This is a genomic window from Noviherbaspirillum soli (genome assembly GCF_015352955.1).
In the GTDB taxonomy this organism is placed as follows: domain Bacteria; phylum Pseudomonadota; class Gammaproteobacteria; order Burkholderiales; family Burkholderiaceae_D; genus Noviherbaspirillum_A; species Noviherbaspirillum_A soli.
On sequence record NZ_JACYOX010000024.1, the window covers coordinates 1 to 91,741 of the forward strand.

The 91,741-nt window shown below is 62.7% G+C and carries 90 protein-coding genes and 5 tRNA genes; 73 read left to right on the forward strand and 22 right to left on the reverse strand.

The annotated features are described in order from the left end of the window. The first annotated feature begins 111 nt into the window (after positions 1–111). The 20 genes from IGW04_RS16335 (at position 112) to IGW04_RS16430 (ending at position 18,590) form a co-directional block, all read left to right on the forward strand. Positions 112–1,326 carry a hypothetical protein gene (locus tag IGW04_RS16335; RefSeq protein ID WP_194714157.1) on the forward strand — a complete coding sequence of 405 codons (1,215 nt, stop codon included), beginning with the start codon at positions 112–114 and terminating at the stop codon, positions 1,324–1,326. 101 nt (positions 1,327–1,427) lie between these two features. Beyond that, entirely contained in the window at positions 1,428–2,180 is a 753-nt protein-coding gene (tpiA, locus tag IGW04_RS16340; RefSeq protein ID WP_194714158.1) for a triose-phosphate isomerase, read from the forward strand. Positions 2,181–2,210: 30 nt separating this feature from the next. Continuing rightward, positions 2,211–2,591 (forward strand): preprotein translocase subunit SecG, encoded by a 381-nt coding sequence (gene secG / locus IGW04_RS16345; RefSeq protein WP_194714159.1) that lies wholly within the window; start codon positions 2,211–2,213, stop codon positions 2,589–2,591. A gap of 74 nt (positions 2,592–2,665) precedes the next feature. Continuing rightward, positions 2,666–2,750, forward strand: a tRNA-Leu gene (locus IGW04_RS16350). 123 nt (positions 2,751–2,873) lie between these two features. Next, positions 2,874–3,233: an NADH-quinone oxidoreductase subunit A gene (locus tag IGW04_RS16355; RefSeq protein WP_194714160.1), complete on the forward strand. Its 360-nt coding sequence runs from the start codon at positions 2,874–2,876 to the stop codon at positions 3,231–3,233. A 3-nt stretch (positions 3,234–3,236) separates the two neighbouring features. Further along, positions 3,237–3,713: a NuoB/complex I 20 kDa subunit family protein gene (locus IGW04_RS16360; RefSeq protein WP_194714161.1), complete on the forward strand. Its 477-nt coding sequence runs from the start codon at positions 3,237–3,239 to the stop codon at positions 3,711–3,713. An 18-nt stretch (positions 3,714–3,731) separates the two neighbouring features. Then, positions 3,732–4,328 carry an NADH-quinone oxidoreductase subunit C gene (locus IGW04_RS16365; RefSeq protein ID WP_194714162.1) on the forward strand — a complete coding sequence of 199 codons (597 nt, stop codon included), beginning with the start codon at positions 3,732–3,734 and terminating at the stop codon, positions 4,326–4,328. 2 nt (positions 4,329–4,330) lie between these two features. Further along, positions 4,331–5,584 (forward strand): NADH-quinone oxidoreductase subunit D, encoded by a 1,254-nt coding sequence (locus IGW04_RS16370; RefSeq protein ID WP_194714163.1) that lies wholly within the window; start codon positions 4,331–4,333, stop codon positions 5,582–5,584. Positions 5,585–5,630: 46 nt separating this feature from the next. Then, positions 5,631–6,110: an NADH-quinone oxidoreductase subunit NuoE gene (gene nuoE, locus IGW04_RS16375; RefSeq protein ID WP_194714164.1), complete on the forward strand. Its 480-nt coding sequence runs from the start codon at positions 5,631–5,633 to the stop codon at positions 6,108–6,110. Continuing rightward, on the forward strand, positions 6,107–7,402 hold the full coding sequence (nuoF, locus tag IGW04_RS16380; protein ID WP_194714165.1) for an NADH-quinone oxidoreductase subunit NuoF: 1,296 nt from the start codon (positions 6,107–6,109) through the stop codon (positions 7,400–7,402). Before nuoE ends, nuoF begins: the two co-directional genes overlap by 4 nt. Positions 7,403–7,462: 60 nt before the next feature. Then, positions 7,463–9,808, forward strand: coding sequence for an NADH-quinone oxidoreductase subunit NuoG (gene nuoG / locus IGW04_RS16385; protein WP_194714166.1), 2,346 nt, complete (start codon positions 7,463–7,465; stop codon positions 9,806–9,808). After that, a complete protein-coding gene (gene nuoH / locus IGW04_RS16390; RefSeq protein ID WP_194714167.1) occupies positions 9,808–10,881 on the forward strand; it encodes an NADH-quinone oxidoreductase subunit NuoH in 1,074 nt (357 codons plus the stop codon). Before nuoG ends, nuoH begins: the two co-directional genes overlap by 1 nt. Before the next feature lie 20 nt (positions 10,882–10,901). Further along, positions 10,902–11,390: an NADH-quinone oxidoreductase subunit NuoI gene (gene nuoI, locus IGW04_RS16395; RefSeq protein ID WP_194714168.1), complete on the forward strand. Its 489-nt coding sequence runs from the start codon at positions 10,902–10,904 to the stop codon at positions 11,388–11,390. A gap of 64 nt (positions 11,391–11,454) precedes the next feature. Next, entirely contained in the window at positions 11,455–12,108 is a 654-nt protein-coding gene (locus IGW04_RS16400) for an NADH-quinone oxidoreductase subunit J (protein WP_194714169.1), read from the forward strand. Between the two features lie 7 nt (positions 12,109–12,115). Further along, the gene (gene nuoK, locus IGW04_RS16405; RefSeq protein ID WP_194714231.1) at positions 12,116–12,427 is read left to right on the forward strand and encodes an NADH-quinone oxidoreductase subunit NuoK; all 312 of its coding nucleotides are present in this window, start codon (positions 12,116–12,118) and stop codon (positions 12,425–12,427) included. Between the two features lie 25 nt (positions 12,428–12,452). Next, positions 12,453–14,546: an NADH-quinone oxidoreductase subunit L gene (gene nuoL / locus IGW04_RS16410; protein WP_194714170.1), complete on the forward strand. Its 2,094-nt coding sequence runs from the start codon at positions 12,453–12,455 to the stop codon at positions 14,544–14,546. A gap of 24 nt (positions 14,547–14,570) precedes the next feature. Continuing rightward, positions 14,571–16,061 (forward strand): NADH-quinone oxidoreductase subunit M, encoded by a 1,491-nt coding sequence (locus IGW04_RS16415; RefSeq protein ID WP_194714171.1) that lies wholly within the window; start codon positions 14,571–14,573, stop codon positions 16,059–16,061. Between the two features lie 131 nt (positions 16,062–16,192). Continuing rightward, complete coding sequence (nuoN, locus tag IGW04_RS16420) at positions 16,193–17,680, forward strand: NADH-quinone oxidoreductase subunit NuoN (RefSeq protein WP_194714172.1); 1,488 nt, start codon at positions 16,193–16,195, stop codon at positions 17,678–17,680. 20 nt (positions 17,681–17,700) lie between these two features. Beyond that, the gene (locus IGW04_RS16425; RefSeq protein WP_194714173.1) at positions 17,701–18,006 is read left to right on the forward strand and encodes a DUF2818 family protein; all 306 of its coding nucleotides are present in this window, start codon (positions 17,701–17,703) and stop codon (positions 18,004–18,006) included. 26 nt (positions 18,007–18,032) lie between these two features. Further along, the gene (locus IGW04_RS16430; protein WP_194714232.1) at positions 18,033–18,590 is read left to right on the forward strand and encodes an NUDIX domain-containing protein; all 558 of its coding nucleotides are present in this window, start codon (positions 18,033–18,035) and stop codon (positions 18,588–18,590) included. A 65-nt stretch (positions 18,591–18,655) separates the two neighbouring features. On the opposite strand, the gene IGW04_RS16435 is transcribed toward IGW04_RS16430, so the two are convergent. Next, the gene (locus IGW04_RS16435) at positions 18,656–20,332 is read right to left on the reverse strand and encodes an electron transfer flavoprotein-ubiquinone oxidoreductase (RefSeq protein ID WP_194714174.1); all 1,677 of its coding nucleotides are present in this window, start codon (positions 20,330–20,332) and stop codon (positions 18,656–18,658) included. Between the two features lie 158 nt (positions 20,333–20,490). Here IGW04_RS16435 and IGW04_RS16440 point away from each other — a divergent pair, with 158 nt between their 5' ends. After that, entirely contained in the window at positions 20,491–21,267 is a 777-nt protein-coding gene (locus tag IGW04_RS16440; RefSeq protein WP_194714175.1) for an SDR family oxidoreductase, read from the forward strand. A 2-nt stretch (positions 21,268–21,269) separates the two neighbouring features. Further along, the gene (locus tag IGW04_RS16445) at positions 21,270–21,692 is read left to right on the forward strand and encodes an acyl-CoA thioesterase (RefSeq protein WP_194714176.1); all 423 of its coding nucleotides are present in this window, start codon (positions 21,270–21,272) and stop codon (positions 21,690–21,692) included. Positions 21,693–21,707: 15 nt separating this feature from the next. Here the strand turns inward: IGW04_RS16445 and IGW04_RS16450 are convergent, their stop codons facing one another. Next, positions 21,708–22,313 (reverse strand): LuxR C-terminal-related transcriptional regulator, encoded by a 606-nt coding sequence (locus tag IGW04_RS16450; protein ID WP_194714177.1) that lies wholly within the window; start codon positions 22,311–22,313, stop codon positions 21,708–21,710. 142 nt (positions 22,314–22,455) lie between these two features. Here IGW04_RS16450 and IGW04_RS16455 point away from each other — a divergent pair, with 142 nt between their 5' ends. Both IGW04_RS16455 and IGW04_RS16460 read left to right on the forward strand, forming a co-directional pair. Continuing rightward, the gene (locus IGW04_RS16455) at positions 22,456–23,154 is read left to right on the forward strand and encodes a CoA transferase subunit A (RefSeq protein ID WP_194714178.1); all 699 of its coding nucleotides are present in this window, start codon (positions 22,456–22,458) and stop codon (positions 23,152–23,154) included. 14 nt (positions 23,155–23,168) lie between these two features. Next, positions 23,169–23,822 carry a CoA transferase subunit B gene (locus IGW04_RS16460; protein ID WP_194714179.1) on the forward strand — a complete coding sequence of 218 codons (654 nt, stop codon included), beginning with the start codon at positions 23,169–23,171 and terminating at the stop codon, positions 23,820–23,822. 69 nt (positions 23,823–23,891) lie between these two features. Here IGW04_RS16460 and IGW04_RS16465 read toward each other — a convergent pair whose 3' ends face one another. Continuing rightward, positions 23,892–24,686, reverse strand: a complete 795-nt coding sequence (locus tag IGW04_RS16465; RefSeq protein WP_194714180.1) for a 3-hydroxybutyrate dehydrogenase — start codon at positions 24,684–24,686, stop codon at positions 23,892–23,894. A gap of 110 nt (positions 24,687–24,796) precedes the next feature. Here IGW04_RS16465 and IGW04_RS16470 point away from each other — a divergent pair, with 110 nt between their 5' ends. The 4 genes from IGW04_RS16470 to IGW04_RS16485 all read left to right on the forward strand — a co-directional run bounded on the left by IGW04_RS16470 (position 24,797) and on the right by IGW04_RS16485 (position 28,482). Further along, complete coding sequence (locus IGW04_RS16470; protein WP_228527142.1) at positions 24,797–25,687, forward strand: alpha/beta fold hydrolase; 891 nt, start codon at positions 24,797–24,799, stop codon at positions 25,685–25,687. A gap of 30 nt (positions 25,688–25,717) precedes the next feature. Further along, positions 25,718–26,065 carry a RidA family protein gene (locus IGW04_RS16475; RefSeq protein ID WP_194714181.1) on the forward strand — a complete coding sequence of 116 codons (348 nt, stop codon included), beginning with the start codon at positions 25,718–25,720 and terminating at the stop codon, positions 26,063–26,065. Between the two features lie 14 nt (positions 26,066–26,079). Further along, the gene (locus tag IGW04_RS16480) at positions 26,080–28,347 is read left to right on the forward strand and encodes a RelA/SpoT family protein (protein ID WP_194714182.1); all 2,268 of its coding nucleotides are present in this window, start codon (positions 26,080–26,082) and stop codon (positions 28,345–28,347) included. Positions 28,348–28,405: 58 nt separating this feature from the next. Beyond that, a tRNA-Val gene (locus IGW04_RS16485) sits at positions 28,406–28,482 on the forward strand. 30 nt (positions 28,483–28,512) lie between these two features. Here the strand turns inward: IGW04_RS16485 and IGW04_RS16490 are convergent. After that, entirely contained in the window at positions 28,513–28,698 is a 186-nt protein-coding gene (locus IGW04_RS16490) for a hypothetical protein (RefSeq protein WP_194714183.1), read from the reverse strand. Between the two features lie 77 nt (positions 28,699–28,775). On the opposite strand from IGW04_RS16490, the gene IGW04_RS16495 reads away from it, so the two are divergent. The 9 genes from IGW04_RS16495 to IGW04_RS16535 all read left to right on the forward strand — a co-directional run bounded on the left by IGW04_RS16495 (position 28,776) and on the right by IGW04_RS16535 (position 37,826). Continuing rightward, the gene (locus tag IGW04_RS16495; protein WP_194714184.1) at positions 28,776–29,900 is read left to right on the forward strand and encodes a bactofilin family protein; all 1,125 of its coding nucleotides are present in this window, start codon (positions 28,776–28,778) and stop codon (positions 29,898–29,900) included. A gap of 247 nt (positions 29,901–30,147) precedes the next feature. Next, positions 30,148–32,055, forward strand: coding sequence for a threonine--tRNA ligase (gene thrS / locus IGW04_RS16500; RefSeq protein WP_194714185.1), 1,908 nt, complete (start codon positions 30,148–30,150; stop codon positions 32,053–32,055). 59 nt (positions 32,056–32,114) lie between these two features. Next, positions 32,115–32,636: a translation initiation factor IF-3 gene (infC, locus tag IGW04_RS16505; RefSeq protein WP_194714234.1), complete on the forward strand. Its 522-nt coding sequence runs from the start codon at positions 32,115–32,117 to the stop codon at positions 32,634–32,636. Positions 32,637–32,808: 172 nt separating this feature from the next. After that, positions 32,809–33,006 (forward strand): 50S ribosomal protein L35, encoded by a 198-nt coding sequence (rpmI, locus tag IGW04_RS16510; protein WP_194714235.1) that lies wholly within the window; start codon positions 32,809–32,811, stop codon positions 33,004–33,006. A gap of 21 nt (positions 33,007–33,027) precedes the next feature. After that, positions 33,028–33,387 (forward strand): 50S ribosomal protein L20, encoded by a 360-nt coding sequence (gene rplT / locus IGW04_RS16515; RefSeq protein ID WP_194714186.1) that lies wholly within the window; start codon positions 33,028–33,030, stop codon positions 33,385–33,387. Positions 33,388–33,528: 141 nt separating this feature from the next. Then, positions 33,529–34,545: a phenylalanine--tRNA ligase subunit alpha gene (gene pheS, locus IGW04_RS16520; RefSeq protein ID WP_194714236.1), complete on the forward strand. Its 1,017-nt coding sequence runs from the start codon at positions 33,529–33,531 to the stop codon at positions 34,543–34,545. An 11-nt stretch (positions 34,546–34,556) separates the two neighbouring features. Then, positions 34,557–36,986, forward strand: coding sequence for a phenylalanine--tRNA ligase subunit beta (gene pheT / locus IGW04_RS16525; protein WP_194714187.1), 2,430 nt, complete (start codon positions 34,557–34,559; stop codon positions 36,984–36,986). Between the two features lie 20 nt (positions 36,987–37,006). Then, positions 37,007–37,420 carry an integration host factor subunit alpha gene (locus IGW04_RS16530; protein ID WP_194714188.1) on the forward strand — a complete coding sequence of 138 codons (414 nt, stop codon included), beginning with the start codon at positions 37,007–37,009 and terminating at the stop codon, positions 37,418–37,420. A gap of 10 nt (positions 37,421–37,430) precedes the next feature. Then, complete coding sequence (locus tag IGW04_RS16535; RefSeq protein WP_194714189.1) at positions 37,431–37,826, forward strand: MerR family transcriptional regulator; 396 nt, start codon at positions 37,431–37,433, stop codon at positions 37,824–37,826. A 28-nt stretch (positions 37,827–37,854) separates the two neighbouring features. On the opposite strand, the gene IGW04_RS25825 is transcribed toward IGW04_RS16535, so the two are convergent. Together IGW04_RS25825 and IGW04_RS26140 are read right to left on the reverse strand one after the other, a co-directional pair. After that, positions 37,855–38,052: an ankyrin repeat domain-containing protein gene (locus IGW04_RS25825; protein ID WP_228527143.1), complete on the reverse strand. Its 198-nt coding sequence runs from the start codon at positions 38,050–38,052 to the stop codon at positions 37,855–37,857. Positions 38,053–38,070: 18 nt separating this feature from the next. Continuing rightward, positions 38,071–38,430, reverse strand: coding sequence for a catalase (locus IGW04_RS26140; RefSeq protein ID WP_323744868.1), 360 nt, complete (start codon positions 38,428–38,430; stop codon positions 38,071–38,073). A 712-nt stretch (positions 38,431–39,142) separates the two neighbouring features. Here IGW04_RS26140 and leuA point away from each other — a divergent pair. Then, positions 39,143–40,810, forward strand: a complete 1,668-nt coding sequence (gene leuA / locus IGW04_RS16550; RefSeq protein WP_194714190.1) for a 2-isopropylmalate synthase — start codon at positions 39,143–39,145, stop codon at positions 40,808–40,810. 11 nt (positions 40,811–40,821) lie between these two features. Here leuA and IGW04_RS16555 read toward each other — a convergent pair whose 3' ends face one another. Both IGW04_RS16555 and IGW04_RS16560 read right to left on the reverse strand, forming a co-directional pair. Continuing rightward, positions 40,822–41,148 carry a DUF3135 domain-containing protein gene (locus tag IGW04_RS16555; RefSeq protein WP_194714191.1) on the reverse strand — a complete coding sequence of 109 codons (327 nt, stop codon included), beginning with the start codon at positions 41,146–41,148 and terminating at the stop codon, positions 40,822–40,824. Between the two features lie 83 nt (positions 41,149–41,231). Further along, positions 41,232–41,405, reverse strand: a complete 174-nt coding sequence (locus tag IGW04_RS16560) for a hypothetical protein (protein WP_194714244.1) — start codon at positions 41,403–41,405, stop codon at positions 41,232–41,234. 52 nt (positions 41,406–41,457) lie between these two features. Here IGW04_RS16560 and IGW04_RS16565 point away from each other — a divergent pair, with 52 nt between their 5' ends. The 4 genes from IGW04_RS16565 to IGW04_RS16580 all read left to right on the forward strand — a co-directional run bounded on the left by IGW04_RS16565 (position 41,458) and on the right by IGW04_RS16580 (position 43,404). Continuing rightward, entirely contained in the window at positions 41,458–41,724 is a 267-nt protein-coding gene (locus IGW04_RS16565) for a hypothetical protein (RefSeq protein ID WP_228527144.1), read from the forward strand. A 231-nt stretch (positions 41,725–41,955) separates the two neighbouring features. After that, the gene (locus IGW04_RS16570; RefSeq protein WP_194714193.1) at positions 41,956–42,405 is read left to right on the forward strand and encodes a YXWGXW repeat-containing protein; all 450 of its coding nucleotides are present in this window, start codon (positions 41,956–41,958) and stop codon (positions 42,403–42,405) included. A 26-nt stretch (positions 42,406–42,431) separates the two neighbouring features. Beyond that, the gene (locus tag IGW04_RS16575; protein WP_194714194.1) at positions 42,432–42,719 is read left to right on the forward strand and encodes a hypothetical protein; all 288 of its coding nucleotides are present in this window, start codon (positions 42,432–42,434) and stop codon (positions 42,717–42,719) included. Positions 42,720–42,927: 208 nt separating this feature from the next. Further along, the gene (locus IGW04_RS16580) at positions 42,928–43,404 is read left to right on the forward strand and encodes a Spy/CpxP family protein refolding chaperone (protein ID WP_194714195.1); all 477 of its coding nucleotides are present in this window, start codon (positions 42,928–42,930) and stop codon (positions 43,402–43,404) included. A 43-nt stretch (positions 43,405–43,447) separates the two neighbouring features. Here the strand turns inward: IGW04_RS16580 and IGW04_RS16585 are convergent, their stop codons facing one another. The 3 genes from IGW04_RS16585 to IGW04_RS16595 form a co-directional block, all read right to left on the reverse strand. Next, a complete protein-coding gene (locus IGW04_RS16585) occupies positions 43,448–44,593 on the reverse strand; it encodes an SLC13 family permease (protein ID WP_194714196.1) in 1,146 nt (381 codons plus the stop codon). After that, positions 44,586–44,813, reverse strand: coding sequence for a hypothetical protein (locus IGW04_RS16590; RefSeq protein WP_194714197.1), 228 nt, complete (start codon positions 44,811–44,813; stop codon positions 44,586–44,588). The genes IGW04_RS16585 and IGW04_RS16590 overlap by 8 nt, the downstream gene beginning before the upstream one ends. A gap of 177 nt (positions 44,814–44,990) precedes the next feature. Next, positions 44,991–45,329, reverse strand: coding sequence for a hypothetical protein (locus tag IGW04_RS16595; protein ID WP_194714198.1), 339 nt, complete (start codon positions 45,327–45,329; stop codon positions 44,991–44,993). Between the two features lie 159 nt (positions 45,330–45,488). Between IGW04_RS16595 and IGW04_RS16600 the strand changes: the two genes are divergently transcribed. Both IGW04_RS16600 and IGW04_RS16605 read left to right on the forward strand, forming a co-directional pair. Further along, a complete protein-coding gene (locus tag IGW04_RS16600; RefSeq protein WP_194714199.1) occupies positions 45,489–47,453 on the forward strand; it encodes a methyl-accepting chemotaxis protein in 1,965 nt (654 codons plus the stop codon). Between the two features lie 148 nt (positions 47,454–47,601). Next, positions 47,602–49,737 (forward strand): bifunctional diguanylate cyclase/phosphodiesterase, encoded by a 2,136-nt coding sequence (locus IGW04_RS16605; RefSeq protein WP_194714200.1) that lies wholly within the window; start codon positions 47,602–47,604, stop codon positions 49,735–49,737. A 13-nt stretch (positions 49,738–49,750) separates the two neighbouring features. Here the strand turns inward: IGW04_RS16605 and IGW04_RS16610 are convergent, their stop codons facing one another. Continuing rightward, on the reverse strand, positions 49,751–50,086 hold the full coding sequence (locus IGW04_RS16610) for a c-type cytochrome (protein WP_194714237.1): 336 nt from the start codon (positions 50,084–50,086) through the stop codon (positions 49,751–49,753). 262 nt (positions 50,087–50,348) lie between these two features. On the opposite strand from IGW04_RS16610, the gene IGW04_RS16615 reads away from it, so the two are divergent. Next, positions 50,349–51,251, forward strand: a complete 903-nt coding sequence (locus IGW04_RS16615; RefSeq protein WP_194714201.1) for a ChaN family lipoprotein — start codon at positions 50,349–50,351, stop codon at positions 51,249–51,251. Positions 51,252–51,282: 31 nt separating this feature from the next. On the opposite strand, the gene IGW04_RS16620 is transcribed toward IGW04_RS16615, so the two are convergent. After that, a complete protein-coding gene (locus IGW04_RS16620; protein ID WP_228527145.1) occupies positions 51,283–51,720 on the reverse strand; it encodes a hypothetical protein in 438 nt (145 codons plus the stop codon). Positions 51,721–51,792: 72 nt separating this feature from the next. Continuing rightward, the gene (locus IGW04_RS16625) at positions 51,793–53,145 is read right to left on the reverse strand and encodes an aspartate aminotransferase family protein (protein WP_194714202.1); all 1,353 of its coding nucleotides are present in this window, start codon (positions 53,143–53,145) and stop codon (positions 51,793–51,795) included. A 261-nt stretch (positions 53,146–53,406) separates the two neighbouring features. On the opposite strand from IGW04_RS16625, the gene IGW04_RS16630 reads away from it, so the two are divergent. From IGW04_RS16630 to IGW04_RS16655, 6 genes are all read left to right on the forward strand, one after another. Then, positions 53,407–54,036 (forward strand): glycine zipper 2TM domain-containing protein, encoded by a 630-nt coding sequence (locus IGW04_RS16630; RefSeq protein WP_194714203.1) that lies wholly within the window; start codon positions 53,407–53,409, stop codon positions 54,034–54,036. A 15-nt stretch (positions 54,037–54,051) separates the two neighbouring features. Next, complete coding sequence (locus tag IGW04_RS16635) at positions 54,052–55,167, forward strand: extracellular catalytic domain type 1 short-chain-length polyhydroxyalkanoate depolymerase (protein WP_228527146.1); 1,116 nt, start codon at positions 54,052–54,054, stop codon at positions 55,165–55,167. Between the two features lie 75 nt (positions 55,168–55,242). Then, a complete protein-coding gene (locus IGW04_RS16640) occupies positions 55,243–56,631 on the forward strand; it encodes a 3'-5' exonuclease family protein (protein ID WP_194714204.1) in 1,389 nt (462 codons plus the stop codon). A 403-nt stretch (positions 56,632–57,034) separates the two neighbouring features. After that, positions 57,035–58,117 carry a GGDEF domain-containing protein gene (locus tag IGW04_RS16645; RefSeq protein WP_194714205.1) on the forward strand — a complete coding sequence of 361 codons (1,083 nt, stop codon included), beginning with the start codon at positions 57,035–57,037 and terminating at the stop codon, positions 58,115–58,117. Positions 58,118–58,210: 93 nt separating this feature from the next. Continuing rightward, positions 58,211–58,399, forward strand: a complete 189-nt coding sequence (locus IGW04_RS16650; protein WP_194714206.1) for a hypothetical protein — start codon at positions 58,211–58,213, stop codon at positions 58,397–58,399. 618 nt (positions 58,400–59,017) lie between these two features. Further along, positions 59,018–61,723, forward strand: coding sequence for a bifunctional diguanylate cyclase/phosphodiesterase (locus IGW04_RS16655; protein WP_194714207.1), 2,706 nt, complete (start codon positions 59,018–59,020; stop codon positions 61,721–61,723). A 41-nt stretch (positions 61,724–61,764) separates the two neighbouring features. Here IGW04_RS16655 and IGW04_RS16660 read toward each other — a convergent pair whose 3' ends face one another. Continuing rightward, entirely contained in the window at positions 61,765–61,956 is a 192-nt protein-coding gene (locus IGW04_RS16660; RefSeq protein WP_194714208.1) for a hypothetical protein, read from the reverse strand. Positions 61,957–62,153: 197 nt separating this feature from the next. Between IGW04_RS16660 and IGW04_RS16665 the strand changes: the two genes are divergently transcribed. Beyond that, positions 62,154–62,360 carry a hypothetical protein gene (locus IGW04_RS16665; RefSeq protein ID WP_194714209.1) on the forward strand — a complete coding sequence of 69 codons (207 nt, stop codon included), beginning with the start codon at positions 62,154–62,156 and terminating at the stop codon, positions 62,358–62,360. A 126-nt stretch (positions 62,361–62,486) separates the two neighbouring features. On the opposite strand, the gene IGW04_RS16670 is transcribed toward IGW04_RS16665, so the two are convergent. The 4 genes from IGW04_RS16670 to IGW04_RS16685 form a co-directional block, all read right to left on the reverse strand. Continuing rightward, positions 62,487–62,562, reverse strand: a tRNA-His gene (locus IGW04_RS16670). A 75-nt stretch (positions 62,563–62,637) separates the two neighbouring features. After that, a complete protein-coding gene (murI, locus tag IGW04_RS16675; protein ID WP_323744867.1) occupies positions 62,638–63,489 on the reverse strand; it encodes a glutamate racemase in 852 nt (283 codons plus the stop codon). Between the two features lie 7 nt (positions 63,490–63,496). Beyond that, positions 63,497–65,041, reverse strand: coding sequence for a fumarate hydratase (locus IGW04_RS16680; RefSeq protein WP_194714210.1), 1,545 nt, complete (start codon positions 65,039–65,041; stop codon positions 63,497–63,499). Positions 65,042–65,057: 16 nt separating this feature from the next. After that, on the reverse strand, positions 65,058–65,672 hold the full coding sequence (locus tag IGW04_RS16685; RefSeq protein ID WP_194714211.1) for a TIGR00645 family protein: 615 nt from the start codon (positions 65,670–65,672) through the stop codon (positions 65,058–65,060). Positions 65,673–65,869: 197 nt separating this feature from the next. On the opposite strand from IGW04_RS16685, the gene acs reads away from it, so the two are divergent. The 7 genes from acs to IGW04_RS16720 all read left to right on the forward strand — a co-directional run bounded on the left by acs (position 65,870) and on the right by IGW04_RS16720 (position 72,278). Beyond that, a complete protein-coding gene (gene acs, locus IGW04_RS16690; RefSeq protein WP_194714212.1) occupies positions 65,870–67,852 on the forward strand; it encodes an acetate--CoA ligase in 1,983 nt (660 codons plus the stop codon). 197 nt (positions 67,853–68,049) lie between these two features. Beyond that, positions 68,050–68,140, forward strand: a tRNA-Ser gene (locus tag IGW04_RS16695). A gap of 135 nt (positions 68,141–68,275) precedes the next feature. Beyond that, positions 68,276–68,518, forward strand: coding sequence for a hypothetical protein (locus tag IGW04_RS16700; protein WP_194714213.1), 243 nt, complete (start codon positions 68,276–68,278; stop codon positions 68,516–68,518). Positions 68,519–68,736: 218 nt separating this feature from the next. Continuing rightward, a complete protein-coding gene (locus IGW04_RS16705; RefSeq protein ID WP_194714214.1) occupies positions 68,737–68,934 on the forward strand; it encodes a hypothetical protein in 198 nt (65 codons plus the stop codon). A gap of 124 nt (positions 68,935–69,058) precedes the next feature. Further along, positions 69,059–69,553, forward strand: a complete 495-nt coding sequence (locus IGW04_RS16710; protein WP_194714215.1) for an arsinothricin resistance N-acetyltransferase ArsN1 family B — start codon at positions 69,059–69,061, stop codon at positions 69,551–69,553. A 200-nt stretch (positions 69,554–69,753) separates the two neighbouring features. Beyond that, positions 69,754–70,875: an acyltransferase family protein gene (locus IGW04_RS16715; protein WP_194714216.1), complete on the forward strand. Its 1,122-nt coding sequence runs from the start codon at positions 69,754–69,756 to the stop codon at positions 70,873–70,875. A 191-nt stretch (positions 70,876–71,066) separates the two neighbouring features. Next, positions 71,067–72,278: a rhomboid family intramembrane serine protease gene (locus IGW04_RS16720; protein WP_194714217.1), complete on the forward strand. Its 1,212-nt coding sequence runs from the start codon at positions 71,067–71,069 to the stop codon at positions 72,276–72,278. A gap of 15 nt (positions 72,279–72,293) precedes the next feature. Here IGW04_RS16720 and arsC read toward each other — a convergent pair whose 3' ends face one another. Then, entirely contained in the window at positions 72,294–72,662 is a 369-nt protein-coding gene (arsC, locus tag IGW04_RS16725) for an arsenate reductase (glutaredoxin) (protein ID WP_194714218.1), read from the reverse strand. Positions 72,663–72,754: 92 nt separating this feature from the next. Between arsC and IGW04_RS16730 the strand changes: the two genes are divergently transcribed. The 12 genes from IGW04_RS16730 (at position 72,755) to eutC (ending at position 86,506) form a co-directional block, all read left to right on the forward strand. Beyond that, positions 72,755–72,830, forward strand: a tRNA-Ala gene (locus IGW04_RS16730). Between the two features lie 273 nt (positions 72,831–73,103). Next, positions 73,104–74,561: a DUF3375 domain-containing protein gene (locus IGW04_RS16735; RefSeq protein ID WP_228527147.1), complete on the forward strand. Its 1,458-nt coding sequence runs from the start codon at positions 73,104–73,106 to the stop codon at positions 74,559–74,561. 14 nt (positions 74,562–74,575) lie between these two features. Beyond that, positions 74,576–75,226 (forward strand): DUF4194 domain-containing protein, encoded by a 651-nt coding sequence (locus tag IGW04_RS16740; protein ID WP_194714219.1) that lies wholly within the window; start codon positions 74,576–74,578, stop codon positions 75,224–75,226. Beyond that, on the forward strand, positions 75,219–78,608 hold the full coding sequence (locus IGW04_RS16745; protein WP_194714220.1) for an ATP-binding protein: 3,390 nt from the start codon (positions 75,219–75,221) through the stop codon (positions 78,606–78,608). The genes IGW04_RS16740 and IGW04_RS16745 overlap by 8 nt, the downstream gene beginning before the upstream one ends. Then, a complete protein-coding gene (locus IGW04_RS16750) occupies positions 78,605–79,816 on the forward strand; it encodes a DUF3322 domain-containing protein (RefSeq protein ID WP_194714221.1) in 1,212 nt (403 codons plus the stop codon). Before IGW04_RS16745 ends, IGW04_RS16750 begins: the two co-directional genes overlap by 4 nt. A 115-nt stretch (positions 79,817–79,931) precedes the next feature. After that, positions 79,932–80,429, forward strand: a complete 498-nt coding sequence (locus tag IGW04_RS16755) for a TspO/MBR family protein (protein WP_194714222.1) — start codon at positions 79,932–79,934, stop codon at positions 80,427–80,429. 227 nt (positions 80,430–80,656) lie between these two features. Then, the gene (locus IGW04_RS16760; protein ID WP_194714242.1) at positions 80,657–81,961 is read left to right on the forward strand and encodes a solute carrier family 23 protein; all 1,305 of its coding nucleotides are present in this window, start codon (positions 80,657–80,659) and stop codon (positions 81,959–81,961) included. 138 nt (positions 81,962–82,099) lie between these two features. Then, complete coding sequence (locus IGW04_RS16765; RefSeq protein WP_194714223.1) at positions 82,100–82,417, forward strand: hypothetical protein; 318 nt, start codon at positions 82,100–82,102, stop codon at positions 82,415–82,417. 48 nt (positions 82,418–82,465) lie between these two features. Continuing rightward, positions 82,466–82,624, forward strand: coding sequence for a hypothetical protein (locus IGW04_RS16770; protein WP_194714224.1), 159 nt, complete (start codon positions 82,466–82,468; stop codon positions 82,622–82,624). A 160-nt stretch (positions 82,625–82,784) separates the two neighbouring features. Further along, positions 82,785–84,251 (forward strand): hypothetical protein, encoded by a 1,467-nt coding sequence (locus IGW04_RS16775; RefSeq protein ID WP_194714225.1) that lies wholly within the window; start codon positions 82,785–82,787, stop codon positions 84,249–84,251. A gap of 81 nt (positions 84,252–84,332) precedes the next feature. After that, positions 84,333–85,742, forward strand: coding sequence for an ethanolamine ammonia-lyase subunit EutB (locus tag IGW04_RS16780; RefSeq protein ID WP_194714226.1), 1,410 nt, complete (start codon positions 84,333–84,335; stop codon positions 85,740–85,742). Continuing rightward, positions 85,739–86,506 carry an ethanolamine ammonia-lyase subunit EutC gene (eutC, locus tag IGW04_RS16785; protein WP_194714227.1) on the forward strand — a complete coding sequence of 256 codons (768 nt, stop codon included), beginning with the start codon at positions 85,739–85,741 and terminating at the stop codon, positions 86,504–86,506. Before IGW04_RS16780 ends, eutC begins: the two co-directional genes overlap by 4 nt. 15 nt (positions 86,507–86,521) lie before the next feature. Here eutC and IGW04_RS16790 read toward each other — a convergent pair whose 3' ends face one another. Continuing rightward, positions 86,522–87,325, reverse strand: coding sequence for an alpha/beta hydrolase family protein (locus IGW04_RS16790; RefSeq protein ID WP_194714228.1), 804 nt, complete (start codon positions 87,323–87,325; stop codon positions 86,522–86,524). Then, the gene (locus IGW04_RS16795; RefSeq protein WP_194714243.1) at positions 87,312–88,430 is read right to left on the reverse strand and encodes a DUF3182 family protein; all 1,119 of its coding nucleotides are present in this window, start codon (positions 88,428–88,430) and stop codon (positions 87,312–87,314) included. Before IGW04_RS16795 ends, IGW04_RS16790 begins: the two co-directional genes overlap by 14 nt. A 312-nt stretch (positions 88,431–88,742) precedes the next feature. Here IGW04_RS16795 and IGW04_RS16800 point away from each other — a divergent pair, with 312 nt between their 5' ends. Next, positions 88,743–89,780: an acyltransferase family protein gene (locus IGW04_RS16800; protein ID WP_194714229.1), complete on the forward strand. Its 1,038-nt coding sequence runs from the start codon at positions 88,743–88,745 to the stop codon at positions 89,778–89,780. Between the two features lie 76 nt (positions 89,781–89,856). Next, positions 89,857–91,407 carry an acetolactate synthase large subunit gene (locus tag IGW04_RS16805; protein WP_194714230.1) on the forward strand — a complete coding sequence of 517 codons (1,551 nt, stop codon included), beginning with the start codon at positions 89,857–89,859 and terminating at the stop codon, positions 91,405–91,407. Positions 91,408–91,741: the final 334 nt, after the last annotated feature.

Genomic DNA, 91,741 nt, shown 5'->3' on the forward strand with positions numbered 1-91,741 from the left:
CTCCCACTGGTCATCCCGCAATCCGTAACGTCTTGTCATCACCCCTCAGCGCTACGCGCCCCATCATTACTTTCAACGCGCTAATGACCAGGCAAATTTCCGAGAGTTCAATTGATGACACGCCCTAATGACAAAGCTGTTCACAAATTGGGAAAGAAGCTTAACGCCATCTGGAGCGATCTCTACCTTGCGGTCGAATATCTAAAAGCCGATTGCAAACGTTCCAGTGCGTTTGTTCGTCATGCCGCGGTGGAGGTTTTGGATCTTGGCGTCGAACTCGAAGATGGACGATCCTATGCAAAAGTCTGGGCCCAGAAATTTGTGTCGCGATTGGAGATTCTCTCTGCCGGTATTGCGGACGCCCACGAACTGTTGCCCCGGACTCTCACAAATGGTTACGACAGAAGTAAATCCATCAAAAATGTCCTTTCGCCTAATGTTTCCATTCTGAGGAAAAGCGAAGGAGAGAAAAGAGTCGGTATTTTCAACGAGTCAAGCGATGCAACTGCCGAATTGGCCCGCGAGATCAAAGTGATTTGTGATGCCGTGAACGAACTCGTACGCACACTGAGTGAATCGGATCAGTACAGTGCCGACATGATAGGAATGTTCAAACTCTGTGCAGCACGGTTAAAAGGCATTCTTTCATCTTCCTATTCACTGAAAAAGTGGGAGCTTGAACTGCACCGGGCTCATTACTTCTTCAGGCAGGCAGCAAGACCGTTGTCCACGATGCAAGAAATGGTCGATCAGAGCAAGGCAAGTTCTCCGGGAAATCGGCCTTACGGCAGAATGGCTGACTATATCGCCGACAGGTTTGAAGATACGATGGGCCTTGTTTTGAAAAAGGCAGACCCGGGTTATGCAAGGCATAATTTCATCAGCAGGAAACAAAGCGGGCCCATTCCCTCGGCACGCGTTTTGCGGTCACCGGTAAATACACCGGTTCTAAAAAAAGCGCTAGTCGACCACAAGGCCACTCAACCAAGTCTGACTTCTTCTCCAAAACAGCCGGATACGGAGATCAAACGCCAGACAACCGCGCCGCCGATATCGGTAGATGCTGTGACTTCACCGTTATCGATTAATGCTGGAAGTGGCGGATATGCAGGTCCAGGCGCCCGATCGAAAACCGGCAAGGATGAGCCGGCAAACAAGCAGGCTGGCATTGATGCCAAGCCCGGCGGTGTCCGGCAGAACAAAGTAACATCCAAGAATGCGCCCGCACCGCGCCAGGCGAGCGTCCGGGCTGCGACGATGTCTGTGCAATGGCAAGAGCTTCAGGCACTGTCACAGCAACAGCGATCAGACAAGAAAACTGCTTGAGCACGACGCTCACTTAGGCGCTGTGATTTTGAAGAGCCTCCTTGTTTGACCGGTGTACGCCCTCGGGCTAGAATGATGGGTTCTCAAAAATCCAAAATTCTATGCGTCGCAAACTGATTACCGGAAACTGGAAGATGAATGGCGGCCTGGCATCGAATGCCGCCTTGCTCTCCGCAGTCAAGTCCGAACTGGGGCAGCAGCCTTCATGCCAGGTCGCGGTCTGCGCGCCTGCGCCTTATCTAGCCCAGTGCCAGCAATTGCTCGCCGGCACGTCGGTCGCATGGGGAGCGCAGGACGTTTCCGCACATGATGCCGGCGCATATACGGGCGAAGTCTCGGCGGCCATGCTGAGGGATTTCGACTGTGCTTATGTCATCGTCGGCCATTCCGAGCGTCGTGCCTATCACGGCGAAAGCGATGAGATGGTCGGCCGCAAGGCGGCACGTGCGATTGCGGCTGGCTTGATTCCCATTGTGTGTGTCGGTGAAACCCTGGCCGAGCGGGAAGCCGGACAGACCGACCAGGTGGTGCAGCGCCAACTCGAGGCAGTGCTTGCGCAGCTTGCCGGTAACGATCTCGGGAAACTGGTCGTGGCTTATGAGCCGGTCTGGGCTATAGGCACCGGTAAGACCGCCACGCCACAGATGGCCCAGGATGTGCACGCATTCCTGCGCGGCCGGATCGCGGCACGCGATGCGCAGGCTGCGTCCGGCATCCAGATTCTGTACGGCGGAAGCATGAAACCCGACAATGCCGCCGAACTGCTTGCGATGGCTGATATCGACGGTGGCCTGATTGGCGGCGCCGCGTTGAAGGCTGCCGATTTTCTGGCAATCGTGCGCGCCGCAGCCTAACGCTTTACTTATCTTGTACTGGAATTTGCAATGAATACCTTATTTACCATCATCGTCGTGATCCAGGTGCTGTCGGCACTGACGATTATTGGCCTGGTTCTGCTGCAACATGGCAAGGGCGCCGACATGGGCGCCGCATTTGGCTCCGGTGCGTCGGGTAGTCTGTTCGGTGCAACCGGCTCATCGAATTTCCTGTCCAAGTCAACCGGCCTGGCCGCGGCAATTTTCTTCGGCGCAACGCTGGCGCTGGCTTTCATTGGAAACCGGCCTGCTTCGGTGACAGGCGGCGTGATGGATAATCTGCCTGCCACTACAGCGCCGGCCGCTGCTCCCGCTGCCCCCGCTGCTCCTGCGCCAGCACCGGCTGCACCTGCCCAGGGTGAAGGCCAATCCGGCCAGATTCCAAAATAGTTTTACTTTTATGCTTGTCCGATGCGCAACTGTGCATTGAATAAAGAATTCGGACAGGTTAAAATACAGGGCTTGCCGACGTGGTGAAATTGGTAGACACGCTATCTTGAGGGGGTAGTGGCGAAAGCTGTGCGAGTTCGAGTCTCGCCGTCGGCACCACAATAATAAAGCCAGCTAGGGACATCCCAAGCTGGCTTTTTCTCGAGAATGTTGTTTAGTTCGCATGCTCTACATGGCGGCTGGGGCATTCTAGGCTGGACTTTCTTCATACGGCGACCCATCGTGAACCTCGAAAACTACTTCCCCGTACTCCTGTTTATTCTCGTCGGCATCGGCGTTGGTGTCGCGCCCCAGGTGCTGGGCCGCCTGCTGGGTCCGCACCGGCCTGATGTGCAGAAGAACTCTCCTTACGAATGCGGCTTTGAGGCATTCGAAGATGCGCGCATGAAGTTCGACGTGCGCTATTACCTGGTTGCAATTTTATTCATTCTGTTTGACCTGGAAACTGCTTTCTTCTTCCCGTGGGGCGTAGCCATGCGCGACCTGGGCTGGGCTGGATTCGTCACGATGCTGGTGTTCATCGTCGAATTCGTGGTCGGCTTCTGGTACATCTGGAAGAAGGGCGCTCTGGATTGGGAATAAGCCATGTCTATTGAAGGTGTAATGAATGAAGGTTTTGTCACCACTACGGCTGACAAGCTGATCAACTGGACCCGTACCGGGTCCATGTGGCCAATGACCTTCGGTCTGGCCTGCTGCGCAGTCGAAATGATGCATGCCGGCGCGTCACGCTACGATCTCGACCGTTTCGGCGTGGTGTTTCGCCCGTCGCCGCGCCAGTCGGACGTGATGATCGTTGCCGGCACGCTTTGCAACAAGATGGCGCCGGCGCTGCGCAAGGTGTACGACCAGATGGCCGAGCCGCGCTGGGTCATCTCGATGGGCTCCTGCGCCAACGGCGGTGGCTACTATCACTATTCATATTCGGTCGTGCGCGGTTGCGACCGCATCGTGCCGGTCGATATCTATGTGCCCGGCTGCCCGCCGACAGCGGAAGCGCTGCTGTACGGCATCATGCAGCTGCAGAACAAGATCAAGCGCACCAATACCATCGCCCGCTAACGGCGCTCAGACGCTTATATGACGACCAAACTAGAAACGCTCGAAGCCGGGTTGCGCAACGCGCTCGGCGACAATCTGCATGACCTGACCGTCGCGCTTGGTGAAGTCACCATCGTAGTCAAGGCAGCCAATTACCTGTCCGTGATGCGCGTGCTGCGCGACCACTCCGAACTGCGCTTTGAAGAACTGATCGACCTGTGCGGCGTCGACTACTCGGCGTATGGCGATGGCGCCTACGACGGTCCGCGCTTTGCCGTGGTGAGCCATCTGCTGTCGCTGACGCATAACTGGCGTCTGCGCGTGCGCGTGTTTGCGCCCGACGACGACATGCCGCTGGTGGCGTCGATGGTGGACGTCTGGCCGACCGCCAACTGGTATGAGCGCGAGGCATTCGACTTCTATGGCATCCTGTTCGACGGTCACAACGACCTGCGCCGCATCCTGACCGACTATGGCTTCATCGGCCATCCGTTCCGCAAGGACTTCCCGGTGACGGGCTATGTCGAGATGCGCTATGACCCCGAGCAGAAGCGCGTGATTTATCAGCCGGTGACGATTGAGCCGCGTGAAAATGTGCCGCGCGTCATCCGCGAGGAAAATTACGGGATCAAATAATCATGGCTGAAATCAAGAACTACACCCTGAACTTCGGGCCGCAGCACCCGGCCGCGCACGGTGTGCTGCGCCTTGTGCTGGAACTGGACGGCGAAGTCATCCAGCGCGCAGACCCGCATATCGGCCTGCTGCATCGGGCCACCGAGAAACTGGCTGAGCAAAAGACCTATCTGCAGTCGGTGCCGTACATGGATCGCCTCGATTACGTGTCGATGATGTGCAACGAGCACGCCTATGTGATGGCCATCGAGAAGATGCTGGGCATCGAGGTGCCGTTGCGCGCCCAGTACATCCGCGTGATGTTCGATGAGATCACCCGCCTGCTCAACCACCTGCTGTGGCTCGGCGCGCATGCGCTCGACGTTGGCGCCATGGGCGTGTTCCTCTATGCCTTCCGCGAGCGCGAGGACCTGATGGACTGCTACGAGGCGGTGTCGGGCGCGCGCATGCATGCGGCCTACTACCGTCCGGGCGGCGTCTATCGCGACCTGCCGGAAGCCATGCCGAAGTATGCGGCATCGGTGATCCGCAATGAGAAGGCAATCCGCCAGCTCAATGAAAACCGCCAGGGTTCGCTGCTCGACTTCATCGAGGACTTCACCAACCGCTTCCCGGGTTATGTCGATGAATACGAAACCCTGCTGACCGACAACCGTATCTGGAAGCAGCGCCTGGTGGGCATCGGCGTGGTCTCGCCGGAGCGTGCCAAGGCCATGGGCTTCACCGGCCCGATGCTGCGCGGTTCGGGCATCGAGTGGGATCTGCGCCGCAAGCAGCCATACGAGGTGTACGACCTGCTGGACTTCGATATCCCCCTCGGCACCAACGGCGACTGCTACGACCGCTACCTGGTGCGCGTGGAAGAGATGCGCCAGTCCAACCGCATCATCAAGCAATGCATCGAATGGCTGCGCAATAATCCCGGTCCGGTGATGGTGGACAACCACAAGGTGGCGCCGCCGCCGCGGGTGGACATGAAGTCCAACATGGAAGAGCTGATCCACCACTTCAAGCTGTTCACCGAAGGCTTCCACGTGCCTGCCGGCGAAGCCTATGCGGCGGTCGAGCATCCGAAGGGCGAGTTCGGCATCTACATGATTTCAGACGGCGCCAACAAGCCGTATCGCCTGAAGATCCGCGCGCCAGGTTTCCCGCACCTGCAGGGCCTCAATGAAATGGCCAAGGGCCATATGATCGCGGACGCGGTCACCATCATCGGCACCCAGGACATCGTTTTCGGCGAGATTGACAGATAAGGTCGTGCGCTTCAGGTGAAGCGCATCGATATTCGAGGCAAACACAATGGTGTTATCAGAGCAAGCGTACAAAAAGATCGATCGCGAGATCGCCAAGTTCCCGGCTGACCAGAAACAGTCCGCGGTCATGGCCGCGCTGGCGATTGCGCAGGACGAGGCCGGCTGGCTGTCGCCCGAAGTCATGGAAGCCGTGGCTGCCTATCTCGACATGGCGCCGATCGCCGTGCAGGAAGTCGCCACCTTCTACATGATGTACAACCTCAACCCGGTTGGCAAAAGCAAGATCACGATCTGCACCAACCTGCCATGCGCGCTGTCCGGCGGTGAAAAGGCGGCGCACTATCTCAAGCAAAAGCTGGGCATCGACTATCGTGAAACGACCGAAGACGGCAATTTCACGCTGATGGAAGGCGAGTGCATGGGCGCCTGTGGCGACGCACCGGTCCTGCTGGTGAACAACAAGCGCATGTGCAGCCTGATGTCGGATGAAAAGATCGATGCGCTGCTGGAGGAATTGAAGAAATGACCAGCCTGCATAACCGTCATATCAAGCCGCTGATCCTGGCGGGCCTGGATGGCTCCAACTGGCACCTGAAGGATTACGTCAAGCGCGGCGGCTACGAGTCGCTGCGCCGCATTCTAAACGAGGGCATCACGCCCGAGCAGGTGATCGCCGAGCTGAAGGCTTCCTCGCTGCGTGGACGCGGCGGCGCCGGCTTTCCGACCGGGCTTAAGTGGAGCTTCATGCCGCGTCAGTTCCCGGGCCAGAAATACCTGGTCTGCAACACCGACGAAGGCGAGCCGGGCACCTTCAAGGACCGCGACATCATTCGCTACAACCCGCATGCGCTGATCGAAGGCATGGCCATCGGCGCCTATGCGATGGGCATCACCGTGGGCTACAACTATATCCACGGCGAGATCTGGGCCGACTACGAGCGCTTCGAGGAAGCGATCGAAGAAGCGCGCGCCGAAGGCTTCCTGGGCGATGGCATCATGGGCAGCCAGTTCAACTTCCAGCTGCACGCCTTCCACGGCTATGGCGCCTACATCTGCGGCGAGGAAACCGCGCTGCTGGAATCGCTCGAGGGCAAGAAAGGCCAGCCGCGCTTCAAGCCGCCGTTCCCGGCCAGCTTCGGCCTCTACGGCAAGCCGACCACCATCAACAACACCGAGACCTTTGCCGCGGTGCCGTTCGTGATGAAGATGGGCGGCGAAGCCTATGCCGCGCTGGGCAAGCCGAACAATGGCGGCACCAAGATCTTCTCGATGTCGGGCGACATCGCCCGTCCGGGCAACTATGAAGTCCCGCTGGGCACGCCATTCGCGACCCTGCTGGAACTCGCCGGCGGCATGCGCGACGGCAAGAAGATCAAGGCCGTGATCCCGGGCGGATCGTCGATGCCGGTGCTCACCGGCGACGTGATGATGGCCACCGACATGGACTACGACTCGATCGCCAAGGCCGGCTCGATGCTGGGTTCGGGCGCGGTCATCGTGATGGATGAAACCCGCTGCATGGTGCGCTCGCTGCTGCGCCTGTCCTACTTCTATTACGAGGAATCCTGCGGCCAGTGCACGCCGTGCCGCGAAGGCACCGGCTGGCTGTACCGCATGGTGCACCGGATCGAGCATGGCCAGGGTCGTCCGGAAGACATCGACATGCTCAACTCGGTGGCCGACAACATCCAGGGCCGCACCATCTGCGCGCTGGGCGATGCCGCCGCGATGCCGGTCCGGGCAATGATCAAGAATTTCCGGGAAGAGTTCGAATATCACATTGAGCACAAGCAGTGCCTGGTTCCGGCCTATCTGTAAATCAGGAACAGGCCGCAAGGCTCCGGTGCGCGAAACGCACGCTACGGGAAAAAGATAACCATGGTTGAAATCGAAATAGACGGCAAGAAAGTGGAAGTGCAGGAAGGCAGCATGGTGATGGAAGCTGCCAACAAGATCGGCACTTACATTCCGCATTTCTGCTATCACAAGAAGTTGTCCATCGCGGCAAACTGCCGCATGTGCCTGGTGGAAGTCGAGAAGGCGCCCAAGCCCTTGCCGGCCTGCGCCACGCCCGTCACCAACGGCATGATCGTGCGCTCGCACAGCGAAAAGGCAGTCAAGGCCCAGAAGGGCGTGATGGAATTCCTGCTGATCAATCACCCGCTGGATTGCCCGATCTGCGACCAGGGCGGCGAGTGTCAGTTGCAGGATCTGGCGGTCGGCTATGGCGGCTCCAATTCGCGCTATGCGGAAGAAAAGCGCGTCGTGGTGCCCAAGGATGCCGGCCCGCTGATCTCGATGCGCGAGATGGCCCGCTGCATCCACTGCACCCGCTGCGTGCGCTTCGGCCAGGAAGTGGCCGGTGTGATGGAGTTCGGCATGCTCAACCGCGGCGAGCACGCGGAGATCACGTCCTTCGTCGGCAAGACGGTGGACTCCGAACTGTCGGGCAACATGATCGACCTGTGCCCGGTCGGCGCGCTGACATCCAAACCGTTTCGCTACAGCGCCCGCACCTGGGAGCTGTCGCGCCGCAAGTCGGTCAGTCCGCATGACGGCCTGGGTTCCAACCTGATCGTTCAGGTCAAGGGCGGCGAAGTCAAGCGGGTGCTGCCGCTGGAAAACGAAGAAATCAACGAGTGCTGGCTGTCGGACCGCGACCGTTTCTCCTACGCAGGCCTGAATGTCGAGGAGCGCCTGACGCGCCCGATGATCAAGCAGGACGGCAAGTGGATGGAAACAGACTGGCAGACCGCCCTCGAATATGTCGCGCATGGCCTGCGCAACATCCGGCACGAGCATGGCGCTGACGCGATTGCCGCGCTGGCAACGCCAAATTCCACGCTGGAAGAACTGGCGCTGCTGAAGAAGCTGGTCAATGGCATCGGTTCCGACAACGTCGACTTCCGTCTGCGCCAGTCTGACTTCGCGCTCAGCGGTGAAGTCGCTCCCTGGCTGGGCATGTCGATCGCCGAATTCGCCGAACTCAAGCGTGTGTTCGTGATCGGCTCCTTCCTGCGCAAGGACCATCCGCTGCTGACGGCCCGCCTGCGCGCCGCCACCAAGAACGGCGCCAAGATCGGCATCCTGCATGGCAGCGATGACGACCTGCTGATGCCGGTTGCCGCCAAGATGATCGTTGCGCCGTCGGCCTGGCTGTCGGCGCTTTCCGAGATCATGGCAGCCGTGTCGGTGGCCAGGACGGTGGCGCTGCCGGCCGGCTTCGACAATATCGAGCCGTCCGAGAATGCGAAGCTGATCGCAGGCAGCCTGCTGTCCGGCGAGCCGCGCGGCATTTTTCTGGGCAATGCTGCTGCAAACCATCCGCAGGCATCGCAACTGCATGCGGCAGCGCAATGGCTGGCAGAGCAGACCGGCGCACACTTCGGCTACCTGACCGAGGCGGCCAACACCGTCGGCGGCCACCTGGTGCAGGCCTATCCCGCCAAGGGCGGCAATGCGCAGCAGATGCTGTCGTCGCCGCGCAAGGCCTACCTGCTGCTCAATGCGGAGCCGGAGCTCGACTGCTACGACCCGCAACTGGCCCGTCGCGCGCTGGACCAGGCCGAGATGGTGGTGTCGATGTCGGCCTATCGCCAGGGCCTGGATTATGCCGACGTGCTGCTGCCGATCTCGCCTTTCAGCGAGACTGCCGGCACCTATGTGAACTGCGAAGGCCGCGCGCAAAGCTTCAACGGCACCGTCAAGCCGCTCGGCGAAACCCGTCCTGCATGGAAGGTGCTGCGCGTGCTGGGCAACCTGCTGGACCTGGAAGGCTTCAACTACGAGACTTCGGAAGAAATCCGCAACCAGGTGCTGGGCCTGGACGCCAACGCCAAGGAAATCCAGGGCGACCTGCGTCCGCGCCTGAGCAACAAGACCGGCCTTGCGCCGCAGGCGGGCAAGGCAGTGGCGGGCGACGCACTGGAACGCCTGGCGCCCGTGCCGATCTACAGCACCGATGCCGTCGTGCGCCGTTCGCCGCCGCTGCAGCAGACCAACGATGCGAAGGCGCCTGTCGCCGCCATCTCCGTCGCGCTGGCCGAGAAGCTGGCCGTGATTGCAGGTGATCCGGTGCGGGTCAGCCAGGGCGGCGCAAGCGTCCTGCTGGATGTCGCCATCGATGCCCGCCTGCCGCAGAACGTGGTGCGTGTCGCAACAGCGCGTCCCGAGACCCGGATGCTGGGCGGCATGTTCGGTGAAATCCGTGTGGAGAAAGCGTAATGGATCAAATGCTGCTGAACCTGCAGACCACCGGACAAGGCATTTTCGGCGCTGTCTGGCCCCTGGTCTGGAACCTGGTCAAGATCGTGCTGATCGTGCTGCCCATCATGGGTTGCGTGGCCTACCTGACCCTGTGGGAAAGGAAGATGATCGGCTGGATGCACGTGCGTATCGGCCCGAACCGCGTTGGCCCCGCAGGCCTGCTGCAGCCGATCGCCGACGCGCTGAAGCTGCTGCTGAAGGAAATCATCGTGCCGGCCCGCGCCAGCAAGGCGCTGTTCGTCATCGCCCCGATCATGACCATCATGCCGGCGCTGGCTGCATGGGCGGTCGTGCCTTTCGGTCCGGAAGTGGCGCTGGCCAATGTCAATGCCGGCCTGTTGCTGGTGATGGCAATCACCTCGATGGAAGTGTATGGCGTGATCATCGCCGGCTGGGCATCCAACTCGAAGTACGCTTTCCTCGGCGCGATGCGCGCATCGGCCCAGATGGTGTCGTATGAAATCGCGATGGGCTTCGTACTGGTCATCGTGCTGATGGTGTCGGGCAGCCTGAACTTCACCGAGATCGTGATGCAGCAGACCACTGGCCGCATGGCATCGATCGGCCTGAACTTCCTGTCCTGGAACTGGCTGCCGCTGCTGCCGATGTTCGGCGTGTACATCATCTCCGGCATCGCCGAGACCAACCGCCACCCGTTCGACGTGGTCGAAGGCGAGTCCGAGATCGTCGCCGGTCACATGGTGGAATACTCGGGCATGTCGTTCGCGATGTTCTTCCTCGCGGAATACGCGAACATGATCCTGATCTCGGCCCTGGCGTCGCTGATGTTCCTCGGCGGCTGGGATGCGCCGTTCGGCGTCGCGCCGTTCACCTGGATTCCGGGCTGGATCTGGCTGGGCATCAAGACCTTCCTGGTGGTATCGATCTTCATCTGGGTACGCGCATCCTTCCCGCGCTATCGCTATGACCAGATCATGCGACTGGGCTGGAAAGTGTTCATCCCGCTGACGCTGGCTTATCTGCTGATCGTCGCGATCTGGATCCAGTCCCCCTGGAATATCTGGAAATAATGGAAAAGGCTGAATAAGACATGGAAGCCATCAAGGATTTTTTCGGCAGCCTCATGCTGCGCGAGCTGTTCAAGGGCCTGGCCCTGACCGGCCGCTATATGTTCGCACGCAAGATCACCGTGCAATTCCCGGAAGAGAAGACGCCACTGTCGCCGCGTTTCCGCGGCCTGCACGCGCTGCGCCGCTATCCCAACGGCGAAGAGCGCTGCATCGCCTGCAAGCTGTGCGAAGCGGTCTGCCCGGCAATGGCCATTTCGATCGAGTCCGACGAGCGTGAGGACGGCACCCGCCGCACCACCCGTTACGACATCGACCTGACCAAATGCATTTTCTGCGGTTTCTGCGAAGAGTCCTGCCCGGTGGACTCCATCGTCGAGACCAATATGCTGGAGTACCACGGTGAGAAACGGGGCGACCTGTACTACACCAAGGAAATGCTGCTGGCCATTGGCGACCGTTACGAGAAAGACATCGCCGCCAACCGCGCCGCCGACGCCGCTTACCGTTGATTTGATTAATTCGCTGCAGAACCGGCCTTTCCGGGGCGGTCGAGGGCGATCATTGTGGTCCATTATGGAATTTAAAACTGCGCTGTTCTACGTGTTCTCGGCCGTCCTTGTAGTGGCCGCGACCCGCGTCATCACGGATCGCAACCCGGTGCATGCTGCCCTGTACCTGGTGCTGTCCTTCTTTTCGGCCGCCGCCATCTGGATGCTGCTGAAAGCGGAATTCCTCGCCATCGTCCTGGTGCTGGTCTATGTCGGCGCGGTGATGGTGCTGTTCCTGTTCGTGGTCATGATGCTCGATATCGACATGGATAAATTGCGGCAGGGCTTCTGGAGCTACTTCCCGTTCGCGGCCACGATAGGCGTGATCATCGTGCTGGAAATGGCGGCAGTGCTGTTCCGCGGCTTCCTGACGCTCGATCCGCGGGTCCCGGAAGCTGCCGCCAACATCGGCAACACCCGCGAACTCGGCAAGCTGATCTATACCCAGTATGTGTACGGCTTCGAGATCGCCGCGGTAATCCTGCTGGTTGCCATCGTTGCCGCCGTGGCGCTGACCCTGCGCCGGCGCAAGGACAGCAAGTACTTCGATCCGGCCGACGCGGTCAAGGTCAAGAGCACCGACCGTCTGCGCATCATCAGCATGAAATCCGAAACCGAGCGCGTTGCCGCGCCTGCAGAGGCTGACGCCGCTTCCGCGTCCGCCCCGCAAAAACAATAAGGGCCGCATTGTGACTCTGACTCTTGCTCATTACCTGATCCTCGGCGCGATCCTGTTTTCGATCTCCGTCGTCGGTATTTTCCTCAACCGCAAGAACATCATCATTCTGCTGATGGCGATTGAACTGATGCTGCTTGCGGTGAACATGAATTTCATCGCGTTCTCGCATTATCTCGGCGATGCCGCCGGACAGATCTTCGTTTTCTTCATCCTCACTGTGGCCGCCGCGGAATCCGCAATCGGCCTGGCGATCCTTGTTGTGCTGTTCCGCAATCTCGACACCATCAACGTCGAAGATCTGGACACGCTCAAGGGCTAATAACAAATAAACGATAAGGTTCATCATGGCGGGGCAACTCAACCCACAACTCCTTCTGGCCGTACCTCTGGCGCCGCTCGCGGGATCGGCCATTGCCGGCCTCTTCGGCACCAAGTTCTTCGGCAACAAGATAGGGCGGGGCGCTTCCCACAGCGTCACCATCCTCGGCGTGCTGATCGCGCTGATCATCTCGGTGCAGACGCTGCTGGCGGTGCTGGATGGCGCGACCTACAACGGCACGCTGTACAACTGGATGACGGTCGGCGGCATCAAGCTGGAAATCGGCTTCATGGTCGACAGCCTGACCGCGATGATGATGTGCGTCGTGACCTTCGTCTCGCTGATGGTTCATATCTATACCATCGGCTACATGCAGGAAGATCCGGGCTATAACCGTTTCTTCTCCTACATCTCGCTGTTCACCTTCTCCATGCTGATGCTCGTGATGAGCAACAACTTCCTGCAGCTGTTCTTCGGCTGGGAAGCGGTTGGCCTGGTGTCGTATCTGCTGATCGGTTTCTGGTACACCAAGCCGACCGCGATCTACGCCAACATGAAGGCATTCCTGGTCAACCGCGTCGGCGACTTCGGCTTCATCCTCGGCATCGGCCTGCTGCTGGCGTTCGCCGGCTCGATGAACTACACCGAAGTGTTCGCCAAGCGCGAAGCGCTGGCCCAGCTGACCATGCCGGGTTCGAGCTGGATGCTGCTGACGGTTGCCTGCATTTGCCTGTTCATCGGCGCGATGGGCAAGTCGGCACAGTTCCCGCTGCATGTATGGCTGCCCGATTCGATGGAAGGCCCGACCCCGATCTCGGCGCTGATCCACGCCGCCACCATGGTCACCGCCGGCATCTTCATGGTTGCCCGCATGTCGCCGCTGTTCGAGCTTTCGGACACCGCCTTGTCCTTCGTGCTGGTGATCGGCTCCATCACGGCCCTGTTCATGGGTTTCCTCGGCATCATCCAGAACGACATCAAGCGGGTGGTTGCGTATTCCACGCTGTCGCAGCTGGGTTACATGACGGTTGCCCTGGGCGCGTCCGCCTATCAGGTCGGCGTGTTCCACCTGATGACCCACGCCTTCTTCAAGGCGCTGCTGTTCCTTGCCGCCGGCGCGGTCATCATCAGCATGCACCACGACCAGGACATCCGTAACATGGGCGGCCTGCGCAAGTACCTTCCCATCACCTGGATCACCTCGCTGCTCGGCTCGCTCGCCCTGATCGGCACGCCATTCTTCTCGGGCTTCTATTCCAAGGACAGCATCATCGAAGCGGTGGCCGCGACCCATCTTCCGGGCGCGGGCTTTGCCTACTTCTCGGTGCTGGCCGGCGTGTTCGTCACTGCCTTCTACTCCTTCCGCATGTACTTCCTGGTGTTCCACGGCGAGGAGCGTTTCGGCAAGGCCCATCATGGCCATGACGACCATCACGACCATCACGCGGCGCATCACACCTCGGACGACATCCACGGCCATGAGGTCGAGGAAGAGGCGGGCCACGAGGAGCACCATGGCCTGGCGCCGGGAGAGAAGCCGGTCGAAGCGCCGCTGGTGGTCACGCTGCCGCTGATCCTGCTGGCCATCCCGTCGGTCATCATCGGCTACCTGGCTATCGGCCCGATGCTGCACGGCGACTTCTTCAAGGGCGTGATCTTCGTCGGTGAAAACCACCATGCGATGGAAGAGCTGGGTCACGAATTCCACGGCGCAATGGCCATGGCGCTGCACGGCTTCACCAGCCTGCCATTCTGGCTGGCGCTTGCCGGCGTCGTGACCGCCTACTACTGCTACATGATCAATCCGCGCGTGCCAGCCTGGTTCTACAGCAAGTTCCACGGCATCTACACGCTGCTGGACAACAAGTACTACATGGACCGCATCAATGAAGTGGTGTTCGCCGGCGGCGCCCGCGGCCTCGGCCGCGGCCTGTGGAATGTCGGCGACCGCGCCCTGATCGACGGGCTGCTGGTCAATGGCAGTGCGCGCGTGGTGGGCTGGTTCTCGGTGATTTCCCGTGCCTTCCAGACCGGCTACATCTACCACTACGCATTCACGATGATCCTCGGCATAGCGCTGTACCTGGGCTATCTGCTGCTGGCCAACTACATGAAATAACGTCGCGCTTCCAGAAAAACAAACATGATGCAGTCAACACTACCTCTACTCAGTCTGGCGATCTGGTTGCCGATTCTTTCTGGCCTGCTGGTGCTGGCCGTTGGCAACGACAACAAACCCGGCGCGTCGCGCATGCTGGCACTGCTCGGCGCAGTCATCAGCTTCCTGCCGACGCTGGCGATCGTCGCCGGTTTCGACAATGCCGCGCATGGCATGCAGTTCGTCGAGCGCGCCGCCTGGATCAAGACCTTCAACATCTTCTATGCGCTGGGCATCGACGGCATCTCGCTGTGGTTCGTGCCGCTGACGGCCTTCATCACGATCATCGTCGTGATCGCCGGCTGGCAGGTGATCGAGAAGAAGGTGTCGCAATACATGGGCGCCTTCCTGATCCTGTCGGGCGCGATGATCGGCGTGTTCTGCGCTCTGGACGGCCTGCTGTTCTATGTGTTCTTCGAAGCCACGCTGATCCCGATGTTCATCATCATCGGCGTCTGGGGCGGCAGCAACCGGATGTACGCCGCGGTCAAGTTCTTCCTGTACACCTTCCTCGGCTCGCTGCTGATGCTGGTGGCGATCATCTACCTGTACTTCAAGGCCGGCAACAGCTTCGACATCCTGGCCTGGCATGCGCTGCCGCTGCCGCTGGCCGTGCAGATCCCGATTTTCCTCGCCTTCATGATGGCCTTCGCCGTGAAGGTGCCGATGTGGCCGGTGCATACCTGGCTGCCCGATGCCCACGTCGAGGCGCCCACCGGCGGCTCGGTGGTGCTGGCTGCCATCATGCTCAAGCTCGGCGGCTACGGTTTCCTGCGCTTCTCGCTGCCCGTGACGCCGGACGCCAGCCACTACCTGGCGCCGCTGGTGATGTCGCTGTCGCTGATCGCGGTCATCTACATTGGCCTGGTTGCAATGGTTCAGGCCGACATGAAGAAGCTGGTGGCGTATTCATCGATTGCCCACATGGGTTTCGTCACGCTGGGCTGCTTCCTTTTCAACGATATGGGCGCGCAGGGCGCAATCATGCAAATGATCTCGCATGGCTTCGTGTCGGGCGCAATGTTCCTGTGCATCGGCGTTCTGTACGACCGCATGCACACCAGGCAAATCGCCGAATACGGCGGCGTCGTCAATACCATGCCGCGCTTCGCCGCCTTCTTCGTGCTGTTCTCGCTGGCCAATGCGGGCCTGCCGGCAACCTCGGGCTTCATCGGCGAGTTCATGGTGATCCTGGCTTCGGTCCAGTTCAATTTCTGGATCGGCGTGCTGGCCGGCACCGCCCTGATCCTGGGCGCGGCCTACTCGCTGTGGCTGGTCAAGCGGGTGGTGTTCGGCAACATCGGCAACAAGCATGTGGCCGAGCTGCAGGACCTGAGCGGCCGGGAATTCATGATGCTGGGCGTGCTGGCGATCGCCGTGATCGTGATGGGCGTCTACCCGGCGCCGATCGGCGATACGCTGCAGACGTCGGTGACGGATCTGCTGAAGCATGTTGCTGTGAGCAAGGTACCCTGAAACCCGGCGCATGAGGCCAATCAGGCAACTCCATTTTTACCCTGTCGCACCGCGGCAGGGGCAAGTTATCGGTGGCATGCGGCACGCTGCATGCCACCAGCAATAAAACCGGCGCAATCAAAGCGGAAACCATGAACAACCTGAATCTCGCACCGTTGTACCCCGAAATTTTTCTGGTGGTCGCGACGTCCGTCATCCTGCTGATCGACATGTTCCTGAGCGATGCCAGGCGCAACCTTACTTACCTGCTGTCCCTCGGCGCGCTTGCGGTGTGTGCCGCGCTGACGCTGGTGGACTTCAACCACGGCGCTACCCAGTACACCTTCGGCAACATGTTCGTTTCCGACCCGATGTCCAACCTGCTGAAGCTGTTCTCCTATCTGGCGGTCGGCCTGACGCTGATCTATTCGCGCCAGTACACCACCGATCGCAACATGGTGACGGTCAATACAGGCGGCGAATTCTACGTGCTGGCCCTGTTCTCGCTGGTGGGCCAGATGGTCATGCTGTCGGCAAACAACTTCCTGATCATTTACCTCGGCCTTGAACTGATGTCGCTGTCGCTGTACGCGCTGGTTGCGTTGCGCCGCGACCATACGGCATCCACCGAAGCTGCGATGAAGTATTTCATTCTCGGCGCCTTGGCATCCGGCTTCCTGTTGTATGGCATCTCGATGCTGTATGGCGCGACCGGCTCGCTGGACCTGGCCGAGGTGGCGCGCATCACCGCGTCCGGTACCGTCAACCGCATGGTGCTGGTGTTCGGCGTGGTGTTCGTCGTGGCCGGCCTGGCATTCAAGCTGGGCGCCGCGCCGTTCCATATGTGGGTGCCGGACGTCTACCAGGGCGCGCCCACTTCGGTCACGCTGCTGCTGGGCGGCGCGCCCAAGCTGGCGGCGTTCGCCATTTGCATGCGCCTGCTGGTGGAAGGCCTGTGGACGCTGGCTGTCGACTGGCAGCAGATGCTGACGGTGATGGCGGTGGTCTCCATGGCGATCGGCAACATCACCGCGATTGCGCAAACCAATCTGAAGCGCATGCTCGCCTATTCGACGATCTCGCAGATGGGCTTCATGCTGCTGGGCCTGCTCTCGGGCGTGTATGCCGGCAGCGATGCCAATGCCGCTGCCAATGCCTACAGCTCGTCGATGTTCTATGCCATCACCTATGTGCTGACCACGCTGGGCACCTTCGGCGTGATCATGCTGCTGTCGCGCGCCGGTTTCGAAGCGGACAACCTCGACGACTTCAAGGGCCTCAATCAGCGCAGCCCGTGGTTTGCCGCGGTGATGATGGTGCTGTTGCTGTCCCTGGCGGGCGTGCCGCCGATGATGGGCTTCTATGCCAAGCTGGCGGTGCTGCAGTCGGTACTGGGTGCAGGCATGCTGTGGCTGGCCATCGTTGCCGTGCTGTTCTCGCTGGTTGGCGCGTACTACTACCTGCGCATCATCAAGCTGATGTATTTCGATGACGCGACCGACAACACTCGCATCGTTGCCAACGGCGACATGCGCATTGCGCTCAGCCTGAACGGCGTGGCGGTCGTTGTGCTGGGCCTGCTGCCCGGCCCGCTGATGGCCGCCTGCGGCGCCGCCATCCTGCGCACGCTGGCCTCCTGATGCCGGTCCTCTCCCGCTAGATGGACGTTTCCCTCTCCAGCTGGCTGGTAATCCTGTTGGCCGCCTTGGCGGCCAACCTGCCTTTTCTCAGCGAGCGCGTGTTCGGCCTGATTCCCTGGCGCGGCGCAGCCAAGCCGTTCTGGCTGCGCCTGCTGGAAATGTTCTGCCTTTATGCCGCGGTTGGTTTGCTGGCTTTCCTGCTCGAGTCGCGCATGGGCAACCGTTTTCCGCAGCGCTGGGAATTCTACGCAGTCACCGGCTGTCTCTTCATTGTGCTGGCCTATCCCGGCTTCGTGTACCGCTATCTGCGACGCCGCCAGGGCTGAGTACCGCTCATCGTGAAAGGACAATGATGGACAAGCACCTGAGAGAAACCCGTGTCGACAGCTCGACCGTATATGACGGCGACTTTTTGAAGGTTCAGAAAGACCGGGTCAAGCTGCCCAACGGCGCGCACTCCGAGCGCGAATACATACGGCATCCGGGCGCGGTAGTGATCCTTCCCGTGCTGGACGACGGCAGCATCCTGATCGAGCGCCAGTACCGTTATCCGCTGGATCAGGTCTTCTATGAATTTCCTGCGGGGAAAATCGATCCGGGCGAGGACCATCTCGACTGCGCCAAGCGTGAACTGAAGGAAGAGACCGGTTATACCGCGACCGACTGGCAGTTCGTCTGCACGATCCATAATGCCATCGCCTATTCCGACGAGCATCTCGAAATCTATCTGGCACGCGGCCTGGTGGCGGGCGAAAGCGCGCTGGATGACGGCGAGTTCCTCGAAACCATGACAGTGTCGGTCGATGAACTGCTGCAATGGGTCAGGGAAGGCAAGGTCACCGACGTGAAGACCGTGATCGGTTCCTTCTGGCTGGAGAAAATCATTTCCGGTGCATGGCCGATGAAGTAGGGTTACAGTCCGTCCTTGGGAGCAACTGGTCGTAAAAAAAGCCGCTTGTCGCGGCTTTTTTGTTGTTACATGTTCGGATAGTTCGGACCGCCGCCACCTTCCGGCGTCACCCAGACGATGTTCTGCGTCGGGTCCTTGATATCGCAGGTCTTGCAGTGCACGCAGTTCTGCGCATTGATCTGCAGCCTTTCCTTGCCTTCGTCGCTGGTCACATATTCATACACGCCCGCCGGGCAATAGCGCTGCTCGGGACCGGCATAGATATGCAGGTTGATGTCGACCGGTACGTTCGGGTCCTTCAGCGTCAGGTGCACCGGCTGGTCTTCGGCATGATTGGTGTTGGAGATGAACACCGAGGACAGCCGGTCGAAGGTCAGCTTGCCGTCCGGCTTCGGATAGACGATGGGCTTGAACTCGGCCGCCGGCCGCAGATACTCATGGTCCGCCTTCTTGTGGCGCAGCGTCCATGGCGCCTTGCCACGGAACAGCACCTGGTCGATGCCCACCATCAGCGTGCCGGTGTACAGGCCCTGTCCCATGAAAGGCTTGAAATTGCGGGCCTTGTGCAGCTCGTCGTACAGCCAGCTGCTGCGGAAAGCCTCCGGATAAGCCGTGAGTTCATCGTGCTGGCGCTCAGCGCCAAGCGCATCGAACGCGGCTTCGGCGGCCATCATGCCGGTTTTCATCGCGGCATGGCTGCCCTTGATGCGGCTGGCATTGAGGAAGCCGGCATCGCAGCCCAGCAGCACGCCACCCGGGAAGGTCAGCTTCGGCAGCGACTGCAGGCCGCCCGCGGTAATGGCGCGCGCGCCATAGGAAATGCGCTTGCCGCCTTCGAAGAACTTGCGGATTTCCGGATGCGTCTTGTAGCGCTGGAATTCCTCGTACGGCGACAGATAGGGATTGGAGTAGGACAGGCCCACCACATAGCCGACTGCGACCTGGTTGTTTTCCAGATGGTAGAGGAAGGAACCGCCATAGGTGGTTGCGTCCAGCGGCCAGCCGGCGGTGTGGATCACCAGGCCCGGCTTGTGCATCTTCGGATCGATTTCCCACAGTTCCTTGATCCCGATGCCGTAGGTCTGCGGATCGCGGCCGGCATTGAGGTCGAAGCGCTGCATCAATTGCTTGCCCAGATGGCCGCGCGAGCCCTCGGCAAACAGGGTGTATTTCGCATGCAGCTCCATGCCCAGCTGAAAGGCGTCGGTCGGCTTGCCTTCACGGTCCACGCCCATGTTGCCGGTGGCTACGCCCTTGACGGAGCCGTCGTCGTTGTACAGGATCTCCGCGGCCGGAAAGCCTGGAAAGACTTCCACGCCGAGCGCTTCGGCCTGCTGGCCCAGCCAGCGCGTCACATTGGCCAGCGATACGACGTAATTGCCATGGTTCTTGAAGCAGGACGGCAGCATCCACTCCGGCGTGGTGCGGGCCTTCTTCTCGGTCAGGAACATGAAGCGGTCTTCGCTGACCGGAGTGTTCAGGGGCGCGCCCAGTTCACGCCAGTTGGGGAACAGTTCGTTCATGGCGATCGGGTCCATCACTGCGCCCGACAGGATGTGGGCGCCGACCTCGCCGCCTTTTTCCAGCACGCAGACCGAGACGTCGCGGCCATTTTTCTCTGCCAGTTGCTTCAGGCGGATCGCGGCCGACAGGCCGCCGGGTCCGCCACCGACGATCACGACGTCATACTCCATCGCTTCGCGCGGACCGTATTGTTCAAGAATGCTCTGGTTCTCCGTCATGGTCTCGTTACCTTTACTTTATTTTCGAACGTGCGTGCTAATTGTCCGGGATTTTGCGCCAGAATACTAGACGCGCGCCTCTAAACGCCCGCCTTTCATGTAATCTTAGCGGCTCTGCCGTCACGAGCGTCAAGGTAAAACAATTCAAGGAGAAAATTGTGGGGATAGAACTCAATTTCGAAGGCAAGGTAGCAATGGTCACCGGCGCGTCGAGCGGCCTGGGTGCACGCTTTGCGAAAGTACTTGCCCAGGGAGGCGCGCAGGTGGTCCTGGCGTCACGCCGTATCGAGCGCCTGAAGGAACTGCGGGCCGAGATCGAGGCCGACGGCGGCGCCGCCCATGTGGTCAGCCTGGATGTCACCGACTATGCCAGCATCAAGGCCGCGATTGCGCATGCAGAGACCGAAGCCGGCCCGATCGATATCCTGGTCAATAACTCCGGCGTCTCCACCACGCAGCGCCTGATCGACGTCACGCCTGACGATTACGCCTATGTGATGGACACCAATCAGCGCGGCGCCTTTTTTGTTGCGCAGGAAGCGGCCAAGCGCATGATCGCGCGCGCCAAGGGCGACCCGAAGAAACAGCATCGCATCATCAACATCGCGTCCGTGGCCGGCTTGCGGGTCTTGCCGCAAATCGGCATCTACTGCGTCAGCAAGGCAGCCGTGGTTCACATGACCAAATCGATGGCGGTGGAATGGGGCCGCTACAACATCAACGTCAACGCAATCTGCCCCGGCTATATCAGCACCGAGATCAATGCCGAGCATTTCCAGTCGGAGCAGGGCAAGGCGCTGGTCAACATGCTGCCCCGGAAGCGGGTCGGCGAGCCGCAGGACCTCGACGGTCTGCTTTTGCTGCTGGCATCCGATGAAGCCCATTTCATCAACGGCGCGATCATGACCGCCGACGACGGCATGAGCGCGTCCTGAAGATGGCAGACCGTACGCTGGTGCATGTGACCCGCATGCCGATACGCTGGGGCGACATGGACATGATGGGCCACGTCAACAACGCCAAGTACTTCACCTATATCGAGACGGCCCGCATCGACTGGTTCACCAGCATCGCCTGCGCGCCCAATCCGCAAGGCGAGGGGCCGGTGCTGATCAATGCCAGCTGCACCTTCCTCAGGCAGCTCGAATACCCGGGACAGATCGAGATACGGACCTTCGTCGGCGCCTTCGGCCGCACCAGCTTCGAGACCTTCCATGAGATCCGGCGGGTCGATCAGCCGGACGTGCTGGCGGCGGAAGGTGCGGCCAAGGTGGTCTGGGTGGATTTCACGGCAGGCAAGTCGACACCGATCTCGACGGAGTTGCGGGCCATCCTGTCGCGCCCGCTGCAGGCCCAATAGCCGGCGACCAGCCGTTTACAAGACGGTTGCTTCGGCCGCGGCCGGGTTGCCCGGCGGCGCCTGGCGCGTCACGCCCAGCAATCGATTGACCAGTTCACTGGACGTGGCGGCGGCAAACTTGCGCATCAGCTTGGCGCGATGCATCTCGACAGTGCGGGGGCTCAGGCCAACCTGGCGCGCGATCAGCTTGCTGGTCTTGCCTTCCACCAGCAGCGCCGCGATCTCCCGCTCGCGCGGCGTCAGTTCAGCGGTGACCGGGCGCTTCGCGCTGAGATCGTCGAAGGTCCAGATGCCGGCCGCATGGGCGTCGTGCGGCACCAGCGCACTGCCGGACACATGGCACCAGAACAGCTCCTGGCTTGCACGCTTCATGATGCGTTCGTCGGAATAACGGCCGCAGGCATTCATGATGGGCACGATACGGGCGCCGGTGCGCTCGAATTCGTCCGGCGAAGGGTAGAGCACCGAGAAAGACTTGCCGTTCAGCTCGCCCTGGGCGTAGCCAAACATCCGGTCCAGCGCGCGGTTGCTGGCCTGGATCACGCGGTTATGGGAAACACACATGCCCACCGGGGCATGCATGAAGATAGTCTCGAAGTCGATGGCAACGCCTTGTCTCATGGGGTGATACGCTCGTTATCCGAGATGAAGTTCGTACTTCTACGGTATTGTGCTGCGGTATACAGCAATCTATTCTTGCGGTTGCATCATAAATGACCGCATTTCTTATTGGAATCCGGTCTACTTTACACAAAGGGACGCTATGAAGAAAGTTTATCCCGATGCGGCATCCGCGCTTGCCGACATCGTCAAGGACGGGCAGACCATTGCCGTGGGCGGCTTTGGCCTGTGCGGCATACCCGAGGCACTGATCGCAGCGCTGCGCGACTCGGGCGTCAAGGACCTGACCGCCATTTCCAACAATGCCGGCGTGGACAACTTCGGTCTTGGCCAACTGCTTGCGACGCGCCAGATCAGGAAGATGATCGCGTCCTATGTCGGTGAAAACAAGGAGTTCGAGCGCCAGTATCTGGCCGGCGAACTGGAACTGGAATTCACGCCCCAAGGCACCCTGGCCGAGAAGCTGCGCGCTGGCGGCTCCGGCATTCCGGCCTTCTTCACCAAAACCGGCGTCGGCACCATCGTGGCCGAAGGCAAGGATGTGCGCGAATTCGACGGCGAACAATATGTGCTGGAACGCTCGCTTGTGGCGGACGTGTCCCTGGTGAAGGCCTATATGGCCGACAAGGCCGGCAACCTGGTGTACAACAAGACTGCCCGCAACTTCAACCCCAACGTCGCGATGGCCGGCAAGATCACGGTGGTGGAAGTCGAGAAGCTGGTCGAGGTTGGCGAGATCGACCCCGACCATGTGCATACGCCCAGTATTTTCGTGCATCGCATCGTCGTCAATGCGAGCCCGGAGAAACGAATCGAGCAACGCACGGTGCGTGCTAAATAATCGGGAGACAGATCATGGCATGGACTCGTGAAGAAATGGCCGCGCGCGCGGCCCAGGAACTGCAGGACGGTTTTTACGTCAATCTCGGCATCGGCTTGCCCACCATGGTGGCCAACTATGTGCCGCAAAACATGGAAGTCTGGCTGCAGTCGGAAAACGGCCTGCTGGGCATCGGTCCTTTCCCGACTGAAGAGACGATCGACCCCGACCTGATCAATGCCGGCAAGCAAACGGTCACGGCATTGCCGGGCGCCTCGTATTTCCCTTCCGCCGACTCGTTCGCAATGATCCGCGGCGGCAAGGTCAACATCGCCATTCTCGGCGCGATGCAGGTCTCCGAGCATGGCGACCTGGCGAACTGGATGATCCCCGGCAAGATGGTCAAGGGCATGGGCGGCGCGATGGATCTGGTTGCAGGCGTCAAGCGGGTCGTGGTGCTGATGGAGCATGTGGCCAAAGCCAAGGACGGCAGCACTTCACACAAGATCCTGAAGAAGTGCGACCTGCCGCTGACCGGCGTCAACGTGGTGGACCGCATCATCACCGACCTCGGCGTGATCGACGTCACCGAGCAGGGCCTGAAGCTGGTGGAGCTGGCGCCCGGCGTGACCGTGGACGAGATCGTCGCCAAGACCGGCGCGCCTCTGGATACCTCGGCGCTTGCCTGATCGGTTGCCATCAATAAAAACGGCGCCTTTGATCAGGCGCCGTTTTTTTTATTCCAGTTTTGAAACGAGTTACTGCGCGACCCAGCCGCCATCCATATTCCAGGCCACGCCGCGCACCTGGCTAGCCGCCTCGCTGCACATGAATACGGCCAGCGCGCCAAGTTGTTCCGGGGTGACGAATTCACCCGACGGCTGCTTTTCCGCCAGCAGCATGCGCTTGGCTTCCTCGTTGGAAACCCCATTCTCGGCCGCACGGGCGTCCACCTGTTTCTGCACCAGCGGCGTCAGTACCCAGCCCGGGCAGATCGCATTGCAGGTAATGCCGGTCTGCGCGGTTTCGAGCGCAGTGACCTTGGTCAGGCCGACCAGTCCATGCTTGGCCGCGACATAGGCCGACTTCTGCGCCGATGCCACCAGGCCATGCGCCGAGGCCACGTTGATGATGCGGCCCCAGTTCTGTTCCTTCATGCGCGGCAATGCCAGGCGGGTGGTGTGGAAGGCTGAGTTGAGGTTGATTGCGATCACCGCATCCCACTTGTCCACGGGAAAATCCTCGATGTTGGCCACATGCTGAATGCCGGCGTTGTTGACAACGATATCGACGCCGCCGAATTGCTCCACGGCGCTGCGCATCATCAGTTCGATCTCGGTCGGCTGCGACATGTCCGCATTGTGATAGGAGGTCTTGATGCCGAATTCCTTGGCCACGTCCGCCTGCAGCTTGGTGATCGCCGTGGCGTCGCCAAAGCCGTTGAACATGATGTTTGCGCCTTGCGCCGCCAGCGCGCGCGCAATGCCCAGGCCGATGCCGGAAGTGGAACCGGTGACCAGGGCGGTCTTGCCTTTCAGAGTGGTGCCTTGCATGGAGTCCTCTATCGCCAAGATTGATGGAATGTAAAGAAGTTATCGGATTCTAAGCGGAACGCTTAGTAAAATACAGGTTTCGCATGCCAGTACTTCTACGGTAAATCCTCATGACAATTCCTCCCGCTCCCGGTCCAGGCTATCCCCCGATCAAACATGTGCAATGCATTTCGCCCGGCGGGCTGCACCGCATGGCGTACAAGGAATGGGGCGACCCGCGCAATCGCAATGTGCTGGTCTGCGTGCATGGCGTAACCCGCGTCTCCGACGATTTCGATGCGCTGGCGCGAGAACTGAGCGACGTCTATCGCATCGTATGCCCTGACGTGGTTGGCCGCGGCCGCTCCGGCTGGCTGCGCAATCCCGCCTATTACCTGCTGCCGCAATATGTGTCCGACATGGTGACGCTCTTGGCGCGGCTGGATGCCGATAGCGTCGACTGGGTCGGCACCTCCATGGGGGGACTGATAGGCATGGGCCTGGCGGGCCTGGAAGGCAATCCGGTACGCCGGCTGGTATTGAACGACATCGGCCCCACCTTGAACCACGCGGCGCTGGAACGCATCGGCGCCTATATCGGCGAGCAGGTGCAGTTCGACACGTTCGAGGAGGGCGAGCAATACATACGCAACATTACCGCGACCTTTGGTCCACACGCCGAGCACGAATGGAAGAAGCTGGCGGCCGATGTGCTGCGCCAGGACGCGGAAGGGAAGTGGATCAGGCACTATGATCCGCAGCTGGCGCTGCCATTCAAGAGCAGCACGGTGGAAGCCACCGCCCAGGCAGAAGCCATGCTGTGGGCGGCCTACGATGCAATACGCTGCCCGACCTTGCTGCTGCGCGGCGCCGAGTCGGATCTGCTGACCGCGGAAACAGCGCGGAACATGGCAAGCCGCGGGCCCAAGGCGCGCCTGGTCGAATTCGCCGGCGTCGGTCATGCGCCCAGCCTGATGCATGGCGACCAGATTGCGGTCGTGCAGAAATTCCTGCTCGACTGAGCTGCCGGTTGCAATATTTTGGAAAGAACGATGGATATCAAGAGAATGCATGTCGGGCCGCGCCTGTCTGAAGCGGCGATCCATAACGGGGTGGTCTATCTGGCTGGCCAGATCGCCGAGGATGCCACCCAGAATATCGAAGGACAGACACGAGAGGTGCTGGGACATGTCGATCGCCTGCTGGCCGAGGCGGGCAGCGACAAGAGCCGCATCCTGATGTGCCAGATCTATCTGGCCGACATCAAGGACATCGCGGCAATGAATGCCATCTGGGATGCATGGGCGCCGGCCGGCCATGCGCCGCCGCGCGCCACCGTGCAGGCCTTGCTGGCACGGCCCGAGTTGCTGATCGAAGTCGTGGTCACGGCGGCCGTGTAGGAGTATCCGGGTTCATGGTATCGATTTCGACTGCGAGCGACGAGGCATCGGTTCAACTGGTTGCCGGCCTCTCCGAGGCTGATGCAAAGCGCGTGCTGGATGCGCTTGAATTCGTTCGTCCGCTGTATTCCGGGAATCCGGTGGCGACCGGGCAGGACGCCTTCGTGTTTTCTGAAAGCGTCGGCGTGACGCTGGCCTCATTGAAGACCGATGCCGAGACCAGAATCGCCGGCCTGCTGTTCGAACTGCCCATCATCGATGACAAGGCAGCGGAACAGATCGAGGAACGCTTTGGCGCGGAGACTGCCGGCCTGGTCGATCACATACGGCAGCTGATGCGGCTGCATGAAATGACCTTCGGACAGCACAAGGCGGTTTTCGACCGTACCGACAAGGCCAGCAGCCAGCAGGCAACAGCCCAGGTCGAGACCTTGCGCAAGATGCTGCTGGCCATGGCCTCCGACATGCGGGTGGTGCTGGTGCGCCTGGCATCTCGCCTGACCACGCTGCGCTATTTCGCCGACAACAAGCTGCAGAATGAACGCACCTGCCAGTACGCTCGCGAGACATTCGACCTGTATGCGCCATTGGCAAACCGGCTCGGCGTGTGGCAGTTGAAATGGGAACTGGAAGACCTGTCATTCCGCTTCCTTGAGCCGCAGACCTACAAGCGCATCGCCAGCATGCTGGAAGAAAAGCGGCTGGGTCGCGAGCAGTTCGTCAATTCGGCGATCGGGCGCCTGAAGTCGGAACTGGCAGCAGCCGGCATCAAGGCCGAGGTCACGGGCCGGCCCAAGCATATCTACAGCATCTGGAACAAGATGCGCGGCAAGTCGCTCGAGTTTTCCGAGCTGTATGACGTGCGCGCATTCCGTGTGATCGTCGAAGACATCAAGACATGCTATGCGGTGCTGGGCATCGTGCATAACATCTGGGCGCCCATTCCGAAGGAATTCGACGACTATATTTCACGGCCCAAGGCCAACGGTTATCGTTCGCTGCACACCGTGGTGCTGGCCGAGGATGGCCGGCCGCTCGAAGTGCAAGTGCGCACTAGCGAGATGCATCACTTTGCCGAATACGGCGTTGCCGCGCACTGGCGCTACAAGGAAAGCCCCGGTTCGGCTGGAGAAAAATACGATGCCAGGATTGCCTGGCTGCGGCAGCTGCTTGCCTGGAAGTCGGAAGTGGTGGATGCCGTGGTCGGCCAGGAAGAAGTGCGGCGCGATTGGGTCGAGAAGCTCAAGGCAGCCGCGCTGGACGACCGCATCTATGTGCTGACGCCGCAGGCGCGCGTGATCGAGCTGCCCAGCGGCGCCACGCCGATCGACTTTGCCTATCATCTGCACAGCGATGTCGGCCATCGCTGCCGCGGCGCCAAGGTCGACGGCGCGATGGTGCCGTTGAACACCGCGCTGAAGAATGGCCAGACCGTGGAAATCATCACCGCCAAGGGAGAGGTCGCCGCGTCGGGTGCGGCTGGTCCGTCGCGGGACTGGTTGAGCGCCGATTATGCAGTGAGTTCGCGCACCCGGGCCAAGATACGGGCCTGGTTCAACGCCATCGACCAGCAGGAAACCCTGAACAGCGGCCGCTCGCAGGTGGAAAAGACCTTGCAGCGCGAGGGCAAGACATCGGTCAATCTGGAAGACCTCGCGCACAAGCTGGGCTTCGCCAAGCTCGACGATTTTTTCCTCGCCATAGGCAAGGAAACCTTCAGCCTGCGCCAGGTAGAGCAGGCATTGCATGCGGAGGATGGCAAGGCGGCCAAGCCGGTCAATCCGGATGATGCCGTCGTGCCGCGAAAGAGCAGGGCGTCCAGCGTGACGCAGGGTGCGAAGTCGGGCGTTCTCGTCGTGGGCACGGAAGGCTTGCTGACACAGCTGGCGCGCTGCTGCAAGCCGGCGCCGCCGGATGAGATCGTCGGTTTCGTCACCCGTGGCAAGGGCGTTTCCATCCACCGGGCCGCCTGCAAGAACTTTGCGGCGATGGAGGCGGCGGCGCCGGAGAGGGTGATCGCCACCGAGTGGGGGCTGCCGGCTGCCGAAACGGTCTATCCGGTTGACCTGTTCATTCTCGCCAGTGACCGTCAGGGTCTGCTGCGCGATATCTCGGAAATCCTGTTGCGCGAGAAGATCAACGTGATCGGCGTCAGCACCCAGAGCAGCAAGGGTCAGGCGCGCATGGCATTCACTGCCGAGATCACTTCCACTGCCCAGTTGCAAAGAGCCTTGCAGATCATCCGTGACGTGAATGGCGTACAGGAGGCCAGGCGGAATTGAAGAAGTTTGAAATGACCCTTGGCAAATCCGATTCGTGCCCCTATAATCCTGCTTCCTCAGGCGCGTAGCTCAGCTGGTTAGAGCACTACCTTGACATGGTAGGGGTCGTTGGTTCGAGTCCAATCGTGCCTACCAATGGATTTTGATCTTTTGATGCATCGAGGGTTAAAAATCATTGGTTTCGGAAAAAGCACCGTCGAAAGACGGTGCTTTTTTTTCGTCCCCGTTTTCCTGTGCTGCTCTTCTCCTTCCGGCTTTCAAGCTTTCATCTCCTGTCGTGACGTCGTGACGTCGTGCTGCGCAACCTTGCTGCAAATTTTGATGTGCATCATTCCGCTGCATCCCGTCCATTCAATACCATCTCTTCCATCTCTTAGGGACCGTCTCGGTGCGGCTGCTTGCCGGCAGCCAGCGCAAAGGAGGGGCAGATGGCATCGACATTGAAACAATTTGTTCTCGGCCTGATCTTTTGTATGCCGATTGCGGCAATGGCGAATGGCACCGCAGCGTCGCACTCAGGTTCGGGAAATGCTTATCTGGCTGGCAGCGAAGTCAGAATCAATCAGGCAGTCCCGGCTGATCTTTACGCAGCCGGCGGGACGCTGGTGATTGCGGAACCAGTGGCCGAGGATGCAACACTGGCTGGCGGCAGGATCGATGTGGCGGCGGCGGTGGGTCAGGATTTGCGTGTCACCGGCGGCAAGGTAAGGATCGATGCCAGGGTCGGCGGCGACCTCCTGGCAGCTGGCGGCGATATTAGCGTTTCCCCAAGCAGCCGTGTGGGAGGTGATGTGATGCTCGCGGGTGGGGAGGTCCGCTTTGCCGGTCAGGCGATGAGGGATATCAAGCTTGCTGGCGGCAAGCTCGTGCTGGCTGGCGAGGTCAGGGGCAATGCGCGTCTCTATGGCCAGGATATCCGGCTTGCGCCTGGAGCGAAAATATTGGGCGATCTGACCTATGCCAGCAGGAATCCGCTCTCCGATCAGGAATTGGCGCTGGTTGCGGGCAATGTCAGGCGAGAAGATGATGCGCCAGGCCACAGCAACAACGTCGGCAGTGGCTGGATGCATCCACTATTATTCATCAGCATGCTGGCCTGTGGATCCACTCTGTTTCTTGTCTTTCCGAATGCAGTGGAAGGTGCGGAGCAGGCCATGCGTCATACACCGCTGAAAAGTCTGGCGCTCGGCCTGGTTTTGCTGTTTGCCTTGCCGCCTATGGCCATTCTTTTCATGATTACTGTCATCGGCATCCCGATCGGTTTTGGACTGATATTCGCGTATCCGCTGCTGTTGCTGCTGGGCTATCTGTGTGCTGCATTATTTGTCAGCCATGCGGTTGCGCATGCGCTGAAGCAATCTGGCAAGACTGGGGCAGCCCGGCAGATCGTTTTCCTGGCGTTCGCGCTGCTGCTGTTCAGTCTGGCTGCCAACATCCCGATGCTTGGTGGCATGCTGGTTTTCCTGGTGGCTGTGATGGGCGCGGGCGCTCTGGTGCAATGGCTCTACCGGCGCTACCGAGGCAGGGCCGCGGGTGCGGAAGCCTCGCTTTGAGTCTGGAAATCCGGCGTTGAGTCTGGTAAGCTCGCCCCTCATTCCAAATTCTGTTTATGTAAGAGCGAGAAAGGCAATCCGGTTATGACACCGCGAACTACCCCGCAGCAAGTCCAGGAGCGACGCTAGTCGGGATCTTTTTCGTCTTACTTATTGAAAAAGCGCGGCTGGTCCGCGTTTTTTTTCGTCCCGGTTCTTTATCTTCCACATCGCAGTACACCGGCCCAGGCCGGACATGGAGAGCACAATGATTGCAGTCAGACTTCCCGACGGTTCGCAACGCCAGTTCGAATCCCCGGTTACCGTGGCGCAGGTCGCCGCCAGCATAGGCGCAGGCCTGGCCAAGGCGGCGCTGGCCGGTAAGGTGGATGGCAAGGTGGTGGATACTTCCCACCTGATCGACCATGATGCCGACCTCGCCATCATCACCGACAAGGATCCGGAGGGCATCGACGTCATCCGCCATTCCACTGCGCACTTGCTGGCCTATGCGGTCAAGGAGTTGTTCCCCGATGCGCAGGTCACCATCGGCCCGGTGATCGAGAACGGCTTTTATTATGATTTTTCCTACAAGCGTCCGTTTACCCCCGAGGATCTGCAGGCCATCGAAAAGAAGATGGCGGAACTGGCCAAGCGTGATGAGCCGGTAACCCGCTCGGTGCTGCCGCGCGACGAGGCGGTCGCTTATTTCAAGTCCATCGGCGAAGACTACAAGGCCGAGATCATTGCCTCCATTCCCGCCAACGAGGATGTCTCGCTGTATGCGGAAGGCAAGTTCACCGACCTGTGCCGCGGCCCGCACGTGCCGTCCACCGGCAAGCTCAAGGTGTTCAAGCTGATGAAGCTGGCCGGCGCCTACTGGCGCGGCGACTCCAAGAACGAAATGCTGCAGCGTATCTACGGCACTGCCTGGGGCAAGAAGGAAGACCAGGAAGCCTATCTGCACATGCTGGAAGAAGCCGAGAAGCGCGACCATCGCAAGCTGGGTCGTCAACTGGATCTGTTCCATTTCCAGGATGAGGCGCCAGGCTTGATCTTCTGGCATCCGAAAGGCTGGACCATCTGGCAGCAGGTCGAGCAGTACATGCGCACGGTCTACCAGGACAACGGCTTCCAGGAAGTGAAGGGGCCGCAGATTCTTGATCGCAGCCTGTGGGAAAAGTCGGGCCACTGGGAAAACTACAAGGAGAATATGTTCACGACCGAGTCGGAGAACCGTTCCTATGCCCTGAAACCGATGAACTGCCCGGGACATGTGCAGATATTCAAGTCCAACATGCATTCCTACCGCGAACTGCCGCTACGCTACGGCGAGTTCGGCCAGTGCCACCGCAATGAGCCATCCGGTTCCCTGCACGGCATGATGCGGGTGCGCGGATTCACGCAGGATGATGGCCATATCTTCTGCACCGAAGACCAGATCCTGGACGAGTGCGTCAATGCCACTGCCTTGTTGCAGAAGGTGTACAAGGATTTCGGCTTCAATGAAATCATCTACAAGGTGGCAACGCGCCCGGAAAAGCGGGTTGGCTCGGACGAGGCATGGGACAAGGCCGAGGCTGCGCTGATCGAATCGCTGAAGCGTTCCGGATGTGAATTTGAAATCGCTCCGGGCGAAGGCGCTTTCTATGGTCCGAAGATCGAATATACGCTGAAGGATGCGATCGGCAGGATGTGGCAATGCGGCACGATTCAGGTCGATTTCTCGATGCCGGTGCGGTTGGAAGCGGAATATGTTGCTGAAGACAATACGCGCAAGGTTCCCGTCATGCTGCACCGCGCGATTCTCGGTTCCCTGGAACGTTTCATTGGCATGCTGATCGAAAACCACGCTGGCGCATTGCCTTTATGGCTCGCGCCGGTGCAGGTCGTGGTTCTGAATATTTCCGATGCCCAGGCGGATTATGCCCGTGAGGTAACACAAGCCTTGAAAAAACAAGGGTTTAGGGTGAATTCGGATTTGCGCAACGAGAAAATAACCTATAAAATACGCGAGCATTCCGTCCAAAAATTGCCGTACATCATAGTGGTGGGCGACAAGGAACGGGATTCGAATACGGTGGCCGTGCGTGCGCGTGGCAACGTCGATCTGGGCAGCATGCCAGTCGATGCGCTGGTGGAAAGACTCTCCCGAGAACTCGAAACCAAAGCCTGAGCGGGGAACCCGCTGCGCAAAAGCACGGCTTAATCATTTGATTTTCAAAGGAAACTACAATAGCTACTGACAAGTCGCATCGCATTAATGGCGAAATCAATGCGCCCGAACTGCGCCTGAGTGGCGTGGACAACGAGCCGATCGGCATCGTTAGCCTGGCCGAAGCTTTCCGTCTTGCCGAAGAGAAGAACGTTGATCTGGTGGAGATTGCGCCCAATGCAAATCCCCCGGTCGCTCGTTTGATGGACTACGGCAAGTTCAAGTACCAGGAACAGAAGCGGGCGCATGAAGCGAAGCTGAAGCAGAAAGTCATTTCGGTCAAGGAAGTCAAATTCCGCCCGGGCACGGACGATGGCGATTACAACATCAAGGTTCGTAATCTGATCAAGTTCCTGGACGAAGGCGACAAGACCAAGATTACCCTGCGTTTCCGTGGTCGTGAAATGGCGCACCAGGAAATCGGCATGCGCATGCTGGAACGTCTGAAGTCCGATCTCGAGCCGTATGGCCAGGTCGAGCAGTGGCCCAAGATGGAAGGCCGTCAGATGATCATGGTGCTGGCGCCGAAAAAGAAGAAGTAGCTGTTGTCGTAGCCAAAAAATTCCGTGAGCCGCTTCTTGCAGGCGGTCCACGCAATAACGTCAGCCATCAGGCTGCCGTAAAACAAGTGAGAGCAGGCATCAAAGTGCAGCCACAGGTTGCCACCTGCAATCATGTTAAAAAATGGAGCTGTCCATAAGGACAGGTATTGCTATGCCAAAAATGAAAACGAAGAGCAGCGCGAAGAAGCGCTTTCGTGTACGTCCGGGTGGAACCGTCAAGCGCGGCCAGGCGTTCAAGCGCCACATCCTGACCAAGAAAACCACCAAGACCAAACGTCAACTGCGCGGTGCCGCCGATGTCCATGCAACAAACATGGTGTCAGTACGCGCAATGATGCCGTTCGCTTAACCTCACATTTAAGGAGTAACCATGCCTAGAGTAAAACGTGGGGTCACAGCACGGGCCCGTCATAAGAAAGTTCTCGATCAAGCCAAAGGCTACCGCGGCCGCCGCAGCAAGGTCTACCGCGTAGCCAAGCAGGCCGTCATGCGCGCAGGCCAGTATGCCTACCGTGACCGCCGCAACAAGAAGCGCGTGTTCCGCGCACTGTGGATCACCCGTATCAACGCCGCTTCGCGTTCGCACGGCCTGACCTACAGCGTATTCATGAATGGTCTGAAGCGCGCTGCCATCGAACTGGACCGTAAAGTCCTGGCCGACATGGCTGTGACCGACAAGCCGGCATTTGCCGCTATCGTCAATCAGGTGAAAGCCGCGATCGCTGCTTAATTGTTAGCATCCATCATTGCTTGCAGATGATGGCAGGAGCGGGGCACAGGTGTACACCTTTGCCCCGCTTTGTTTGGCGGCTACATGGTCGTTTTCAACCGGCTGTCTCTTTCGGCTTCAATCAGAAAGCGGAAATACCGCATGACTTCCTTAGAACAACTCGTAACGCAGGCGCAGGCTGATTTCGCCGCCGCGCCGGATGCCGCGGCACTGGAAAACGCCAAGGCAAAATATCTCGGAAAAACTGGCCAGATCACCGAGCAGATGAAGGGCCTGGGCAAGCTGGCGCCGGATGAGCGACGCGCCCAGGGTGCCGTGATCAACGCAGCCAAGGAACAAATCGAGTCGGCGCTGACCGCTCGTCGCGACGCATTGGCCGATGCCCAGTTGCAAGCGCGACTTAACGCGGAAGCGATCGACGTCACGTTGCCCGGCCGCGGACGAGGCAAGGGCGGCATCCATCCAGTCATGCGTAGCTGGAAGCGCGTGGAAGAAATCTTCGGTTCGATCGGCTTCGATGTTGCCGACGGCCCGGAAATCGAAACCGACTGGACCAATTTCACCGCACTGAACAGCCCGGAAAATCATCCGGCGCGTTCAATGCAGGACACATTCTATGTGGATGGCAAGGACAGCCAGGGCAAGCCGCTGCTGCTGCGCACCCACACCAGCCCGATGCAGGTACGTTACGCCCGCATGAACAAGCCCCCGATCAAGGTCATCGCGCCGGGCAGGACGTATCGCGTCGACAGCGACGCCACCCATTCGCCGATGTTCCATCAGGTCGAAGGTCTTTGGATAGACGAAAACATCAGCTTTGCCGACCTGAAGGGCGTCTATCTCAATTTTGTTCGGGCTTTCTTCGAGACTGACGATTTGCAAGTGCGTTTCCGTCCCTCCTATTTCCCGTTCACCGAACCTTCGGCTGAAATCGATATTGCTTTTGGTAGCGGGCCGCTGAAGGGGCGCTGGCTGGAAGTCTCCGGCGCAGGGCAGGTGCACCCGACCGTGGTGCGCAATATGGGCCTGGATCCGGATCGCTACATCGGTTTCGCCTTTGGCTCCGGCCTGGAGCGGCTGACCATGCTGCGCTATGGCATTAACGATCTGCGCCTGTTCTACGAAGGCGATCTGCGCTTCCTGAAACAATTTAATTAAGACGGTTTCCTATGCAATTCTCCGAAAGCTGGCTGCGCACGATGGCCGATCCGGGCATGACCTCGGATGAGCTGTCCCATCTACTGACGATGTCCGGTCTCGAAGTGGAAGAGGTGGAGCCTGTAGCACCGCCGTTTTCCAACGTGGTGGTAGGCAAGGTGCTGGAAGTGGCGCGCCACCCGAATGCGGACCGGCTCAATGTCTGCCAGGTCGATGCCGGTACCGGCACGCTGCTCAATATCGTTTGTGGCGCACCCAATGTGCGGCCTGGCATGAAAGTGCCTTGCGCAATGGCCGGCGCAGTCTTGCCGCCGGGTGAGGATGGCAAGCCGTTCGAGATCCGGGTCGGTCAGTTGCGTGGCGTGGAATCGCAGGGCATGTTGTGTTCGGCACGCGAACTGAAGCTGTCGGAAGATCATGGCGGCCTGCTGGAATTGCCGGATGACGCGCCGGTCGGACAGAATTTCCGCGATTACTACCAGTTGAATGACCTGCGTTTCACGATCAAGCTCACGCCCAACAAGGCTGATTGCCTGTCGGTGCTGGGTGTTGCACGGGAGGTTTCTGCGCTGACGGGCGTGAGCCTGCGTGAGCCGACCTTCAAGCCGGTTACCGTCACATCCGATGAAAAGCTGCCGGTGGCGATTTCAGCGCCGGATTTATGCGGTCGGTTCTCGGGAAGAATCATCCGTGGCCTGAATGCCCGGGCAGCCACGCCGGACTGGATGAAGCGCCGGCTTGAGCGCAGCGGCCAGCGTCCGATTTCCGCTCTGGTGGACATTTCCAACTATGTGATGCTGGAACTTGGCCGTCCCAGCCACGTGTTTGATCTGGACAAGATCCATGGTGGGCTGGATGTGCGCTGGGGGCGCAAGGGCGAAAGCCTGAAGCTGCTCAACGGCAATACTGTCGACGTGGATGAATGGGTGGGTGTCATCGCCGATCACAAGGAAATTGAATCACTGGCAGGCATCATGGGCGGTGATTCGACGGCTGTATCGCTGGACACCCGGAATATTTATCTGGAAGCTGCATTCTGGCATCCGCAGGCAATACAGGGTCGCGCGCGCCGCTACAATTTTTCCACTGATGCTGCTCATCGCTTCGAACGTGGCGTCGACTATGCAACCACAGTCGAACATCTGGAGCGGATTACCGCGCTGATTGTTGAAATATGCGGTCAGCCGGGAATCACCGTGGTCGGTCCTGTCGATGACCATGTCGTCAATTTGCCCAAGCGTGCGCCGGTCGCCGTGCGCACCGAGCGTGCCCGCAAGGTCATCGGTGTGCCGCTTGACGATGAGCAGATTGCCGACATCTTCAGCCGTCTGAAGCTGCCCTACAGCCAGGACGCAGGCGTATTCCACGTCAGGCCGCCGTCGTATCGCTTCGATATCGAAATCGAGGAAGACCTGATCGAGGAAATCGCCCGGGTGTACGGCTTTGAAAATATTCCCGCGCTACCGCCCGTCGCTGCGAATGAAATTCGCATCGCTCCCGAGAACACGCGTTCGCTGTTCGACATTCGGCAACAACTGGCGGACCTGGATTACCAGGAAGTCATCAACTTCAGTTTTGTCGAAGAAGCGTGGGAAAAGGACTTTGCTGACAATGCTGCGCCCATCCGTTTGCTGAATCCGATTGCCAGCCAGATGAGCGTGATGCGCTCGACGCTGATCGGTAGTTTGGTCGCGAACGTCCGCTATAACCTGAACCGTAAAATCAACCGTGTTCGCCTGTTTGAAACCGGCGCGATATTCAAGCGTGATGAACAGGTACAAGACGGCCCATTGTCTGTCGCCGGTTACTCGCAACCGAAAAAGGTAGCAGCAATCGCCTACGGCCAGACGGTGGAAGAGCAGTGGGGCCAGCTAGCGCGCAATGTCGACTATTTCGATGTCAAGGCAGACCTGGAAGCACTATTTGCGCCAAGGGCGCTGCGCTTTTCAAGGGCTTCCCATCCGGCGCTGCATCCCGGACGTTCAGCCGACATTTCGCTGGATGGCAAGGTGATCGGCATTCTCGGCGAACTGCATCCGCGCTGGCAGCAAAAATACGACTTGCCCCTGGCGCCGGTGCTGTTTGAAGTCGATGCAGCCATTCTGCAGCAGCGTCTGGTGCCGTCCTACCAGGAAATATCGAAGTTCCCGGCCGTGACCCGCGACATTGCCCTGTTGGTAAAAAGCCACGTACAGGCGCAGGACCTGCTTGACGCGTTCGACGCTGAACGCCAGGCCGGAACGGTTGGCGGGATTGTGCAAGCCATTGTTTTGTTTGATGAATATCGTGGAAAAGGACTGGAAAATGACGAAAAAAGCCTTGCTTTCCGGTTCACCTTGCAAGATACTCAAGCGACCCTGAACGACAACAATGTGGACGCGGCCATGGCTCGTTTCATCGAGGCTGCCCACCAAAAATATGGTGCCGCACTGCGCACTTGAGGCAGGTGGGAATAACTGAAATGAATGACGTGAACTCAGCCGAATTTCAATCTGTATTAGCCGCTGACCTGAACCGTGCGATGATCGAAGCTCAAGCCCGGTCCCAGCTGGAAAAAGATCTCCCTACGCTGACAAAAGCCGAGCTCGCTGAAATGCTGTTCGAACAGGTGGGTTTGAACAAGCGGGAAGCCAAGGACATGGTCGAAACCTTTTTCGACGAGATCCGCAACGCCCTCGAGCGTGGCGAATTGGTGAAGCTGTCCGGCTTCGGCAACTTCCAGCTTCGCGACAAGCCGCAGCGGCCGGGCCGCAATCCCAAGACGGGGGAAGAGATACCGATCACCGCAAGGCGCGTCGTTACCTTTCATGCAAGCCAGAAGCTCAAGAGCATGGTGGAACTCGCCAGCCGCAAGCCCATCACTCGTGCCGCCTGACTGACTGCCCATGACAGAGCGTAACAGCAAGCCAGAACTGATCGAACTGCCACCCATTCCCGCAAAACGCTATTTCACGATAGGCGAAGTCAGCGAGCTGTGTGGCGTCAAGCCGCACGTGCTGCGCTACTGGGAGCAGGAATTCACCCAGTTGAAGCCTGTAAAGCGGCGCGGCAACCGCCGTTATTACCAGCATCATGAAGTGCTGCTGATCCGGCGCATCCGCGAACTGCTTTATGAGCAGGGCTTTACCATCAGCGGCGCCCGCAACAAGCTGGGCAATCGCCTGGCCGAGCATGGCGCGATCGAGGAAGAGCCGGTTGCGCCGCCCGAGCCACAGGTCGACCTGCTTGCCATTCGCAACGAACTGGTCGATATCTTGCGGCTGTTGCGGCCAAACGCCTGACACCTGACACCTCAGGCAAAAGGCTCCTTCAAGACTGAATCACCTCCAGGGCCGCGGCAATCTGCTGCGGCGTGTCGCGCGCTCCCATGATGCGCGCGACGTCGAGGGCGGTCAGGCCGCCGGCGTCGCGTGCGTCCGCCGGGGCGCCGTGACGCAGCAGAAGATCCACCACGTCGCACCGATTGAACATCGCTGCCACCATCAGGGCCGTGCGGCCGCCCGGCATTGCGCCTCCCACATCCGCTCATCGTTCCAGCAACATCGACACCATTGCCGCATTCGCCTTGTAAGCCGCTCCAGCCAGGGGTGCCTGGGCCTGGTCGTTGCAAGGCCGGATCGGCGCCAAGATCAGACAGCACCAGGGCCGCCTCGACGTGGCCGTGATAGCTGGCCAGCATCGGCAGGCCGTCGCCCTTGTGGTTACGCAGGCTGGCCGGCAGGCCTTGTTCCAGCAAGGGACGCAGGCGCTGCGCATTGCCGGGCGTCGCGCGCCGATTGCATGCACCACGCGTTCGGGAATGCGTTCCTGGTCGAAATGCGGGATCTTTTCGATGATTGACAGTTTTCCAGGGTGGCAGGGCCACGTTCGCCAAGGGAGCGTAATGACCGTTTATCACTGAGCAAATGCCCTTGGCAGGTAGTCAATGTGGGTCTCTTTTCGTTTATGACTATTCTTTCCGACCTTTCCGACCTTTCCGACCTTTCTGGCAGTCTGATGTGGGGACAGCGTGGCTGAATGTTGTCGTATTACAATTGTTACGTATTTAAATATAAAAATTGATAGTTCGAATTTGATTGATGGCTTTTCTTGAAAAGACTTTGCATGCGCTTGCTAATTAAGCGACGCGTCGTCCATGCAGACCTGCTTGACTTCATGGGGCGGTAGTTACCCGTTGATCGAACCTCACAAGGAGGTTTCACTTGACAGCAGCTTGTTTGCTCCCGTAAGGTTCGGACATGTATTTCGCTCACCGACCACTCTTTTCGTTCAGCCTACGTGACAGCCTGGCGCTGTCGCTACGACTACGCCTACCGCTCCACGCGTAAGCAAGTCAGGTCGGCAGGTCCGGCCCCAGGCAATCAGAACGAAGGTCCATGAGCATGCATTCCCACCGATACCCAGCAAAAAATTCCTGCCGCATCCAGTTCCTGCAGGGCGTTCTTTCGCACGCATTCGCAGCGCTACTGCTACCGATCGGTTGCCTGGCCTCGCGTTGAGTGGCAGTCCGGCAGCCTATCCGCCACATCCAGAACTCCAGAAGTCCCGTTTGCACGACGCCGCGTTTGCGGCGCCCACTATTCGACAAGGAATTGCCATGATGCTCTCCAACCCAGCAACCAAATACCGTCCTTTCGCGCCTGTGGCGCTCGTCAATCGCACCTGGCCAGACAAGGTCATCACGACGCCGCCGATCTGGATGAGCACCGATCTGCGCGACGGCAACCAGGCGCTGATCGAGCCGATGAGTCCGGCGAAGAAAATGCAGTTCTTCGACATGCTGATCAAGACGGGCCTGAAGGAAATCGAAGTGGGTTTCCCGTCGGCTTCGCAAACGGACTTCGACTTCGTGCGCATGCTGATCGAGGAAAATCACATTCCCGACGATGTAACGATCATCGTGCTGACCCAGTCGCGGGAAGAACTGATCCGGCGCACCGTGGAATCGGTGCGCGGCGCCAGGCGGGCGGTAGTGCATCTTTATAACTCGACCGCGCCGGCCTTCCGCCGGGTGGTGTTCAACCTGCCACGGGAGGAAATCCGCGAGATCGCCGTCAGCGGTGCACGCCTGGTGCGTCACCTGGTCAGCGACATGCCGGAAACCGAATGGGGCTTTGAATACACGCCGGAGTCGTTCAGCCAGACCGAGCTCGATTTCGCCAAGGAAGTATGCGACGCCGTCAGCGCCGTCTGGGAGCCGACGCCGCAGCGCAAGATGATCATCAACCTGCCGGCGACAGTGGAAAGCAGCACCCCGAATATCTATGCCGACCAGGTGGAGTGGATGCACCGCAATCTGGAGCGGCGCGATGCCATCATCCTGAGCGTGCATCCTCACAATGACCGGGGTACGGCCGTTGCCGCGGCCGAACTGGCGGTGATGGCTGGCGCTCAAAGGGTGGAGGGATGCCTGTTCGGCAATGGCGAGCGTACCGGCAATGTGGACCTGGTGACACTGGCGCTGAATCTCTATACGCAGGGTGTCCATCCGGGGCTGGACTTTTCCGACATCGATGCCGTGCGCCAGTGCGTGGAGGAATGCAACCAGTTGCCGGTGCATCCGCGCCACCCGTACGTGGGCGACCTGGTCTATACCGCGTTTTCAGGCTCGCATCAGGACGCGATCAAGAAGGGTTTCGCGCAGCAGAAGCCGGATGAAATCTGGGACGTGCCATATCTGCCGATCGACCCGGCCGACCTCGGCCGCAGCTATGACGCGGTGATTCGCGTCAACAGCCAGTCCGGCAAGGGCGGCATGTCCTACCTGCTGGAGCAGGAACACGGCCTGGCATTGCCGCGCCGCCTGCAGATCGAGTTCAGCCGTGTGGTGCAGGCCGCGGCCGATACCACAGGCAAGGAGGTGACCGCGGAGGAGATCTACCGCATCTTCCGCGCTGAATATCTGGAGCAGCAGACACCGTACGCTTACCTCAGCCACAGGATGAGCGAAGACACCACGCGGGAATGTCCGGTGCGGATCGCGGTGGCGATGGAGCAGGGCGGGGTGGCGCGCGAGCAGACCGGCGCCGGCAATGGTCCGATCGACGCTTTCGTTGCCGCGCTTGGCCTTGATATCCGCGTGATGGACTACCACGAGCATGCGATTGGCGCGGGCGCCAATGCGCAGGCGGCCAGCTATGTGGAGCTGCGCGTCGGCGATGGTCCGACCATGTTCGGCGTGGGTATCGATGCCAACATCGTCACCGCATCGTTCAAGGCCGTGATGAGCGCGGTGAACCGGGATGTGGCGCGTACGGCTGCCTGACTTGGCGCATCTCAGCGCGTGCGCAGTTTGAGCATCAGGGCGTCGGTCTGCAACTGGGCCACGCTCTGCAGGCCGAGCTGCCAGGCGGCATTCAACTGATTGACTGATTGCCGCATCATTTGAAAGGCATTCGAGGCGGCTTCGGCCGGGGTTGCCGCGCGTTGCCGGCTCGCCTCGATGCACAACAGGAGTTCTTCCAGGGCAGGGCGGTGACGTCGGGGCGCTTCATCGACGGCCTGACGCAACAGCTGACGGCGGAAAGTCTCGAATGCGCCCGGGTCTTCCTGATAGAGGCGAGACAAGGTGTCAAAGTCCGGCAATCTGGTATCTGTACCCATCGCGACCTCAATTTATTGTATTAATGATAATTTAATATAGTACCTGAAGTTGCCTTTTACGCAATATCAACAGACAGGGCTGCTCATACCGAACCGTTTATTAAGTTTGTTAGCGAACAGACATCTATCCCTTCCGGTTTTAGTCTGAAATTTTTCAGATGGAGAATTGCGATGAGGGCATCTTTCTTTCCCGTATCCAGGCAATGGGCTTGCGCTGTGTTGATGACTGTCGGCATGTTGAGCGGCACGGCTGCCATGGCCCAGTCCGCCGACCAGAATGCAACTATCCAAAAAGAACGCGCTGACTGCATGAACGGCAACAGCCAGCAGGACCGGGCTACCTGCATGCGCGAGGCTGGCGCGGCCAAGCAGGAGTCGCAGCGCGGCAATCTGCGCGACAGCGGCGATTACCGAGCCAATGAGAGCAAACGCTGCACTGCCCTGCCGGCGGCGGAGAAGGCCGATTGCGAACGGCGTGCAAATGGCGAGGGAAGCGTCAGTGGCAGCGTCGGCGGCGGAGGCGTGGTCCGTGAACTGGTCACGCCGGTACCGGCCGGACAAGGCGGGAGCAAGTAAGTAGGCAATGACCAGGATGCGCGATTGGGCTGCTGGCGGCAGGCTTCCGACAGCAAAGCATCCCTTATGTCATGCTGCCGGTCTCTTCCGCCCGGCGCATCTTCTTGAAAATGGAGCGCCCATCATGCAAGGCCGCTGCTGAGGGAATCGAAAATGTAAGGATCTGCATCATTTGAACGATCATTGCTGTTCGGCATGTATATTGGTCGGCAATTCATCAAGGAGCCAGACATGAAATCGATCCTCAGCGCCGCTGCTTTAATGATTGCCACCACCAGCGCCGCATTCATCGCGGCACCGGCACAGGCCCAGATCAACTTCAACATCATCATCGGCGACGCGCCGCCGCCGCCGCGTTATGAAGTGATGCCCGCCGGCCGACCGGGCTATCTGTGGGCGCCGGGCTTCTGGAGCTGGGATGGCCGCCGGCATGTGTGGCAGGACGGGCATTGGGAGCGGGTTCGCCAGGGAGAGATCTATGTGCGACCCGAATGGGTGCGCGTGGACAATGGCTGGCGCTTGAGGGAAGGCGGCTGGCGGCGCGATGCGCAGCCATATCGCGAGTCGCATGAGCGGAATGAGCGGCATGAGCATCATGAGCGCCATGACCATGACCATGGCCGGGACGAACGGCGTGGCGGCTTCTGCCCGCCGGGACAGGCCAAGAAGGGCAACTGCTGAGAGGAGCGCCGCGGTGGCGTGCATGATTGTCTGCGCCCGCGCATGACCGGCTCTTCGGCAGCGGTATATTGTTTCAACATGCAAAGGAGGACGTCGTCATGCCATCGGAGTATTACACCCGCCGCGTCGGCAAACGCCTGACTTATCTGATCGCCTATGACAAGGGCGAATACTTTATCGAGCGCGACGGCCAGATGAAAAAGGCCGTGCCGGATGCTGTTGCCACTGGCATCGACCCTGACGAGGCAACTCCCAGCCTGATGCGGCGCCTTGCGATTGGCGATATCGAAAGCCTGAACGGCATGGACGAGTAGAGCAGAACGGTCAGCATTATTCACGCGCAGAGAGGCGCGGCGTCCCTGGCGCCGCGCCTCTGTCTCATGGTGCCTTCCTGCCTGCCGGATCCGTCATGGCGATACAACTCGATACAAAGCGGACAATGCTGACATTTCCTTGATACAAGCGGTGGGCATCATGCATACCTGTGCATGGCACAACCCTAAACCGTTGAAAGGAATCATCATGAAACATCTGCGCGCCACACTCGTCTCCGGTCTCATGGCTGCCGGCCTTGCCTCCGCGGTCCATGCCGCGCCGCCGATGCCAGCCGGTCCGGCGCACGATCATGGCAACATGCAGGGCATGGAGCATGGCGCTGAACATCACCGCGAAGCCATGGCACGCCGCCAGGCGGTGCTGCATGACAAGCTCAAGCTGACCGGCAGCCAGGAAGCCGCCTGGAAAACCTATGTCGAGGCAATCAGGCCGCCGCAAGCGGAAGGCCGGCCGGGCCGCCCGGATCGCGCCGAATGGGAAAAGCTGTCCGCGCCGGAACGCATGGAAAAAATGCTGGCCATGATGAAGGAGCGCGAGGCGCGCATGACCACGCACCTGGCTGCGATGAAGACCTTCTACGCCACGCTGTCGCCGCTGCAGCAGCAGATCTTCAATGACAACGTGGGTGGCCGCATGCACGGCCGCCACGGCGGCCGCGGCTGATCCTGACGCGGGGCGGGCGTTGACAAGCCAGGCGCCTGGTCGCTCAGGCGCCTGGCTGGCGCAACACCAGCCAGGCCAGGACGGCCGCCACCGCCAAAAAAGGCAGGGAGTAGGCATGGAAGACGATCCATGCACGGCGGTCCGGCGTCATGCGCAGCGCGATGATGTTGGCAAGCGATCCCAGCATGAAGCCGAAACCGCCAACGTTGACGCCATAGGCAATCACTTTCCAGTCCTGGCTGTACTGGGCCAGCAGGATGGCCGCCGGCACGTTGCTGACCACTTGTGACGCGGCGATGGCCGTAGCGTACAGATGCCAGGCAATATCCAGATCGATGGCCGCGATCAGGTTCTTCACGGGCGGCAGCGCGCCCAGCAGACGCAGGTCGATGAACATCAGCACGAATACCAGCAGCAGCCCCCAGTCTATGCGCAGCAGCACGCCGCGACGTGCAATCAGCAGGGGCGCAAGCACCAGCAGCGCGGCAAGCGGGCGATGCATGTCAGTCAACACCAGGAAGGGCAGGTAAAGCGCCAGCGAGAGGCCGAGCTGCAGCCGGTCGGTTTTCGCCGCGGCTTGTCGCTGCGGAAAATGCAGGGCGCGGCCGGAAAAGGACAGCAGGGTCAGCAGCAGCAATGGCGCCAGCAGCAGCAAGGTCAGCGGCAGCATCGTCCATGCGAATTGCGCGAAGCTGGTATGGGAAAGCTGCCACAGAAACAGGTTTTGCGGATTGCCCACTGGCGTCAGGACCGAGCCTGCATTGGCGGCGAGCGCTTCAAACACGATCAGCCGGGTCAGGGGCAACCCGGTGTCCCTGAGGGTCAGGGTCAGCGGGACGATCACGAACAGGGCGACATCGTTGGTCAGCACGGTGGCCAGCGCCGCGGTCGATGCCACCAGCAACAGCGCCAGCAGGCGTTCGCTCGACATCAGGGCGACCAGCCGCCGCGCCAGATGCGGCAGCCAGCCGCTCAACTCGATCCCCTTGGTCAGGATCAGCAAGCCCAGCAGGGTGCCAACGGTGCGCCAGTCCACCAGGGACGGGTAGCTGCCAATCCGGCCTGGCGCGGCCAGCGTCAGCGCCGCCAGCGCCAGCAGCAGGATGCGCAGCAGCATGTCGCCCGCCAGGCCCCTGGCGAGGGCCTGCAGCGGCGACATGGATGGCGCCGCCGGAACGCCGTCAGCCATTATTCCTTACCCATTCGACCGACCAGGCGCGGGCATGCTCGATGGCTGCGGCCCGGCTCGGGAATGGGACTTCGGGTGTGAAATCGGTGGCGCCCATGTCGGCACGGTCGGCGTAACGCGTTATCTGCACGCTGGCATGAAAGCTGCCATCCGGCAGCGGTATGGCAATGCAGCGCAGCAGGTAGCCCTGGTTGGCAAAGGTTTTCTCGCCCTTTATCACGATCGGATGCCCGGTGTCTTGGAAGTAGGCTGGATTATAGCTCCGTGTAACTATGTCCCATGAACTGCTGCCGCGAATTGCGTCAATCGAAACTTAATCAATGAAATCAATGGATTAACATAACACGACCTGGGTTATCCACAGCATTGTCCACTGGAAATGTGGGTAAGGCAGGACTCAGCGCAAGGGGAAGCGCGCTTCCAGCACGGTTCGGACGGCAAAACTGCGTGCAGTTTCGCGCACATCCTTCAAGGTGGTCTGGGCCGCGCTCATGCCGCCGAGCAGGCTGGCGGTGGCGTTCACCAGGTCCTGGTATCTGTCCTGGCATGCCGACATGGCGGCATCGGCGATGTCGGCAACCAGCGCATCCGACTTGATATAGCGGCTTGCATACACATTCATGCAGCGAAAGTAGGTGCCATAGGCCTCGTCCTGTGCGGTCTGGCGGTCTGCGCCCTGGCTGTGCGCGCCAAAGGCCGGGAAAACGAAAGCGAGGGCGATCCAGTATTTTTTCATGATGAGTACGGTTGGAATGAACGGCGAAGTTTGCCATGAATTGCACGAAGGGCGGAGCCCTGGCAGTCATGACGACGGAAAGGCCATTCAGTTTTTTCGAGGCAAGACGTTATAGAGCGTACGCCAGTCAACTGTGTAACTCCCTTCCGGAACCGATCCATGTCTTCTTTCCTTCAGCGTCTGCAGCAATCCGTCGGCACCCGGATTTCCGTTGCCATATTTGTCCTGGCGACATTGATTTTCACGCTCTATGCCTGGGCGCTTGCATATTCCAGCGCGCAGGATGTCGAGCGGCGGGCAGTGGAGTTTGCAAGCGAGAAAAGCCGTTCCGTGGTGGACATGACTGCCATGTTCGCCCACGCCTCCGCCAGCGCCACCACGCGCTTCGCAAAAATGCTGGAGACGGGTTTTCCGGGCCAGTTCTCCCTGGACGACAGCCGCGCCGTGGAGATCGGCGGCCGCAGGGTCGCGATGCTGAAGAATGGTGACAGCGACATCAACCTCGATTTCACCGTGGTCGACCGCTTTACCGCGCAGAGCGGCGTTTCCGCCACGGTATTTGCGAAGCAGGGCGACGATTTCGTCCGTGTGTCGACCTCCGTCAAGAAGGAAAATGGCGAGCGAGCGGTGGGCACGGTGCTTGACCGCACCCATCCCGGCTATGCGCCGCTGATGGCCGGACAGCGCTATGCCGGACTGGCAGCCCTGTTCGGCAGGCAGTACATGACCCAGTACGACCCGGTGCGCAATGCCGCCGGGCAGGTGGTGGGCGTGTTGTACGTGGGCGTGGATATCGATGCCGAGATCGCCGCGCTCAAGGAGCGCATCCGGTCGGTGAAGCTGGGTGATAGCGGCTATTTCTATGTGCTCGATGCCAGGCCGGGCAAGGATTTCGGCCGCATGCTGGTGCATCCTTCGCTGGAAGGCCGGAACGTGCTGGCGGCCAAGTCGGCCGACGGGCGTGAGCTGTTCCGGGAAATCCTCGAGCGCAAGCAGGGCGACACCCGCTACCTGTGGCAGGACAAGGACGGTGCGGCCGCAAAGGAAAAGTTTGCCGCATTCGCCCATGAGAAGAATTGGAACTGGGTGGTGGTCGGCAGCGCTTATGTCGATGACATGACGCGCGAGGTCAAGGCGCTGCGCAATCGCTATGCTTTTTTCGGCATCGCCGCGGTGCTGGCGCTGGTCGGGCTGCTGTACTTCTTCATCCGGCGCGCCGTCACGCTGCCGCTGGCACGGGCCACCGCGGCAGCGCAGCGCCTGGCTACCGGCGACCTCACCGCGACCCTGCAAACCCATCGCAGCGATGAAATCGGGCAACTGATGCAGGCCATGAACGGCACCAGCCAGGGGCTGACCGATGTGGTGAGGCGGGTGAGGACAGGCGCCGGCCAGATCGCCGCCGCCTCCGGCGAGATCGCCACCGGCAATCTGGATCTGTCGGAGCGGACCGAGCGCCAGGCCGGTTCGCTGCGCGACACCGCGGCGGCGATGAACCAGCTGACTGCCGCCGTACAGCAAAACAGCAGCGACGCGGACCAGGCGCAGCGCCTGGCAGCCAGCGCGGCCGAAGTCGCTGCGCGCGGTGGCGCGGCGGTGGGCGACGTGGTGCAGACGATGGAGCAGATCAGCCAGGCATCCCGTCGCATGGCCGATATCATCAGCGTCATCGACGGCATTGCTTTCCAGACCAATATCCTGGCGCTGAACGCCGCAGTGGAAGCGGCACGGGCCGGCGAGCAGGGCCGCGGCTTTGCCGTGGTGGCGGGCGAGGTGCGGGTGCTGGCGCAGCGCAGCGCTGCGGCTGCGCATGAAATCAAGGGACTGATCGACGCGTCGGCCGGCAGGGTGGAAGCCGGCGGCGTCCAGGTCCGTCGCGCAGGCGCAACAATGGATGAAGTGGTCAGCGGGGTCCAGGAACTGAGTGCGCTGATGGCCGGAATCAGCCAGGCAAGCCGCCAGCAGAGCGAGGGTATTGCGAAGGTCGACAGCATGGTCAGCCAGATGGACGACGTCACACAGCAGAACGCCGCGATGGTGGAGCAGGCTGCCGCCGCGGCGGCGTCTCTGCAGGAACAGGCAGCCACGCTGGTGGGCATGGTCGATACCTTCAAGGTAGGCTGAGGCAGACGGAAATATTTCCATATGGAAGCAAAAAATCCGAAATGCTGAGACAATGCGGTTTTAATTTCCATTAGGCATTATGTCGGTCGGATCCGTACAGCCAGTTCTTCCCGTGCAACGCCATGGCGCCGGGCGTGCATACGGCATCGTGGCAGTACTCGTTTTATGCTGCCTTCTCCTGCTCGGGCTGATCGGCTGGCGCGGCTGGGCTTCCCATGAGCGCCGGTCGGCCGAGGCACGGCAGAATGCGGCCGTGCTGGCGCAGGCGGCGACACGCCAGGCAGACGATGCCGTGATGACTGTCGATCTGGCGCTGCTGGCGGTGGTGCGCGAAGCTGAAACCGCCCTGGACCGTGCCGATTTCTTTGGCGACCTGGCGGAATTCCTGGCCGACCGCGCGTCTGCGCTGCCCCAAGTGGGCGGCCTGTTCATATTCGGCGAGGACGGCGGCTGGGTCGCCAATTCGCTGCGCAGTCTGCCCAAGGACGCCAATAATGCCGACCGCGCCTACTTCATCTATCACCGAGACCATCCTGGCGGCGAAATCCATATCGGTCGGCCATTGAAGAGCCGGGTCAGCGGGGAGTGGGCGCTGCCGCTGTCGCGCCGCATTTCCCGGCCGGATGGCAGCTTTGCAGGCGTGGCGTTGGCCACCGTGCCGGTATCCTATCTGCAGTCGTTCTACCAGCAACTCGATGCGGGCGGCGGCGACATCGCCCTGCTGCGCGATGACGGCGCCACGCTGGCCCGGCATCCGGTGATGGAAGCGGCCCTGGGCGCAAGCCAGGCCGATTCCACGCTGTTCCGGGCCTACCAGGCCAGGCCCGCCGAAGGCGCGGCGCGTGCGTCGTCGCTGCTCGATGGCGTCGACCGTGAATATGCTTACCGCCGCTCCGACCGCTATCCCTTGGTGGCGCTGGCAGGCGTGCCGCGCGCGGCCTGGTTTGCGCCCTGGAAGGAGGATGCGCAGCTGCAGGGCGCTGCGGTGCTGGGGCTGGTTCTGCTGGCGGCGATCGGCGGCGCGGGTTACCTGCGCCAATCGCGGCGCAGCCTGTCTCTGGAACAGAGGCTGCGCGCCAGCGAGCGTCGCCTCTCCGACCTCGCCGACAACCTGCCGCTGCTGGCCATGCGCCTGGACGCCGCGCATTGCGTGGACTTCTGCAACAGCGCCGGGCGTGCCTGGTTCGCCGTGTCGCCGCATCAGGCGCGGCGCCTCCCTTTTTCCGATATCGTCGGGGCCGCGCTGTATGAACAGTGGCGGCCCATGCTTGACCTGGCGCTGGCCGGCGAGCGGGTCGAGTTCGAATGCGTTGCGGTACTGGCAGGCCGGGCAATCGACCTGCGCATGGTCTGCATGCCCGATCGTGCGCACGATGCGGCGGTGCAAGGCGTGATCATGCTGGGCCGCGACATCACCGCGCAGAAGGCAGGCGAGCGGCGGATTCATGCCATTGCCGACAATACGCCGACCCAGATTGCCTTCATCGACACCGATCTGCGTTTTGCCTACGTCAATGGCCGCGGCGACGCGGCCACCGGCATCGACGTCGGCCAGATGATAGGGCGGACCATGGAAGAAGCTTATGGCGCGGCTATCTACGCGATGCTGGAAGCGCATGCAAGAGTCGCGCTGGCCGGCGAGCGGGTGGAATTTGAATACAGTGTGGAACAGGGCGGCGAGCGGCGAGTGCTGCATGCCAGTTATGTGCCCGAGCGCGATGGCGCCGGCCGCGTGACCGGCTTTTATTCGCTGACCAATGATGTGACCGCCTTCAAGGAGGCGGAGCAGAAGCTGGCGCGGCTGGCCCGCTTCGATGCCCTGACCGGACTGCCGAACCGCGGCTACCTGACCGAGCGGCTGGGCGAAGCCCTGCAGCGCAGCGACCGTAACGGGCGCGCCGTGGCACTGCTGCGCATCGAGATCGACCGCTTCGACGAACTCAGCGACAGTCTCGGCCTCCAGCGCAGCGACACCCTCCTCAAGGAACTGGCCGCGCGGCTTTCGCGCAACTGCCGTTCCACCGATATGGTGGCGCGCCTGGGCAGCGATGCGTTCGTGGTGCTGATGGAGGGACTGGCGCAGGCCGATGAAAGCCGCATCGTGGCCGACAAGGTGATGGAAGCGCTACGTCAGCCTTTCCTGCTGGAAGGCACGCCGCATGAGGTCCCGACGACGGTCGGCATCGCGCTGCGTCAGGGCGACGCCACCGGCGCGGACGCCCTGCTGCGCCAGGCAGGCTCCGCGCTGCGTTGCGCCAGGGATGCGGGGCGACAGGCAGCCTAGGAGCCTGCTCGCCTCATGGATACTGCCGGAGATAGGCCAGCAGGTCGGCGATCTGGCTGTCGCTGCCCATCCCCCAGAAGCGCATCTTGTTGCCTGGCACGGTGTCGCCCGGCGACTTCAGGAATGTCTTCAGGTTCTTTTCGGACCAGACCAGGGTCGCATTCTTCATCGCCGGCGAATAGACATAGCCTTCCACGCTGCCGGCGCGCCGGCCAATGATGCCGTTGAGTTGCGGCCCGAAGCCGTTGCGGGCGGACGGACCGACCTGGTGGCAGGAAGCGCACCGTGAAAACAGCGCGCGTCCTTTTTCCGGGTCGCCTGTGGCAAGGGCAGGGGGCGACTGGAACATCAGCGCCAGCAGGGTAAAAAGCAGCGGCTTCGGTGTTTTCAGCGGTTTCAACAGTGTCAATGCTTTGAATAGGCTCATCTGAAGCAGGCGAAGGACAGTCATTCAAGCCATTGTATGTGAGAATTAGTTCGATTAACGCAACTACTAAGCGTTAATCGTTCGGTGTAGGTCGGCACTGTCGTGCTATGTTTGCGGCCTGCCCTCGCTCATCCTTGTCATCATGTCCATCGTTACGTCCCCCGGTCTTTTCACGAGGCGCCTGTTGCGTGTCGGGTTGCTGGCCGCTTCCCTGGCGGCCCTGGCCGGTTGCGGCGCAATCCACACGGCAGGCAGCGGCGACGCCGAACAGCCGTGGAAGGTCAGCGAGCGGCGCCATGTCGCCTTCGGCGAGCTGTTGCGCCAGGCGCGCGAGGCCGACATCGTGCTGCTCGGCGAGACCCATGACAATGCGGCGCACCATGCGACGCAGCGGCGCCTGCTGGAATCCCTGGCCGACCGAACGCCTGCGCTGGTGATGGAGCAGTTCGACCTTGAGCAGCAGGCCAGCCTGGATGCGATCCTGCGCTCCAAAGACACGCAGCAGCAAAAGCTGAAGGCGCTGAAAACGCTGATGAAGCCGGGCTGGCAATGGAGCGGTTACGAAGGCCTGCTGACCACGGCGCTGGAGCGCGGCCTGCCGGTGCTGGCGGCCAATATTTCACGGGAAGCGCTGCGCGAGGTTGGCCGCAGCGGTATTTCTGCGCTTGGCAACGGCGCTTCGGCCCAGCTTGGGCTGGATAGCGGCTGGAGCACGGCGCAGCAGGCCAGCCTGCGCCAGGAGGTCGAGGCTGCGCATTGCGGCATGTTGCCCGAGGCGGCCGTGGGCGCCATGGCCAATGCCCAGCGCGTGCGGGACGCCATCATGGCCGACCGCCTGCTGTCGGCGCCGGGCAGCGCGGTCGCCATCCTGGGCCGCGGGCATGTCAGGCAGGACCTGGCGGTGCCGGTTTACCTCAAACAGCGCGCGCCGCAGAAAAAGGTGCTGTCGGTGGCGCTGGCTGAAGGCGAGCTGGCGCCGGATGCGCCACAGCCGTATGACTACGTGATTCCCGGACCGGCAGTCAGGCGCGCCGACGACCCGTGCGCCGAACTGGCGGCGCAAAAGCCGGGGCCGGCAACGCGCTGATCAGCCGGTCAGCCGCTCAGCCGCTCAGCCATCAATAGCGCCGGGTACGGAAGTCGTGCCGGGGCACGATGGTGGTCGAGGCGATCAGCATCGACAGCCCCAGGATCAGTTGCGTGAGCAGATAGGCGGGCAGCGGCCAGATCTGGCCGCCTGGCGGCGCGGTGCCGGTGGCGGCGCCGATCACCGGCGTGGCCCATTCCGCTTCCGGCGTCACATCCAGCAGCACGTCGCCATCGGCGGTGGTGTGCAGATAGATTTCGCCGCCCGCTTCCAGGTTGAAGCAGATGCCCTGGCCCTGGCCGGGTCCGAAAGACATGCTGTCCGGCCGGCCCAGGGTGCGCTGCAGGTCGCGGTTGTAGTTTTCTATCCAGCCTTCCACATCGCCGCTGGTCTCCAGGTGGATCCAGGGCCGGGTAATGGGCGGCGGCGCGTCGTCGAAATCATCCATGGCTTGTTGGTGCTCGTTCATCAGTGAAACGGGCCGACATGGTAGCGCATGCCGGCCCGCTCGATCCATGGCGCAATGCCCGCCTTCTGCCGTTCAGGCAGGCGTCGCCATCTGCTGCGGTGTCGCGCTCTGCGCCTTCAGCACGTCGGCGATCGCGCCGAACAGCTGGTCGACCTGGGACTGGTCGATGATCAGCGGCGGCGACAGCGCAATGATGTCGCCGGTGGTGCGGATCAGCACGCCTTTGTCCCAGAAGCATTTCAGGAACACGTCGAAGGCGCGCGCGGTGGGCTTGCCGGGCACCGATTCCAGCTCGATGCCGCAGATCAGGCCGAGGTTGCGGATGTCCTTGACCCAGGGCAGGCCGCGCAGGCTGTGCGCCGCTTCCTCGAAATACGGCGCCATCGCGGCGGCGCGCTCGAAGATCTGCTCGTCGCGATAGACATCCATGGTGGCCAGCATGGCCGCCGACGCCAGCGGATGGCCGCTGTAGGTATAGCCGTGATAGAACTCGATGCTGTCTTCCGGCGCGGCGCGCATGAAGTCGTCGTAGATGTCCTGGCGCACGATCACCGCGCCCATCGGCACGGCCGCATTGGTCAGGCCCTTGGCGCAGGTGATCATGTCCGGCACCACGCCGAAATAGTCGGCCGCGAACGGCGCGCCCAGGCGGCCGAAGCCGGTGATGACTTCATCGAAGATCAGCAGGATGCCATGCTTGTCGCAGATCGCGCGCAGCTTCTGCAGGTAGCCCTTGGGCGGCAGGATGACGCCGGTCGAGCCCTGCACCGGTTCGACGATCAGCGCGGCCACCGTGGACGGGTCGTGCAGCGCCAGCAGGCGCTGCTCGAATTCGTCGGCGATCTCGGCGCCATGGTCGGGCAGGCCGCGGCTGAAGGCATTGCGGCCAATGTCCAGCGGATGGCGCAGGTGGTCGACGCCGGCCAGGGTCGGGCCGAAATGCTTGCGGTTGCCGGCGATGCCGCCGACCGCGATCCCGCCAAAGCCCACGCCGTGGTAGGCGCGTTCGCGGCCGATCAGGCGGGTGCGCAGCGAGTCGCCGCGCATGCGCTGCCAGGCCACGGCGATCTTCAGGGCAGAGTCAACCGCTTCCGAGCCGTCGTTGCAGAAAAAGACCCGGTTCAGGCCTTCCGGCGCGATCGCGGCCAGCGCGCTGGCCGATTCGAAGGCGCCCGGATGGCCCATCTGGAACATCGGCGCGAAATCCATCTCGCCGGCCTGGCGACGGATCGCTTCGGTGATCTTCGGATGGCCATGGCCGGCATTGACGCACCACAGGCCGGCGGTGCCATCGAGAATCTGGCGGCCATCGTCGCTGGTGTAATGCATGCCGGACGCCGACACCAGCATGCGCGGCTTGTTCTTGAACTGCCGGTTGGCGGTGAAAGGCATCCAGAGGTGTTCGGTGGTCAGGTCTGCGGGCATGTCGGCTTCCTGTTAAAAAAATAAAGATGCTGCCATGGTAGCCGTTGTTCGGCCATGCGGTGGAGTAAGCTTTTCATTCTCGGGAAAAATTGTCGGTTGCCGGACAGGCCCGCGATGCCTTACGGCCGCGGACACGGTTTATCCATGAGTTAAACTGTGTGCGTTTGTAAAAACCAATCATGGATGCCAAACGACGATATATCGTTACGCATAAGCAATTCAATACCCCGTTTTCCCGACTGTCTCTTCCAGGAACAAGAAATGACCCCGAGAATTTCCTTGGTTGCGCTGCTGCTTGCCAGCGCCTTTTCCAGCATCGCCGTCTGCGCCCATGCACAGGAATATCGCTACGACAACCGCTATGGCCAGGACTACCGCACGCCGCCGCCGGCCTATGTCGCGCAGCCGGCGCCGGCCGCTGCGCCGCCGATGGTGTTCCAGGATAATGCCCGCGTCACCCGGGTGATGCCGCGCATCGAGCAGGTCAGCATGCCGCAGGAAGAATGCCATATGGATGTGGAGCGGGTCGCGCCGCCGCCCCAGAATGCGCAGGGACAGAACATCGGCGGTGCGATCATCGGCGGCCTCGCCGGCGGTTTGCTGGGCAATCAGGTCGGCGGCGGCAATGGCCGCGCGGCGGCGACCGCGATCGGCGCGGTCGGCGGCGCGCTGGTCGGCCAGAATGTGGCCGGCAACATGAATGGCAGCCAGTTGCCGCCCGGTCCGATCGAACGGCAGGTGCGGCGCTGCAATGTCGTCAACCGGGTGGTCGAGCGCAATGCCGGCTACGACATCACCTATGTCTACAACGGCCGCACCTACAGCACGGTGATGCCGAGCGATCCGGGCACCAGCCTGCGGGTCAATGTGTCGGTCAGCCCGGCGTACTGACCAGGCCGGCATGCCATGCTGAAAAGCCTCACCCGCCTCTGGCTCGCCGGCGTCAAGCAGGTGGCCAGCGCGCAGCGCAGCCAGCAGCGCAGGCTGCTCAAGAGCCTGCTGCCCAAGCCGCCTGCCAAGGCCAGGCGCAAACCGGCGAAGGCAGCCGTGACCAGCCTGGCGCCGGCCAGGACCCCGCGCCAGGCTGTGGCGCCGGCCGGAGGCCGCTTGCCTGGCAAATGGATGGCTTTCTATTATTCCTCGCTGGCTGACGGCGGCAAGCTGCCGGCGCGGCGCATGCCTTACTGGCTCTACATGCCGGCCAATGCGCCGATCGGGCCGCTGCCGCTGGTGGTGATGCTGCATGGCTGCGAGCAGTCGGCCGAGCAGTTTGCGCGCGGCACGCGGATGAACGCGCTGGCCGAACAGAAAGGCTTTGCGGTGGCGTATCCCCAGCAATCGCTGCGCGGCCATCCAAACCGCTGCTGGCACTGGTACGAGCGCACGACCCAGGACGGCGGCGACGATGTGCGCCTGATAGCGGGCATCATCGACAAGGTCTGCGCGGCCTATCCGATCGACCGCGGCCGCATCTATGCCGCCGGGCTGTCGGCCGGCGCCGGCATGGCCAATATCCTGGCGCTGCGCCACCCTGACAAGATCGCCGCGGTCGGCCTGCATTCCGGCCCGGTGTTTGGCGCGGGGCACAGCAAGACCGGCGCCTACGGCGTGATGCAGCTCGGCGCCTCCCATCTGGCCGAACACGCGATAACAACGCTGTTGCAAGGGGATGCGAGTTTCCCGACGCTGCCGGCCATCCTGATCCAGGGCAAGGAAGACCGTGTCGTGCGGCGCATCAACCAGGAGCAGCTCGAAGCACAGTTCCGGCTGATCAATCGGCTCGATGCCCACAGCGCCGAGCCGCCGGTGGACAAGCCGGGCCGCGCCGCGGGCCGGCGCCAGTCGCATGCCTACCGGATCCGCGACTACCGGCGCGGCCGCAAGATCCTGCTCAGGGTCTGCGATGTCGCCCAGCTCGACCATGCGTGGAGCGGCGGCGACTGCAGCCTGAAATACAATGCCTGCGCCGGGCCGGATGCAAGCCGCATGATGTGGGATTTTTTTTCGCGCCATCGTCGCTGAATCCCAACGAAGCAGGCTTGCGAAAGGCGACTATCGCCCGCATACTGTTTTTTCATACAGTTGAGCCGTCATATCTTGCCCAAGTCCGTCTCCCCCCGCCTGGCATTTGTCGATCTGGAAACCACTGGCGGCACCGCCACTACCGACCGCATCACCGAAGTCGGCATCATCGAAGTCGATGAAGATGGACAGGTGCGCCAGTGGAGCAGCCTGGTCAATCCGGAAATGCCGATTCCTCCCTTCATCCAGTCGCTGACCGGCATCAGCAACCAGATGGTGGCCGATGCGCCGACCTTCGCCGAACTGGCTGACGACATCCATGCCCGGCTGGCCGACCGCATCTTCATCGCCCATAACGCCCGCTTCGACCACGGTTTCCTGAAAAATGAATTCCGCCGCACCGGCCATGAGTTCCGGCCGCCGGTGCTGTGCACGGTGCGCCTGTCGCGCAAGCTGTTTCCCGGATTTGCACGGCACAACCTCGATTCCATCGTCGAACGCCACCGGCTGGAAGTCACGCAGCGCCACCGCGCGCTCGGCGACGCCCAGCTGATCTGGCAATTCTGGCAAAAGCTGCCGGAAAGCCATGCGCCGGAGGCTATCGAGGAAGCGGTGTCGCGCCTCCTGACGCGGCCGACGCTGCCGTCGCGGCTGGATGCGCTGCAGATGGACAGCGTGCCGTCCAGCCACGGCGTCTACCTGTTCTATGGCGAGAATGACCTGCCGCTGTATATCGGCAAGGCCAACAACCTGCGGCGGCGGATTCTGTCGCACTTCAGCACCGACCATGCGCTGCCCAAGGAACTGGCGATCAGCCAGCAGGTCGAGCGCATCGACTGGCTGCATGCCAGCGGCGAACTGGGTGCGCTGCTGCGCGAGGCGGCGCTGGTCAAGAAGCTCAAGCCCGCCCACAACGTGAAGCTGCGCGCCAACGAGGAAATCTGCTCGTGGCGGCTGATCGAACGCAACGGCAGCCTGCGGCTGGCGCTGGCAAATACCAACGACCTGTTCTTTGGCCACGACCCCGCGCTGTACGGCCTCTATACCAGCAAGCGCAAGGCCACCGACGCGATGAAGTCCATCGCCGATGCCCACAAGCTGTGCCATGTGACCCTGGGCCTGGAAAAGCCGCGTGGCGGCAAGGCCTGTTTCGCCAGCCAGGTCAAGAAGTGCCTGGGCGTCTGCGCCGGGCGCGAACCTGCGGAGGAGCACAATGCCCGGGTGCGCGAGGCGCTGGCCGGCTTGCGGCTGCAGCCCTGGCCGTATTCTGGACCGGTTGGCATCCTCGAAGGCGATAACCTGCATGTGGTGGACGGCTGGGCCTATCTCGGCACCGTCCATATCCGGGACGACCCGGGCATACTCACCCGGCGCGGCCAGCAGCCCTTCGACCGCGATGTCTATCAACTGCTCAACAAGAAGCTTGCCAGCCTGGGCGACCGTGTGCGCGTGCTCGCACCCTGAGCGCCTGCAAGGGACTCAGGCAAGGGCAGGGAAGCACGATTGCCCGTCATCTGCATCAGTACCGCTGACTGTCCTGGCTACCTTGGTCTTGTCACCCCACCTTGCATCCTGCCGGCTCTGGCAGCACGCAGGCCTTGCTGGAAATGCATCAGCGTCTTCGGAAACAAGCTGATTTCCTGTAAAAAATTGTTTTTGTGCAATAAACTTGGGTATTATTGTAATTCTTCAATAGTAATAAAATTTATAGCAATTAACATTGCCCATCGCTATTTGCCGGCTTGACTTCTTGTGCAATGGCAACGAGGACGGTAGATTGGCTTAATTGCTTTTTAGTATGATTTCGGGATTCCGGAATGCGATCAGGCGACCACAGCAGAGGCGGGCATTGATGGGGAAGGTAGGCATGAAGACGGCGTTGCGGCGCGTGCGCCTGTCCACGGAAATGGGGCAGGCCTGGTTTCGCCTGGCAGCAGCGATACTGGTGCTCGGCGGTTTTTCACTTGCCCGGCTATGGCATGCCGGCCCGGGCCTTGATGAGATCACGATCCTGGCCGGCTGCTATGCCGGCTTCGCCGCAATCTGGGTGCAGGTGGTTGCCCGCGGCCTGTTACGCGGCAAGGTCAGGCGCGTTGCCAGCATCTTTCTCGACCAGCTCACCTTTGCCGCCGGCATCGTCGTCGGCGACGCCTATTGCGCGCCGCTGATCTGGATGCCGGTCAGCATCGCCTTGGGCAATGGCCTGCGCTTCGGCCGTCGCTATACCCGGCTGTCGGTCTATATCGGCGCGGCTTCCGCTGCGCTGGCGGTGATGTTTTCCCCTTATTGGCTGGGGCAGCCGAGCCTGGCGCTGGGCCTGGTGCTGTCCATCCTGATCGTGCCGTTGTACGCCTCGGCGCTGAATGCGCGCATGGCCAGGGCCAAGCGCACGCTGGAGCGGAGGGCGGCGCGTTTCGAACTCGCTTCCATGACGGATTCGGTCACCGGCGCGCTGAACCGGCATGGCTTCATGAGCATCCTTAACGAGCGTGCCGCTGGCACTCGTTCGGCGCGCGCTTCGGGAGCGCTGATGCTGCTGGACCTGGACGGCTTCAAGGCGGTCAACGACGCCTGTGGCCATGCGGCCGGCGACATGGTGCTGGTGGACACGGCGAGTCGCCTGACCCGCTGCTTTCGCGCCAGTGACAGGGTGGCGCGCATAGGCGGCGATGAATTCGCGGTGCTGTTGGCAGATATCAAGGACCAGGCGCAGGTCGAGCAACTGGCCGCGCTGGCACTGTCGGCGATTGCCGACATAAAAATCGAACAGGATCCGGGCCTGTGCCTCAGCGCCAGCATCGGCATCTGCATGCTGCCGCATCCGCAGGCGCACAGCCTGGAAGCCATGCTGCACCTGGCGGATACCCTGATGTACGAGGCCAAGAAAAGCGGCAAGAACCGCTTCCGCATCTCCGGCCCGGACTACGAGCGGACGGTGATCGCGGCCTGAGCGGCATCGCGTGCGTTCCTGACGAATTGCGCAAAAGTTGCCGGCGCAGCCCATGCTAGCATCGCCGCTTTGTGCATATTGGTGAGGACAAGAATGGCAACTGTGCGGATTTCGCCTACGGAAGTTCAGGTTGACGAGGTAATTTATAGCTATGCGAGCGCCGGGCAGGCGGACGCATTCGAGGCATGCGTGGCTGCGGTGGACGTGGCGCACTGCGTGATCGATCATCCGCCGCAAGCAAGCCGCAAGGTCGAGGAAGGGGAGGCCGGCGCCGGCGCCTGACGCATTGCAGCGCCAGCCAGGCCAGACACGCCCTGATCCTGCCCGCCGCCCACCGGCAGGCAGCCACCTGCCGCACCCGCCGCAACGGCGCAGCGGCAAGCAGCATCCCGCGGCCGCCAATCCGGTAAGCAGCAAGGCCGGCACTCACACAAGGGGCCGGCTGCCTATCCAGCCGGCCCTGACCATCCCCCTTGCCGGCATAGGCCGCAACGCCGTCCAGCGGATCGGCATCCACCAAAGATGAAACCCGCCTGCGTGGGCCGGCAACACATTCGAGCCGAAACCCGCGGTCGCCGCAAAACGCCGCATACCAACCCCAATCCATAACGTCCCGGATGAAACCGATGGATTTTTTCGTCTGGCAAAAGGGGCGAGGAGTCAATAGCCCAGCCATTGACGGCGATCCCAACGCAGCCAGGCGGGAAAAGACGCGGTGTCATGGGACGTTATGGATTGGCGTTGGCCATGCAGGCAGGCGGCACCGCCTTCCCGACGTTATTTCGCGTGAATAACTTTGTATCCGAAAAAATTCGGGTTATCCTGTTTATTGCTCCGAGGAAAATTTAAGCGACAGCCGGAAAGGCCGCGCGACTGGAAGCATAGCTGGAGACCCGGGCAATGGATAATCAGGAAACAGACGAGCTCAGAAGCGCCCTGGCGCAACTGCGGTTTTTGAAGGGAAACATGCGTCATGTGGCGGCTTGGCCGCTGCTGTGCCTTTGCATCGCAGCCCTTGCCTGGGTGCTGACGCTGTCGCATCTTGCATCGGAGAAAAGACGCGTGAATGACGCCGCCCTGCTCGACGCGCAGGCGCTGGCCACCTCCTATGCAGAGCAGCTATCGCGCTCGGTCGAGCAGATCGACCGGATCACGCTCAATCTGGCTTATCACTGGAAACGCAGCGGCGGCACCATGCGGCTTGAGGACCAGGCCGGGCAGGGTCTTTTCCCCGACCACCCCGATTTGTCGATCGCCATCTATGACAGGAGCGGCAAGCTGCTCACCAGCCTTCTGGCGACGCAGGGTCGCGTCGATATCACGGACCGGAATTATTTCCAGGCGCAACGGGACGGCCGGATCTCCGGCTTGCACATTGAAAGCGTCAAGCGCGGCCGTATCACCGGCAAGCCGAGCGTGATTTTCAGCCGCGCGTTGAAGGATGATGCAGGGCGCTTCAACGGGCTGCTGTATGTCGCCGTGCCGCCGGCGATCCTGGCCTCGTTCTACGAGAAGGCAGTGCTGGGAGCGAACGACGCCATGGGTATCGTTTCCAGGGAAGGCGAATTCATTGCCGCCAGGACCGGCAGCAACCTGAGCGACCCCGGCGCACTGGCGCGCCGTCCCGAGGTATTCTCCGCCGCACAGGGCAGCCGGCTGGTCGCTGGCCAGGAATTCACCGACCAGCGCGCGCGCATCGTTGCCTGGGACAGTTTGGCGCGTTATCCGCTGGTGTCGATGGTGGCGCTGTCGGAGGAGGACATCCATCTGCCGTTCACGGCACAAAAGCGCAACTACATAGGCATGGCAACCAGCGCCAGCCTTCTGCTGCTGGTGGTGGCGACGCTGGGAAGCGTGCTGTCTGGCCGCCTGGTCTGGCGCAAGCATCAGGCGGCTGCCATCGCCGATACCTACCGGCTGGCGATCGAAGGCGCGCGCGAGGGCTTTTTCATGGCGCGCGCGCTATACGGCAAGCAGCGCAACATTACCGATTTCGTGCTGGAGAACTGCAACGAGCAGGGTGCGCGCATGCTTGGTTTTCGCGCAAGCGATCTGCTGGACGTGCGCTTCTCCCAGATCTATCAGGGCAGGCAGCTGGCCAAGGTGATGGCCATCTTCGTCACCGCCATGGAAGCCGGTTTCCGCGAGGATGAATTCAGGCAGGTCCACGACGGCCGCATCAACTGGATCCACCGGCGCCTGGTCCGTTCCGGCGATGGCGTCGCCATCACCCTGCGTGACATCAGCGAGGCCAAGGCCCATGAGCAGGCGCTGGAAGTGCTGGGCAACACCGACGCCCTGACCTCGTTGAACAACCGCCATTGGCTGACCAGCTACCTGCCTGCCGCACTGGCCGATGCGCGGCGCCAGAATGCCAGGCTGGCGGTGCTGTATCTGGACCTGGACGACTTCAAGGACGTCAACAACACCATGGGTCACGATGCCGGCGACGATGTGCTGTGCCAGGCGGGCCAGCGGATCCAGTCGGTGCTCAGGCCGGGCGACCATGTGGTGCGCCTAGGCGGCGATGAATTCACCGTCCTTCTGTCCCGGGTCGATGCCAGGGAGGATGCAGTCCGCGTTGCCGCCCGCATCCTGAACGTGCTGGAAGCGCCGTTCCAGGTGTGTGGCGGGTTCGCGCCGAAGGTGAGGGCGTCGGTGGGCATCAGCCTCTATCCGGACGACGGCGGCAGCGCGGAAGCGCTGCTGAAGCATGCCGATACCGCGATGTACGCCGCCAAGAACGAAGGCAAGGCCCGTTATGCCTTCTACGCGCCCGAGCTGACGGAAGAGATCGTGCGTCGCGTCAGCAATGAATCGGCATTGCGGCGCGCTGTCGAGGACCGGCAGTTCCTGCTGTACTACCAGCCGCGGGTCAACGCCGTCAACGGAGAATTGCTCAGCATGGAAGCGCTGGTGCGCTGGGCGCATCCCGAGCGGGGCATGGTGCCGCCGCTGGAATTCATCCCGCTGGCCGAGCAGACCGGACTCATCATCGATATTGGCAGGCTGGTCATCGAGCAGGCCTGCGCCCAGGTTGCGGCATGGCAGGCGCGGGGCCTGAGGGTAGTGCCCGTGTCGGTGAATGTCTCGCCGGCGCAGTTTGCCCAGTCCAGCCTGAAGGAGGTGATTGCAGAGGCGATTGCCCGGCATCGCATTCGTGCCTCGCTGCTGGAGATCGAGATCACCGAATCCTGCATGATGCAGGACAGCGACCGGGTGGCTGAAGACATTGCCGCCGTGAAGGCGCTGGGCGTGCGGATTTCGGTGGACGACTTTGGCACCGGTTATTCGTCGCTATCGCAACTGCAGCGGCTCGATCTGGATGTATTGAAGGTGGACCGCGCCTTCACCCAGGCGCTGGATGGCGGCAAGCAGGGCGAGGCATTCTTCATGACCATCGTGTCGATGGCCCATATCCTGGACATGCAGGTCGTCGCGGAAGGCGTGGAAACCCTGGAGCAGTTGAAGATATTGCAAACCCTGGGCTGCAACGAGGTACAGGGCTATTTCATTTCGCGACCCGTGCCTGCCGCACAGGCCGAGACATTCATGGCGCAGCGTTATTTCCAGCTGCAGACACAGCGTCCCCTGCAGCCCGCCTGAAGCCAAGGGCCAGCGCAGAGCCGGCCTGTCTCGCCTGTCTCTTACTCCTTGCCCAGTTTGGGCAGCAGCGGCTTCACTTCCAGCGCCGAGGTGCGCGCCTTGCGGTCACGCGCTACTTCCACGCAGGCGGCGACCATGCCAATCGGCAGGTACAGCAGCGCGCCGCAAAGGAATAGCACGGCCGCGGCAATGTAGCCGGCAAGCATGACTGAGCAGGTAATGGCGTTTTTCATGAGGTAAATAGTGATGGAAGGCACGCAGGCACACTCTGCGATTTAACAAAGCTATTGTGCCACTAATAAATTTCCCATGATAAATTTTTTGATGTTTAGGCACGCGAATAGCGGAATGCATGCCGTGGGTGGGAATAGCGCGCCATAAAGCTGGTCAAACTGGCATTCGTCGCTGTTTTGCATGGAAGGAGTGCATCATGACCCAGACCACCGACTACAAAGGCTACAAGTTGACGGCAAGCGCTGAGCTGCGCGATGGAAAGTGGTACGGCGCGTATGTCCGCGAAAAGGATGGCGACCTGTTTCGCAGCGAAATGAGCGTGATCGAATCCGGCTCGCAGGAATCGGCGGAGACCCAGTTGCTGGATGCGGCGCGCGAACATATTAATCGGCTGAACAAGTAGAACCGCAGTAGTGCGGCGCCGCTTGACGGGAGTACTGCCTGCGGCTGGCAGAATCCGCAGCGGCCCGCCTTGTGGCCACGAAAACAAAAAGCCCGGCTGTTGACCGGGCTGTTCGCTTGAATTTCTTGGGGTGGCCGATGGGACTCGAACCCACGACGACAGGAATCACAATCCTGGACTCTACCAACTGAGCTACGGCCACCACTGATGCTGTTCTCTCGGCTGTTGCTTGCGAGACAGGCGGCAATTATACAAACAACAGCCCCCTCATGCAAATCTAATCCGGCCTTTCTGCAATTCTTTTCGCCGGGGCCGTCAAATGCAGCAATTTGCGCATTGCCGTGCCCAGGCTGCTGGCGCTGCCGGTGGTCCATGCAGCAATTGCCGCTGGCGTCGCCGATGGTGGGCGCAGCAGGCCGTGGTCTGCCAGCAGCCTTGCCAATTGCCTGGCTACGGCGTCGCCTGTGTCGATGATGGCAAGGCTGGCTGCGCCGGCTTGCCTGGCAGCCGATTCGATCTGCGCGCTCAGGAACGGGTAGTGGGTGCAGCCCAGCACCAGGGTATCGGCGCCGGCGGCGATCAGTGGTTCGACGAAGCGGCTTACTAAAGCCATGGTGGCTGGCGAGCGCAACTCTCCCTTTTCCACCTGGTCGGCAAGGCCGGGGCAGGGCTGGCCGATGAAGCGCACGGCGCTGGCCTCGGCGATCTGCGCTTCCAGCGCGATGAAGCGCCGGCTGGCCAGGGTACGCTCGGTGGCAAGCACGCCTACCGTGCCGCTTCTGGTGTGCAATGCGGCCGGCTTGAGCCCCGGCTCCACGCCAACCACAGGCAGCGCCGGATAGCGCCTGCGTATCTCGACGATCGCGCCGGCCGTGGCGGTATTGCAGGCGATGACCAGCGCCTTCACGCCCTGCGCCACCAGGAAGTCGGCCATTGCCACGGTGCGTGCCAAAACCGCAGCCTCGTCCTTGCCGCCATAGGGCGCAAAGGCTGAATCTGCGGCGTACACCAGCGCCTCATGCGGCAGCAGGCGGCGCACATGGCGCAGCACCGACAGGCCGCCCAGCCCCGAATCGAAAATGCCCACCGGGGCATGGACCGCGGTGGGCATCTGGGACGCAATCGTCACGGCAACATCAGCCAACCGATACCGGGATGCGGCTGATGCTGCTGTCCTTTGCAATGCGCTCCTGCCATTCCTTCGGGCCGGTGTTGTGCACCGAGACGCCATTGGAATCGACCGCCACCGTGACCGGCATGTCGCGCACGTCGAATTCATAGATGGCTTCCATGCCGAGGTCTTCGAAGCCGACGACCTTGGCATCCTTGATCGCCTTGGACACCAGGTAGGCCGCGCCGCCAACCGCCATCAGGTAAGCCGACTTGTGCTTCTTGATCGACTCGATCGCCACCGGGCCGCGCTCGGCCTTGCCGATCATCGAGATCAGGCCGGTCTGCTCCAGCATCATGTCGGTGAACTTGTCCATCCGGGTGGCGGTGGTCGGGCCTGCCGGGCCGACCGCTTCGTCGCGCACCGCATCGACCGGGCCGACGTAGTAGATCACGCGGTTGGTGAAATCCACCGGCAGCTTCTCGCCCTTGGCCAGCATGTCCTGGATGCGCTTGTGTGCGGCATCGCGGCCGGTCAGCATCTTGCCATTCAACAGCAGCGTCTGGCCCGGCTTCCAGGAAGCGACTTCCTCCTTGGTCAGCGTGTTGAGGTCGATGCGCCTGGACTTCTCGGTGTCCGGCGTCCAGCGCACTTCCGGCCATTCCGACAGCGCCGGCGGCTCGATGTAGCTGGGGCCGGAACCGTCGAGCACGAAATGCGCATGGCGGGTTGCGGCGCAGTTCGGGATCATCGCCACCGGCTTGGATGCCGCATGGGTCGGGTACATGTTGATCTTCACGTCCAGCACCGTGGTCAGGCCGCCCAGGCCCTGCGCGCCGATGCCCAGCGCATTGACCTTCTGGAACAGTTCGATGCGCAGCTCCTCGGTCTTGTTCTGCGGGCCGCGCTTCAGGAGTTCATACATGTCGATGTCTTCCATCAGCGACTCCTTGGCCATCAGCATCGCCTTCTCGGCGCTGCCGCCGATGCCGATGCCCAGCATGCCCGGCGGGCACCAGCCGGCGCCCATGGTCGGCACGGTTTTCAGCACCCAGTCCACCAGCGAGTCGGACGGGTTGAGCATCACGAACTTGGTCTTGTTTTCCGAGCCGCCGCCCTTGGCCGCCACCTGCACGTCGAGCTTGTCGCCCGGCACCACTTCCATGTGGATCACGGCCGGCGTGTTGTCCTTGGTGTTCTTGCGCTCGAATTGCGGGTCGGCCACGATGGACGCGCGCAGCATGTTGTCCGGATTGTTGTAGCCGCGGCGCACGCCTTCGTTGACGGCATCATGGATCGAGCCGGAGAAGCCCTCGAAGCGCACGTCCATGCCGATCTTCAGGAACACGTTGACGATGCCGGTGTCCTGGCAGATCGGCCGCTTGCCTTCGGCGCACATCTTGGAGTTGGTCAGGATCTGGGCGATCGCGTCCTTCGCGGCCGGGCTCTGCTCGGACTCGTAGGCGCGCGCCAGGTGCTGGATGTAATCGACCGGGTGGTAGTAGCTGATGTATTGCAGCGCAGCCGCTACGGATTCGATCAGGTCTTCTTGCTTGATGATGGTAGTCATGTGAGCGTCTTTGAGGTCAGTGAGTGTCGCGGTCGGCATTGGCTGTCATTGACATGATGCGGTCGCTGTAGGCAATCGCCAGCGCCGAGATCAGGAACACCAGGTGGATGCCGGTCTGTGCAAGCAGGGTCTTCTCGTCATAGGCCCTGGCGTTGATGAAGGTCTTCAACAAGTGAATGGACGAGATACCGATGATGGCCGTGCCGAGCTTGACTTTCAGCACGGTGGCGTTAACGTGGGACAGCCATTCGGGCTGGTCTGGATGTTGCTCAAGATTCATGCGCGAGACGAAGGTCTCGTAACCGCCAACGATCACCATGATCAGGAGATTGGAAATCATCACTACATCGATCAGTCCAAGCACCACCAGCATGATGGTGGTTTCAGTCAGCTTGGAAGGCCGCGGCGCGCCGTCCACGGTGACGGCGTCGAGGATATGCGCCAGCGAGTCGGGATTGCCCAGCACGGCGCCGATCAGGTCGGACAGCTCTACCCAGAAATGATAGACATAGACACACTGCGCGAGGATCAGGCCGAGGTACAGCGGCAGTTGCAGCCAGCGGCTCATGAAGATGAAGCTGGCAAGCGGGCCGATGGGTTTAGTGACCTGTTTCTCGGAATTCTGGGACATCGTCATTGTGATTTTGGCTTGTATCAAATTGGAGCATCTGCGCCGCCGGCATTCTACACTGCAACAGCATGTGCGGTCTGCGGCTATGCCCCGGGGATAAAAGCCCGACATTATGCATCAGACAATGTAAGGAACGAGTAAGTCCTTGCGTCTATCGTGAGCAGCAACTTTTCATTTAATTAAGGCAGGAGACGAACATGGCAGACATGGAAGCTTTAAAGCAGGAAAGCCGCATCTTTAATCCGTCGGCCGAACTGGCCAGCCAGGCCGCGATTTCCGGCATGGACGCATACCGCGCCCTGTGCGACGAAGCCGAGCGCGACTATGAGGGATTCTGGGGCCGGCTGGCGCGCGAGAACCTGAGCTGGCAGCAGCCATTCACCCAGGTGCTGGACGAGTCGGACGCGCCTTTCTACAAATGGTTTGGCGACGGCAAGCTCAACGTTTCCTATAACTGCCTTGACCGCAACCTGGAAAACGGCAATGCCGACAAGACCGCTGTCATCTTCGAGGCCGACGGCGGCGAAGTCACCCGACTGACCTATCGCGAACTGCACGGCCGCGTCTGCCAGTTCGCCAATGGCTTGAAGTCGCTGGGCATCAGGAAGGGCGACCGGGTCGTGATCTACATGCCGATGTCGATCGAGGGCGTGGTGGCGATGCAGGCCTGCGCCCGCATCGGTGCGACGCACTCGGTGGTGTTCGGCGGCTTTTCCGCCAAGTCGCTGCAGGAGCGCATCATCGACGCCGGTGCGGTGGCGGTGATCACCGCCGACGAGCAGGTGCGCGGCGGCAAGCAGCTGCCGCTCAAGGCCATCGTCGATGATGCGTTTGCGCTGGGCGGCTGCGAGGCAGTGCGCAATGTGGTCGTCTACCAGCGCACCAAGGGCAAGATCGGCTGGACCGAAGGCCGCGACCTGTGGATGCATGAACTGGTGGCGCAGCAGCAGGATAGCTGCGAGCCGGAGTGGGTGGAGAGCGAGCATCCGCTGTTCATCCTCTACACCTCCGGCTCCACCGGCACGCCCAAGGGCGTGCAGCATTCCTCGGCCGGCTACCTGCTGTGGGCCGCGCTGACAATGAAGTGGACCTTCGACATCAAGCCGCAGGACGTGTTCTGGTGCACCGCCGACATTGGCTGGGTGACGGGGCATAGCTATATCACCTATGGCCCGCTGGCGGTGGGCGCGACCGAGATCATCTTCGAAGGCGTGCCGACCTTCCCGAACGCAGGCCGTTTCTGGGACATGATCGCGCGCCACAAGGTATCGATCTTCTACACCGCGCCGACCGCGATCCGCTCGCTGATCAAGGCGGCCGACGCCGACCCGGCGGTGCACCCGGACCGCTACGACCTGTCTTCCCTGCGCCTGTTGGGCTCGGTGGGAGAGCCGATCAATCCGGAAGCCTGGATGTGGTACTACAAGAACGTCGGCCACGAGAAGTGCCCGATCGTCGACACCTTCTGGCAGACCGAAACCGGCGGCCACATGATCACGCCGCTGCCGGGCGCAACCCCGATGGTGCCGGGTTCCTGCACGCTTCCGCTGCCGGGCATCATGGCGGCCATCGTCGACGAGACCGGGCAAGACCTGCCGAACGGGCAGGGCGGCATCCTGGTGGTCAAGCGTCCGTGGCCCTCGATGATCCGCACCATCTGGAACGATCCGGCGCGCTTCAGGAAGAGCTACTTCCCCGAGGAGCTGGGCGGCAAGACCTATCTGGCCGGCGACGGCGCGATCCGCAACAAGGACAACGGCTACTTCACCATCACCGGCCGCATCGACGATGTGCTGAATGTCTCCGGCCACCGCATGGGCACGATGGAAATCGAGTCGGCGCTGGTGGCGCATCCACTGGTGGCCGAAGCCGCCGTGGTCGGCAAGCCGGATGAAACCACCGGCGAATCGATCTGTGCCTTCGTCGTACTGAAGCGTCCGCGCCCGGTTGGCGACGAAGCCAAGCAGATCGCCAAGGAGTTGCGTGACTGGGTAGGCAAGGAAATCGGACCGATCGCCAAGCCCAAGGAACTGCGCTTCGGCGACAACTTGCCCAAGACCCGTTCCGGCAAGATCATGCGCCGCCTGCTGCGGGTGCTGGCCAAGGGCGAGGAAATCACGCAGGACGTCTCGACCCTGGAAAACCCGGCCATCCTGGATCAGCTCAAGCACGCGATCTGATCAGGCGTGCCATTCCAGCCGCCGCGCCTGCCGCGCGGCGGCTTTTTTATGGTCGCGAGTGGTTGCGAGGCGGAAATCCCTGGTTCCTAAACCATGATTTCCGGACGATGCAAAAAGACGTGTGTTTCTGGGAAATTTTGCTATAATCTGCGCCTTCGTCGGGTAGCGCCGGCCGCGCCGCGCTACCGCCAGATGCAGGAGAGATGGATGAGTGGTTTAAGTCGCACGCCTGGAAAGCGTGTATAGGTTCATAGCCTATCGGGGGTTCGAATCCCCCTCTCTCCGCCAGGAATTCAACAGGCCCCGCCAGGGGCTTTTTTATTTCTGCAAGCCGAGTCGCGCCGTATCCCCGCCTATGTCAGCATGCATACCGTCAGAATCCCCAATCACGCCTACCATGCTCCAAACTCAACAAGGACAGGCATGGAAGACAAAGTGCATCAGCAACCGGGCCTGGTCCTGATCGATATTCATATCGAGGAACTCGAGCAGAGACTGAATGCGCTGCAGGAAGTCATTGTTGCGATGACCGCTGCCGGGAGCGATAGCAGCGAGCAGGCGGAGTTGATGCTGAAAATGCTGCGGGTGCGGCATGCCCTGGCGACTTTCAGAATGGAGTTGGCGGAGGATGTACTCGCTCGCCATGACGATGGCGAGGCATCGTAGCGCAAGTGCTGGCATGGCGGTCGCAATGACCGCTTGAATGCGCGCATCGCACCCGGATGCCGGTTTTGAAACCCAGCACCATCCCCGCAGGTTGCCATGACCCGAAGACCTGATCGCCTCACGCAAATCAATCGCACCCGTCGTTGAAACCGCCCGGTATTTATGGAGTCGGATAGGTCTCCGTTCCATTTCTGATTCACCACCAAGAGAGACTGCCGATGGCAAATATCCGGATTTCCCCGACTGAAGTGCAGGTCAACGACATCATCTACACCTTCGAAAGTGCCGGCGTGGCGGACGATTTCGAGGCCTGCGTCGCTCAGGTCGATGTCAGCCATTGCGAGCAGAAATACCTGTCGGTCGACAGGCGCCCGGCACATCCGCTGGCGCCGCCCGACGAGTTTCCAGTCGACTGAGCACTAGAACTACCGGTAGCGGTAGCGGTAGCGGTAGCGGTAGCGGTAGCGGTAGCGGCGGCGCGCAAGCAGGGAGGGCGGCAGGCGGATTACAATAACAACATTCCCCCAAGAAACTTTTGCCATGATACGTGCCGCCACGCTTGCCGATGCCCCGGCAATCTGCCAGATCTACAACCACTTCATCCTGCATTCCACCGCCACCTTCGAGGAAGAAGCAATCGGCGCCGACGAAATGGCGCGGCGCATCGAGGCCATTCTTCCCGCGCTCCCGTTCCTCGTTGCCGAAATCGATGGCGCGGTGGCCGGTTATGCCTATGCCACCGCATGGAAGCCGCGCAGCGCTTACCGGCATACGGTGGAATCGTCGGTCTATATTGCGCCCGGCAGTGCCGGCATGGGCCTGGGCACGCGCTTGTATCAGGCGCTGCTGCAGGCCCTGCGCGGGCGGGGAGTGCATGCGGTACTGGCCGGCATCGTGCTGCCCAACGAGGCCAGCGTGGCGCTGCACGAGGCGTTCGGCTTCTGTGCCGTTGGACGGATGCGGGAAGTCGGACGGAAATTCGACCAGTGGCTCGACGTGGGCTACTGGGAATGCCTGCTGGCGCAAGCGACCTGACAGTACGTTAACGGTCGGAAATTCTGGCGGGCAGCACACTTTTTCCCAAGGTTAACTTTTTATCCATAAAACGGCGATAATGGCGGCTTTTTTCCGAGTTCCCCGATTGAAACGCCCGATGATTGACCACGCCAGTGACGCGCATTCCGCGCCGATGCGAAGCCGCCTTGTTCCTGCCTGTCCCGCCATGCGAGGACGCAGTGCTTAAGCTGCAGTCTCGCCCTAATGGTGCACAGCATCTTGGGTTCCTTGACGGATTCAAGGGTCTCGCCGCACAGCTGATCGTTCTTCACCATCTCGCGTTCTACGGGCCGATGTCGGATCACGTGCGGCCGGCAGCGCCGCTGCTGATCGACTGGCTGGACGTGTATGCCCGCATGGCCGTGCAGGTGTTCCTGGTGATCGGCGGTTTCCTGGCGGCGCGCTCGCTGTGCCCGGACGGTGTAGCCAGGCCGGGCGCAACGCCGGGCCTGGCCAGCCTGCTGGCGCGCCGCTATCTGAAACTGGCGCCGCCGTTCATCGTGGCGATGCTGCTGGCAAGCTGCGCTTCTGCGCTGGCCGCCGGCTGGATGAACCACTATTCGATTTCCGCGCCGACCACGCTGGCGCAGCTGGCAGCCCATGTTTTGCTGGCGCATGACATCCTGGGTTACGAGGCCATTTCCGCGGGCGCCTGGTATGTCGCCATTGATTTCCAGCTTTATGCGCTGATGGCGGCGGTGGTGTGGCTGTGCGGCAGGGGCGGGCTGGTTGCGGATGCCGTGCGCCGGCCCTGGTTGGTGCCGCTGCTTATTGCGCTGCTGGCGGCCACCTCGCTGCTGGTGTTCAATCGACATGCCGCGCTGGACGTCTGGGCTCCGTATTTTTTCGGTAGTTACGGCCTGGGCGCGCTGGCCTGGTGGGCACGGTCCGGCGCCGCGGGTCGCAGGCGCTTGCTGCTGGCCGCGATCCTGTTTTGCCCGCTGCTGGCACTGGCCATCGATTTTCGCGAGCGCATTGCGCTGGCAGCGGTGCTGTCGCTGCTGCTGGCGTTCTGGCGTTCCAGCGGGCGCGCTACCATCTTCACGCCGCTGCTGGGCTGGCTGGGCCGGATTTCCTATTCGGTATTTCTGGTGCACTTCCCGGTATGTTTGCTGGTCAACGCACTGTTCACCCGCGTCATGCCGGGGACGGCTGGCTGGCAGGGCCTGGGCATGCTGGTGGCCTGGGTTGCCAGCGTGGCTGCCGGCGCCGCCTTTTTTCGCTGCGTCGAGCGGCCGCTCGGGCAGCGGCTGTCGCTGGCAAGGCGGGTGCAGGCAGACCGGGTAGGCGTGACCGCCTGACTGCCGCCTGCAGCATCGCCCCCGTGCAGCGGTGCCGCTTTTCTGGTAGCTTGCCGACTGGCATCAGGACGCCGTCGTCACCGGCAGGCAGCAAGCGCCATTGCCAGCTTAGAAAATTCCTTTCAACGCACCCAGGGTCGCATCGACGACATACCGTGGAACCATTTCAGGACAGGCAGCCAGCACAGCCCGTGTCGACGCATCGGCCTGCGTCCACGCCGCTCCATGCAGACGCCGGCGTTGATGCCGCGCGGCCGCCGGGCGCGGCCGCTGCCTTTGCCAACCGGCGCCAGGCGTTGGCGCGCCAGCCTTGGGTCAGTTATGCGCTGGTGGTGCTCAACGTCGCCGTCTGGCTGCTGACACTGGCCTCGGGCGCCGCGCTGCTGCAGGCGCCGGCGGAGCAGATGCTGGCATGGGGAGGCAATGCCGCGTCCGAAGTGCAGCGCGGCCAATGGTGGCGTCTGCTCACCGCGGTGTTCCTGCACAGCGGCCTGATGCACCTGACGATGAACATGGCCGGCCTGCTGTGCACCGGCCCGACCGTGGAACGGGTGTACGGCAGCCGGCGCTTTCTGCTGCTGTATCTTGGCGCCGGACTGACCGGGAGCGCGCTCAGCCTGCATTTCTCGGCCCAGCATGGCACCGCGGTCGGCGCCTCCGGCGCGGTATTCGGCGTGGCCGGCGCACTGCTGGTGGCGGCGCTGCGGCACCGGCGTTTCCTGCCTACCATGCTGAGCTTCTATACCCTGGCCGGGATCGGCCTGCTGCTGCTGGACGGCATGCTGCGCGGCTTCGGCAGCGGCCGGGTCGACAATGCGGCCCATGTCGGCGGCCTGCTGGCCGGCTGCCTGCTGGCGCTGATCCTGCCGGAGCGCATCAGCGGCCGTGGCAGCGCAAGCCAGGCCCGTAATCGAACCCTTGCCGCCAGTGTGGCGGCAGTGGCCGCCACCGTCGTGCTGGCGGCGAGCGCGCCGCCGGCTGCGGTCGATGTGCGGGGCGCCTTCCAGGCGGGCAGCGCGATGGAGCAGGCGCTGCGCGACTTCGACATGATCATGACCCGCATGGCGCTGGAAGAGCGCGCCGCCAATGCCGGCCGCATGACCCAGTCCCTGCGCGTGCTGCGCCAGCAAACCGTGCATGCGCAAGCGCTGCACAAGACAGCGGGGGAACTGGCGGCGATCAGGCTGCCTGCCGGCGACCCGCGGGTGCCGTTGCTGGCGGACCTGCAGCGCATGGTGGCGCTGATGGAAGACCTGGCGCGGATGGAAACCGGCTTCGCCAAGGGCAATGCGCCGCCGCCGCCGGCGGAGCCGGCGCGTCAGGCCGAGATCCTGCGCGAGGTCAAGCAACTGCGCGCACGCATCATGAACTGGCAGCAGACGCATACAGCCGAGCGGCGCTGATGCCGTGCCGGCGCGTCAGGCGTTCTGCGGGCGCGGCGGCAGGATCTCCAGCGCCAGTTCGGGCGGCCGGCACAGCCGGGTGCCGCGCCCGGTTACCACGAACGGGCGGTTGATCAGCACCGGGTGGGCCAGCATCGCGTCCAGCAGTGCGTCATCGGCGAGCGTGGGGTCGTCCAGCGCCAGCTCGCGGTACATGGGCTCCTTTTCACGCATTGCGCCACGCACGGTCAGGCCCGCGTCGGCGATCAGTTTCGCCAGCGTGGCCCGGTCGGGCGGCGTTTTCAGATACTCGATGATGTCCGGCTCGATGCCGGCTTCGCGGATCAGGCCAAGCGCGCCGCGCGAGTTGCTGCAGGCGGGGTTGTGATAGATCGTGGTACGCATGAAGTCCTCCTTGTGGGCCGCAATTATAGGCATGGCGCGCATCAGCGGATGCTTGCGCGCCGCGCGCGGCCTCCACTACAATCGGATCCCATGGGGCGGTAGCTCAGCTGGGAGAGCGTCGCGTTCGCAATGCGAAGGTCGGGAGTTCGATCCTCCTCCGCTCCACCATCCATCAGCGCCCAACCGATTACGGTTGGGCTCTTTCGTTTGCATGGCGCGTTCGTCTGCCGGCAGCTGGCCTGCAAGCATGCCGTCGGCAGCCGTTCCTGCGCGCCACATCGCCAGCCGGCGCATAGCTTGGTAAACTCCCCCCGTTTTCTGCCAGAAGCCGCCGGCGCGGCGCAACCATCACCGCTCAATCATGACCATGAACACAAATCGGGGCAGGCCGTGCGGCATCGTGGCCGCACGTTGGCCGCAGCTCATGGCCGGAGCAGCCGCATGGTGAACCTGGACTTCGCCACGCTTGAAGCGCTGCGCACCCATCATCCTGCCTGGCGCCTGCTGCGTTCCGATCATGCGACCCTGATCGCCAGTTTTCTGCATCGCGTATTCATCGTGCCGAATGCGCGGGTGATGGCGGCGGCGGATCTGGCGGAGGCGCTGGAAGACGAGCTGTATCCGGTGCGTCAGCAGCTCGGGGAATCGGCCTTTCCCAAGCCGGCCTCCGATTACCTCAATGACTGGGCGGCGCCCGACAAGGGCTGGCTGCGCAAGTTCTATCGTCCCGGAACCGACGAAGCCCAGTTCGACCTGACGCCGGCGACCGAGAAAGCAATCGCCTGGCTGGCGCAGTTGTCCGAGCGCCAGTTCGTCGGCACCGAGTCGCGGCTGCTGATGCTGTTCGAGCTGCTCAAGCAACTGGACCAGGGCAGCGAACCCGATCCGGCCCGGCGCATCGCCGAATTGCAGCGCCAGCGCGATGCGATCGACGCCGAGATCGGCCGGGTGCTGGGCGGCGACGTGCCCCTGCTGGACGACACCGCGCTCAAGGATCGCTTTCAGCAGTTCGCCCAGGGCGCGCGCGAACTGCTTTCGGACTTTCGCGAAGTGGAGCACAACTTTCGCCTGCTGGACCGGAGGGTGCGCGAGCGCATCGCGCTGTGGGAAGGCGGCAAGGGCGCGCTGCTGGAGGAAATCATGAGCGAGCGCGACGCGATCGCCGATTCCGACCAGGGCAAGAGCTTCCGCGCATTCTGGGACTTCCTGCTGTCGAGCCGGCGCCAGGAGGAATTGAGCGCGCTGCTGGAGCGCGCCCTGTCGCTGCCCGCCGTCAGCGACCTGCAGCCCGACGAGCGCATGCGCCGGGTGCATTACGATTGGATGGAGGCGGGCGAGCATGCGCAGCGCACGGTGGCAGCCCTGTCCCAGCAATTGCGCCGCTTTCTGGACGACCAGGCCTGGCTGGAAAACCGCCGCATCATGGATATCCTGCATGGCATCGAGGGCAAGGCGCTGGCCTTGCGCGAGGCGCCGCCGGCCGGCGATTTCATGGAGATCGCCGAAGCCGGCGCCACAATAGAGCTGGCGATGGAACGGCCCCTGTTCGCGCCCGCGCTGCGGCCGGCGATCGCCGAGCTGGCGCCGCTGCCAGGCGATGAGGACATCGATCCTTCGGCCCTGTTCGATCAGGTGGTGGTCGACAAGGCGCGTCTGGCGCGTCACATCCGCCACGCGCTGCAGGAAAAGGCCCAGGTCAGCCTGCGTGAACTGGTGGCGGCCCAGCCGCTGCAACATGGCCTGGCCGAACTGCTTGCCTATCTGCAGCTGGGCAGCGAGACGTTCAGCAGCGCGGTCGACGAGGACAGGTCCGAGCCGATTGCCTGGCAGGCGCTAGCGGCCGATGGATCGCAGCTCACCCGCAGCGCGCGGTTGCCGCGCGTGATCTTCATGCGTTGAAACGGAAGGAAGAAATGGAAGAACAACTCTCCCAGGCGAGTCCGGCGCCCGCCGCCGATCTATCGGCGCTGCTGATCGGCCTGTTGAAGGGGGTGCTTTACCGCGAAGGCGACGAGCGCCAGTGGGCAGCGCTCCTGAACCTGCAGGCGCGGGTCCGGGATTACGCGGCCGTGCTGGGCCTGGAGCTGATACTGGACGAGGCTGAAGGCCATGCCTTTCTGAAGAGCCGTGCGGAATCGGCGGACGACGAAGCGTCCGCGCGCCTGCCGCGCCTGGTGGCGCGCCGGCCGCTGTCCTTTCCGGTCAGCCTGCTGCTGGCGCTGCTGCGCAAGAAGCTGGCCGAGTTCGATGCCGGCGGCGGCGACACCCGGCTGGTGCTGGGCCGCGACGACATCGTGGAACTGGTGCGGGTATTCCTGCCGCATGGTCCGAACGAGGCAAGGCTGATCGACCAGATCGACAGCTCGATCAACAGGGTGGTGGACCTGGGCTTTCTGCACAGGCTCAAGCCGGCCGCCGGCGCCGCCGCCAGTTACGAGGTGCGGCGCATCCTGAAGGCCTTCGTCGATGCCCAATGGCTGGGCGAGTTCGATGCGCGCCTTGCGGCGTACCAGGCGCAGCTCAACGGCGCGGCCGCATCGGCCCCGGGAGGCGACGATGAATGACCGCCACTCGCTGGGACTGGACTTCCTGGCCGACGATACCCTGTCGGGCTTTCGCCTGATGCGGCTGGAAGTGCTGAACTGGGGCACCTTCGACAGCCGGGTCTGGACACTGCAGCTCAATGGCAGGAATGGCCTGCTTACCGGCGACATCGGTTCGGGCAAGTCGACCCTGGTCGATGCGATCACCACCCTGCTGGTGCCGGCCAACCGCATCGCCTACAACAAGGCGGCCGGCGCCGACAGCAGGGAGCGTACCCTGCGCTCCTATGTGCTCGGGCATTACAAGTCCGAGCGCAATGAAGTCACCGGCGCCGCCAGGCCGGTGTCGCTGCGCGACCAGCACAGCTATTCGGTCATCCTGGGCGTGTTCCACAATGCCGGCTACGATCAGACGGTGACGCTGGCCCAGGTGTTCTGGATGAAGGAAGCGCAAGGACAGCCGGCGCGCTTTTTCGCCGGCGCCGAGCGCGACCTGTCGATCGCGGACGACTTTGCCGGCTTTGGCGCGGACATTGCCCAGCTGCGCAAGAAGCTGCGCGGCCTGGGCGCCGAGCTGCACGACAGCTTTCCGCCTTATGCGGCCTGGTTCCGCCGCCGCTTCGGCATCGACAACGATCAGGCGCTGGAACTGTTCCATCAGACGGTGTCGATGAAGTCGGTCGGCAACCTGACCGACTTCGTGCGCAGCCACATGCTGGAGCCGTTCGATGTGGCGCCGCGCATCCAGGCCCTGGTCGGCCACTTCGACGACCTCAACCGGGCTTACCAGGCAGTGCTGAAGACCCGCCAGCAGGTGGAGCTGCTCACGCCTCTGGTGGCGGACTGCCATCGGCACCAATCGCTGGAGGTCGAGGTCGAGGAACTGCGCCGCTGCCGCGACAGCCTGCGCGTCCATTTCGCCGGCCTGAAGCTGGAACTGATCGATCGCCGCCTCGCGCTGCTGGACGAGGAATGGGACCGCCTCGACGCTCAGGCGCGCAAGCTCGACGCCGCTCATGGCGAGCAGGCGCGCCGGATCGACGACATCAGGCAGGCGATTCATGACAACGGCGGCGACCGGCTCGGCCGCCTGGCCGCCGACATCGCCGCGAAGGAACAGTTGCGCGACATGCGCCGCGCCAAAGATGCGCGTTACGCCCAGCTGGCGGCCGTGCTGGACGAGCCGGCGACGGCGGATGGCGCGGCCTTTGCGGCGCAGCGAGGCAAATACCAGTCCTGGCGCGACGAGGCGCGCCAGCGCGACGCGGATCTGCAAAACCAGCTGACCGAGCACAGCGTGGCGCTGAGCCAGGGCCGGCAGGAACACACGCAGCAAAGCGCCGAAATCGACAGCCTGAAGCGCCGCCGCAGCAATATCGACGACCAGCAGGTGCAGATCCGGGCCGCGATCTGCGCCGCCTTGGGCCTGGACCTGGAAGACATGCCCTTCGCCGGCGAACTGATCCAGGTGCGGGAAGAGGAGCGCGCCTGGGAAGGCGCGGCCGAACGCCTGCTGCGCGGCTTCGGCCTGGCCATGCTGGTGCCGCAGGCGCATTACCAGGCGGTGGCGGAATGGGTGGACAAGGCCCAGTTGCGCGGCCGGCTGGTCTACTTCCACGTGCGGCCGCGCAAGTCCGCCGACTTGCCCGAGCTGCACCGCGATTCGCTGGTGCGCAAGCTGGCCATCAAGCCCGATTCCGCGCATTACGACTGGCTGGAACGCGAGCTGGCCCATCGCTTCGACGTCGCCTGCTGCGCCACCCAGGAACAGTTCCGGCGCGAGGCGCGCGCCATCACCCGCGCCGGCCAGGTCAAGGACCCGACCGGCCGGCATGAAAAGGATGACCGCCACCGCATCGACGACCGCAGCCGTTATGTGCTGGGCTGGAGCAACGATGCCAAGATCGCGGCGCTGGAAGGCAGGCGCCGCCAGCTCGAGACGCGGCTGGGCGAGATCGGCAGCCGGATCGGCGCGATCCAGAATGAAAGGCAGCAACTGGCAGGCCGGCTCGATGCCCTCACCCGTCTCGAGGAGTTCAGCGTCTTCGATGAGCTGGATTGGCGCGCCGTGGCCGCCGACATCGCGCAGCTGAAGGATGAGCGCGAGCGCCTGGAGGCAGCGTCGGATGTGCTCAAGCAGCTCAACGACAGCCTGCGCGATCTGCAGCAGGCGCAGCAGAAAACCGGCGTTGACCTGCGCGAGGCGCAGGCCAAACAGGCCAGGGCCGAGCAGCGGCGCGCGGATGCGCAGGCATTGCGCGAGCAGACCTGGCAGCTGCTTGCCGACGCCGTGGCCGACGAGGCGCTGCATGCCAGGCTGGCCGCGATGCGCGCCGAGGCATTGGGCGAGCATCAGTTGAGCGTGGAATCCTGCGACAACCGTGAGCAGGATGTGCGCGCCTGGCTGCAGTCGCGCATCGACGCCGAGGATCACAGGCAGAAGCGGCTGGCGGAAAAGATCATCAAGGCCATGTCGTCCTTCAAGGAAGCCTTCAAGCTGGAAACCGCGGAAATCGACGCCAGCCTGGAAGCGGCCTTCGAATACGAGAGCCTGTTGACGCAATTGAACGGCGACGACTTGCCGCGCTTCGTGTCGCGCTTCAAGGAACTGCTCAATGTCAATACCATCAATGAGATCGCCAATTTCAACGCCCAGCTGGCGCGCGAGCGGGAGACCATTAGGGAACGCATAGGCCAGATCAACAAGTCCCTGGCCGAGATCGACTACAACCCGGGACGCTTTATCGTGCTGGAGTCGCAACTGAGCCCGGACGCCGAGATCCGCGAATTCCAGCAGGAATTGCGTGCCTGCACGGAAGGTGCCGTGACCGGCTCCGACGATGCTCAGTACTCCGAAGCCAAGTTTGTTCAGGTCAAGGCCATCGTCGACCGCTTCCGCGGCCGGGACGGGCTGTCCGAGCAGGACCGGCGCTGGACCGCCAAGGTCACTGATGTGCGCAACTGGTTTCTGTTCGCCGCCAGCGAACGCTGGCGGGAAGACGGGACCGAGCACGAGCACTATTCCGATTCCGGCGGCAAGTCGGGCGGCCAGAAGGAAAAGCTGGCCTACACCATTCTGGCGGCCAGCCTGGCCTATCAGTTCGGCCTGGAGTGGGGGGCGGTGCGCTCGCGCTCCTTCCGTTTCGTCGTGATCGACGAAGCCTTCGGCCGCGGTTCCGACGAGTCTGCGCAGTACGGCCTGAAGCTGTTCCGGCAGCTCAACCTGCAGCTGCTGATCGTGACGCCGCTGCAGAAGATCCACATCATCGAACCCTATGTGGCTAGCGTGGGCTTCGTGCATAACGAGGGCGGCCGTTCGTCGCGGCTGCGAAATCTGGCCATCGACGAATACCAGGGACAGAAGGCGACCATGGCGGCCATGGGCGGCCGGGAAACGCCGTGACGGCCTGGACCGGCGCCAGGGACCTGAAGGCGCAGCTGCTGCAGTTGTGGGAGCGCGGAAGCCTGCTGCGCCAGGCTGCATCGGGCCAGAACGGCTTTCCATTGCGCCTGACGCTGAAGGGCCCCGGGTCGGCAGACATCACGAACCGCTTCGACGCGGTGCGCGCATGGTCCACCGAACTGGCCGCGATGGCGCGCATACGCCTGGAATGGCAGGAAGTCCGTCACCGGGTACAGGGCGCGCAGCGCCTGCCGGCCAGCGCCTGGGTCGACGGCATCGAGGATGCGCTGGCCCTGCTGGGCAAGGAGCGCGAGTGGTACCGGTTTGCGACGCTGGTCACTGCGACGCGGCAAGCCCAGCCCGGCTTGTTGCCCTGGCTGGAACGGCGCCCGCTGCAGGCCCTGGCGCTGGCTGACGACTGGGCCCGGCTGCTGGCGGTGGTGCAATGGCTGAAAGACCATCCTCGGCCCGGCGTCTACCTGCGCCAGGTCGACCTGCCCGGCGTGCACACCAAGTTCATCGAAGCCCGCCGCGGCGTGCTGGCCGAACTGCTCGACCTGGCGTTGCCGCCGCAAGCCATTGACGCAGCCAAAACCGGGGTGGCGCAGTTTGCCGGCCGCTATGGCTTTCTGGAAAAGCCGGTGCGCCTGCGCCTGCGCGTGCTTGATGCGCAACTGCGGGTGGTATGGGGCGTCGCATCGCCCGATGTCACCCTGGACGCCGAAAGCTTCAGCCGCCTGCGGCCTGCCGTGAAGCGGGTGTTCATCACCGAAAACGAGACCAATTTCCTGGCCTTTCCGCCGGTGCCGGAATCCATCGTGCTCTTTGGCGCCGGCTACGGCTGGGAAGCGCTGGCCCGAAGTGCCTGGCTCAACGATTGCACCCTGTATTACTGGGGCGACATCGATACCCACGGTTTCGCCATTCTTGATCAGCTGCGCGGCCACTTCCCCCATGTGGTCTCATTCCTGATGGACCGGCAGACGCTGGATGCGCACGAGGCAGTGTGGGGCAGGGAAGCCACGCCTGTCATATCGGACCTGCACCGGCTTACAGCCGATGAGCAGGCGCTGTACGATGCCTTGCGTGATAACCGGATTCGCACCGGCTTGCGGCTGGAACAGGAGCAGATCGGTTTCAGGATGGTCAGCCAGCATCTGCAGGCGCTGCTCGGCAATGCCGGCGACGGCAGCCAGGGCGGGCGTTGAGTCGCGGGGTACGGCATTGCCGCGCATCTGTCCGGCGTCCTGCAGGCACGTCCTTGCGCAGAGGCCGCGATGCCACGGCCGACACAGACTTTCACACTTTCAAAGGATATAAACCATGACCGGCATGCCACTGCACAAGCAAGCCCTGGGCCTCCTGGCCTGGCTGCTGCCCTGTTTCCTGACCGCCGCGCTGGGCGCGGCTGCATCCATCAATGCGGGCAGCTTCTATGCCGAACTGGCGCGGCCTGACTGGGCGCCGCCGGGCGCCGTCTTTGGCCCGGTCTGGAGCATGCTCTACCTGACCATGGGCGTGGCGGCCTGGCTGGCATGGCGGGAGCGGGGCTGGCGCGGCATGGGCCATGCGGCCTGGCTGTTTCTGCTGCAGCTGGCGGTCAATGCGCTGTGGAGCTGGCTGTTCTTTGCCTGGCACCGTGGCGGGCTTGCCTTCATCGATGTGCTGCTGCTGCTGGCGCTGATCGCCGCCACCACCGCGGCGTTCTGGCGCATCCGGTCGCTGGCGGGCGCGCTGCTGCTGCCCTACCTGGCCTGGGTGGCGTTTGCCAGCGTGCTCAACTACGCGACCTGGCAGCGCAATCCGCAATTGCTGGGCTAATCGCCGCGCCCGTTTCCGATGCATGGACTGCGCCGCTCCGGAGCAGCGACGGCTGCTTGCGCTCCATTTGAATGAGTCAGCCGCACCATGCTGGAACGGCATGAAAAAGTCCTGCAAAAGACAACATCCAGTCATTGTGATTTCGCCTTTCAGTCAATAAACTTGCCGCGCGCAACATTTTTGAACCGCGGCCGGCGGCGCAGCCAGTCGGCCGCCTCTGATGGAGAATACGGATGGGATATTTCCCGCAATGGCGTGTGCGGCAAGGCACCGAGGATGGCCTGGGCCAGGTGATCAGCACCGATGAGCGCCTGCCCTGGCCGCAGACCATCGCCATGGGTCTGCAGCATGTGGTGGCGATGTTTGGCGCCACGGTGCTGGCGCCGCTCCTGATGGGCTTCGATCCCAATCTGGCGATCTTCATGTCGGGCATCGGCACGCTGCTGTTCTTCGTGTTTGTCGGCGGACGGGTGCCCAGCTATCTCGGTTCGAGCTTTGCCTTCATCGGGCTGGTGATCGCGGTGTCGGGCTATGGCGGGCAGGGGCCCAATACCAACCTCGGCGTTGCGCTGGGCGGCATCATTGCCTGCGGCGCGCTGTATGCGCTGATAGGCCTCCTGGTCAGCGCGGTCGGCACCGGCTGGATCGAGAAGCTGATGCCGCCGGTGGTCACCGGCGCGGTGGTGGCCGTGATCGGCCTGAACCTGGCGCCGATCGCGGTCAAGGGCGTGACCGCCAACAGCTTCGATGCCTGGATGGCGCTGGCCACGGTGCTGTGCGTGGGCGGCGTGGCGGTGTTTACCCGCGGCATGGCGCAGCGCCTCCTGATCCTGATCGGCCTGCTGCTGGCCTATCTGATCTATGCGCTGCTGACCAACGGCGCCGGCCTGGGCAAGCCCATCGATTTCGCCGCGGTGGCCAATGCCGCATGGTTCGGCATGCCGACCTTCGTCGCGCCGGTGTTCAAGGCCGATGCAATGGCGCTGCTGGCGCCGGTGGCCATCATCCTGGTGGCCGAGAACCTCGGCCATATCAAGGCCGTCAGCGCCATGACCGGCAAGAACCTCGACCAGTACATGGGCCGCGCCTTCCTCGGCGACGGCGTGGCCACCATGCTCTCGGGCAGCATGGGCGGCACCGGCCTGACGACCTATGCCGAAAACATCGGCGTGATGGCGGTCACCCGCATCTATTCCACGCTGGTGTTCGTGGTGGCGGCGCTGATGGCCATCGTGCTGGGCTTCTCGCCGAAATTCGGCGCGGTGATCCAGACCATCCCCGGCGCGGTGCTGGGCGGCGTGTCCATCGTGGTGTTCGGCCTGATCGCGGTGGCGGGCGCCCGCATCTGGGTCGAGAACCGGGTCGACTTCTCGGACAACCGAAACCTGATCGTCGCCGCCGTCACCCTGGTGCTGGGCGCCGGCGACTTCACGCTCAAGCTCGGCCAGTTCTCGCTGGGCGGCATCGGCACCGCCACCTTCGGCGCCATCATCCTGCATGCGCTGCTGTCGCGCGGCGGCGCCCGCCGCTGAAGGCCGGCTGGAGCCGGCGCATGGTGCCGACAGGCACTGCGCCGGACAGGCTTTCCTGTGCGCCGGCGTGCTGCGGCGCAGCTTGAGTTTCCTGTTCCTGCCCCAATGTGCGGTCTCCCAAGCTTCAAGGAGAACAACATGGCTCTTTACTGGCCAGGCGGGCGGGGTCAAGGAGACAGCGCCGACGACCCGGACCTCGGCAGTTACGATTCCAACCACTTGCTCGATTCCATCCTGGACGAGCTCAACCTGCCAAACGATGCCGCGCTGAGCGAGGCGCTGGAAGTGGATGAGTCCGTGATCTGCGACCTGCGCGAAATGCGGCGGGAAGTCGACGCGGCAATGCTGATCCGCATGCATGAACTGACCGACATCAGCATTGTCGGACTGCGTAACATCCTTGGCGACCGCCGCCGGCGTTCGCGGTTTTCCGAAGGCGGCGAAGAAAAGCCGTGATGACCTGATGACCTGATGACCTGATGATTTCAGGAAAAGGACGATGCGATGAACCAGACGCCCGACAAGCAAAGCCCGCCGGCCCAGCCGGCGCCGGCCACCGGCAAGCCGGCGGAACCAGGCCCGGCGCCGCGTGAAATCAGCCGCGAGGAAATGGACCACAAGCAACCGGCGGACGCCGACCCGGACGACCCGGTTTCACCCTGACAACTGCGGCACTACTGCGCCGGCGTGCTTGCCCCTGGGCACACGCCGGCGTTTCGCATTTCGGGGCCTGATAGTTCGACCCGGTCCGCACGTTGACTTCATGCACTACGTGCGATGCTGCTTTGCAGTATCCTTCTGGCTTTCCCGGTCTTGACCCGCCATGCCGCTTCCGTCAGCCGTCCGCGATGCGGGCGCCCCCTCCATCCCTCACGCCACGCCGCCTGAATCGTCACCGCCGCCTTTGCCGCCCGCGCCGCGGCCCGGCGGCAGGGCCGGCATGCTGGCGGTGCTGGTGCTGATTGCCGTCACCCTGGCGCGGGCCTTTGGCGGACCGTCCTGGCTGTTCATGGTGGCCGGCGCGGCCGCGATGGTGCTGATCATTTCCGGCTACCGGCAGATCAACCAGCGCTTGCGCACCACCTCCTTCATCCTGTTCTGCATTGCCGCGCTGACCATGCCATTCGCCCGGGCGCCGGTGGCGGCGCTGGAGCGCGGCGTCTTCATCGCGGCCCTGCTGATCTCGGTGACCTGCAGCGTGATGCTGATTGCCCGCTGCGCCATGCGCAGCCACCGCATCGGCTTCATCGGCGCCGGCCTGCGCGAGCGCCAGGGCACGCGGCGCTACCTGTCCTTCACCCTGGCCAGCCAGTTCTTCTCCGGCATCCTCGGGCTGGCCGGGGCCAACCTGATGTTCGTGATGGCAGCGCCGTCGACCGAAGGCATGTCGGAAAGCCGCACCGCCACCGTGGTGACGGTGGGGCGCGGCTTTGCCGCCGCCAGCTGCTGGAGCCCGGTGTTTGGCAACATGGCCATCCTGCTGGCGCTCTATCCCTCGCTCTCCTGGCTGCAGGTGTTCCCGGTCGGGCTGGCGATCGGGCAGGTGACCATCGTCGTCGGCGCACTGATGAACCTGGCGGCGACGTCGGGCCAGGCGGTGCGGCAGGACGGCCCGGTCACGCTGATGTCGACGCTGCTGCGCAGCTCGCTGCCCCTGCTGATTTCGCTCCTGGGCCTGCTGGCGCTGATCATGGCCACCAGCTTCATGCTGCATATCGTGATCTCGGCGGCGATCGTGCTGCTGGCGCCGCTGGTGTCGCTGCTGTTCAATGCCGCCACCGGCCGTCCGGGCCACCGGGTCGCCGACGGCGTGCGCGGCCTGCGCGGCGCGATGGACAACTTCGGTGCGCTGGCCAGCGAAGCCCTGCTGTTCATGGCCGCGGGCTGCGCCGGCAGCGTCCTGGCCGATGCCTTTCCATCGTCATGGATCAATGCCATCGGCGCCGCCCTCAGCGGCCATGCCTTCCTTGCGCTGGCCTTCCTGGTCAGCGCCATCATCGTCACCGCGCTGGCCGGCGTGCATCCGGTGCTGTCGGCAGTGTTCCTGGCTTCCAGCCTGCCGCCGCAGGTGGTAGGTTTGCCGCCGCTGACCCACATGGCGGCGATCCTGGCGGGCTGGGGGCTGTCGGCCAACATGACGCCGTTCTCGGTGGTGTCGCTGACCGCGAGCCGCTATGCCGGCATCGGGCCGGGCGAGATCAGCTTCGGCCGCAACTGGCGTTTCGCATTGACCAATGCGCTGGTGGTATGCGGCGTGCTGGCGCTGGTGTCGATGGCCATGCAGCGCTGAAGCCGGGAACGAATCGGCCGCACCCGGCTCTCAATGTCCATGCGGCCGCATCCCGCGGCCAGCCGGTCTGGGAGGGGCGGCATGGGCTATGCAAGCACGGTGGGACGGCATGTCTATCGCTTCGAGGATCTCGGGACGCTGCTGGCCCGGGCCAGCCCGGCGCGCTCCGGCGACAGCCTGGCCGGCGTCGCCGCCGGCAGCGACGAAGAGCGGATGGCGGCCCGCATTGCCTTGGCCGACCTGCCGCTGTCGGCCTTCCTCAATGAAGCGCTGGTGCCGTATGAAGAGGACGAAGTCACCCGCCTGATCATCGACAGCCATGATGCCGCCGCCTTCGCGCCGCTGGCGCACCTGACCGTCGGCGGCCTGCGCGAATGGCTGCTCGACGACGCCACCGGCAGCGCCGCGCTGGCGCAGGCCGCGCCCGGCATCACGCCCGAAATGGCGGCCGCCGTCAGCAAGCTCATGCGCAACCAGGACCTGGTGCTGGCCGCCCGCAAATGCCATGTCGTGACACGCTTTCGCAATACCATCGGGCTGCCGGGCCACATGGCGGTGCGGCTGCAGCCCAACCATCCGACCGACGATGCCGCCGGCATTGCCGCCAGCATGCTCGATGGCCTGCTGTATGGCGCCGGCGATGCGGTGGTGGGCATCAATCCGGCCAGCGACTCGCTGCAGGCGCTGCTGCCGCTGTGGCGCATGCTGGACGAGGTGCGGCTGCGTTTCGACATTCCGATGCAGGGCTGCGTGCTGACCCATGTGACCAACCAGATCCGCGCCATCGAGGCCGGGGCGCCGCTGGACCTGGTGTTCCAGTCGGTGGCCGGCACCGAGCGCGCCAATGCCGGCTTCGGCGTCACGCTGGCGCTGCTCCATGAGGCGCGCGAGGCCGCGCTGTCGCTTGGCCGCGGCACAGTGGGCGACAACGTGATGTACCTGGAAACCGGGCAGGGCAGCGCGCTGTCGGCCAATGCCCATCACGGCCTGGACCAGCAGACCTGCGAGGCGCGCGCCTATGCGGTGGCGCGCTCGCTCAAGCCGTTGCTGACCAATACCGTGGTCGGCTTCATCGGCCCGGAATACCTGTACAACGGCAAGCAGATCCTGCGCGCCGGCCTGGAAGACCATTTCTGCGGCAAGCTGCTGGGCGTGCCCATGGGCTGCGACATCTGCTACACCAACCATGCCGAGGCCGACCAGGACGACATGGACACGCTGTTGACTCTGCTGGGCGCGGCCGGAGTGAACTTCATCATGGGCGTGCCCGGCGCCGACGACATCATGCTCAACTACCAGAGCACCTCGTTCCATGATGCGCTCTACCTGCGCCGCCTGTTCGGCCTGAAGCGCGCGCCGGAATTCGAAGCCTGGCTGGCGGCGATGCGCATCACCGATGGGCACGGCGAACTGCTGGACACCCGCGCCGGCCATAGCCTGATGCAGTCGCTGCCGCAGCTGCCGGGCCTGTCGGCGGGAGCGGCGCCATGACGCAGTACCTGCTCGACACGTCCGCCGCCGATCCATGGCAGGTACTGCGCCGGCGCACCGCGGCGCGCATCGGCCTGGGCCGGGTGGGCGCCAGCATGCCCACCGATGAACTGCTGCGCTTCGGCCTGGCGCATGCCCAGGCCAGGGACGCGGTGCATGGCGCGCTGGATGCGGCGGCGCTGGCGCAGGCGCTTGCGGCGCATGGCTTCTCCACGCTGGACGTGCACAGCATGGCGCCGGACCGGGAGACCTATCTGCTGCGGCCCGACCTCGGCCGGCGGCTGGATGAGGCCAGCCTGGGCCTGCTGCAGGACGCGCCGCGTGCCGAGGTGGCGCTGGTGATTGCCGACGGCCTGTCGGCGCAGGCGGCGCAGCGGCATGTGCCGGCGGTCGCCCGCCTGCTGCGCGAGGCGCTCGGCGGCTGGGCCTGGCCGGTGGTGATTGCGCGCCAGGGCAGGGTGGCGCTGGGAGACGACATCGGCGCGGCGCTGGGCGCGCGGCTGGCGATCGTGATGCTGGGCGAACGGCCGGGCCTCTCTTCGCCGGACAGCCTCGGCATCTACCTGACCTGGTCGCCAAGGCCCGGCCGCATGGACAGCGAACGCAATTGCATTTCCAATGTGCGCCCAACCGGCCTGGACTATGCGGCGGCGGCGCGCAAGCTGCATTTCCTGATGACGCAGGCAATGCTGCGCCAGACCAGCGGCTTGATGCTCAAGGACGAGAGCGACGCGGCGCAGCCCCTGGCCGCGCCCGACGAATAAGGATGCAGGCCGGCTTCAGCCCGGACGCGGCGGCGCCTCGGGCAGCCCGGACGGCGCATTCGCCTGCGTGGACTGGTTGCCGCCGCGCGCGCCCAGGATCATCTCGTTCATCCAGCTCACCAGGACAGAGGTGTAGGCGCGCTGGCTGGCGGCCTCGCTCAGGCCATGGTCGGCATCGCTGATCATGCGGTAGGTCATCGAGCGCGGCCGCATCAGCGCTTCCTTGTAGCTGTTGATGACCGCATGCGGCACGATGTCGTCGTTCTCCGATTCGATCAGCAGCACATCGCCGCGGAAGGCCTTGCAGGCGCGCAGCGCGCGGTTGTCCGCGGCCGGCACGAAGCGGCGGCGGTAGGCGCCGAGGTCCTGGTCCTGGTGCAGCTGCAGCTTGGGCAATTCCCATCCGGTATCCATGTACAGCGCCGGCACCCGCAGCGCCAGCCAGCGCACCGGTCGCTTGGTGGTGAGGATGGCGGACAGGTAGCCGCCATAGCTGCTGCCCACCACTGCGATCGAGGACGGGTCCACGCCGCGCTGCCTGGCCAGCAGGTCGTAGGCGGCCAGCACATCGGCCAGGTTGTTCTCGCGCGACACGGTTTCCTGCATCGGCAGGGTGTCGGCATGGCCGGACAAATCGAAGGTCAGGCAGACGCAGCCCAGCGCCGCGATCTCCCGCGCCCGCGCCAGGTATTGCTCCTGGCTGCCGCCCCAGCCATGCACGAACAGCACGCCCGGAATCAGGGTGGAAGGGCTGACCAGGGTGCCGGCCAGTTCGCGGCCCTCGGCATGGATGGCCACTGCTTCGTCACGGGTGGGCATAGGGCATGGTCCTCGTATATTTGGTGATCGCGCCGACATATGGGTCGACCCCATTGAAATAAACCTCGGCATCGGGCGGCGGCGCGGCGCCGCCATACCGCTCCGTGGTGCAGGCGCGCACCACGCGCAGGCTGGGATCGGCCTGGAAGGCGGTCAGCGCCGCCAGTTCCGCGCCGGTGGCGCCGCCGATGCGCCATGACTGCTCCAGCACGCCCGAGCGCCATACGCCGCTGTCGTCGGTGCCTTGCGCCACGTCGTAATTGCAGCGCGACGCCATCAGGCCGGGAAAGCAGGCCAGCGCCGCCCGGTGGTAGGCGCAGGCCTGGGCCACTGCGGTGCTGACTTCCGGCGCATGCGGCAGCGCCATGAGGGCTTCGAAGTCGCCATTGGCCACCAGCAGGTCGGAGCCGCCATACACTTCCTTGCCGGCATTGCTGCGCGTTACATGCTGGATGCCGCAATAGGAGGCCACCTGCCGGCCGATGCGCACCTGGCCCACGCTATGGGTGACCACGTCGTTCAGATTTCGTTCCAGAACCACGCCCAGCCGCAACTGCGCTTCGTCCAGCGCGCCGATCTGCTGCTCCAGCACCGCGAGGTCGGCAGCCACGCTCTGGTCGCTGCCGCCTATGCCGCTGGCCAGCTTGATGCGCACCGCGCCCTGTTTCAAAAGCGCTCTGCCGGCGCGCAATGCATCCTCCCGGCTGAAGGCGGAGTAGCCGGGCAGCACCACGTCATGCACCTGTTGGCCGAAGGCATGCGACCAGGCCGCCGGCGCGGCGCAGTTTGTCAGCGGCAGCGGATGGGTAATGACCTTGGAGGCGACATAGGGTTGCGGCACCACGCCGCCGAACAGGTCATGTTCGTTGCGCACGCCAAGGCGCGCCGCCTGGGCGGCGTCGGATATGGTCTCGCGCGGCACGAAATAGAGTGGCAGATCGTACTGCGCCGCGGCATCGTATTCACCGCCGTAGGCACAGTCCAGCAGCGCCGCGACCCGCGCGGCGATGCGGTTCTGCGAGGTAGATTCATGGCCTTGCGGATTGCCGGGCGGCCGCTGCGAATACACCACCACGATGCGCGGCCCGTGCTGCTGCAGAGCCATGCCTGCCTGCGCTGTTTCAGGATGCCCTGGCTTCATCGGTTACTCCTCGCAGGCTGGGATGTCGGCTGTTCTGGCGGCGTGCATGCGGCCTGGCGCGGCGCTCCGTCCGCCTTCTGACACGATTACAGGCCGGAAAAAATTCTAGCAAAGCGAAATGGCCTGCATATCGTTTTGAACAAGCCGGCGCGATTCGCTTGCCGCAAGATGCGGCACTGCCCGGCATGCGCGGCGGCTATTGTTGAGTAATCTTGCCTTCGGCTATGATGGCGCCAGCGCTGCACTCCTGCCTCGCCGGCTCCGATGGACCTGCCCATGCCCGCAAGCCTGTCGCTTTATCTTGACCTGGTACGTTTCCTTGCCGCTGTCGCGGTGCTGCTGTTCCATCTCTGGCCGCAATGGTTTCCCGGCTTCCCGCTGCCCTGGCCCGGCCATGCCGCCGTGATCGTGTTCTTCGTCCTGTCGGGCTACATGATCTGCCATGCGGCGCACCAGCCGGGCGTGACCGCCAGAACCTTCATCGGGCATCGCGCCGCCCGCATCCTTTCCGTGGCGTTGCCGGCGCTGCTGCTGTCGCTGGCGATTGCGCCGCTGGCCGGCACCATGCCCATCCACAGCAGCGGCGACATGCGGCTCGACCCGATGGCCTTCCTGCTGCGCATGCTCGCCTCGCTGCTGTTCATCGGGCAGTCCTGGAACCTGATGCTGACGCCGCCCTACAATCCGCCGTACTGGTCGCTGTGCTACGAGGTCTGGTATTACGCGATGTACGGCGCCTGGATGTTCGCCCCCAGGCGCTGGCGTCTGCCGGCCGTGCTGCTGGCGGCGCTTTGCGCCGGCCCCAAGATCCTGTTGCTGGCGCCGGTCTGGCTGCTGGGCGTAGCGGTGTGGCATCTGCGCGGCCGGCTGCCGCCGGCGGCCGCCGCGCCGGTCTTCTTCGCCTGCATGGCGGCCGGCCTCCTGCTGTTCTGGTTCGATGTCGGCGTACTGCTGCGCAACCGCATGCTGGCGCACTGGCCGCAGGCGGGAAATCAGCTGCAGGAGTCGGCGCTGTTCCTGGGCGACTACCTGCTGGGCATGGCAGTGGCAGGCAACTTCCTGGGCGCGGCTTCGATGGGACAGCGGCTGCGTGGTCTGTTCCGACTCGATCAAGCAATCCGCCTGGCCGCCTCTTACACCTTTTCAATCTACCTGTACCATATGCCTCTTGCCGTGCTTCTCTGGAACGGGTTTGAACTGCACAATCCATGGCTGTTCATCCCGACGCTGTTGTTGCTGTTACTGTTGCTGGGCACGCTGACCGAGCGCCAGTTGCCTTTGTACAGGCGGGTGCTGAAGCGCGCGGTGGCCTGATGGCCTTGCGTGCATGCCTCTGGCCTGGCCCGGACCTTCCACCTGAACGACATTTTTCGCTGTATAGGATCTTTGTATGAATGGCGCTGACGCACTTTGCGACACCCTGCTGGCTTCGGGAGTCGATACCTGCTTTGCCAATCCTGGCACCTCTGAAATGCATTTCGTGGCGGCGCTGGACCGCAAGCCGCAAATGCGCTGCGTGCTGGGCCTGTCCGAGGGCGTCGTCACCGGCGCGGCCGACGGTTATGCCCGCATGGCCGACAAGCCGGCGGCCACCCTGCTGCACCTGGGGCCTGGCCTGGCCAACGGCCTGGCCAACCTGCACAATGCCCGCCGCGCCAATTCGCCGGTGGTCAATATCGTCGGCGACCATGCCACCTATCACCTGCAGTATGACGCGCCGCTGACGACGGACATCGAGATGCTGGCGCGTCCGATGTCGCACTGGGTCAAGACCGTGCCCGACGCCGACCATGTCTCCGCCTTCGCCGCCGAGGCGGTGGCGCAGGCGCGCAGCGCGGCGGGCCGTATCGCCACCCTGATCCTGCCGGCCGACGCGGCCTGGAACACCACCGAGGCGCCGTTGCAGCCGCTGCGCGAACTGGCGCCGCGGCGCCACGTCTCGCCGGAAAAAATGCGGGACGCGGTGCAGGCCATCCGCAGCGGCAAGCGCGTGGTGCTGATGCTTTCCGGCGTCGCGCTGCGCGAGCAGCCCTTGCGCAGCGCCGGCCGCATCGCCAGCGCCTGCGGCGTGCGCCTCATGGCCCAGCAATCCAATGCCCGTCTGGAGCGCGGCGCCGGCCGCCTGGACATCGAGCGGGTGCCTTACCCCGTGGACCAGGCGCTGGCGGCGCTGCAGGACGTGGACTACCTGATCCTGCTTGGCGCGGTAGAGCCGGTCGCCTTCTTTGCCTACCCCGGCAAGCCAAGCCGGATCGCGCCGCCGCATTGCACCGTGCTGGAACTGGCCGCCCCGGGCGACGACCTTGCCCATGCACTGACCTGGCTGGCCGACGAACTCGATGTGCCGGCCGACCTGGCGCTGGACCTCCCCGCGGTGGCGCGCCCGGCGCTGCCCACTGGCGCGCTCAATCCGGTGGCGATCGCCACCGCGCTGGCGGCCTTGATGCCGGAGCAGGCCATCCTCTGCGACGAATCGGTCAGTTCGGGCCGCAGCCTGTTCCAGTACACCCGCAACCTGCCGCCGCATGATTACCTGCAGCTGACCGGCGGCGCGATCGGCCTGGGCCTGCCGATGGCGGCAGGCGCCGCCATTGCCTGCCCGGGACGCAAAGTCATCAGCCTGGAAGCCGACGGCAGCGGCATGTACACCGTACAGGCGCTCTGGACCCAGGCACGCGAATCGCTGGATGTGGTGACCATCATCTATGCCAACCGGGCTTATGCGATCCTGCACGGCGAGCTGCGGCAGGTCGGCGCGGGCGAGGCCGGCACCAATGCAAGCCGCATGCTGAACCTGGATCAGCCGGCGCTGGATTGGGTGAGGCTGGCGCAGGGCATGGGGGTGGAGGCGGTGCGGGTGGAGACGGCGGAGGGATTTGCGGATGCGTTGCGGGTGGCGGTGGGGAGGAAGGGGCCGTTTTTGATTGAGGCGGTGATTTGAGGGGATGGGGCAAGGGGCAAGGGGCCTTTGCAGTTGCCGTTGCTTCTGCTGTTGAAGTGGCCGTTGCTGTTGAAGTGGCCGTTGCAGTGAAATCCCGTTGAGCGCGCCGTGCCGTCGACGCCTGAAGCGGAAAAGGTGCGGCGTCTGTTTGAGCGCAGCGCAGCGTAGCGAGTTTAGCCGCGCCCCGCTTCAGGCGTCGACGGCACGGGGACCCTCGCGCAGCGAGGGCGCGATCACCGGGTCGCCTTTTTTTGCCTACTTTTTTTGGCGAAGCAAAAAAAGTAGGTCGCCCGCCGGGGCGAACACCCGGCCTGGTCATGACGACAGTGCTGTC

Coding starts and splice junctions, on each gene's coding strand:
- tpiA (WP_194714158.1), top strand. CDS start 1,428: ATGCGTCGCAAACTGATTACCGGAAACTGGAAGATGAATGGCGGCCTG.
- secG (WP_194714159.1), top strand. CDS start 2,211: ATGAATACCTTATTTACCATCATCGTCGTGATCCAGGTGCTGTCGGCA.
- IGW04_RS16360 (WP_194714161.1), top strand. CDS start 3,237: ATGTCTATTGAAGGTGTAATGAATGAAGGTTTTGTCACCACTACGGCT.
- IGW04_RS16365 (WP_194714162.1), top strand. CDS start 3,732: ATGACGACCAAACTAGAAACGCTCGAAGCCGGGTTGCGCAACGCGCTC.
- IGW04_RS16370 (WP_194714163.1), top strand. CDS start 4,331: ATGGCTGAAATCAAGAACTACACCCTGAACTTCGGGCCGCAGCACCCG.
- nuoE (WP_194714164.1), top strand. CDS start 5,631: ATGGTGTTATCAGAGCAAGCGTACAAAAAGATCGATCGCGAGATCGCC.
- nuoF (WP_194714165.1), top strand. CDS start 6,107: ATGACCAGCCTGCATAACCGTCATATCAAGCCGCTGATCCTGGCGGGC.
- nuoG (WP_194714166.1), top strand. CDS start 7,463: ATGGTTGAAATCGAAATAGACGGCAAGAAAGTGGAAGTGCAGGAAGGC.
- nuoH (WP_194714167.1), top strand. CDS start 9,808: ATGGATCAAATGCTGCTGAACCTGCAGACCACCGGACAAGGCATTTTC.
- nuoI (WP_194714168.1), top strand. CDS start 10,902: ATGGAAGCCATCAAGGATTTTTTCGGCAGCCTCATGCTGCGCGAGCTG.
- IGW04_RS16400 (WP_194714169.1), top strand. CDS start 11,455: ATGGAATTTAAAACTGCGCTGTTCTACGTGTTCTCGGCCGTCCTTGTA.
- nuoL (WP_194714170.1), top strand. CDS start 12,453: ATGGCGGGGCAACTCAACCCACAACTCCTTCTGGCCGTACCTCTGGCG.
- IGW04_RS16415 (WP_194714171.1), top strand. CDS start 14,571: ATGATGCAGTCAACACTACCTCTACTCAGTCTGGCGATCTGGTTGCCG.
- nuoN (WP_194714172.1), top strand. CDS start 16,193: ATGAACAACCTGAATCTCGCACCGTTGTACCCCGAAATTTTTCTGGTG.
- IGW04_RS16425 (WP_194714173.1), top strand. CDS start 17,701: ATGGACGTTTCCCTCTCCAGCTGGCTGGTAATCCTGTTGGCCGCCTTG.
- IGW04_RS16430 (WP_194714232.1), top strand. CDS start 18,033: ATGGACAAGCACCTGAGAGAAACCCGTGTCGACAGCTCGACCGTATAT.
- IGW04_RS16435 (WP_194714174.1), bottom strand. CDS start 20,332: ATGACGGAGAACCAGAGCATTCTTGAACAATACGGTCCGCGCGAAGCG.
- IGW04_RS16445 (WP_194714176.1), top strand. CDS start 21,270: ATGGCAGACCGTACGCTGGTGCATGTGACCCGCATGCCGATACGCTGG.
- IGW04_RS16450 (WP_194714177.1), bottom strand. CDS start 22,313: ATGAGACAAGGCGTTGCCATCGACTTCGAGACTATCTTCATGCATGCC.
- IGW04_RS16455 (WP_194714178.1), top strand. CDS start 22,456: ATGAAGAAAGTTTATCCCGATGCGGCATCCGCGCTTGCCGACATCGTC.
- IGW04_RS16460 (WP_194714179.1), top strand. CDS start 23,169: ATGGCATGGACTCGTGAAGAAATGGCCGCGCGCGCGGCCCAGGAACTG.
- IGW04_RS16465 (WP_194714180.1), bottom strand. CDS start 24,686: ATGCAAGGCACCACTCTGAAAGGCAAGACCGCCCTGGTCACCGGTTCC.
- IGW04_RS16470 (WP_228527142.1), top strand. CDS start 24,797: ATGACAATTCCTCCCGCTCCCGGTCCAGGCTATCCCCCGATCAAACAT.
- IGW04_RS16475 (WP_194714181.1), top strand. CDS start 25,718: ATGGATATCAAGAGAATGCATGTCGGGCCGCGCCTGTCTGAAGCGGCG.
- IGW04_RS16480 (WP_194714182.1), top strand. CDS start 26,080: ATGGTATCGATTTCGACTGCGAGCGACGAGGCATCGGTTCAACTGGTT.
- IGW04_RS16490 (WP_194714183.1), bottom strand. CDS start 28,698: ATGGACGGGATGCAGCGGAATGATGCACATCAAAATTTGCAGCAAGGT.
- IGW04_RS16495 (WP_194714184.1), top strand. CDS start 28,776: ATGGCATCGACATTGAAACAATTTGTTCTCGGCCTGATCTTTTGTATG.
- thrS (WP_194714185.1), top strand. CDS start 30,148: ATGATTGCAGTCAGACTTCCCGACGGTTCGCAACGCCAGTTCGAATCC.
- rpmI (WP_194714235.1), top strand. CDS start 32,809: ATGCCAAAAATGAAAACGAAGAGCAGCGCGAAGAAGCGCTTTCGTGTA.
- rplT (WP_194714186.1), top strand. CDS start 33,028: ATGCCTAGAGTAAAACGTGGGGTCACAGCACGGGCCCGTCATAAGAAA.
- pheS (WP_194714236.1), top strand. CDS start 33,529: ATGACTTCCTTAGAACAACTCGTAACGCAGGCGCAGGCTGATTTCGCC.
- pheT (WP_194714187.1), top strand. CDS start 34,557: ATGCAATTCTCCGAAAGCTGGCTGCGCACGATGGCCGATCCGGGCATG.
- IGW04_RS16530 (WP_194714188.1), top strand. CDS start 37,007: ATGAATGACGTGAACTCAGCCGAATTTCAATCTGTATTAGCCGCTGAC.
- IGW04_RS16535 (WP_194714189.1), top strand. CDS start 37,431: ATGACAGAGCGTAACAGCAAGCCAGAACTGATCGAACTGCCACCCATT.
- IGW04_RS25825 (WP_228527143.1), bottom strand. CDS start 38,052: ATGCCGGGCGGCCGCACGGCCCTGATGGTGGCAGCGATGTTCAATCGG.
- leuA (WP_194714190.1), top strand. CDS start 39,143: ATGATGCTCTCCAACCCAGCAACCAAATACCGTCCTTTCGCGCCTGTG.
- IGW04_RS16555 (WP_194714191.1), bottom strand. CDS start 41,148: ATGGGTACAGATACCAGATTGCCGGACTTTGACACCTTGTCTCGCCTC.
- IGW04_RS16560 (WP_194714244.1), bottom strand. CDS start 41,405: ATGGCAGCCGTGCCGCTCAACATGCCGACAGTCATCAACACAGCGCAA.
- IGW04_RS16565 (WP_228527144.1), top strand. CDS start 41,458: ATGAACGGCAACAGCCAGCAGGACCGGGCTACCTGCATGCGCGAGGCT.
- IGW04_RS16570 (WP_194714193.1), top strand. CDS start 41,956: ATGAAATCGATCCTCAGCGCCGCTGCTTTAATGATTGCCACCACCAGC.
- IGW04_RS16580 (WP_194714195.1), top strand. CDS start 42,928: ATGAAACATCTGCGCGCCACACTCGTCTCCGGTCTCATGGCTGCCGGC.
- IGW04_RS16585 (WP_194714196.1), bottom strand. CDS start 44,593: ATGGCTGACGGCGTTCCGGCGGCGCCATCCATGTCGCCGCTGCAGGCC.
- IGW04_RS16595 (WP_194714198.1), bottom strand. CDS start 45,329: ATGAAAAAATACTGGATCGCCCTCGCTTTCGTTTTCCCGGCCTTTGGC.
- IGW04_RS16600 (WP_194714199.1), top strand. CDS start 45,489: ATGTCTTCTTTCCTTCAGCGTCTGCAGCAATCCGTCGGCACCCGGATT.
- IGW04_RS16610 (WP_194714237.1), bottom strand. CDS start 50,086: ATGTTCCAGTCGCCCCCTGCCCTTGCCACAGGCGACCCGGAAAAAGGA.
- IGW04_RS16620 (WP_228527145.1), bottom strand. CDS start 51,720: ATGAACGAGCACCAACAAGCCATGGATGATTTCGACGACGCGCCGCCG.
- IGW04_RS16625 (WP_194714202.1), bottom strand. CDS start 53,145: ATGCCCGCAGACCTGACCACCGAACACCTCTGGATGCCTTTCACCGCC.
- IGW04_RS16630 (WP_194714203.1), top strand. CDS start 53,407: ATGACCCCGAGAATTTCCTTGGTTGCGCTGCTGCTTGCCAGCGCCTTT.
- IGW04_RS16635 (WP_228527146.1), top strand. CDS start 54,052: ATGCTGAAAAGCCTCACCCGCCTCTGGCTCGCCGGCGTCAAGCAGGTG.
- IGW04_RS16645 (WP_194714205.1), top strand. CDS start 57,035: ATGAAGACGGCGTTGCGGCGCGTGCGCCTGTCCACGGAAATGGGGCAG.
- IGW04_RS16650 (WP_194714206.1), top strand. CDS start 58,211: ATGGCAACTGTGCGGATTTCGCCTACGGAAGTTCAGGTTGACGAGGTA.
- IGW04_RS16655 (WP_194714207.1), top strand. CDS start 59,018: ATGGATAATCAGGAAACAGACGAGCTCAGAAGCGCCCTGGCGCAACTG.
- IGW04_RS16660 (WP_194714208.1), bottom strand. CDS start 61,956: ATGAAAAACGCCATTACCTGCTCAGTCATGCTTGCCGGCTACATTGCC.
- IGW04_RS16665 (WP_194714209.1), top strand. CDS start 62,154: ATGACCCAGACCACCGACTACAAAGGCTACAAGTTGACGGCAAGCGCT.
- IGW04_RS16680 (WP_194714210.1), bottom strand. CDS start 65,041: ATGACTACCATCATCAAGCAAGAAGACCTGATCGAATCCGTAGCGGCT.
- IGW04_RS16685 (WP_194714211.1), bottom strand. CDS start 65,672: ATGTCCCAGAATTCCGAGAAACAGGTCACTAAACCCATCGGCCCGCTT.
- acs (WP_194714212.1), top strand. CDS start 65,870: ATGGCAGACATGGAAGCTTTAAAGCAGGAAAGCCGCATCTTTAATCCG.
- IGW04_RS16700 (WP_194714213.1), top strand. CDS start 68,276: ATGGAAGACAAAGTGCATCAGCAACCGGGCCTGGTCCTGATCGATATT.
- IGW04_RS16705 (WP_194714214.1), top strand. CDS start 68,737: ATGGCAAATATCCGGATTTCCCCGACTGAAGTGCAGGTCAACGACATC.
- IGW04_RS16710 (WP_194714215.1), top strand. CDS start 69,059: ATGATACGTGCCGCCACGCTTGCCGATGCCCCGGCAATCTGCCAGATC.
- arsC (WP_194714218.1), bottom strand. CDS start 72,662: ATGCGTACCACGATCTATCACAACCCCGCCTGCAGCAACTCGCGCGGC.
- IGW04_RS16735 (WP_228527147.1), top strand. CDS start 73,104: ATGGTGAACCTGGACTTCGCCACGCTTGAAGCGCTGCGCACCCATCAT.
- IGW04_RS16740 (WP_194714219.1), top strand. CDS start 74,576: ATGGAAGAACAACTCTCCCAGGCGAGTCCGGCGCCCGCCGCCGATCTA.
- IGW04_RS16745 (WP_194714220.1), top strand. CDS start 75,219: ATGAATGACCGCCACTCGCTGGGACTGGACTTCCTGGCCGACGATACC.
- IGW04_RS16755 (WP_194714222.1), top strand. CDS start 79,932: ATGACCGGCATGCCACTGCACAAGCAAGCCCTGGGCCTCCTGGCCTGG.
- IGW04_RS16765 (WP_194714223.1), top strand. CDS start 82,100: ATGGCTCTTTACTGGCCAGGCGGGCGGGGTCAAGGAGACAGCGCCGAC.
- IGW04_RS16770 (WP_194714224.1), top strand. CDS start 82,466: ATGAACCAGACGCCCGACAAGCAAAGCCCGCCGGCCCAGCCGGCGCCG.
- IGW04_RS16775 (WP_194714225.1), top strand. CDS start 82,785: ATGCCGCTTCCGTCAGCCGTCCGCGATGCGGGCGCCCCCTCCATCCCT.
- IGW04_RS16780 (WP_194714226.1), top strand. CDS start 84,333: ATGGGCTATGCAAGCACGGTGGGACGGCATGTCTATCGCTTCGAGGAT.
- eutC (WP_194714227.1), top strand. CDS start 85,739: ATGACGCAGTACCTGCTCGACACGTCCGCCGCCGATCCATGGCAGGTA.
- IGW04_RS16790 (WP_194714228.1), bottom strand. CDS start 87,325: ATGCCCACCCGTGACGAAGCAGTGGCCATCCATGCCGAGGGCCGCGAA.
- IGW04_RS16795 (WP_194714243.1), bottom strand. CDS start 88,430: ATGGCTCTGCAGCAGCACGGGCCGCGCATCGTGGTGGTGTATTCGCAG.
- IGW04_RS16800 (WP_194714229.1), top strand. CDS start 88,743: ATGCCCGCAAGCCTGTCGCTTTATCTTGACCTGGTACGTTTCCTTGCC.
- IGW04_RS16805 (WP_194714230.1), top strand. CDS start 89,857: ATGAATGGCGCTGACGCACTTTGCGACACCCTGCTGGCTTCGGGAGTC.